We start from the raw sequence: 115343 nt of genomic DNA on the forward strand, positions 1-115343 counted from the left end.
TCCGCTCACCGTCATGATGTTCCTCAGCGGCATGGTCAGCGGCGGGATGACCGCACGGATCGGCGGCCGAGCCGTGATCGCGTGCGGTCTCCTGACCAGCCTTCTCGCTGTGGCCGTGCTCACCTTCGCGCACAGTGAGAAGTGGGAACTCTACGTCGCCACCGGGCTTTTGGGCGGAGGCTTCGGTCTCGCCTTCGCCGCGATGTCCAGCCTCATCGTCGGTGCCGTGCCGCCCGACCAGACCGGTGTCGCCAGTGGCATGAACACCAACATCCGCACCGTGGGCGGCTCCATAGGTGCCGCCCTGATGACCAGCGTCGTCACCACCGATCTCGCCCCGACGGGCCTGCCCCGGGAATCCGGCTACACCCACGGCTTCGGCATGCTCGGTGGAGCCCTCCTCATCGCGGTCCTCGCTGTCCTGCTGATGCCCCGGCCCAGCCGAAACAGTGGTACTCGTGTGTCCGCCCCCCCATTCTCGCCTCCCGTCGAAGCGGCACCGGCACCGACGACACCCGCCTCGTGAAGTCCGCCTCATGACGCAGCCGGAGACAGCACTCCAGCCGAGGAGGAAGAGACTCACCCGCCGTCAGCGGCGCGGTCCCTCACGCGGTGTCCAGTACGTCGTCCTCGTCGCGGCGGTGATCGCCTTCGCGGTCGCGGCCGACTGGGACCGGCTGCGCAACCAGCTCACCCAGCGTGCCCTCGCGGAGCACATGTTCCCGAAGTGATCACGCCGGCACCGAAGAACACCGTGCCGTGACCGAGGACCTCACGCCGCCGCAGCGGGTGCTCCGGCGCGGCAAGCCCGCCCGAGCAGGTCATCTCCCACCTCCGTCACGAACGCACCCTGGGCCTTCCTCTCCCTCCGGAAGGGGCCGGTGCTCGCGGTGCGGGCACCGGCCCCGTGGGTCATCAAAGGCCGAAGGCCCGGACGACAGTCTGCACGACGCCGCCGCCGTTGCGCTGCTTGGCCGTGACACGGACGGACACGTAGTCGGCTCGGTGCGGCGCGTTCAGGGATACGCGCCACGTGCCCTGCTTCTCCTTCAGGCCCTGGCGCTGCCAGGTGGCACCGTCGTCGTAGGAGATCTCGAGCCCGAGCGAGGACGGGGCGTCATGCGGGGCGTCGCTGCCGAGCACTACCGGCGTGATGGCGAAGCGCCCTGTCCGCTTGGCCCGCCCCTCGCTGTCCAGCACCGTTTCGTAGTCCAGCTGGACCAGCGGGACGGCCTGCACGCCCTCGGCGGCGCCGGAGGTGAAACTCCACTCGGTGCGGGTTCTGGTGGAGTAGGGGGAGATCGCGCCGTCGTGCTCGGTGTCGACGACCAGCCGGTAAGCGCGCTTCTCGGGTGCCAGGTCACCCACACTGAGCGTGGGCCAGCCTTCGACCTTGGTCAGTTGCCTGTCACCTTGGTAGAACGAGATCGCCTGGTACATGCCGGAACCGCCGCTGTGCGCGGAACCCGCGTCGCCGAATCCCTGGATGTAGGCGCTGAGTGCGTTCTCTCCCCGGAACGGGATCTCGTTGCCGATCAGGCGCGGCCGTGTGATGGGCCCGAACCAGCGGTCCTTGTGCACGCTGCCCGGCCGGTAGGTCAGCTGGTCGGTCTGGGAGTGCCCCCAGCCGTCCAGGGCGGCGGACTGCTGCCAGGTGATGCCGCTGCCCGCGGACACCCAGTCGGTGCGCCGCCCGGGGGCGACCGCCTCGACGGGCAGGGCGTTGGGTGACATGCCCTTGTACGGCGGGTAGTCGTAGACCGGGAAGTCCAGTCGCGACTCGGTGACCTGTCTTCCCGGAGGAGGTGCGAAGTCCAGGTCGATGCGGGCGAGCCTGCGGGGATCCGTCGTCGCGGACGGGTCCTCGGGCACTCGTCCGACGTGGTGGTCGACGAGGTCGTAGAGGTACTTCGGCGTGGGGTGTGCCTCGACAGCCAGCCGGATGGTGTGCTTGTGCGCGGCGGCGATCTTCTTGATCAGCTCGCTGCCCTGGTCCCTTGTCGTGGAGGCAACCGGAATCGGCCCCGCCGAGACGCCGTCGGGGCTGCCATACCAGTCGCTTCCGCGGCCGATGCCGTCGTTGACCACCAGGAGCAGCGCGGCACCGGCACCGTGCGCAGCCGCTGCCTGATCGGTGGGCGCCACCGCGTCGCTGCTGCGGACGACCACGGCTTTGCCCCGGACGGACAGGCCGGCGTATTCCGCCGGTGACCCGGTGCCGGCGAAGACGGCGTCCAGGCGCGAAGTGCCATCGGTCATCGGCCGGGATCCCGGTTGTACGACCGGGTCTTCGAGGTGGAGACCCGGGGCGTTGACCTGAAGAGGCGGCTGTTCGGCCCGGATCCTGGTGGCGAAGACGAAGCTGCCCTTCGTCACCTTGTCCCCGGTCGGCAATGCCCACAGGCTGTCGTACGTGGCGGAGGGGCGGATCCTTTCCCGCAGGGCACTGCCGTCACTGGGGGTCGGAGTGCTCGAGGTGAAGGAGCGGTACAGGTCGATCCTGCTGTGAACAACCGTCGTCGGGTGAGGCGTCGCCACCTTGACCTGCCGTGCCCGGGAGGCGTCGAGGCTCGCGTGCCGGTCGCCGGTCAGGTCCACTTCGGGAGCCGTGAGCACCGCGAGCCCGAGGGAGTGGCGTCCGTGAGTGCCTTGTACGTCCATCAGGGAGTGGACCATGTACGTACCGGGGGCCCAACGGCTGGTGTGTTTCCCGTCGGGGATCCACAGGAAGGTGGAGTGCCCGTCCGCACTCGTGATCTCGACCTCGCCGCTCACGGGACGGCCGGCGCGGTCCTTCAGGTCGATGGTGAGATTGTGCTTCTCGGATTCGACGGAGATGCCTACGGCCGTGTGCACTGCACCGGTTGCGTGCCGGGCCGTGACCTGGGCCGTGTACTGGCCTGCGGCAAGTCCTTTCGGGTCGACCACGATGCCGACCGTCGAGGTTCCGCGCGCCGGCACCGTGACATGGTCGGTCACGGTCGTGAACACCTCCGCCGGCGAGTCGCCGCCGGCAACGGAAAGACGCAACTCGACGGGACGGTCGGTGGTGTTGGTGTAGGTGATCTCGCGTTCGATCGGCTGGGGCCGCGTACTGGGCGGCCAAGGTACGAGTCCCGCGTCGACGGATCCGGTCGCGACGACCTGATCGTGGCGATAGGCGGCTGCCACGTCCAGCCGACCGGTGCCCGCCTGGTAAGGCGTGAATCTCGGGGTGGGCACGCTGGTGCTCATCAGCGTGTCCTTGATCTGCCGCCCGGTCCACTGCGGGTGCTTCTGCGCCAGCACAGCCGCCGCCCCAGCTACATGAGGCGTCGCCATCGAGGTGCCGCTGTTCGAGTGGTAGTAGCCCTCGCCCCAGCTCATGTACTGGGAGCGCGCCGCCAGCACGTCCACGCCGGGAGCGGTCAGGTCGGGCTTGAGGGCGTCGTCGTTCATACGCGGTCCGGCACTGGAGAACTCGGCGAGCCGATCGGCCGTGTCCACCGCGCCGACGGTGAGCGCGGCGTCCGCCGTTCCCGGCGCGGCGAGGCTGTGCGGGCCAGGACCGTCATTGCCCGCGGCGACGACGAAGAGCGCGCCTGTCTCCGCACTGAGCCGGTTCACGGCCTGGCTCATCGGGTCGTCCTGGGTGTGCCAACCACTGACGCCGAGGCTCATGCTGATCACCTTGGCATGCTGGGTGCGCGCCGCCCACTCCATGCCCGCGATGATTCCCGACACGGCGCCGGACCCGGAGTCGCCGAGCACCTTGGCCACCAGCAGGTCGGCGTCGGGGGCTACTCCCCGTTCCTTGCCGCCGGATGCGGCTCCCGTGCCGACGGCGGTGGATGCGGTGTGGGTGCCGTGTCCGTTGCGGTCGACGACGTCCTCACCGGGGACGAAGCTGCGCGACGCCACGATGCGGTCCGCGAGGTCTGGATGGGTGGTGTCCACCCCGCTGTCCAGGACGGCCACCCGCACCCCGGGGCCGGTGCCTCCGGCGGCCCATGCGTCGGGGGCGCCGATCTGCGCAGTGGTGTCGGCGAGGGTCGCCTGTGCCTTGCTGTCGAGCCACACTCGGTCGACGTCGGCGGTGAAGCGTGGTGGTGCGCCAGAGGTGTCGGGGACGTCAACGGTCCTGCCCGCCGACGACCGGCCCGCGTCGGGTTCGCGGCCCGTCAGAGCCGACCAGAAGGCCGCGGCCTCGGACCGGCTGGTGCGGACGGCTTCGCCGTGCACGGAAGGAAGCCTCAGCGTGGTCTCGGCGCCCGGCAGCGTGGCGTTGGGCGGGACTGGTGGCTGCGGTGTGACGCCCCGCTTCAGCGCAGGAGAGTTCTTGGTGTGCGTCAGGATCAGAGGGAGTGCCTCGGAGTGGGCGTCGTCGTAGCCCTGTGCTGCCAATTGCGTGACGTTGAAGAGCTGCTTGTCGAGCCGGCCGGTGGCGATGTAGGGCACCGCGTCGTCGGGGTAGACGTAAGTGTCGCCGTCCTCGGTGGCGATGCGCACCGACCCCTGTGCGCCGGGTGGGCGCCGGACGTCCACCGAGGGGGCCGTCCGGCGAGGCGTCTGAGACATCGTCACCTTGTCGCCCGTGATCAGCGTTACTTCGAGGGGCGCACGGTGCGGGCCGCCGGGCTCGGCCGTCGTCACCGTGTTCGGTCGGGGAGGAGGAGCAGCGTGTGCCGTCACAGGCGTGATCATGGTGGCCGCAAGGACGGCGGCGAGCGATGCGGTCGATCTTCGAGTGGAGGATATGCGCACGGGATCTCCAGAGTTGATGATTGATCAAATCCGATCACCCTGGAGCAACCGTGTAAAGCACTTGACTTGACAATTATATTGGGTAGGGTGTCGCCACGAGGAGTCCGGCCTCGGGGAATTGTGTCGTGACATCCGCTGTCCGGGGTGCGCGGAGCAGGTGTGGGCTCACCACCGTACAAGCAGTGGCCGCCTGGGGTGCGGATCGCGGCGCAGGTCAGGGACAGGTGGGGCAGTGGGATCCCTGGCTCGTATTGGCACACCGGCAGTGCGCAGCGCGACCGTTGTAGGGATGGCTGAGCTACGGTAGGCCGGTCACTTACGGATTGACGGGGCTCTGCCGGGGGATGCGACGTCCGCCTTCTCCTTGCCGGGCGCCAACGACCGTCGGCCACACAGAGCGGGGGCTTCCGGTGAGCTGGATCGACAGGATGAGAAGGCGGGTCCTACCCGTTGCGGCGGTGTGCGGGCTGGTGGCGGGTGCCATGTTCGGTGGGGCGGGTGCCGCGTCGGCGACCGACCCGGCCGACGCTCCCGCCGGCTATGCCGGTCCGTTCTCGTCGTGCAAGGGGACTGCGGTCACACGCATGCCTCTGTCGGACGGGGTGGGGTACCTCCAGGTCTGGTACGACGACGCGGGCAGCGGTACCTACTGCGCGATGACCTTCGACAACCGGTCCGGATCGCACAACATGGAGATCCGCGTACGCCGCTACGTCTGGCAGACGTCCTGGTACGACAGGGGCTACTACTCGACCTTCGCCGGAGGCGTCTACGTCTCCGGCGCCAACACCTACTGCGCTGAAGTCACCGGATGGGTGGAGGTCAACGGCACCAGGTACTCCGGGGGCGGCAGAGTCGGCTGCGACAATTGAGCGGTTCTTTCCAGCGGCGCAGTCAGTGCCCTCATAACCGGTCGGTCCCCTCCCGTAGGGCGGACAGCGGGCGTGAATCGTGAGCGACGGTGCGGCATCGACGCCGTGGGTGGTGCGGTGGTTTCGTAGCGGAACCGTTGCGTGACGTAGCGGAGGCGGCGAAGACCAGTCGGTACGCTCCCCTTTGGCCACCCGGCTCCGGAGTGGGCCGGACTGCTGCCAACCGAAAACAGGGGATGGGTCATCATGAGCAGCACACCTTCTGCCAGCCTTTTCAAGCCACTTCAGGAGGGCGACCCGGGTGATGTAGGCGGCTACCGCCTCGCGGCCGTGCTCGGCACGGGAGGCATGGGCAAGGTGTACCTCTCCTACACGCCGGGCGGCCGGCCCATCGCCCTCAAGGTGATCCGGCCCGAGTTCAGTGAGGACCCTGAATTCCGGAGACGGTTCAAGCAAGAGGTGCAAGCGGCACAGCGGGTGCAGGGACTGTACACGGCGCCGGTCATCGACTTCGACACCGACGGCGCTCAACCCTGGCTCGCCACCGCCTACGTGCCGGGCCCTTCCCTCGCGCACGCCGTGGCCCAGCACGGCGGACTGCCGCTGCGCAGTGTGCTGCTGTTGACGGTGGGGGTGGCCGAGGCGCTCACCGTAATCCACGGGGCGGGGATCGTGCACCGGGATCTGAAGCCCGCCAACGTACTTCTGGCCTCCGACGGTCCTCGCGTCATCGATTTCGGAATCGCCCGCGCGGCCGACACGACTGCGCTGACCGGCACCGGCGTCAGCGTCGGCACCCCGGCCTTCATGGCACCTGAGCAGGCGTCGGCCGGTACGGTCACCCCCGCCACCGATGTCTTCGCTCTGGGGCAGATCGCGGCTTTCGCCGCGATCGGTTCCCCCGCCTACGGCGAAGGCTCCTCGCACGCGGTGCTCTACCGGATCGTGCACGAGGACCCCGACCTGTCCCGCCTGCCGACCGAGCTGCTGCCCATGGTGACCCGCTGCCTGAGCCGTGAGCCCGCCGACCGGCCGAGTCTGACCGAGATCATCGGGCTGTGCCACGAACTGTCGCCCACCGCACTGCACCAGGGCGAGGACTGGCTGCCGCAGACGGTCGCCGACTCGATCACCGAGCGGCTCCGACTGCCCGGACCAGCCAGGACCCCGCAGCCGATGCCCACCGTCGCTCCGACACCGACCGAGGTCTCACCGTCGACTCCGCCGCCCGGCACGGTGGACCCGTACGCGCCGACCGGGTTGGCCACGCCGTCCGCGCCGGGTGCTCCGGGGCCGGTGCGCCCCCGGGCACCTGAGCCTCCTGCGCCAGGTCACCACACCGCGACGCCCGGCTACCCCGCGAACCACACGCCGCCGCCCGTCACCCACCAGCCTTCCGCTCCGCAGGTACGCCAGAAGTCCAGGCGGACAGGGCTGATCGTGGCCGCGTCGGTCGTGGGCACGCTGGTCGTCCTGGGAGTCATCGGCTCCCTGCTCTCGGACGGAGGCGGCAAGGAGGAGAACAAGGGGGCCGGCGCCCCCGCCACCAGCAGCGGCCCCACGGGTGGTGACGGAGGCGCGGGCGCGGGACAACAGAGGAAGGACCCGAAGCCCGTGTCCTACCAGGGCATCGATCTGACAGACGGTTATCAGCTTATGCTCGCCGACAACCCGCCACGCCCCGTGCAGAGCGAGGACGCGGCGTACGACGGCGGTGATCTCTACTTCAAGGTCGTCAACTTCCTGGACGAGTCATCGATCGGCACCGACAACGGCAAACTCGTCCTGCTGGACAACGCACGGAAGGGCTCGCTGGAGACCTGCCGCACGGAGACGCGCTACACCGAGAAGATCGACCTCGACCAGCTCACCCAAGGGTCGCAGATCTGCGTTCTCAGCGACGCGGGTCATGTGGCGGTGGCCACCTACCGCGGCAGGTCGAGCGAGAGCGACCCCGGCTCCTACGTCACCCTCGACCTGCAGATCTGGCGCAACGCGCAGGAGACGGACGGAAATTGAACCTGTCACCGGCGCAGTGTGGGGCCTCCGCCGGTCGGAAGACGACCAGGCGGGGCCGTGGCTGCCGGAATTCACATTGTGGTCGACTACCTGCTGTGGTCCGTCCTCGCCGGTGTCCCTCTCCCGGTAGCGGCCGACAGTAGCTCGTTCCGGACACTCGTCACCTCTCACTCATTGCGTACGTGCAGTCGGTCGATCGATTCGAAGGTCGGTTCAGTGGTGTGCGTGGCGGCCGGCGATGGCGGCGAGCCGGAGCTTCGTCCCGTCATGGCTGCCGGGCGAGGCGGCCATGATGACGGTCTTGAGATCGGAGCCGCCGTCGGTCAGGACGACGTCGCGGTTCACGGTCACCGGGCCACCGGCAGGTGGTCGATCGTCTCGTGGTCCTCGCGGTGTGCGACCACAGCTCCGGTCGCCCACAGCTCGGCGAACCTCCTGTTGCCCGCGTTCTGGTCGCGGATCAGCGCGGCCAGGCGCTTGTCGCGCGGCAAGCGGCCGGAGGCACGGCGCAGGTCCGTCGACGGCGGCATCGGTGGCGTCAGGGTCCGCTTCCGCCACAGGCCACGCCGCGAGGCGGGCGGGGCAAAAGCGAACGGCGCCGTCGGGCCCCCATCGTCGGCTTACGCCGCTCCGGCCGGCCTTCCGTGACCCGGAACGTTGCGGCAGGTAGGGCCCTCTCTGGCTGCCTTGATCCCTGCCGAGCAGGTGACGCGGACCGAGTCTGCTCTCGTCCGTCCAGGAGAGGGTTGCCCCTCGTTCTACCGGCGGTAGAATCCCCGCTATGGGCAAGCCGACGAGTATCAAGACCAGCGAAGATGTACGTGACCGGCTGCGCGTCCTTGCCGAGGAGCGCGGTACGACGATCACCGAGCTCCTGGCGGAGCTGGCTTCCCGGGAGCTCACAGAAGCGGAACGGGAGCAGCGTGCCGTCGAAGCGGCCCGCGAGCTGGGTGTCGAGTACACCGAGCAGGTCCGGCGGGCTGGTCAGGACGCCTGGGCCAAGGTCCGGGCGCACCAGGGCGGCGCCGCCGCGTGAATCTGACGGCCGTCCTCGACCACACCGCTCTGGCCGCTCTGTACAGGGCGGATTCGTTCTTCACAGGTCTCTACATCGAGGCCTCGCGCGGCACGGGGCGGGTCCTCGTCCCCTCGCTGGCCGTCGTCGCTGCCGATCGAGAGGCCGCTGGTGTGGGGAAGTACGCGGCATCCCTGCGGTTCGCGGAGAGCGTTGCGTTCACCGCTGAGCATGCCAAGGACTCCCTGAACTGGGGGGACGTGGACTGGCCGGTGGCCCACGCGGCGGCGGTCGCATGGCATGCGGCGAGAGCGGGGGAGCCGCTGATTGTCTTGTCGCTGCGCCCCCAGCTCTACACGGCTACCGGGATCACCCCGCTTGATCCCACCTGATCGACTGCCCGGAACCGGCGCGCCGGTTCCGGGCAGTCCGCCATCTTTTGCTGCCGCGGCGAGACGCCAACGGAACCGGTGCCAGGATCGTGAGACAGCGCACTGATTGTTGAGGACGATCCGGAGGCCGGCTGGCGCTGGCGGCGTCAAGCCGGCCTGTCCTCAGATCGCGAGGGCTCCGCCGTCCACGGGCAGGAGTACACCGTGGATGTGTGACGCGTCTTCACTGGCGAGGAAGATCACGGCCGCGGCGGTGTCGTGCACGCTGCCCGTGCGCCTGTCCGGGTTGCTCTCGGCGAGCTTCTCCAGCAGGGGGCGGAGTTCATCGTTCGACTCCGTGAGGGTGGGCCCGGGGGCGACGGTGTTCACCCGCACACCGTCGGCGGCCAGCTCCGCGGCCCATGACCTCGTCAGCGAATGCAGGCCGGCCTTGCTGGCGCCGTACAGCGACGTGAACTTGATTCCCTCCACGCCGCCGATCGAGCCCATGTTGATCACGGAGCCGCCGCCGTTCTCCACCATGCCGGGCACCAGGGCTGCTGTCAGGAGATACGGGGCCTTGATGTTGACCTCCAGTACCTGGTCGATCTGCTCCTCGGTCGACTCGGTCATGGGGTGGGGCGGCACGAGGTAGGCCGCATTGTTGACCAGGACGTCGATCGGTCGGCCTGCCAAGGCCGTCGCCTCCCGTGCGAGGCGGCGGATCTCGGAGCCACCCGCAGAGAGGTCTGCCTCGACGAAGTGGGCGACGCCGCCCTCCGCGACGATTCCGTCGACTACCCGGGCGCCGCGCTCCGCCCCGAGTCCGGTCACGACGACGATGGCGCCCTCACGGGCCATCGCCTCCGCGACACCGCGCCCGATTCCACTCGTCGAGCCTGTGACCAGTGCAGCGCGCCCTTTGAGACGATTCATGCCAGTACCTCCGGTTGTACGGTGATATCGATGAAGTGGAACGTTGATCTTCGCTGAACCCCATCCATAATTGCTTGCAGGAGCAAGTATATCAAGATAATTGCTTAAGCAAGTAGTCCGCCGTGGCTTGAGCGGTCGTCCGAGCGGAAGCCGGTGTGCTGCACCAAGACATCGCCATGGTCGCTGTTGCCGCCGCCATTCATACGCGATTCGTACGTGAAACGTACGGGTCTCGTACGTTTCACGGGTAGGGTGGCGGTCAGGAGGTTCCATGTCCGAGTTGTTCGACGCTGTCGACGCCCTGCTCGCGTCCCGCGCCGTGCTGCCGCCACCGGCGGAGCGCAAGCGGCTGCGCACCGCACACGGCCTGACGATTGATGAAGTGGCCACCGCGCTTAAGGTGCGCCGGGCCACGGTGTCCGGCTGGGAGAACGGCAAGACAGAGCCCCGCCCGCCTGAGCGCGATGCCTACGCCCGGCTGCTGGACAAGCTCGCGGAGCTCTACCCCACCGACGCCACTGCCGCGCCGGTTCAGGACGCGGTGGTCACGCCCACGTTCCCTGCCGCGCCTGCCCCGGCGGAAACGCGGACGCTGTCGACAGGGGCGGCGTCCGAAGCTGCGGCCAGGACTGCAACCGAGAACCTCCAGACCCCTGCCCCTGTCGCCGCTGCTCCGGCCGCCGCGACCCGCCCGGCGCGCACCACCAGGGCGTCGTCGACGTCGCGCCGCCCGGGTGGGAGGAAGGCGACCCCGGCCGGCACCCCGGCGGGCGGCACCGACCCGCGGTTCGAGAACGGCCCGCTGGCGGTCGTCGACGTCGAGGACGGGCGGGTGCTGGCGTACTGCACCGGCGGCCTGGTCCTGGACGTGCCCGCGAAGAGTATCCCGGCCCTGGTCGACTGGACGCTGCGCGAGGCCAAGCTCGGACAGCCGAAACTCGCCGGGCCTGGCAAGGACGCCGACCCACTGATCGTGCTCACCGGGGCCGCGTTGGAGCGCTACGGCCTGCCCGTCACGCTCACGGAGGAGGAGCGCCTTGCCGGGCGCCTACCGGAGGGCCACAAGGTCATCAAGCAGCTCGCGCGCGCGGAGTGGAAGCTGACCAAGCGCGGATTCGGGCCGTGGGCCAGGATCTACCGCCCCGCGACCGGCTCGGAGCGGGCCTGCGTGCAGCTGTGCATCCCCTCCTGGAACGCGCTGGACATCCGGCACTGGGGCGAGGCCGGGCAGCTCCCTCCGGCCGAACTCGCCCGCGTCCTGGGCGTGTACGCCTCCCGGGTCATGACGCCGCGCGGCTCCACGGCGGTGACCGGCTTGGAGCTGATGACCGCGCTGCACCCGCCGACCCGGGCCTCCGAACCGGACGCCGACGGCAAGCGGCACTCCGAGCACAACCCCGGCAGCCTGGGCAAGGAACCGGTCGACCCGGCGCCCTGCGAGGCCCCCGACGGCCACCCCGTCCTCAAGAACATGCCCCGTTTCCACGTACGGGGTCCGGCGGAAAAGCTGTTCGAGGAGGCGTACGACTGGGCGCGGCCGATGACCGATGCGGAGTGCACCCTGCGGCACCTGGTCGGCATCGACGTCAACATGGCCTTCGCGGCCGGCGCCAACGGTCTGAACGTCGGACTCGGTGAGGCGACGCACGTCAAGGCCCCGGCGTTCGATGCGAAGCTGCCCGGCTCGTGGCTGGTCGACCTGTCCCATGTCGACCTGTCCCACGTGAAGGTCGGCAAGGGGTGGGTGGAGCTGGACGGCAGCCTGCTGCCGAGCCCCTTCACGCCGAAGGGCGAGTGTCCTGAGGGGCCGGCCTGGTACGCGACGCCCACCGTCGCGTACGCGGTGGAGCTTGGCTACGAGGTGCGCCCGCTGGAGGCGTGGGTCCGGTACGACAGCGGCCGCTATCTGGACGGCTGGTACCAGCGGCTCCGTGACGCCTACCTTGCCACGATGGCCGACCTCGGAGTCGACGCCGACCTCACCCCGGCCGACTTCCTCGCCGCGATGGACGGCTACAAGGACCACGACCCGGACCTTGCGATCGTCGTCTCGGCGATCAAGGCGACGGTCAAGGGCGGCCTGGGCAAACTGCGCGAGCGGCCGCGCGGTGAGGGATGGAAGCCCGGGCAGCCGTGGCGCGCCTTGTCCCGCCCGACGTGGCGGCCGGACATCCGCGCCGCGGTCATCTCCCGCACCCGGATCAACCTGCACCGCAAAATCGTCAAGCACGCGGCTTTCACCGGCCAGTACCCCGTCGCGATCCTGTCCGACTGTGTTGTTTACGCCTCGTCGGGGCCGAGCCCGCTGGACTTCCTGCCCTACCGCGACGGCAAGCCGCTGCCCGGCGGTTTCAAGCTTGGCATCAACCCCGGCCTGGTCAAGCACGAGGGCACCCAGAGCGTTCTGTGGGGCGAAGAGGTCCGCGAGCGGTTCAACGCACCCGACCTCAACCTCGCCCGCTACATCAAGGACGGCACCGTCACCGACATCGACAACGGAGAGTAGGAGTAGGCGATGAGCCTGTTCGGGGACGGTCTGGAGACCGCGGTGCAGAAGGCGTTCACCCGCCCGGCACCCAAAAGCGCACCCGCCCAGATGCGCTACCTGGTCAAGAAACTCAAGAGCACCAAAGCGGTCGCCCAGATGCTGCGCATCTCCCAGCGCACCGTCGAACGCTACGTGAAAGACCAGATCAAAAGACCCCGCCCGGACCTCGCCGCGCGCCTGGAGCGCGAGGTGAAGAAGCGCTGGCAGCCGCAGATCCGGGCCAAGGCCCGGCAGAAGGCGGCCACCACCGACGGCATCGTCATCGACACCCGCGCCCGCCTCGGCTACACCGCGCCGATCGGGTCGACGGACCAGGACCGTATCCGGCACCTGACCGTTGCCCTGCCCCCGCAGTACGCCGCCCGCCTCTTCAACGCCCAGGATACCGGCGCCACCGACCAGCAGCTCCAGGAGATCGCCGCCGAAGCACTCAAGGACGTCTACTTCCAGGACAGCGGCCGCCGCGCCGGCAGCCTGGAAGAGGTCCGCTTCACGGACATCGAACACCTCGAGTTCGAGCTGTAGCAACCCCCGGAAACAGCCATCGAGACCGGCGTGACTGAGCGCGACGGTTGGCGCTTGAGCGCGGCAATTGGTGACTGAGCTCGACAGGTTGGCGGAGTTTCGGAGCTCAAGGGCAGGTGAGCTTGTGGGGAGGCGCCGACCGGGCCCCGTAGCGGAAGGAGCGTCGCGTGTTCGACAAGTTCAAAACCAGGACGGTGTGCACCAGTGAGGCATCTGTCTTCGTTCGGTACGGCGGGGAAGGCCCGCCACTCCTGCTGTTGCACGGCCACCCGCGGACGTCGGCGACCTGGCACCGGGTCGCGCCCCTCCTGGTGCGGCGCGGCTTCACCGTCGTCTGCCCCGACCTGCGCGGATACGGGCGCTCCCGCGGTCCCGAGCCCACTCCTGATCATGCCCCGCACTCCAAGCGCGCTGTGGCCAAGGACATGGTCGAGGTCATGCAGGCACTCGGACACCAGCGCTTCGGGCTCGTCGGCCACGACCGTGGAGCCGCAGTGGCACTGCGCCTGGTGCTGGACCACCCCTCCGCGGTGAACCGGGTGGCGTTCGTGGACGGCCTGCCCCTGAGCGAGCATCTGACCCGTGCGGATGCCCGGTTCGCCACCGCGTGGTGGCACTGGTTCTTCTTCGCCCAGCCGGATATTCCCGAACGCGTCATCAACGCCGATCCTGACGCCTGGTACCGCGGCGACCCCGAAGCCATGGGGCAGGAGAATTACGACGAGTGGCGGACCGCCACCCGCAATCCGGACGTCGTCCGCGCCATGCTGGAGGACTACCGCGCCGGACTCACCGTGGACTGCCAACATGAGGAGGCGGACCGCGCCCGGGGTACGCGGATCGAATGCCCCGTCCTGATCCTGTGGTCGCTACGGGACGACCTGGAGGATCTGTACGGCGACCCGCGCAGCATCTGGCGCGACTGGGCCGACGACGTTCGGGGCCACGGCATCGACGCCGGCCACCATGTGGCCGAGGAAGCCCCCGGCCCGCTCTCCGCCTCCCTGGGCGACTTCTTCAACGGCTGACGGCGGCATGCAATTGCATGACCAAAAACGGACATGGACGTATCTGTGCGACGATGTCGTGAAGCCGCCGCCCCTCAACCTGTAGAACCGGCGAAGGCAGACCGTCTCCAGGCGCTGTAGTGGGCATGGGTCTTCGGCCTCCACCAGTTCGTCTCACCCCATCCACAACCCCGAGGGCGTCCTGGAGAGTGTGGGCAGTGCGCTGATGGTTGTCCTCCGGCCCTCAGTTTCGGGTGGTGTGTTCACGGCGGCCGAGGTGCCGGGCCAGCGCCCGCCAGTTCGTCAGGTGTGCAATGCCGTGCTCACGCGGATGCGCTGCGAGGAGTGCGCTTTGCGCCGTCGTTCGTGCATCTCCAAGTACCAGTCCGGAAGCCGGCCGAGGACGGCGGCGCGTATGTGCTGTACACCCACCCGCACGGGGCTGCGCGTTCGTCCCCTGGCCGGAGGCGATATCGAGATGTCGCTAGGTGGGTGCTCGTGCATACTTCCTCACCGTGGAAATCACGACAGGCGAGCTGCGGCGCCTTCAATCTGGACCGGGAGCCGAGAATGACGACGAGCCGCGGCCGTATCTCGTGCGCTGCCACTTCACTGCCGAGGACCCGGCCCAGGTTCGGCCAGAAGTCTGACAACGACATCCAGATTGAGCCATGCCTGTCAGCGCTGTCCGCTGGTGTCCAGCCCAGTTACGGGACACCGGAACAGTCCATGATCGACGACGAGAATGGCAGCCACGCCTATTGGGTTGCAGCATGTGCTGTCCGGGTCAGGTCAGAGTGTCCGTGGTAGCGATTGGGTGGAACCAGTGGGTTGGCGGCGCTCAGCGGCCGGCCGTGTCGGCGGGCCGTGCCCGGCGGGGTCTGCCGGATGGGAATGCCGGGCGAGGGCTCCCGCCCTACGCTCGCCGTATGTCCGATTTCATCGCCGCCGGCGCCACAGCCGACGACCTTCCCGCACCGGCCGAGGGTCTGCTGCTCACGCACTTTCTCACGGTCGGTGACGTCCCTCGCTCGCGGGCGTTCTATGCCGATGTGCTGGGCGGTCAGGTGGTGCTGGAGGAGAACCCCTGCATCATCAAGGTCGCCAACAGCTGGATCATCATGAACCCAGGCGGCGGGCCCACCGATGACAAGCCCGATGTCGTCCTGCGCCCGCCGGAGGACCGCCACACCGTCTCCAGCTTCCTGAACGTACGGGTGGCGGACATCCACGGCTTCTACGCGGCAGCCCGCGCCAAGGGAGCCGAGTTCCTCACCCCGCCCATCGACCGGCGCGCCGAGCTGCGCTGCTACATGCGCGACCCGGATGGCCACCTCATCGAGGTCGGCCAGTCCACGGGCCTGCTCAAGGGCATCCTGGCACGCACCGATACCGAAGCCTGACCACTGCGCTGCTGACCGGATGCGTCAGGTGCGACCGAGCGGGTCGGTGATACCACCGGGGCACGCACGCGCCGCGATGTCCCGGCCGACGCGTGCGGCCCCAGCTGACCGGCCACCGAACAGGTGCCGCCACCACTACTTGAGGGGCCAGGTTCGGGCGTGTGTGGTCGTTGCTGGTCAAGGGTGGCGGGGTGCTGGTCAGGGGTGTGGTCGGTTCTGTGGCATTCGTGAACTTCCCGCGCGTCCTGGGGTGGTGGGGTTTCACGCTGGTGGGGTGAGCGTTGAGGCGCGGGTGGGTGGGGCGGGGTGGGTTGATGAGTTCGTGTTGGCTTTGGCGGCTCGTCCGGTAGTCGTCCGGCAACCGCACACCTATCTGCGCTTCGAGTTCGGCAAGCCCGTCATCGGTCAGCGGGACTTCCAGAGCCCACCTGGAGCCGAGCGAGCCGATCACCTTGCGACTCGTCGGTTGGGTACCCAACGCGGCCACGCGCTGGCGTAACACCGTTCCACAGCTGATCAACCATGCGTAGCCGGTACGGGGAACCAGTGACAGCGGAAGCTGTTGGGGACCACCGCACGCCGACAGGCCAGCCGCATGAATCCGAATGACGGCGCACGTGGTCCTGACCTAGCGTTCTGCCCGTGACCTCTCTCGACGACAGCACTGACGTCAGGCCCCGTGTGACGATCCGCTGCCAGGACAATGCGTCCATCGGTGTGACGTTCTGCGACCGGTTCAGCTTCGACGCAGACTCTGTGCACTATGCCGTCGAGCTGGAGGCCCCGGGTCTGACCGCTCGCGTCAACGAGGTCGTCGCCTGGAGCTGGGACAGGGATCTCGCCCCGTTCCTGGAAGGGCTCGCCGCCGACTACCGAGGATGGGACGGCGAACGGAGCTGGCAGACCAACGACCGGGACTTGGCGGTGTCGGCCGTCTTCCGCTCCGGCGGGTACGTCGGACTGACCTGGAACTTGCACCCATGGCCGAAGGCCGCGGGCCGCTGGGGCGCAGCAGTGACCACCTGGCTGGAGGCCGGCGAGCAGATGGCTTCCCTGGCTTCCGACATCCGGCAGTTCCTCGCCGGAGAGCAGCAGTGATGTCCGGCTCCGGTATCCGCATCACCTGGACTCTGGGGGCACACGGGTGGGCCGACATTACCCTTGAGGATCATCAGGCGAAGGCCGAGCTCACCGCGTCCTACATCACCAGTGCGCCCGAAGATTTCCTGACCGCGATGGTCCGGCTCGTCGCGGGTGAAAGGGAGGCCCGTGTCCAATTCGAGGCCGAGCCGACAGCCTACCGGTGGATCTTCTACCGCGAGGGCGAGGATGTCTGGAGCCGCGTGCTGGAGCTGCGCGATGGCAACGATCACGACAACAGGGGAACGGAGATTTGGTCATGCCAGCTCGGCATCGACCAGCTTTCCCGCGCGGTGATCCGCTGCTTCGACGAGGTCGCCCAGACCTTTGGCGAGAGCGGGTACCGAGGCAAGTGGGGTGAGCACTTCCCCCGAACCGAACTCGAAGCCCTCAGTCGCCTCTGGCGCACTCACCAACACCTCTGTGACACATAGTCAGGACAGCGCCCCCACTCACGTCGAGGATAAGCACACGCCTGGCCCAGGGCACCGACCGGCGGTGGACGGATTTCACCGGTACTGACGGCAAGCACCTACGGACCGGGCCACGCAGTCCGGCCAGATACCGCGAGGACTCAGCCGACATCGGCGTGGCGTCGCTGTCGTCGTCGCGGAACGTGGGCTCGGGGACCTACAGCTGGAAAACGCAATCGCTCAAGCCGTATGGAGGCCCCGTGGGATCCAGAGACGCCGACATCGATTTCACCTTCACACGACCGACCACCGCGCGCGCCCTTCTGGACGCCCTGACCAGGTTGGGGTGGTCCGCCGTGATACCAGTCGGCCACGTTGCATACATGGTCAACGACGAGGACGACTCTTACGAATGGTACGACAGCACACCCGAGCACATCGACGAGGCGCTGGCGGTGCTGGACTCGCCGGCCAACCTGCCGTACACCGTGGCCCTCAACGTCTACCACGCGGAGGCGCAGACCGGCGGCATGCTCATGTTCCACGCCGGTCGCACAGATGTATCTTTCATTCCCAGCATCGACCGTCGGCCCATTCCCTCGGCACCGGCATTCACCGACCTTGCCTGGTACCTGGACACACTCGTGCCCGCCCTCGTCACAGCGGGACTCAGGGGGTACGAGGCCCACGAGGTGCGCTACTGACGGCATCGGCTCAGCCAAAGTCAGGAGCGGTGAGCCTCGTCGAGGGAGGCGCCTCAAGTCCGGTCGAGTAGGCGATTTCGGCGATGCGTTGAAGCGCGTTCTGGTACGCGTCCGCATTGCCCGGCATCTTCTGCCAGGCGCGGATGGTGACGGTCGCGGACCGAAGGGCGCCGGGAACACTCAGGCGCCGGGTGTGGTTGTAGGAGGCGTGGTTGTGGAGGGGACAGTGTCCCCGGGCCTCACCTATTGCCCATGAGGACGATCGTTCGGCTGAAGCCTCATGGAGCCTTTCGCCGCGTAGGCGACCGCCCTTCACGACCACCCAGCTGATCGGTCCCACCCGGCAACCCGGGCGGGACCGATGCTGTCTTTGAAATCGAGATCCCCGTGCCCGAACCGCGTTTTGCCGAGCGCGTTGCATGGCTGCTGACCGCTACCTTGCCGTGGACGAGCGACACAGGTTCCTCCTGCTTGGTACGGGCACCGCCGACGCTGGCCGGACGGTGCCTGAGGTCCTGGAGGCTGCGGCCGCCGAGCTCCAGGACCAGGAGGACGCATTCCAGCGTTCCCGCATCCCTCCCCCCACCGCCAGGCCACCCGGTAAGCGCCGGCACCCGTGGGCGGGCACCTCGCTACGCCCGTCCACGGCCTCCTGCCGACACCTACCGGGCCCTTTCCGCCCCCGCTACGTCCGTACACCGGCCCCGTCACGGCCCACCCACCCCCGGCCCCGACCGACTGCTCGGTTGTTCCCGTCTCGCCCGCCGAGCCGACAGTGACGCCTCGCACTGGCAGAGTTTCCTCTGCAGAGAATGCTATGCAGAGGAGTCTCTGTAATCTACGCTGTTGGCATGTCAGACGAACTCGAACGCACATCCCAGCCCGCCAAGCCCACCCGGCGCCTTGATGCGCGCAGCCTGCGGGGGCTGGCCCATCCACTGCGGATGAACATCTTTGAACTGCTCAGTCTGGACGGCCCTGCTACCGCCACCAGGCTCGCCGAACGCCTCGGGGAGAACACCGGCACCATCAGTTGGCACTTGCGCCACCTCGCCGAGCACGGCTTCATCGTGGAGGAAACCGGACGCGGTACGAAACGCGAGCGCTGGTGGAGAAGGGTCGACGTCTCCAATGAGCTGAACACTGCCGATTTCCGCGACGATCCCGACACCCGGGGCGCGCTGTCGGTCTACCTGCACGAACTGCTGCAGCAGCACTTCAACCGGGTCGTGAACTACATCAGCGAGGACTGGGACGACACGTGGCGGAGCGCCGGCACCGTCTCGGACTGGAGTGACCTGCGGATGACCCCGAAACAGCTGGAGGCACTCAACGCGGAGCTGATGGCCGTCATCGCCCGCCATACCCCTGCGCCGGACGCCGAGCCCACTCCGGACGCGCTCCCCGTCGTCGTGCAGCTCCAGTCCTTCCCCCGCAAGGAGCGTGGCTCCGCATGAGCCACGGCATAGGCGGCGGCCTCCTGCGTCGCCACCGCGATTTCCGCCTGCTGTGGTGCGGCGAAACAGCCGGCAAGTTCGGCGCGTCCGTCACCGGGGTGGCGATGCCACTGGTCGCCGTCTCCACCTTGCACGCCAGCACGTTCGAGGTCGGCCTGCTGAACGCCGCCGCCTGGGCCCCTTGGCTGATCATCGGTCTCCCGGTCGGTGCCTGGGTGGACCGGCTGCGCCGCAGACCAATCATGCTGGCCGCCGCCGCGGTCTCCCTCTTACTCTTCGCCAGCGTCCCGGTCACCGCATGGTCCGGTCGGTTGAGCATCGGACTACTGCTGGTCGTCGCCCTGCTGACAGGCACGGCAGCAGTGTTCTTCCAAACCGCCTACACCGCCTATCTCCCCACCATTCTGGAACCCGATGACCAACCCGAAGGCAACGCCAAACTGCACGGCAGTGCATCCGCCGCGCAGATTGCCGGGCTCGGCTCCGGCGGACTGATCGCACAGTTGGCAGGTGCGGTGAACGGGATGTTCGCCAACGCCGCGACATTCCTCGTCTCCCTCCTGTGCCTCGCAGGCATCCGGCACCGCGAGCCACGCATCACCAGAACCGACCGCCCCACTTCACTGGTCAGTGAAGTCCGCGAAGGTCTGCGACTGATCGCCTACGACCCCTGGTTCCGCACGTTCACACTCTTTGGAGCCGCCTCCAACCTGGCCCTTATGGGATACCAGTCAATCCAAGTGGTCTTCCTGGTCCGGAGCGTCGGCCTGACCCCGGGGACGGTCGGCGTACTCATCGCGGCGACCAGTGCCGGAGGCGTAGCTGGGGCATTCGCCGCACGCCGGGTTGCGCACCGGATCGGCACGGCCCGCGCGACACTGCTGTTCGAACTGGGACTTCCCATGCTCGGTCTACTCATCCCGCTGACGGTCGGAGGAGCCGGGACCCTGCTCTTCGTGACAGGCGGCTTCAGCGTCGTCGCGGGCGTCGTCGCCGGCAACATCATCAAGGCGAGCTTCCAGCAACGCTACTGCCCGCCTGATCTCCTCGGTCGCCTCACCGCAAGCACAGCATTTCTCAGCTACGGAACGATCCCCATCGGAGCACTGCTCGGCGGTGTGCTCGGAACCGCACTCGGCCTCCGCACTGCCATGGCCATCACGACAGCGGGGGTCCCCCTCGCCGCACTGATCCTGCTCTTCTCCCCGATCCGGCGATCCCGGGACCTGCCGACGTCCCGCCCTGCAACGAGTAACTCCAAACTTACGCTGGATTCTGATGGCAAGTCGGCCCTACCTCGTCATTGATCACGATCGCCGGGCAATTCCTTCTTGGAACCGAGCGCCAGAACCTCCCGTCGGCGATAAGGTCGCGGACTTCCAGGGAGCGGACCGCCACCGCCGCGAAGCGCCTGACCAAGGCCGCGGCCCACAAGGTGATCGGCGCCTTGGTCTGCTCCTGACCCGGTCAGCCCACGCCGTCCTCGTCATCGTCGAGCCCAGAGGCATCCGGGTCCCGCAGAGGCCGTAGGGCGCCCGCAGCCGGGGTGGAGGCGGTGAAGCTGTAGCGGCCGAGCAGGTTCAAGCTCTTGTGCTTGAGCGGGGAGAGCCGGGCGATGTCCTCGTCCCGGATCTCGTGGCCTCGGCGCGGAGCTGGGCAACCGCGGCGTCGATGTAGCGGGTCGTCCAGAGCACGATGGCGTTGAGGACCAGGCCGAGCGCGTCGAGTTGGTCTTGTCCGAACTGGCCCAGCTCGGCGGCAGGTCCCCCTGCGAACCGTCGTTCACCACGGAAAGTAGTCGTGAAGAAGTTGGGTGGACGGGTCCCGTCGTGAGTGTCGTGCACGACGCCCGCGGGCGTCGCGGTCTTACTGGGAAAACACGTAGGTCCGGACGGGGTCGAGGTGCAGTTCGAAGGGCCCGAAACAGTCGGCCGCGAGGGTCGCGACCGGAGCGCCGCAGGGGCAGGCCCGGTTGAGTCCCTCATCGCCTGTGGGTCCGCAGCACCCACTGCTGTTCTCCCAGTTGGGCAGTGGCTGAAGGCCGGCGGCGTCATCAGGGTGCACCAGCACTGTGTGTCGGCTGCCCGCCGAGCCCCGTCGACCTCGCCGCCGCAGCTTGACACGCTAAGTACCTGAGGTGTCTTTCTCGAACTGGCAGCCGCCCTGTGCTGCTACAAACGACTCGTCCGCCTCACCACGTAGGACACAGTCTCACTCGCTTCCGTGCTCGACAACCTCAACGTCTACCGGGCGACCGCCCACTTCAACGGGCAGGGCACTATCTCGCTGGCCGGCGACCGGGCGACCGGGCGAGCGGCGAGCGCTACTGCCTGGCCCATCACGTTTCGGTCGACGAGAAGGGGCAGCGCACACTCATGATCTCCTGCATCCGCTATCTCGACGAATGCGCCAAGGGCGCCGGCGGCGAGTCGGCTGTTCGTCGAGCGGTGATGGTCGGCTGGACCGAGACGCGCCTTTCGGCCCCGTGACCCCCTGGGGGTTCTCGCACGGTTTTCGTCGAGCGGAACCTGTGGGCCGGGCTTGTGCCGGGTGCCGGCTTGCACACACCCGGCCCTCAGCTTCGGCTCGTCGTTGCGCGGCCGCGAATCAAGGACGTGAGAGCCGAGCCGGAGTGGACAGGGTTCTTCCTTGTCGTCCCTCGTCCGTCTCGGCTGATGGGCTGCACGTGTCAGCGTGTCGCGTCGGGCGCTGCTTTCGTGGCGGGCTGGTCCAGGGCTGCCACCAGGTGGCCGAGATCGCGGCGGTGAGAGCCTGCGTTCCACACAGCCCAGGTGCGCCGGACGATGGGGTGACCTACCAGTGGGAACCAGGTGACGGAGTCGGGCAGGGGCTGGGACCAGCCCGGGGGTGCCAGGGTGAAGGCGCGTCCTGCGCTGACGGAGGCGAGTTTGACCTCGGCGATCAACGGCTGCCCGTCAGGGACTTGCGGGCCTGGGTCGATTCCATGGCTGCGCAGGATGGCGGTGAGTTCGTCGTACCAGGCGGGGCTGCCGGAACGGGGGAAACCGACCCAGGAGAGTGCGTTCAGCGCGTCCAGGCGGATGCCGTCGGGGCCGGCCAGTTCTGCGGCACGTTCGGCCGCGAGCAGAACGCCTAGGCGCTCCTCCACGACCAGCACTGCGTCGAGTTCCTGCCCCTGGGGGCGTTCTCGTAGCAGGCCCAGCTCAAGGTTGCCCTGGTGGAGTTCCGTGACTTGCGCCGAGGTGGAGAGGTGCCGGGCTTGGACCTGCGTGTCGGGGTGGGCGGTGGACAGTTCGAGCAGTGCCTTGGACAGCAGGTCGGCGGGTAGTTCAAGCGGGATGCCGATCCGAAGCGTGGTCGCGCTCTCCCCGGTGCGCGCGGTCATGACCGCAAGGGCCTGGTCGTAGCGGGCCAGTACGGCACGGCATTCCGCGAGCAGCGTCAGGCCGGTGTCCGTGGCCTGCACGCCCGTGGAGGAGCGGATCAGTAGCTGCTGACCGAATTCGCGTTCCAGGGCGCTCATGGTCTGGGACAGGGCGGGCTGGCTGATGTGCAGCCGTCGTGCCGCCGCCGACAGGCCGCCTTCTTCCACCACTGTGACGAACGCACGCATCGCTCGGATTTCCATGCCCCCATCGCATCACGAGCAGCCGGCGGCGTGGTCACGCGCGTTGCGCGGCCCCATGGCGGTGTAGCTGTCCGTGAAGCGCGGTACCGCCGGTCTCGGCAGGGAGCCAAGACGGTGCGGGCGCCGCCGAAGCGGTCCGCACGAACCCGGCCAGGCTCGAGGCGCGCGGCGGCAAACCCCCGCACGACGCCATCACCGATGCTTATGACCGCCCTCGGCAAGCCCTCTGGCCAGGCGCTATGCATCCCGCTGCGGCAGGAGTTGAGTAGGGGCACAGGGCGGATCGACCGCCCGAGATCACCTCAGGAGCCATCCGTGTCTCAGCAGACCCCTTCCTACTTCACCGCGTTCAAGAACCTGGCAATGAGCCGCACGGACTCGGGTGTGCTCACGCTGCGTTTCCACACCGACGACGGTCCGGCCACCTTCACCGGTGAGATGCACACTGACTTCCCCCGTGCCCTGTTCGAGATCGGTGAGGACCGTGACAACCGGGTTCTGGTTCTGACTGGCACGGGCGACCGGTTCATGACCGACATCGACGGTGCCAGCCTGGGCGATATCACCAAGCCGGCCCAGTGGGACCGCACGCTGGCGGAGGGCCGCCGCGTGCTGCAGCGCCTGGTCGACCTGGAGATGCCCGTCATCGCCGCGGTCAACGGTCCCGCGTCCGTCCACAGCGAGTACGCCCTGCTGGCGGACGTCGTCATCGCCGCCGGCACCACCGTCTTCTCCGACTTCCCCCATCTGACCTTCGGCATCGTCCCCGGCGATGGCATCCAGATCGCCTGGGAAGAGGCCCTGGGCGTCAACCGCGCCCGCTATCTGACCCTGACGCAGGGCTCCTTCACGGCCGAGCAGGCCGAGCGCTGGGGCGCGGTAGCCGAAGTCCTGCCGCTGGAGCGGGTCCTGCCCCGCGCCCAGCAGCTCGCAGAGGATCTGGCCGCCAAGCCGCAGCTGCTCACCCGCTACCTCGCCGTCACCCTGCGCCAGCGCATCAGCCGCCGTATGGCCGAAGGGCTTCAGCTCGGCATGGCTCTCGAGGGCCTCACCGCTGCTGACCTCGCCTACCAGCAGCAGTGAGCGAGGATGTGATGGCACCCTCCCCAATCAATGGGGCCGGCAGCCTGTCGGTCTGGCTCGAAGCCCTCCACACTAGCTCCCACCGCCTGGCCGACACCGTTGCTTCCCTGTCCGAGCGGGAGCTGGAACAGCCCTCGATGGCCGACGGGTGGAGCATCGCGCAGGTGTTGTCCCATCTCGGCAGCGCCGCCGAGATCTCCACCGGCCTGCTTGAGCGTGGCATCGCGGGCGATGAGAGAGGGCCGGTACGACAGGACCTGGAGCCGGTGTGGCAGCGGTGGAACACGCTGTCGGCACCGGCACAGCGGAAGGCATGGCAGGAAGCTGATGCACGACACCTGCAGCTTCTGGACTCGCTGGACCTGTCCCAGCAGCCGCAGGTGCGTGTTCCGTACTTCGCCGGCCTGCTCGACCTCCCCGACTACGCCGGATATCGGCTCTCGGAACAATCCGTCCACGCCTGGGACATCGAAGCCGCCCTCACCCCAGAAACGACGATTCCGGCAGGAGAGGTGGAATTGTTGTGGAAGCGGCTGGACCTGATCGCCACCCGCTTCCGTGACGCCACCACCCTCACCCGGCTCGCTCCGGCACAGCTCACGATCGCCCTGACCAGCCCGACCCGGACCGTGCTGCTGGACCTCGGTGCCGAACTGCACCTGTATCCGTGTGAGCCGGCCGAACCTGCCGGTTCCGTCACGGGTGCAGCGGAGGCTGTACTGCGTCTCGTCTACGGCCGCCACCAGCCCACGGACGAAGTCCAGGTGAGCGGCGCGGTCACCCTGACCGACCTGAAGGCCCTATTCCCCGGATTCTGACCTACGCGGTCACCGGCTTCTGCCCCGCCACGGGTGCCGATACCCCCATGGCATCGGCACCCGTGGCCTTCGCCCCTCCCCTCACCGCGGAATCAACCGCCCCTGCGATGCGGGAACGAGAAAGGACCTCCTCCACCATGGCCTCTCGACGCGTGCTCATCACGGGAGCCTCACGCGGCATCGGCCTGGCGGTGGCCGAACGCCTGGCCCGTCAGGGACATCGGCCCATCGGCCTCGCACGGGCCTCGACCGACGCCTTCCCCGGGGACTTCCACGAGGTCGACTTGTCCGATCGGGCAGCCACAGACGCAGCCCTTCGGGCTATCCTCGCCCAGGGGCCCGTCGACGCCGTAGTCAACAATGTCGGCCTGGTTCGACCCGCATCCGTGCACGAAGTCCAGCTGGACGATCTGCACGCGGTCTACGACGTGACCGTCCGCGTCGCCGTCCAGGTCGTCCAGGCCACCCTGCCGGCCATGACCGCGCACGGTTGGGGCCGCATCGTGAACATCACCAGCCTGGTCACCGTGGGCAAACCGGAACGCACGGCTTACGGAGCGGCCAAAGCGGCACTGGACTTCTGCACTCGAGCCTGGGCGGGCGAGCTCGCCACGACGGGAGTGACCGTCAACGCCGTTGCCCCCGGACCGACCGAGACGGAACTGTTCCGTGCCAACAATCCTGCCGGGTCCCCCTCGAAGCAGCGTTACCTCGCGAGCACACCCTCTGGGCGGCTTGGCCGTCCGGACGACATCGCCGCGGCCGTGTGCTTCCTGCTGTCGCAGGAAGCCGCACACATCACCGGCCAGATCCTGCGCGTCGACGGCGGCGCAAGCATCGGCTGACCCACCGGCATCAGGCACCCGCCGCCGCCCGCACCCCGGACCTGCCAACCGTCACGGCTGCCGTGTGCCCGTGCGGGGCCGCCCAGCGCTCGCCGCCCCATCTCCGCGCACCCCTGAAACACCGACCCCCGTCCGGAAGGACTGACGATGACTTCCCCCCTCTTGAACGGCAGCGTAGCCCTCGTGACCGGAGCAACCAGCGGCATCGGCGCGGCGACTGCGGCGACGCTTGCCGAACACGGCGCTCACGTCCTGGTGGCGGGCCGCAACACCGCACGCGGCGAGGACACCGTGGCCGCGATCCGCGCACGTGGTGGAAGGGCGGACTTCCTCCCGGCCGACCTGAGCAACGCCGCATCCGCACAGTCACTGGCACGGCGCGCCCGCCAGGCAGGCGGAGGCCGGGTCGACATCCTCGTCAACAACGCGGGTGCATACCCGTTCCGGCCCACCCACGAGGTGACCGAGGAGGAGTTCGACGCCGTCTACGATCTCAATGTGAAGGCGAAGTTCTTCCTCGTCGCCGAGCTGGCACCGGCGATGGCCGCGCGCGGCGAGGGGGTCATCGTGAACATCAGCACACAGGTCGCGTCGTACGGTGTGCCGGGGATGTCGCTGTACGGATCCAGCAAGGCGGCGGTCAACCTGCTGACCAAAGCATGGGCCGCCGAATACGGGCCCCACGGGGTTCGCGTCAACGCCGTCGGCGTCGGCCCGACCCGCACGGAGGGCACAGTTCTCATGGGCGAGGACCTCGACGCCCTCGCCGCACAGGCACCGGTCGGCCGCCCTGCCACACCCGAGGAAATCGCCTCCGCCGTCCTCTATCTCGCAAGCGACGCCGCAAGCTTCGTACAGGGCGTACTCCTGCCCGTGGACGGCGGCCGCACCGCCGTCTGACACCCCTTCGGCGCGTGTTCCAGGCCCGTCCCAAGCCCCTTGCGGCACCGGCCCCCCGATGCCGGGGGCGGCAGGTCACATCGCCTGCCTTCGCTCCCTTTCGGCGTACGCGTCAAAGACGCCCGCGGTGGGTGACTCTGTGCGGAACGACGGCTGATGGTCGACTGGCCCGAGCCACGACCGGCCTCCCGGGCCCTGCCGGCGATCCGCCCCGCGGGCCCGTCAGCACGACCTGCTCGGGTCCGCACTCCGCCACCGGCGGGGACAGGTCCACGAACGGCATCGTGGTGGGTGCCGAGCGCAACCGGGAGAGGCAGACGTTGCGCACGATCATGCGCAACCAAGCGCCCGCGGATTCGGGTTCCCGCAGGTCGCCGATCCGCCGGAAGGCGATGAGCCAGGCGTCCTGGACGGCGTCCTCGGCATCCGGCCGGTTGCCCAGCAAGCTCAGTGCCACTGCCTGCATCCCGGCCCGGTGCCGTCCGAGTAGCGCCCCGAGCGCCGCGACGTCCCCGCTGCGCGCACCGCGCACCAGCTCACCGTCGGACGGCTCCTCGAACCCCGCACTTCTCACGGCCCCAGGGTACGTGTGCGCCCTAGGCTCCTCGGCGGAACGGATCCTGCGCGCCGCGCACGAGGGCGGCTTTGGCGGTGACAGCGAGGTCCGCACCCGGGTGGGCCGTACCTGGATCCAGACCGACACCCTCGTCGAAGGAGCTGACGGCCGCCGCATCGGCTGGGAAGTCCAGCTGTCCACCATCGATGAACGCGGCCTGCGCGGGGTACGGGCCCGCGCAGGCAAGGCTGCCAAGAACGGCATCACTCCGGCCTGGCACACCGACCGAGCCGCCTACGCCCAGCGCAACGACACCCACTGGACCCGCAGCGACCGTCTCCCCGCCCATGTCATCGCCCGTAACGGCGACCTGCGTATCGTCTCCGGCTTCCGCGTCCTCGACTTCTGGCACTGTGACACAAGCGCCCTCTACCCTTGCCCGAACGGCATCCGGCGCTGCGGCACCACCGAACTGATCACGCTGCAGCAGGCCGCCGACGCCGCCCACCACAAGCTCCAACAGCTCGACGACCACCACGAGCGGGACCTGCAACGCCAGGTATGGCGCCAGGCCGCGGAAGTAGTTCAGGCCGCAGTGACGCGTTACGCCCGCACCAAGTGCCTCAACCGGTACGAGGTCGAAGCACGCCTACGCCAGCTCGTACGCCACAGCCCGCAGTAGACCAGAACCACTGTGCAGGCCTGGCATACCGGCCTGCTGGACAATGCGATCTCGGTGGACCTTCCTACCCGGATGAAGAACTTCGCTGCGCCTGTCGGCTACGCGCGATGGGCTCCACCACGCTGTCCGAGCCGTCGCGGCTACGCCCGTCAGCACAGCAGCCGCTTCGGTACCCCGACAAGCCTCAGCCCTCAACGCTCCGGCACGGGGAACCTCTCGGGCTCATCTTAGATCACAGCCCGATTAAGATGCCTTCACTTCTCCTTCGCGCGGCGGATGTTGCTGATCACAGCACAACCGTCCAAGGGGGGCGATTGTTCAAACGAGACCCAGAGAGAGCCGCAGAGCGGGAAGCCAAGCGGGCAGAGAAGAGACAGCAGCGCGAGGAGTGGGCTGCCAAACGGAAGGCAGAGAAGGCGGCCCTCGCCGAATGGCGCCAGACTCATCCGGCGGAGAAGACCCTCAACCAGGCGTGCATGATGCACCTCTGGCCTGGGTCCAAATTCGGTCAGACTGATCTCGGACCCATCCTTGGAGGGCACGCCGAGTTCGTTGATGCCGGCGCTCACAAAGCATGGACCGCCACCCGTCTCGTCGCGGGCGTAGCCACCATGGGCGTGACCGCCGCAGCCACCGGCCGCAAGAACAAGGGCGCCGCCGTCATCAACGTCACCTTCGGCAATGGCGCGGCTCAGACATACAACGTCAAGCCTGAGAGCGCTACCCTCCGCGCGGCGAACCAGTACGTCACCGCCTTCAACGCCCTCGCGGCCCAACTCGCCGCCGAGGCAGATCATGAGGGCGGTGCCTCGACCAGCTGAGTACGGAGGCGCCTGTGTCACCGCCCAACGGGCGCCCTTACGAGCGAGGCCTTCGTCTTGAGGCGCTGATGCACCGGTGACAGTGAAGCGTCTGGGACGCCGGGACCGACTGCGGATCTGCTGGTCGTGACCTCACTACAGATCGGTGCGTTCAGTCGTCAGCAGGCCGATGAACAGCGCAGGTATGACGACCCGCCAAGGGCTTCGCCGGCGAGGTCGCGCAAATGCTGTTTCGCTGGCGCCGGCGTCCCGGGCTAGTAATCCATCGCTTACACGGGCGGCGCAGTGGCAACATGTCGCCATGAATGACGAGGCTGAGCCGGACGAGGGACCCAAGGAGGATGAGCAGGCGCGGCGGCCGGAGCCGTTCCGCTCCGCGGCGTGGGGCCAGTTCTTCCAGTTCCAGCGCGACTGGGCTAAGAGCTGGGCCAACCCGTTCAACAGGATCATCGCCGATTGGGTGGTTCTCAAGTTCAACCTGCCGAGGACCTATTTCACCAGGCCCATTGTGCCACCGGTAGTCATTCAGGCAACCAGGTTTGGTCGCTCGAAGAGAAACACAATGCATCAGCGTCGGCCGGTGTGCGAGCCTTCTTCTCCCAGACGCCGACCGAGACGATCCTGATGACCCGCGACGACGCCCTCAAGCAGCTCAGCCACATCGCGCGCGAGCGGGCCTTCGAGAGGCACGTCGGGTCAGACCGGCTCATCCAGGCAGGACTGAACGCTCTGATCGCAGGGATTGAGAGCCCTTCTCTTGCCATGCTGGCCGGCCTCCTCCGGAGCGAAGAGCCCGAAGCTCCCGCACTCTTCGACCAGGTACTGGAGGAGCTGGGCCTGCTCTTCCGCCCTCCCGCTGATCGACGGGCCGCAAAGTGGGCGATGGCCGACTGGGTCGCCGGTCAGATTGTTGACGGATCCCTGGATGCCGCCGCCGGCACCCATCTCATCTGGGCAGACATTGCCGAGGACCTCGGCTACCCCGAAGAGCTGGAACCACTGGTCCACTGCGCGCACAACCTGGACGGCTGGGAGGAGAGCTGGGGAGTCTCCTTCGAGGAACTCAGCAGGGAAGCAGTCGAAACTGCGAAGCAGTTCTTGAACAAGCGCTCGGCAGCACAAGCAGGAAGCTGAGCGTCCGGTTCTTTCCCCCTGAGGATCATCGGCCCTCTACGATCCGGTGCATTCTGGATCCCGACTTGCTGGCGGTGGTTAGATGCTGGCGAAGGCGGACAGGAGAGTGTCCGTGCGGAGCCGAAGCTCCAGCGTCTCGGCACCTGTGACGCTGACGGACACTTCCTCGCCGCAGACGGCCTGGGCGAGGGCGACGCTCAAGGTGACGCTAGTGCCGACCAGGGGGTACGAGTACCAGCCGTCGGGAGCTTCGTCGTCAGTCTCCTGAACGCCGGCTTCGATGGTTTCCCAGTCGGTGTCGTCGAAGTCGTATCCGGCGTAGTGGGACAGCAACCGAAAAAAGGAATGCAGGTTGCGGCACCAGATCCATCCGGCGATCGGCTCGGTCATGCCTCCTCCGTCCCGTGAGGACGACAGCATGACAGACGTGATCTGTCGTCAGGCTGCGGCGGCGAGTTGAACGGGATTCGTCGAACAGCTTGCGGTGCTGGAGGCAGTGGTAGACCTGGCCGATCATGCGGTTGAAGAGGTTGCGCTGGGCGGCCGCGTGCCAATCGCCGACCTCGCGGCGGCGCCGGCAGTAGGCACCAGCTCCAGGTGGGTGCGGAAGGGCTGAGATTGCCCACAGATATCCCGCGTGGTTGGCGGTCGTTCTCCACCCACCGACGGGTGATGGACGACTTCTTGCGCCAAGAACCAGATGGCCAGGGTCGCCGACCTCACCCGCCACCACTGGCAGGGACGGTGACATTCCCAGGGCGGCTACCACTCCTACGACCGCTGCATCCCGATCGTGGCGACAACCTGGACCTCGAAGACCAGCTCCGGAACTGGGCGGGGGAACTCCGCCACCGCTGACCGAACTCCCCAGCGCCCGATGTGACCGCGGCCCTGCCCAGATGCAGGTCCAGCGCCCTATTCGGGACAGGAATCGCTCGTCAGTCGTTGTTGTCTGGCAGTTCGTTCGTACCGAGCGCGTTCGGTGCGGCCTCGATGAGCTCCCGCCGCGCGCCACGGCTCCGCCGACGGAGTACGGCACCTGGCCATTCTCACGGGCGAGTCCGGCGTCCTGCGCGAGCACACCCCCGGCGAACTCACCGCCGAGCTGCTGCCGGTCGTGCGGTCCGTCCGGGAGGACCACCGGGTCTTCGAGGACCACCTGCTCCGTGTCACGGTGCAGGACCTGCCCTTCGGTCATCGGCCAGTGCATGCTGCCGCCGAGGGGCTCGGACGGTCCCGGGGCGGGCTGACCTGCAAGATCCACCTCGCCGGGGAAGGCGGATGCCGCCCGATGGCTCCCCTGATCACTCCGGGCCAGTGGGGCGACGCCCCACAGATGATCAAGGTCCTGGACCGGATCCGGGTGCCCCGCCCGCTGGGCGGACGTCCCCGGACCCGGCCCGACCATGTCAGCGGCGACAAGGCGTACAGCTCCCGCAGAAACCGCCGCTACCTGCGGCGACGCGACATCAAGCACACCATCCCGGAACCGAAGGACCAACGCGCCAACCGTCGACGCAAAGGCAGCGCGGGCGGAAGACCAACCAGCTTCGACCCTGACCGCTACAGATCTGCTGCGCCGCTACCTGCAATCCCCCGACCCCGACCGCTACATCACCCGCGAGGCGGTCGAGCACCTCGACGGCCTCACCGGCGCCGTGCCCGAGGAAGCGGCCGAGCCGGTCTGGACCGCCATCGGCAGACGGATCGCCCGCGACGGCGGCTGACGACCCGCTCCCAGGCCACACGGCCGCACGGGACGACTCCCGCCCGCATCCAACAGCGAGGGCCATCGGCAGTGCACGGCCTCAGCGGGGTTCGGTGAAGCCGGGCAGCTCCAGCGGCACGGGAGTCCACCCGCTACCGGGTGCGGCACCGCGCAGCAGGTGCCGGAAGCACTCGCCGCCGACGGGCCGTACGGTGATCTCACAGCCTTGGCCGCGCCCGGCCCCCAGCGCGGCCAGCGCCCGCCGGCCGTCCTCCTCGTCGACGGTGACGTGAGGGTGGTAGAAGTGCACCGGGCCCAGCTCCAGGTGCCTTCCGGCGAGGGTGAGAGCGAACGCGGCGACACTGCCCCGCACGGCGTGGGGCTCGCCGCTGAGCAGGGACCGCAGCGTGGGGGAGTCCTGCCCGTTCAGGGTGAAGCGGGCTCGGGTCAGGAACGGGGAAGCCACGCAGTACCCCTGGACGAGCAGGCGCGCCATGCGCAGGGCGATCCGGTCGGCCGGGGTGAGCTCGTCCGGAACGGGAAAGTACTGCTCGCAGTGGCGCTGCACCGCCTCCAGATCCTCGATGTAGCCGCGCAGCCGGGCCGCCTCCTGACGCGCGGCCTCGGGGCGCGGCGGCAGTTCGCCGCCGCCGATGACCTCGGCGCTCGCCCGGACCTCGAAGGCACCGCCGGCCGCGATGCGCTCATAGATCCGCAGCAGACGCAGCCCGGCCGCGGGCTCCAGCTTCTCCAGCGAAAACGCGAACCGCAGCGAAGCCGAAGCACCGGACGCCGCAGGGATCATCAATTCCAGGCTGCCACCCGCCAGATCCACCCTGACGGACCGCCCGACACTGCCGCGCCCCACATGGGCCAGCGTCCCCGGGTAGCAGGCGGTGACGTGCTCGCCGTCGAAAAAGGCCACCTCCACCGCCGTCTCGGCCAGGGGAACCTTGTCCGCCGGTTGCCACCGCACCTCGACGTCCCGGTGTTCCCCGGACAGCCACTCCGGCCCGCTGACCGTCAGGCTCTCCACCGCCCCGCGCGGCAGCACCACTTCCTCCGGCAGCCCGAAACCCAGGCTGCGCCGCACGGCCTGGGCCAGGTCGGGCGGCAGGGGGCCGTTGCCCGTCAGGGTGATTTCCACGGGGGAGACCTCGTGCGCCCGCGGGTGCTTTGCCCGCAGCGTGTGCACCACCGTCTCGCCCTGGCGGGCGAAGTCCACCGTCCAGTGGTCGTCCAGCCCGTCGGCCTGCCGCCCCAGCGCCGTCACGCGGGCACTCACATCCCGCACCCCGTCCATGAGCAGCGCCCGCTCCTGCCCGTAGACCTTCGCCGCCTCGAACAGCTGGTTCCGGGTGAAGGAGGCCTCCGGGTCGGCGTGGGTGGCCAGCAGCCCGTCCAGCTTGGCCCGGTCCCACACCCCGACCCGTACCGCCTGCCCGGCCGCCAGCGAGGTGACGAACTCCCGCTCCGCCCGTGGTCAGGGTGCACGGCATCACCAAGATCCACTCCCATGGCCGGTGCTGCATGGCCCGCGTGAACGACTGCCTGATCGACTTGCGCCGCCCTTTGTACGCCGTGGTCGGGAAACCGTCCAGGTAGTACTTCAACTGGAAGATCCGCACCCTCGATCCGTGGGTGACCTTGATGTCGATGCCGTCGTCCCCGCCGCGCCCGTTCACCGCCTCCACACGCGCCGTCGCGTCGTACACGCGGTGCACCAGCGCTTCCACGATCCGGTCGAACCCCGGCTGCCCGACCCGCTCCCACTCCACCGCCACAACCGGCCCCCTGCCCTCGCCGACACCCCAAGCGATGATTGCACCCGGCACTGACACCCCGCCGGCGCTACGCCTCGCACCCATGCCAGGCTGAACCGCTCAGGCCAGGCGGCACCGCCACACCCCCGGGCCGGGCGAAGCGCCGGTTCACAGCGTCGGCTTCTGGTGCCGGGTGAGGAGTTCGGTGAAAAAGTCCTCCAGAAGCTGCTTCCCACCGGGCGCGGTAAGTTCCCATCCGCCGAAGCGGTAGATCTCGTATCCGGCCAACCTCAGCCGGCGGTCCTCGGCGACCATCTCCGCATACAGCTGCGGCGCGGCGGTATGAGTGACCTGCCCTAGCTCGTTGGGCGGGTTGGGACGGCCGTAGTGCTGCACTCCGTCGACCTCGATGACGATGCGGGAGCGGTCCGGGGCCAGGAGAAGGAAGTCCATCCGCTGCCGGTAAAGCGCCCCGGACTGCTTGCCACTCCTGCGGGTGTAGGGGTCGTAGTGGAGGTACACCTGCGGGATGAGCGCGGGCAGGTCGAAGCCGCCTTCTTCGGCGTAGCGAGCACAGTAGGTGATCATGAGGAGTTGTTCTGGCGGCGAGTCCAGCGACCGGTAAAGGCGCCGGTAGAGGGCGTCGGCGGCGCTCTTCTCGTCGGCGTCGGGCTGGTGGTTGTTGGTCCACCAGGCGACCATCTGCCGCCAGGTGAGCCCGTGCGGCGGCAGGGGGTCGGTGAAGACCAGGCAGGTGTCGGCGTGGCGGACGATCTCCACGTCGTTGTTCACCGCGTCGCGCAGCACGATCTGCGGTTTCGCGCCGGCGGCGGCGAAGATGAGGTTCTTGAAGGTGCCCGACGGCCCTTTGAAGAAGCGGCGTTCGTACTCCAGCTCCTGGAGGTCCTCCAGCGCGTCGCGGGTCGGGCCGAGGATCTGCTCGATGCAGTCCCGGCGGGCCTTCCAGCTGCCGCTCATGTTGTTGTCGCGCCAGTAGGTGCCGAAGCCGCGCGGCCCGTCGAAGGTCCGAAACGGTCAGGTGGGCGGTTTCAGGGCGAGGCGTTCCAGGACGGCGCGGTGGGCCTTGATAACGACGGGAACGTTCTCGTCATCAAGGTGCCTGCCCTTGCCGTCGGTGCCGTGGGAGACGAAGTCGTGGTGCAGAAGCCGGGTCAGCGCGATGGCGACGTCCAGGTCGGTGCGGCTGGCCGGAGGGCCGAACCGCAGTGACTCGATCAGCTCGATATCGCACCCACGGCTCGGCCCAGCCGTCCCCGCTGCTGAAGAACGCCTCAACCTCCACGCACCCACCCCCTGCGACCTGTAGAGAGCCCCGGCCCCTGCAGCAGCCAGTTCACCAGATGCCACTGACACGCCGTCACCCCATACAGGACCCTCCGTGACCCGGCCGACGCCATCCCCTGCCGCCGCGGGGTTCACATAACTGCTCGTTTCAGAATGAGTTGAGCCCCAGGTCTTGCGCTCGGTGATCATGGGCGGCAAGGTCGCCGCGTGCATGCTGATCTTGTTCCTGACACCCTGTGGGAGCGGGTGGCCCCGCTGTTGCCGCCCGCTCCCGAACGGCGCCGACGGTGTCCCGGGCGGTTGCGTGTTCCCGACCGGGCGGCTCTCACCGGCGTCATGTACGTGCTGCGGACTGGTGTCGCGTGGCGCGATGTCCCCGCGGAGACGGTGGGTTGTTCCGGAGTGACGGCCTGGCGTCGGCTGAGGGACTGGACCGAGGCTGGCGTCTGGCCACGTCTGCACGCCGCCCTGCTCACAGAACTGCGCCGCGCGGGCTCGTTGGACCTGGACGACTGCTCCGTGGACGGATCGCACGTCCGTGCTCTCAAAGGGGGGACCATGGGCCGTCGCCGGTCGACCGGGGTCGGCCGGGCTCCAAGCACCATGTGCTCGTTGATCGCCGCGGCACTCCGCTCGTCGTCTCGCTGACCGGCGGGAATCGGCACGATGTCACCCAGTTGCTCCCTCTACTCGACGCTGTCCCCCACATACGAGGAATGCGAGGCCGGCCTCGGAGCAAGCCCAAACGGTTGTTTGCCGACCGCGGCTACGACTTCGACAAGTACCGTCGCCTGCTGTGGAAGCGCGGCATCAAGCCCCTCATAGCACGACGCGGCGTCGCCCACGGTTCAGGGCTGGGCAAGACGCGCTGGGTGGTCGAGCGCACTTTCGCCTGGCTCCATCAGTTCAAGCGGCTGCGAACCCGCTACGAGCGTCGCGCCGACTTGCATCTAGGGCTTCTGCAACTTGCGTGCTGTGTCATCTGCCTGCGCCGATTGTCCAAGAGCCGGCCCAGTGATTCGGCTGTCGGGCCCTGGCGGCAGTGATGCACTGGCCGACTGTCACACTCGCCGGATGAGCTTGGAGAGTGCGCACGGTCGTGCCGTTGATCCGGAGGAACTGCTGCTACGGACAGACTGGAGTTCGGTGGAACATTGCTGTCCGAACGTTGCTCCAGCGACGCCCGTGATCTTGCGACAACTACTCGACGCCGACGCACGCAACCAGGGCGCTGCCCTCCGCGACCTGCAACAGGCCATCACCCATCAGAACACCTTCTACAGTGCCACGGCCCCTGCAGCGTCATTTGTCGCGGCGATCCTCGGGCACCCGCGGACTCTTGCCATCGTCACTGACAAGAGGCGGGGAGAAGCATCACATTCCACTGAGGAGCCTGGATTCTTTCTTCGCGTCGGCCTTCTGGACTGGCTCGGCAGCACCGCCGAAGACGCCAACGAAGAGTCACCTGACGGATATGCCGTCGACATCGAAGCGTTCCGCGTCCTTCGGCCCACCCTCTTTGATGCCATCCACCCCTTCCTTGCGGACCGCGAACCGGAGATCCGCAGGGCCGCCCTGGCCAGTGCACTTCCGTTGCTTACGTCACCAGTCCTAGCTCACCACGTCGAAGCTCTACGCAAGGATGCCCGGGCTCTTGCTGCCGACGACTCCCCGTACCGGCGGCGGGCGATCGAAACACTCGCTCGCTGGGGGGAAGACGTCACTCTCTTCCAGCAAGGCACGGACATGCAGGTGCATGCAGAGGGCTACGCGGACGACCCGCCATTTTGAAACAACCTTTAAGCGCAGATGGCCCGCGCGGTCCCTTCCCCTATTCCGGCGGGCCGGTGGTGGCCTGCCAGAAGGCCTCGGGAGGCCACCAGCGGTCCGCGACGTCGGCAACGGTCACGAGGTGCCCATGGGTTCGGCTGCCGAAGGAGACCAGCGACGTCATCGCCCGCCGCTGGCACTTCGACTTCACCGTCCACTCCGAACGCATCGCCCAGGCGATGGACCTGATCTCCTTCGACCCCCGTGAGGCAGCCACATCGCGCTCCCGCCGCATGGGCCCGGCCGCCGCCCGCTCCTACCGCGAGGAGTACGGCCATCTCGACGTCCCCGCCGACCACATCACCCCCACTGGCTATAAGCTCGGCACCTTCATCACCACCATGCGCGACGCCCGGACCGGCGGCCGCCTCGAAGCCGACTGGATCGCCAAACTCGATGCCCTCGGCATGATCTGGGACAAGCACGACGCCGCTTGGCGTGTGCCCGCCTCGCCGCGGCCGCCGACTACCACCGTGCCCAGGGCCACCACGCCGGCAAGAACACCCTCGCCCCCGCCCGCGCCGACGCCCTGACCGCCCTCACCGCCGACTGGCGCCTGCCCCACGGCGCGGACTGGCACCGCAAATACCACCTGCTGCGTGCCCACCTCGCCACCGGCGCTCACCTCGCCACCGGCGCTCACCTCGCCACCGGCGCCCACCTCGCCACCGGCGCCGACCCCGCCGCCCTGACCCGCGATACCCTCCTGGCCGGGGTGAAGATCGGCTCCTGGCAGACTCTGGCTCCCGGCCAGCAGCAGATGATGGCCACCCTCGGCTTGACCGCCGACACCACTCCGCTCGCCCCCGCGCGCCGCTCCCGTCGCAGCTTCGAGGAGACCGTCCAGCTCCTGGAGCTTTTCCTGCACCGCGAGGGCCGCGTTCCCGCCGCCCGGGAGACGGTCCGCGTCGACGGCGACACCATCAAGATCGGCGCCTGGCTGGCCAAGACCCGCCACCGGCACCGCTCCGGCCAGCTCCCCGACCCTCACGTCCGCAGGTCGCCGCCCTCTTCGACGGGGACTGGACGGCCGAGGACGCCGTGCCGGCCGCTCTGGTGTAGGCCCTGCCCGGCTGATGCAGCCGCAGGAAAGCCCGAGAGCCGGAGACGAGTCGGCGGCGTTATGACACACCGACCGATGCGGCGGCTTTCATGTGGGGGTAGCGAAACCTGCGGACCCCTCGTATGAGTCAGCCAGGTCGAGGACCGAGATGGAGCGCAGCCAGCCGCGGCAGACGCCGGCGCATCTGCTGGGCATCTCCAAAGTCGAACGACTCACCCATACCCACGCCGTCCTCCCCCTGGGGCGTGGCGTGAGCCCGGGTATAGGCCTCCCGGGCCTCCCAAAAGGCGTCCGAGTCACCGGTCAGTCGCTCATACGCCGCGCACGATACGAAGTTGAAGCCTTCATCGAAGATGACGTCCTGGTCCCCGGCGGCCGCCGCGATACGCACGGCAGGATGCTCGGCGAGTGTGTCAGGGCAGGTAGCTGCCCGTTCGTACCAATCACGTCCGAGCGCCACCAGGCCCGCCGTGAAATCGCTGAACCGGTCATCGGAGCAGCCCCCACCGATGAGGTAGGCGGCCGCCCATACGTCCCAGCGGTAGACCGCATTGCGCAGACAGGAGAAGCGGTCGTCGAAGGCGAGGATCTCTTCTGCGGGCAGGGCCGACAGATGGTCGAGGACGGCCACATGGAGCGGCTTGTCACTGTCCTCAGCGGTGTCGAGCACACGCCAGAACGCTTCGGTGTCCATGGCGGGCAGTCTGCCAGGGCGCTATGACAACCTCCTCCGCACGGGGGGAGGAGGACAAAACCCAAGCTCAGCTTGTCGTTTAACCGAAGGTGTTCGGCGGGGACGCGGCAACGGTCACCTGGGCGGTCCAGGACCCGGGCTCCTGGGACGGATCCCAGGCTTTGAGGAAGGACCAGGAACCTGGACGGTGTCAGTCACTCCTCCAACCGGCGTTGCCCCATCGACGCTGGCCGTCGCAGTCGGCACGCTGGTTCCCGACCAGATCACCACCCTGCGTCTCCGTCTCCGCATGCCCGACGGCCTGCACGTATTGAGTGGTCCCGTCGCGCCCTGCGGGCCTTCGCGGGTGGACACGATCCCCAGGGCGACTCCCATGCCATCGCGACAGCCCGCTTCCTGCGCACATGGACATAGAGAGCACACACTGTCTCGACACAGCTGCTGTGCGCTGCTGGATCGCCTTCCAAGCCGGCACTGCTCTGACAAATGATCCCGCCGGGGCCATTGCCAGACTCCGCGCCTTGCGGGGGCTGGCGCGTGAACTAGACGACCCTGAGGCGGTCGAAGCTCTCACCGGTGCTATCCGGCCCTGTTCTCGTATAGCTACGGCGAACGGACATGTAGTGCCGATAGTGATGGTTCCGGCTTGGACAACCACTCTTAGAGGGCGTCTGATCTATGTAGCTGATAGTTAGGGATGGTTTTGTGACTGCTGGCGTTGGCGGTCGTTGGGCGGGGTGTGAGTTCGTCGTCCGTACCGCAGTGATGTCTCCGACGCCCGCTGGGCCTTGATCGAACCCGTTTTCGCCGCCTGGAGAGCCAGGAGAACCGGTCCCGGCACGGCGGCCCGTGTGCACGAGCTGCGGGAGATCGTCAACGCGATCCTCTACGTCACCGCACCGGCATCCCGTGGGAATACCTGCCCCACGACTTCCCGCCGTACAAGACCGTCTACGACTACTACGCCAAGTGGGAAGCCGACGGCACCACCCAGCAGGTCCACGACCTGTTACGCGACAAGACCCGTCGATCCCACGGCCGCAGCGCTCAGCCGACCGCGGCCGTGATCGACGCGCAGAGCGTGAAGACCTCGGCAAACGTCACCGAGACCAGCCAGGGCATCGACGCCGGCAAGAAGATAAAAGGACGCAAGCGGCACGTCATCACCGACACCCTCGGCCTGGTCCTGGCCGTGCTGGTCACCGCCGCGAATGTGCACGACACCGTCGGCGGCAAGCTCCTGCTCGACGACCTGGCCGCCGCCCATCCCTCCGTGGCGAAGGTCTGGGCCGACGGTGGCTACCAAAGCAGCATCTTCAACCACGGCGCCGGCCTGGGGATCGACGTCGAGGTGGTGCAGCGGCCACGGACGAAGGGGTTCGAACCGTTGCCGAAGCGATGGGTGATCGAGCGGACCTTCGGCTGGCTGATGCAGCACCGCCGCCTGGCACGGGACTACGAAGCCCTCCCGCAGAGGTCCCGGGCGATGATCCACTGGGCGATGGCTAACAAAATGTCCCGCGAACTGACCGGAGAATCCGCACCAACGTGGCGAATCGAAACGGACATCCCACCCACATCCGCGTGAACATTGATCAGATGCTCTCTTACAAGTAATCTCATTTGGCTGGGTAGGCTGCTGCCGTGGCGGGGATCGTTGAGCGGCTGGTGCCGGATGAGCTGTGGGAGCTGTTCCAGCGAGTGGTGCCGGAGGCGCCGTCGCGGCCGCAAGGTGGCGGCCGGCGTCGTCATGGCGACCGTGAGGTGCTGGCCGCGATTGTGTTCGTGGCGACCTCGGGCTGCACCTGGCAGCAGCTGCCGACGGCCTCATTCGGCCCGTCCGGCGCGACGGCCCACCGCCGCTTCACGGAATGGACCAAGGCCCGGGTGTGGGCCAAGCTCCACCGCCTGGTCCTCGACGAACTCGGCTCCCGCGGCGACCTGGACTGGTCGCGGTGCGCGATCGACTCGGTCAACATGCGGGCTCTGAAAAGGGGGACCTGACGGGTCCGAATCCTGTCGACCGGGGCAAGTACGGCTCGAAGATCCATCTGATCACCGAGCGGACCGGTCTGCCCCTGTCCGTCGGGATCTCGGGCGCCAACGTCCACGACAGCCAGGCCCTGGTCCCGCTCGTGAAGGGCATACCCCCGATCCGCTCCCGCCGCGGCCCCCGTCGGCGAAGGCCTGCCAAACTCCACGGCGACAAGGGATACGACTACCGCCACCTGCGGCAATGGCTGGCACAGCGGGGCATTCAGCACCGCATCGCGCGCAAGGGCATCGATAACTCACAGCGACTCGGTAGACATCGCTGGACCATCGAACGGACCATGGCCTGGCTCGCCGGCTGCCGCCGACTCCACCGCCGCTACGAACGCAAAGCCGAGCACTTCCTCGCCCGCACACTCATCTGCTACCGCCGACTCGCCAAATGAGATGACCTGTTAGGTGATGTCCCGCAACGACGACCAGCAGCCACCGCATGCCGGCGACGCATGGGTCGACGACATGCGAGCCGACTTCAAGTCGCTGAACAGCAACAAGATGAGGCGGCTACGGGACGCGCTGCGCAGCTCAGAGAAGCAGCAGAAGGTCGATCTGGTCGTCATCGACGCACGCCAGAGCGGTACGAGCGAGAAGGACGCCAGAGAAGGGTTCAGGCAGTTCAACAAGCTGGACGAGTGATGCAGCGGGTCATCATCTTCGGCCGCGATTATATCGTGGACGAAAACGTGGGCTGACCTCAGGCTTGGTATCAAACAGCGGGAGGCGGGCGCCCGGCGTGAAACTGGCCGGGCGCCCGCCTCTCTCCTCTGCAACGCAAGGAAGAACGCGTGGGAAAATTCGAGGAACACGGAACCGGTTACAAGGCCGATATCGACATCCGGGTCGGCCCGGCGCATTCCGCTTGGAACTGCCGGGCGTTCGCAGCGACACTGCGCGCTGATGTGGAGCGCGTCCTGGGCATATCCTTCTCGGTGACCGACGACGGACGGGATCCCACCGGGGGCTACCGCTTCTGGTTCGAGAACGACGACATGAGTGTGCATGTGATTGTGGACGATCCCGAAGAGGGGTGGCCCCTGGACAAGGTCCCCGCGGCTGCCTTGCCGATCTCCCGGTCCGAGCAGGTGGCGACCTGGGAACTCGCCGAAAAGCTGTACGACGGACTGAACGCCCTGGACACGTACCTGCTGATCGCGTTGGATCAGTTCGGCACGCCCGTCGCCGCTAATTTCGGCATCGGCGATGACTGGTGAGTCGCCTTTCACGCGGAGCCGGATGGACGGCTGCCGTCGCCGGGCTGGTGCTTGTCGCCGGCTGCGGAGACGCCGTTGAACACCCCGCCCGATCCGCCGCCGTGCCCTCGACGCAGGCGCCCTTCGGGCAGGACACCGTACGACAGGAGATGGACCGGCCGGGCAGCTCGACAGCAGCCCGGCCAGCATCCGCACTGCCGTGGAGGGCTCGCTCAAGCGGCTGGGCACCGACTACATCGACCTGTACTACCAGCACCGGGTCGACCCGAACACGCCCATCGAGGACACGGTGGGGACGCTGGCAGAACTGGTCCAAGAGGGCAAGGTCCGCCACATCGGCCTGTCCGAGGCCGGGCCGGAAACGATCCGCCGCGCCCACGCCGTCCACCCCATCGCTGCCGTCCAGTCGGAGTACTCCCTGTGGGCCCGGGAACATGCTGAGGCGCGGGTGCTGCCGCTGCTGCGGGAACTGAACATCGGGTTCGTGCCCTACTCGCCCCTGGGACGCGGTTTCCTCACCGGACAGATCCGCTCCACGAGCGGCTTCGACGACACCGACCTGCGCAAGAACAACCCCCGCTTCACCGGCGAGAACTTCCAGCACAACCTGCGCATCGCCGACAAGATCGAAGCCCTCGCAGCCGAGGCGGGTGCCACCCCGGCGCAGATCGCCCTGGCCTGGCTGCTGGCCCAGGGCAACGATATCGCCCCCATCCCCGGCACCAAGCGCGTGGCACGCGTCGAGGAGAATACCGCCGCTGACGCCGTGGAGCTGACCTCAGACCAGCTCAAGAAGCTCAACGATCTCCCCCCAGCCGTCGGCGAGACCCACGACGAAGCGGGCCTGCGCACCCTGGAGCGTTGACCTCGGCCCGGACATGAATACAGGCCACACGCTCGCGAACCACAGGAGCACCGGGCCGTCGACTCCCGATGTCGCTTCGAGGGCCTGGTGCCAGCTGCTCGGGTCGCTGAGACCCGTCCCGCAACTGCTGGTCAGACCTGCGCGGCCGGCCGACCACTCTCGCGACCGCTGGAATCTTGTCCAACAGAGGCAGCAGCTGCGTGACGTCGCCCGCGGTTTCCGCCGGTCAGCGACACCGCGAGCGGGAGCCCTCGGCCGTCGGTCATGGTGTGGTGTTTGCTGCCCGGCCGTGCGCGGTCGACCGGGCTGGGACCGCCTATGGGCCCTGCCATGCAGCCCGGACGTGGGAGGAATCGATCACCGCCCGGGACCAGTCCAGCTGGTTCTTCGACCGCAGCTTGTTCAGCAACAGCTGGTGCAGCAGGTCCCAGACGCCGACCTCGTTCCAGGCCGCCAGCCGGCGCCAGCACGTCATGCCCGAGCCGCACCCGAGTTCCTACGGAGGTACTCCCACTGGAGCCGTTATGCAGGACGAACAGGATCCCGCATAGGTGCTGTTCTGCCGGTCCGGCACCCGTGGCCGTCCTCCCACCTGCCTCGGCGGCGGCTCGGGCAGCAACGCTTCGATGGGCGGCCACAGTTCGTCCGACACGATCCACGGCCGAGATTGACGCTTCCCCACGCCTGAGTACTATCCGCCGCGGTCGACGGCCTTCCTCGGCCCGGTCGTCCCAGCCGACGGCGACCGTTTGCGGCTGGAATCCTCTTCCGCCTGCTGCGGAATCCACGCACGCCTCGACGTCCTCGCCCCGGTCGCCTCGACGGTGACGACACCACCAATGGCGACACCAGCCAACCACCGCGCCTGGCGCTCGCCAGGTGGGGGCGGGGCGGGGGCCTGCCGGAGTCAAGGACTTTCATCCTCCCGTTCGGTGGGGGAGGCCTGCTCTCCGTTCAATCGAGTACCCGCAGTGCTTGGTCGACCGCGGTGCGCAGCCCTTGCGTGTCGTGCCCTTGAAGGCTTCGTCCACGCGGCAACGCGTTTCCGGGTCGGACGTGCCCAACTCGGTGGCGGTATGGATGACGAAGCAGCCAGGCAGGCCGGGTCGCCCGCACGACTGCCGCAGCCGCCGGCCACCGAACCCTTGCATGGGGGCCCGGACGGATCACGGGACATGCCGCTCTATGCCGTCCCCGGCGTTGCGGCCGAGTCCCACAGGGGTCGGGTGCCGAGTCCGGCGACGTCCAGGGCGAGCTCGGCGTACATCGCGTTGGCCCAGGAGAACCATGGGCGGGTGAACCGGTGGGGGTCGTCCTTGTGGAACGACTCGTGCATGGCGCCCGTACCGGCGTCGGTGGACAGCAGCGTGTGCAGCGCCGTTATGCGCTCTGACATGTTGTTGCTGGTCAGTCCTTGTACGGCGATGCCGATGGGCCAGATGTGCCCGTCGGGCGTGTGCGGGCTGCCGATGCCTTCGGCCGCTTCTCCTCGGTACCAGGTGGGATTGGCCGGCGAAAGGGCGAAACGTCTGGTGGCGAGGTAGAGCGGGTCGGTCGAGGCGACGTTGGCGACGAGGGGGAGGGAGAGCAGTCCGGGCATGTTGGCGTCGTCCATCAGCAGCGCGTTGCCCTTGCCGTCCACTTCGTATGCGTAGATCGAGCCGAACTCGGGGTGCTGCACGGTGCCGTGCTTCACGGTGGCCGCTCGCAGTTCCGCGGCCAACTGGGCGGCCTCCTGGGCGAGTTCCGCGTCGTGGACGTGGTGCGCCAGTTCCGCCGTGCCGTCGAGGGCGGCGGCAGCGCACAGGTTCGCGGGGATGTTGTAGCCGTAGCGGCATGCGTCGTCGCTGGGCCGGAACCCGCTCCAGGTCATCCCGGTCCGGCCGACGGGGGTTCCTCGTCCTTCGTTCGGGAGGGTGTCGCTCGGCGGGCCACCGTGGCGTACGAAGCGGTAGGCGGACAGGTCCTCGTGGTCCTGCTCCGTGCGCCATACCGCGATGGCCGTGCGTGCTGTGTGAAGTGCCTGCGGCAGGTGGTCGGTTCGTCCGCTGGCCGCCCAGAAGCGATGAGCGAGCAGGAGGGGGAAGGCGAGGGAGTCGACCTCGTACTTCTCCTCCCACACCCAAGGGTCCTCGCACAGGTCGTCGGGGGCATGAGCCTGCCCGGACGGTTCCGCGTTGAAGGCGTTGGCGTAGGGATCGTGTGCGATCTGCTGGAACTGGCGGCGCAGCACAGCGAGCACCAGGTCCTGCAGGCCGATGTCGTCCTGAAGCAGCGCCAGGTAGGGCATCATCTGCGTCGAGGAGTCGCGCAGCCACATGGCGGGGATGTCTCCGGTCACGACGAAGGCGGAGCCGTCGGGCATCGGCCGGATGGTGCGGGCCAAGGTGTCGTCCAGGCAGCGCACCAGGGTCCGGCCGAAGCGTGGGTCGCCGAGGTCATCGAGTCGGTGGACCGCCCGTTGGACGATCGGGTTGTCCTCGACGGTGGTGGGGAAGTCCGGATGGCGCACGGGGGAGTCCTTCAAAGTTCGACTGGCTATTCGTCGCCAGGCAGGCAGGCAGCCAGCCAGGCAAGAAGCAGGCAGGGACGGCACGGCGCACCTTCGTTGCGGGACCCGGCGTCCTCGCCAAAGCGGGATGGGGCAACCTGCCGGCCGTGGCGTTCGGTGAAGTGTCAGGCGTCGGTGGGCGGGTGACCCGGTGCGTCCCCGGAGTGCGATCCGTACCGGATGACGCGAGTGGGGACGGTGACGCGGCGGGAGGCCGGCGGGGCAGCGTCGCGGTGTTCGAGGCGGTCGATCAGCAGACGGGTGGCCTGGCGGCCGATCTCGTCGGCGTCGTAGGAGACGAGCGTCAGGGGCAGGCCGAGGACGTCGGACAGGTCGAAGTCGTCGAAACCGGCGAGGGGAAGGGTGGTCCCCGCCTTGTACAGGGCGCGGATCGCGCCCTGGCTGATGCGGTTGTTGGTGCAGAACAGTGCGGCGGGCCGGTCCGCCTGCTCAAGCAGTTCGAAAGTTGCCCGCTCTGCCGTCGCGGAATCGACCAGGCCCTGGCGGATCAGGGCGTTGTCAGGTTCGATGCCGACTTCCTCGTGTGCTGCCCAGAAACCGCGCAGACGTTCGGCTCCCGTGTAGAGGGCGGGCGGGTTGCCGAGGAAGGCGATGCGGGTGTGTCCCTCGGCCAGGAGGCAGGCGGTGGCCTCGCGGGCCCCGTGGAAGTCCTCGACCAGTACGCAGTCGGTGTCGAGCCCGGCGGGAGGCCGTGCGGCCAGGACGACGGGGACGTGCCGCATGGCGGCGGCCAGGTGCTGTTGACGGCTGCCCGCCGGGACGACGATCAGACCTTCGACCTGGTGGTCGACGAGTCCGTCGATGAGTTCCGGCTCGCGTTCGGCCTGCTCGGCGGAGTTGCTGAGCAGCATGCGGAAGCCGTACTCCGTCGCGACCTCCTGGACCCCCAGTGCCAGGCGGGAGTAGAAGGGGTTGGCGAGGTTGGTGACGACCAGGCCGATCATCCCGCTGCCGCCGAGGCGGAGACTGCGCGCCGTCTGATTGCGGCGGTAGCCCAGCTTGTCGACCGCCGCGAAGACGCGTTCACGGGTCGCTTCGGACACTCCGGGGTCGTTCTTCAGGACGCGTGAGACGGTCATGGCGCTGACCTGTGCGAGCTTGCCGACGTCATGCATGGTCGGCCCGCTGCCCCGGCGAGCGGTCATGCCCGTGCCCCTTCCTGTGCCTGCCTGCGCTGCCGCCCCGGTCTTCATGGGGCGTCCGGTGTGTCCTGTGCCCAGTGAGCGGCTCCGATCAGGGGAGCCTCCGCAGGCTGCAGGGCCGGTAGTACCGGCACATCCGACCTGGCGGTCGACGCCAGACCTGTGGTGAGCGCAGGGTGGACCAGTTGCCACGACTGGGCCATGGAGCCACCGATGACCACTGCGGCGGCTTCGAAGCGGTCGATCCATGGGCCCAGGGCCCGGCCGAGTGCGTCGAAAGCGTAGCGGAAGGCTTCTGTCGCGGCGGCGTCGCCCGTCCTGGCACGTGCGGCGATGTCATGGACGTCCAGGTGGGGGAGGGGCTGGTCACGTGCCGCGGCGCGGAGAGTGGCGTAAAGGGTGCGGATTCCGCGGCGTGAGACCGTGTCCTCCAGCGGCCGGCCGTGCACGGTCAGGCGGTGCAGGTGTCCGCTGGGCGGCACCGAGGGGCCCGTGTGGACCGGGCGGCCGGCGGAGAGGAACGAGGAGCCCACGCCGGTGCCCAACGTCAGGCCGACGACCCGCCGGTGACCGGCCGCGGCGCCCGCGCGGTACTCGCCGATGGCGAAGGCGTCGGCGTCGTTGAGGAAGCGCAGCCGTTCGGCGCGGCCGTCCAGGCGCTTGCGCAGTCCGGCTCCGACGTCGACGCCGGACAGCGACTCGAACTTCCCCATTCCGGTGAAGCGGCCGACCCCCGTGGCGTAGTCGAAGGGGCCCGGCATGGCCACGCCCCAGGACAGGCTGTGCCCGGGCGGCAGTGCCGAGGCGGCCAGAGCCATGGCGTCGAGGATGTCGTCGGCTGCGGCGTCCGACCGCAGTGGTCTGCGGGCCACGGTGGCCGGGAGGGGAACGCTCGTCGACGGGTCCACGAGGGCGGCCGTCACGTGCGTGCCGCCGACGTCGAGAACGGGGATCGGCACGGGTGATCGAGCGGTGGTCGCGGTCACGGCTCGACCACCAGCGCCTTGACGATCCGCACCTCGTCGTCGCCCAGCGCGCGGAGGCGATAGGGGCCGACCGAGGCGGGAACCGTGATGGTCTCGGCGAAGGCCAGGGAGTGGGTGCGGCCGTCATGGGTCTCAATGACGGCGCCCTCGCCCGCGGCGATGTTGAGGATGTGGAAGCGGCCCGCGGTGTCGTCGGGGGCTGTGGCGTTCTGCGCCACGACGAGGCGGTGCACCGCGTAGAACATCTCGGGGAGTTCGCCGATCACCTCTTCGTGCCATCCCTCGCCGGCGCGCAGCGTGCGCGGGTGCTGGATCAGGTCCTTCCGTACGTCCTCTCCGCGCCGGGCCGTGTCCAGGTTGGCGAAGCCGTGTTCGTAGGGCAAGGGGCGTGACGCGCCGGAGGAGTCCTTGCGCAGCCAGTCGTAGAAGCGCAGGGAGTACAGGTAGGGGGTCGCGCTCACTTCAAGGACAAGGTTTCCGGCCCCCGAGGCGTGCGGTGTTCCCGCCGGGATCATGAAAAGCTGGCCTACCGTCGCCGGGTGTGCCTGGACGTGGTCCTGCACCGGCATCGGAGTGCCCTTGGCGATGGCGTCCCTGACCTGGCGCCGCATGGTGTCGATGTCGGCGTCCTCGGTGAGGCCGAGCAGTACCTCGGCGCCGTCCTCGCTCGCGGTGACGTAGTACGTCTCGTGCTGGGTGTACGGCCAGCCGAAGACGTCCCGCATGTACTGCTCCCGGGGGTGCAGGTGCAGGGACAGGTTGCCGCCGCCCATCGTGTCGAGGTAGTCGAACCGGATGGGGAAGGAAGTGCCGAACCTGCGGTGCACGTCGTCACCGAGCATGGCCTCGGGATGCTCGACGCACAGCAGCTGGAACGGGATCTCGACCTGTGCTCCGCCTTTCTCGCCGACCAGGACCCCCGCTTCGGGAGCGATCAGCTCGTATCCGAGAGCCGTGTTGCCGGCCTGTGGGGTGAAGCCCAGTTCGCTCGCCGCCCACTGGCCGCCCCACGGAGTGGAGTTGAAGTACGGCCGGGTGCGTACCGGACCGTGTGCGAGGTGCGCCAGGGTGCTGCGCAGGACGGTGCCGTCCAGGGAGGTCGGGGAGGCCGGGTCCTGGGTGTCGATCCACCGGTCGACCCGTCCGGCGATCGCGTCGCGGTGCCGGTCCAGTACGGGCCAGTCGGTGTAGAACAGGCGCACCAGATCGCCGGGCTCACCGGGCTGTGCCAGATTGACGCCGACCGGGAGGTGGCCGTTCGATACGGCGGCTTCGGCGTACCGCTTCGGCAGGTCGGCGTACCACAGCACATCCGGCTCGCACAGCGACGCTCCTGGCCCGTACACCACCACGACCCCATCCTGCGCGGGCCGCTCGGGCTGCGGAAGGGTGTCGAACAGGTCCCTGACGTTCGCCTGGGACAGGGGGGTGAAGAAGGGGTCGTCGGCAGGGACGGGCCGGGCGGCCATCCGGTCCCGGGCAGTCGGTGCGTAGTGGGCGCGGACGTCGAGCAGCTTCACCTCACGGTCTGCGGAACGTATGGCTTCCGTCAGACCTTCGGTCAGCGTCTTCCAGTCCAGTGCTGCGGGACCGTCGACCGCCAGGACGAGTGGGCCCGACGGTAGGGAAGCCGCCGGCGGCGCCCAGCCTGTGAGCACCTTCCCGTCGGCGGGCGGGTAGCTGGGGCAGGGGTCGTACGAACGAGGCGCGGGCACATCTGCTCCTTACTCGGCTCACGGTGCGTTAACGATAACATCATGAGCTTGAGTCGTCGATGGTTGCCTCGTTGGGATCTTCAAGGGGCTTCAAATGCTCTGAACAGGGGCTTTATTCATTCTTGCCTGAGGGTTGGGATTCTTTTCCCGTTGACCCTTGCTAGTTCCGAAATGGTGTCGTTAACCTCCACGCAACACACACCGCGACGGCTCCAGGTTCTCCCGGCGCCAGGTGTGCCTTGTACGCACATCCGGCCATGCACGGTGGCCCGATTCCGTGAAGGTGATCAATGTCAGCATCGGGCAGGACCAGCAGCGCGGCCACACCGCTTGCTCGGCGCGGCCTCCTCGCCGGTGCGGTCGCCGGCGCGGCCGCTCTGGCAGCGGGTGGCTGCGCCCGCGGAGCGAGCACGTCGGCGCAGCCGGGAACCACCAGCATCTCCAACGACAACGCCACCTGGGACGAGGGCTACCGCTCGGCCGGCCAGGAGCTCGAAAAGATCACCGGGTACGCGCTGCGGCCGCTGTCGAACCCCTCGGTGACGTCGTACCAGCAGGTCGTGCAGATGACCCTGCAGACCTCGAAGGCATCCGACCTTGTCAAGTGGGCGTCCGGCTACCAGCTCAAGCGCCTGGCGCGTGCGGGCGGGCTCACCGACCTGACCCGCGTCTGGCAGCGGTACGCGGACAGAGGATGGGTGCGCCGCACGTCGAGGGAGGCCCTCTCCTACCGCGGCACGACCTACGGCATCCCGCTGTACGAGTCGTACTACGTGCTCTTCTACAGCAAGCCCGTGTTCGGGAAGCTGGGCCTGTCCGCTCCGGGCAGCTGGGACGAGCTGCTGCACTGCGCCGAGGTCCTCAAACGCAACAAGATCACGCCCTTCCTGGCGAGCCAGGTGGGCGGCTGGCCCGCGATCGAGTGGTTCCAGGAGCTCGTCAGCAAGGTCGACCCCGGCTTCTACCAGCAGTTGGTGGCCGGCGAAGCCTCCTACACCGACGATCCCGCCCGCCAGGCCATGGACATCTGGCAGGACTTCATCCGCAAGGGCTGGATGACCGCACCCGACTTCGACCAGGCCCGCGGCCCCGGTGCGCTGAAGGAGGGCACGGTGGGCATGTTCCTGCACGGCACCTGGCAGGCGTCCGGCATGGCGGCGGCGGGGATGGAACCGGGCACCGACTACGGCGCCTTCATCCTTCCCACGGTGCGTCCCTCCACGGCCAAGAGCGTGATCGCCGAGTCAGGCGTCTTCGTCGTACCCAGCCGCGCCTCTTCGCACCGGGCCGCGATGGCGAACGTCGGGTCCTGGCTCGACCCGTCCGTCCAGCGGGTGTGGAGCGACTTCCTGCAGGACAGCTCCGCCAACCCGAAGGTGCGCTCCGCCAACCCGGTGGTGGCCGGACTCCAGCGGGACATCGCCCGCAGCCGCCGACTGGCGCTGGTGCGCTACTGGGAGGCCAGCCCGCCCAGCCTCATCCAGGGCAACACCAACGACCTCGGCGGATTCATGGCCGGGCAGGCCTCCGCGGCCACCACGCTGCGCCGGATGCAGGAGCGCGCACACGACGAATGGGCCGCCTGGAAGCGAGACGAAGCATGAGCACACCCACGACCGACCGACACGCGCCGGCCACGGTCGGCGGGCAGACGGCGCCCCCGCACCCGAGGCGGCGCCCCGCTCTCGTCCCCACCCGGAGCACCACACGTGAGCGCCTGCTGGCCGGCGGATTCATGGCTCCGGCCGTCATCCTGGTCGCGCTGTTCCTGCTGGCCCCGTTCGTGTGGACCACCTACCGCAGCTTCTTCAGCGACACCCGCACCTCACCGTTCAGCTGGTTCGACAACTACACGCTGTTCGCGTCCGACCCGGCACTGTCCCGCTCCATCCAGAACACCCTGATGTGGGTGGTGGGCACGGTCGTGCTCCCCTTCGTGCTGGGACTCGCCATCGCCTGCATGACGAACGCCGGCCGCTTCTCGCGCCTGGCCCGCCTGTGCGTCGTGCTGCCCTACGCGCTGTCGGGATCCGCGGTGGCCGTCGTATGGAACTTCATGCTCACCACGGACGGCGCCGTCAACCAGGTCCTGACCGGCCTCGGGCTCGACTCACTGGCCCAGGGATGGCTGCTGACCTGGCCCGGCAACACGATCGTGATGATCCTCGCCAACGCCTGGCAGGCCACCGGCGTGGCCGTGATCCTCTTCCTGGTCGGACTGCAGTCCATCCCACCCGAGACCCTGGAGGCCGGCGCCCTGGACGGCGCTGGCGCCTGGCAGCAGTTCCGCCACATCGTCCTGCCCCAGCTACGCCCGGTGTTGATCATCGTGATCGGGATGAGCCTGGTCAACGGGCTGAAGTCGTTCGACCTGATCTGGGTGCTCACCCAGGGCGGCCCCGGGCGGGCCACCGAGACCCTCGCTGTGTCCATGTACAACGAGACCTTCCTGGAACTGCGGCCCGGAGCCGGAGCGGCGATCGCGGTCGTCCTCACCGTGATCGTGCTGGCGGCCTCCTGGCTCTACCTGCGCCGTCAGCTCGACGTGAAAGGCGTGTGACCATGTCCCTCGGCCGAGTTCTGCGCAACGCCGCCATCGTGACACTGGCCGTGCTGTGGCTGATCCCCACCTGGCTCCTTCTCGTCAACGCGGCAGTGCCCGCGGAGAGTTACTCCGGCAGCCCGCACTGGCTGCCCCAGGACTTCGGGTTGTTCGACAACATGTCCCAGGCCTGGGACAAGGCCAACCTGGGCCCCTCGCTGGGCAACAGCCTCCTGTACTCCGTGGTCAGCGCGGGGGCCGCCGCGGTGATCGCCGGCCTCGCCGCCTTCGCCACGATCATCATGCCGGTCAAACGGCAGGCCCTGTGGTTCTGGGTCATCTACGCCGGCACGCTGCTGCCCCTGCAGGTCTTCATCCGCCCGCTGTTCCTGTCCTACGCGCGCACCTCGCTGTACGACACCCAGGTCGGGCTCGTACTGATCTACACGGCGGTCGCCATCCCGTTCGCCTTCTTCGTCATGCGCAACTACGCGCTGACGCTGCCGCGGGAGATCGTCGAGGCCGCACGCATGGACGGTGCGTCGTGGTGGCGGGTGTTCTGGCAGATCCACGTCCCGCTGACCAGGTCCGCCATGATCGCTGTGTTCGTGTTCCAGTTCGTGGCCGTCTGGAACGACCTGCTGTTCGGCATCACCATGGTCACGAGCCGCAACATCCGGCCCGTGATGGCCGCGCTCGCCGACCTTCAGGGCAACTACTCCAACGTCGGACCGCCCATCGTGCTGGCCGGGGCCCTGCTGGTCTCGCTGCCCACCGTGGTGCTGTTCTTCTCCGCCCAGCGCTTCTTCGTCAGCAGCCTCAAGATCCACCGCTGAGCCTCGACATCCATGGCTGACCCGGCACGCCTTCCGCACCCCCCTCGTCGCGAAGGAAAACCATCCATGCTGCGCACGCTGCTCACCCGCGCCACCGCTCCCGTCGTCTGCGCCGGCCTGCTCTGGACCGCCGCCCCCGCGCACGCCCAGACCCCCGAACGCGGCGCCCGCCCGATCTCCTCCTCGGAGTGGGCCGACCGCGCCACCAGCACCTACCGGACCCTGCAGCAGTACTTCTACGAGGGCCCCGAGGCCCACGGCCTGTACCTGGAACACACCCCTAGGCAGACCACCGACCCCGAGCACTCCTACCTGTGGCCCTTCCGCGAGGCCGCTCAGGCAGCCGTCGACATGCAGGAACTGCCGCGCACCGGGGCGTCCTACCGGCGCGACGCGGCCGAGCGGTTCGACACGGCCGAGCTCTACTTCGGCGGGGGAGAGCGCCCCGGCTACGAGTCCTATCTGCCCGCTCCCTTGGGCACGGGCGGCGACATCTACTACGACGACAACGCCGTGGTGGCCCTGACCCAGCTCGACCAGTACGAGGAGACCGGCGACGCACGGTACCTGGAGCGGGCCGAACGGGTCGTACCCGTCGTCTCCCGCGCATGGGACGACGACACCGCCAAGGCGTGCCCGGGCGGCATGGACTGGTACGACTCACCGAACAACACCATCCGGGCCACCAACGTCACCGCCCTCTCCGCCCAACTCGCCGCCCGGCTCTACGAGCACACCCGCGACCGCGCCTACCTCGCCAAGGCCGAGCAGTGGTACGGCTGGGTGTACTCCTGCATGCGCAAGGCGCCCGGCCTGTACATCAACGACCGCGGTGACGACGGCAGCGTCAACGAGACCCTGTGGACCTACAACTCCGGAGCCATGATCGGCACCGCCACCGCCCTCTACCGCGGCACCGGTGACGCCGCGTACCTGAAGAAGGCCGTGGACGACGCACGCGGCTCCCTGGCGTACTGGACCGAGGGAAGCCGACTGCACGACCAGCCCGCCGTCTTCAACGCCTTTTACTTCAAAGACCTGCTCGACCTGGACGACGTCCGCCCCGACCCCGCTTACCTGAAGGCCATGAGTGGCTACGCGGACAGCACGTACCGGTCCAACCGGGACACCTCCACCGGCCTGTTCCGCTTCCAGCCCTCCAACGGAGGCGACTACGACCCGGATGCGCCGGCCGCGACACTCAACCAGTCGGCCATGGTCCAGATCTTCGCCACCCTCGCCGACGCCACCCGCCAGGGTCGCCGCAACTCCTGACGCCGCACACCGTACCCCCGACGCAAAGGACCCCACGCACCATGCCCAAGCCACCGCTGACCCGACCGTCCTGGTGGGACGCCGACATCGCGCGCGACATCCTCAAGGAGCGCGTGGCCACCCTCGCCGGCCTCGGCGGTCTGCAGGTGCGGCTGTCGGGAGAGCCTCTGCTGCGCCACGACGGCGCGCGCGGCCTGCTGCAGTCCATCCGGCTGCGCGTGAGCGGTCCCAAGAGCGCTCCCGCCCACCCGCGCGTCACCAGGGCCCGCGTCACCACCGTCGGGGGCACCCCCGTCCCGTGCCAGATCCTGCCTGGACCAGGGGGCGACACCCGCCTCCTGGTTCCGGAGGTGGAAGCCCCGACCCCGTTGCTCATCGAGCTGCCGGACCTCGAAGAAGGCACACCCATCCCCTTCGAGGCGCGCCCGCAGCGCCACTGGACCCTGCACCTCGTGCAGCACTCCCATCTCGACATCGGCTACACCGACCCGCAAGGCAGGGTCATGGCCGAGAGCCGCGCCTACCTCGACTCACTCCTCGAACTGTGCGACGACACCGACGACTGGCCGGAGCCCGCTCGGTTCCGATGGGCGGTCGAAGGGTTCCACTCCTTCCAGGACTGGCAGGCCAACCGTCCCCGCCGACAAGTCGAGAAACTCCTCGACCGGGTCCGCGAGGGGCGCGTCGAACTCACCGCCATGCCCTTCAACCTCCACACCGAGACCTGCTCCACCGACGAGCTCCACGAACTCCTGCGCCCAGTCACCGAGTTGCGAGACCGCCACGGCATCGACATCACCACCGCCATGCAGACGGACGTGCCCGGCCAGGTGGTCGGCCTCCCCGACGTCCTCACGGACAACGGCATCCGCTACCTGTCCGTCGCGCACAACTGGGCCGGCCGCGCCGTGCCCCATCTCGTCGGCGGAGAGCACCTGCCCCGCCTCTTCCGCTGGCAGACCCCGAGCGGCAACAGCGTCCTCGTCTGGAGGACGGACACCCCGCACGGCCTGGCCTACATGGAGGGATCGATCCTCGGCTTCGACGAGTCCTACGACCACGTCGACGACCTCCTGCCCGCCTACCTCAGCGCCCTGGCCCAGTTCCCCTACCCCCACCAGGGGCGCGGGATCCCAGGCTTCCCCGCCATCGACCTTCCCGGCACGGCCGACCCGTATCCGTGGGACGTGCTGCACCTTCGAGTGCTGGGCAAGTTCGCGGACAACGGCCCGCCGCGCCGCATCATCTCCGACACCGTCCGCCGCTGGAACGAGCAGTGGGCCTACCCGCAGCTGCGCACCTCCCGCAACCAGGACTTCTTCGAGGACGCCGAGAAGCGTGTGGGGGACCGTCTGGAGACCTACCGGGGTGACTGGAGCGACTGGTGGGTCGACGGAGTCGGCGCCGGCGCCGTCCCGCTGGCCGCCACCCGACGCGGACAGGCGGCCCTCGCCGAGGCCCAGACCATCGCCGGGTACGCCCATCTGATGGGCGTACCCGGCAGCACGGCCGTCACCCACGGCGCACCGGGCGTCTACCGGTCCGCCTCCCTGTTCAACGAGCACACCTGGGGCGCGGGCGACCCCTGGACCCACGGCGACCACGGTCACGGATCCGGCGACAAGCAGTGGCACTGGAAGTACTCCCAGGCCATGCGCGCCCACGACGACGCCGAGACACTCCTCGACGCCGCCTCCGCACTCCTCGGTGAGGCGTTCACCCCCGCAGCCGACGCGGCGGCCTCCTTCTACACCGTGAACACCTGCAGTTGGCCCCGGACGGAGACCGCCCGGCTCTTCCTGCCCGAGAGCACCGTCGCACTGGACGACGCAGTCCAGGTCCTCGACGCGCGCACCGGCGCACCCCTGCCCTTCGTGGAGGAGGCCCAGAGCAACGACCGTCACCGCGCGGCCGGACGGTTCCTGCACGTGCCCGTCGCGGACGTACCAGCCTGTGGAGCCGTACGCCTGGACATCGTCCCGGCCGTCGAGCACGCGGCTGCGGTCGACGAAGACCCCGGCCTGCCCGGCGACCCCACCGTCCTGGAGAACGACCACCTGCGCGTGACCGTCGACCTGCGCGAGGCGTCCATCTCCTCGATCGTCGACAAGGCCACCGGCCGGGAGATGGTGCGCCAGGACGCCACGGTCGGCTTCAACGGCTACGTGTACGACGAGTACGCCACAGCCGGAGCGTTCAACCACCAGTCCAGCAAGACCGTGGCCGACGACTCGATGCACCTGCTCGCCTCCCGCAGTACCGCACCCCCCGCGGCACTCGTCGACCGCCGCACGGACGCCACCGGGCAGACCATCGTCTACGAATGCGCCCCGGCCGGTACCCGTCGGCTGCGGGTACGGGTCCACCTCCCGCACCACGCCGCACGCATCGACATAGAGAACCGCATCGACAAGGACGCCACCCTCACGAAGGAGAGCGCCTTCTTCGCCTTCCCCTTCGCCCTCGACAACCCCGTCGTCCACACGGAGGCCACAGGCGGCGTCCTGGGCACCGACCGTGAGACCGTGCCAGGCTCCGCGACCCACATGCGTGCCATCCGCCGCTGGATCAGCCTGAGCGACGGCCGCCGCCACGCCGCACTCGCGACAGCCGACGCCCCGCTCGTCCAGCTCGGCGGGATCGCGATCCCCTACGTGCCCTACCCCCAGTCACTGCCCCAGGAGGAGCCGGCCACCGTCTTCTCCTGGGTGCACAACAACATCTGGGACACCAACTTTCCCGCCCAGCAGGCGTTCGACCACGTCTTCCGCTACAGCATCGGCTTCGGCACCACCGGCGAGGTCCCCACGGCCGACGCGGACGAACTCGCCATGCGCGTCGCGGCCGTCAGCAGCCACCCCCTGGTCCCGGTCCGTGCCCGGGCCGAAGACTCGTCCGAACCACCGGCCCGGACACAGTTCCTGACCCTGGACGACTCCCGCGTACGCCTCGTCGGCATCACCGTCCCTGGTGACGGCAGCCTCCTGGTGCGCGTGCAGTCGCTGGCCGACACCCCCGTCACCTGCCGCCTGCGCACCCCCTTCGCCGTCACGTGCGCCGAACGCACCAACTACCTGGGCCTGGAGCCGCGCAACATCAGCCCGGACCCGGACCGCGCCATCCCGATCGACGTACCGCCGCTCGGAACGGCAGCCGTGGTCCTTCACCTCGACGCCGCCACAGCGCATGGGGCGGAGGTGCAGCCGAGCCCGACGGACGACAGACGATGATCAGGAGCGGGTCAGACGAAGCGAGGTCGGCGTCTGTCCTACCTCCGACAGACGGAGTGTCCTGGAAGAGACGGGCGCCAGGACGAAGCCGCGTCCTCACCGTCCCAACCGACCGTTTTCACGTCGATGGGACGTCCGGGAGGTAGCGGGCACGAAGACGTGTGAAGGCAGTGGGAGCGGGGCGGCATGGGAGCAATTCCTTGGTCCGCTGAGCGCACTCGACGGCACTCGCCTCGCTGGTGTCGCACTCCAGGTCGTAATCGCCGTGACTGTGCACCAGTCCATACTGGTGCACAGCAAGGCCGGCAGGGCGGTCGCCGCGGGCTTGCTCATGACGGGCCAGTTCCTCCAGTCCATCCATACAGTCCGGTTCTGACACCGCGAAATTCCAAGCCTGCTACGAACCATGTCCTGAGCCGAGGCACGATGGTTGCCGCATGAGCAGGCTTGTTGTCACCGTGGCCGTGGTTGGTGGGCGTTGTGGCCAGTCGAGCGGTGTCGCGGGTTGAGGCGGCAGGGGACTGTCGGTGGCTGGTGGCAGGATCACCGGCATGGTTTTCGTACGTACTACTCCCCCGCGGCCCGTCCAGGTGACCGCGGTCTTCCCCGAGCTGGCCCCGTTGGCGCGTCCTGCCATTCGGTTGCATCCACGTCCGGGCTCGCCTTCGGTCAGGGACAGCTCGGTCGGCGGGCCGTTGCTGTGGCCGGCAGGGGAGCCGTGGCCGCACTGCGAGGACGTGCATCTGCACGTGGACACTGGATTCCGTGAGTCACTGACCGAAGTGCGGCTCCAGAGACGGCTGCAGTCCGGGTGGCGCCCTGGTGACCGGCCTCCCGCGTACACGGCCGAGGAGGCAGCGCTCAAAGAACGCGCTGCCGCACAGCTCGCTGAACGGCTCGACGCCGGCCCTCCCTGGCCCGCCGAATGCCCGGTCCCGCTGTTGCCCGTGGCTCAGCTGTTCCTGCGTGACATACCCCTGTTGCGGCCGCCCGGGCAGGCCGATCTGCTTCAGGTTCTGTGGTGCCCGTACGAACACGAACCGGACTGCAAGCCGGCGACTGCGGTGTTCTGGCGGTCGGCCGCGGAGGTCGGCGACATCCTCGCCATACCGCCGGAACCATACGAGGCGGACTATCCGGGTTATGTGCCAGAGCCGTGCGTGCTGGCGCCAGAAACGATCACCGAGTACCCCAACAGCCTGGACCTGAGCCCGGAGCTGCAGCGGATGCTGGAGGACTGGAACAGGTGGCAGGCGGCCGGTGCCTGCGTGGACAGCTCCTACGCGCAGTATCCGCGCGAGTTCTACTCCCTTCATCTGGGCAACGCACCAGGCTGGAAGGTCGGCGGCTGGCCCCCTTGGGGCCGCACCGACCCCTACCCCCGTCACTGCGCTGCGTGCGGGGAGCAGATGGTCCCACTGCTGACGATTGCTTCCCGGGAGTGGGACGGCGGTGAAGGTCGCAGCTGGGCACCGCAGGAAGAGCAGGCTACCGCCCTAGACGGCTCTCGTGGCCGGGGCCAGTACCCCTCGCAGCCGACGAGGGTAGAAGTAGGCAGCACGGACAACATGCAGATCTACGTCTGCCCGACCGCCCCCGAACATCCACACACAGACCTGATCCAATGAACTGTCGGCCTGTCGCACACCCTCCTGGAATGCTGCCGAGTCAGGGCGTGTGACGAACCGCTTGCCTCACCGGTGACAACCAGACTGCTTCGGCCGGTCGAAACCGCAGGTCGACGGAGGCCGAGGGTTGCAAGCGACCCGCCACCGCCCGCGCCAGGGACCGGCGCTGGTCAAGCCTGCAACTCGTGGGCAAGTCCTGCGTACTGGGCTTGCCCACACCCCGACCATGAGGACCAGGGCCCCGACCACCCCCCGACGGTGCGAGGCGGTCAGCTTCCCCAGCTACGAAGGACGGATGCCCATGCTCCTGGCCGTTGTCGGTGGCGGGTCAGGCACGGCCGGTGCGGCTTGGACCCGGCGGAACCGGGCCCGGTGCTTCGCCAAGGAGCCGTCCCTGGCCGTCCTGGACGACCTGCCCGAGCACGCGCGCGAGATGGTGCGCGACGCCCTGGACATAGCCGGCCGCGACCCGTGGTCGTCCGCCAGACGCCTGTACGACATCGACATCATTTCGCTTGGCTGACCCATCTCCGAGCGAAAGTGGGGCGGGTACGCAACTCGCCGCAGTGCCGGCCGAGTAGGGACAGCACAGCGCGGTGAGGGAGTGCCGACTCTCGAGCAAACATGGATTGACGGCCTTTGAGGAATTCCGCCCGACGTTCTCTCGCGCTGCGATGTCGGCTTCATGTCAGCGAGGGCGTGTCAGTCGGGGTTGAGCGGGAGAGCTGTGTCCTTGCTGGTCGTCGGATCGGGGCCGGGTGTGGCACTGATACGGCGGTGGTACTTCGCGGCCGGTCAGCTGCCCTAGGGTGGGATACCCGCAGCTGGCTCAGTGCCACACGAAGACGGCACATCGCACTCGATTCTCCGCCCAGACACGACAGACAGGTTCGGTTCACCTCTTTTCGTTAGCCGTTGTCACTGCCCCAGGGCGGCCAGGTCGATGGCGTCGGCCATGGCCCGGTATCCGGCGGGGTTGGGGTGGATGTTGTCGCCTATGTGCAGGTCTTCCCTGATGCTGCCGGTGCCGTCGGGGTCCAGGGCGCACGCGAAGTCGACGACGGTGTCGTACTCGCCGCTGGTTCTCATCCACTGATTGACCCGGGCGCGGATCACCTCGCCCGCGGCGGACCAGCCGGCCGCGCCCCGGTAGGGGGTGAGTGTGGCGCCGACGGCCCTGACTTGGCGGGCGTGGGCGGCGCGGATGAGTCTGCGGTGCCCGTCGATCAGCTGCTGCGCAGTGACCGGCGTGGCCTCATGGCCGGTGCCGGGCACCGGGTCGTCGGTCTGCTGGATGTCGTTGACGCCCATCAGGACGATCACCGTGCCGATGTGGGGTTGGTCGAGGACGTCCCGCGTGAAACGCGCGATACCGGCGTCACCGCCGAGGGCCGAGTCGGTCAGCAGCTTGTTGGAGCCGATGCCGGCGTTCAGGACCGGGCGGGGTCGGCCGGCGGCGAGGAAGCGTTCGGCGAGGACGTCGGGGTAGCGGTCGTCGCCGTCGATGGTCGCACCGTACCCGTCGGTGAGGGAGTCGCCGAAGGTGACAACCGCGCGGGGCAGGCGGTGCTTGCCAGAGGTCTCGACGCCTTCGAGGTAGTACCAGGATCCGTAGGCGGGCTGGACCGTGTCGGTGTAGGCGGTGGCAGACGGGTCTCTGTGGTGGTCACCGGCTGCTCGGTAGGTGGTGGTCAGGGACATCTGGTGGTAGGTGGCCGGGCCGGTGGGTTCTTTGAAGTAGAGGCTGATGGTGAGGTGTTCGAGCGGTTCGGTGGGCAGGGTGACCGGGTCGCTGACGGCGTGTCCCTTTGCGAGGATGGTGGTGGAGGGGGAACCGGCGAAGCGCAGTGTGCGCATGGTGTCCGGGTGTACGGCTGCGCAGGCGGCGGTGCGGCCGATGGTGGCGCCGGTGAGGTGCAGGGGTGTGCGGCCGTAGGCGTTGGACAGCCGAATCCTGACCTGGCTGCCACCGCAGTGGAGGCGGACGACCTGCCGGAGGGACTGGTCGGTGAAGCCCTGCTCGGCCCACGTCTCGAACCACGGCGCGGCGGAGGGCCGCATGACCGGCGTGGTCCACGCGCCGTGCCAGACGGCGGGGCCGGACGCCGGGAACACGGCCTCGGCGGCAGGGGCGGGCGTGGCGTGTGTGAGCACAGGCGGGCTGGACTGGGGTGAACTCATGTCTGGACGCTCTTCTTTCCGGGCTGGCCAGGGGAGGTGGGGCAGAGGCGGGGGCGGGCCCGGCGGCGATCGGCCTTGGCGCCGTGCCGGGCCCGCGAGGGCTGGGCCCAGGGCTAGTCGGTGGTGGACGTGCGCCACTGCTCGGCCATGGAGACCCCGGGCAGTGGCTTGCCGATCAGGGCGAGGGGGATGAAGAAGTTGACCTGCCCGATCACCATGGCGAGGGTGGCCAGCGCGGTGGCGTCGTAGTGCTCGGCCGCCCGCGCGTACAGGGCGTCCGGGACCCGCTGGCCGTGCCCGCCGGGCGTGAGGACGGCTTCCACCAGCTCCAGTGCCACCCGCTCGGCCGGGGTGAAGTACGGGGCGTCCTTCCAGGAGGCGACGGAGGTGATCTTCTCCTCCGGTACTCCCGCCCGGCGCGCATTGGCGGTGTGCATCACCGTCAGGTAGGTGTTCTCGACGAGCTGCCCGGCGCGCAGGTGGACCAGGGTGACGGTGCTCCGGGGGACCGCCCCGTTACCGATGATTTTGAACAGGGCGGTGCTTACGTCGCCGAGTTCGGGGACCAGCTGCTGTGGGTCGGAGAACCGGGAGGTGAGGGTGGCGAGGCCGTTGGTCATCGTGTCCATGGAGAGTGTCCCTTCGTCGGCGCGGGCTGTTCGCCCGCCGGCTTGATCGGCTCGTTCACTGCACTGACGACGCACGTGCGGCGAAGGTGACCGGCCAGCGCAAGATTCTTCGGCCGGTTTCGAGGCCGGTTGTGGCGTGCGCGTGAACGACAAAGGCCCCCGCCGCGAGGACGCACGGTCATCGGGGCGGGGGCCGGCAGCCGAAGGAGGTCAGTCCTCGGCGGACGCGAGGTCGAGCCGGGCCAACCGTACGGGGTCGGACAAAATGTCGATCGCGGCGATCCTGCCACCGGTAACGGTGAAGCTCATGACGGACAGCGGCTGCCCGTCCAGGGTGTTCACCAGGCCGGCGAAGCCGTTGACCAGGGCCGGGCGGGTGGTGGCGGCGGTGGCCATCCGCCGGAAGGTGTCGAGCTGCCCGGCCACCGCAGCGGCACCTCGGATTGTCCGCAGCCCACCGGTGAGTGTTCCGCCGTCCGCGCGCAGCACCACGTCCGGGTCGAGAAGAGCCAGCAGCGCGTCGAAGTCGCCGCCGCGGGCGGCGGTCAGGAACGCGTCCACCACACGCCGCCCGGTGGACCGGTCCGGATCCGGCGGCGGCGTCGCGCCGCGGACCCGCAGCCGGGCCCGACTGGCCAGCTTCTTGGCCGTCGCGGGTGTGCGGTCGACGATCGGCGCGATCTCCTCGAACGACAGCCCGAACAGGTCGTGCAGCACGAACGCCAACCGCTCCGCCGGACTGAGCGACTCCAGCACCACCAGCAGAGCCAGCCCCAGTGAGTCCGCCAGCAACGCCTGCTGCTCAGGGTCGCCCCCACCCACACCGTCGCGGCTGATCACCGGATCGGGCAGCCGCTGCTCCAACGGCTCCTCGCTGCGCCGCTTCCGCGCACGGAGCATGTCCAGACACACACGACCGACCACAGTCGTCAGCCAACCGCCCAGATTGTCGATCCGGCGGTCATCGGAACCCGACAACCGCAGCCATGTCTCCTGGATCGCATCGTCCGCCTCAGCCAGGGAACCAAGCATGCGATACGCCACCGCACGAAGATGTGGCCGGTGCTCTTCGAACCGCACGGCCAGAAATTCAGGTGGATTCACGATCACAAGCCCTTCTTCGACGGCATCGATTCCCTGACGTACCGCACCCCCGAAAGGTGACGCTGCACCCACCGGTCTCGTTGCCCGGCAACACCGGAGGAAGCAGAGGGTCTACTCCTGTCTACTCCTGGCGACAGGCAGCACGATGCCTGGACCGCGAACCGTGTGCCGTAGTAACGGTGCTGCCGGTGCTTGCAGGTCAGGGGGCGAAGGCTCTGAGGGTCGCGTCGACGAGCGAGTCAGCGTATGCGGGGGTCAGCGGGCCGCTGCGGTGCAGCCACCGCTGGAAGAGTGGCGCGTAGAGCAGTTCGAGGACGAGGTCGAGGTCGGCCTGGGGGTCGAGCTGGCCGGCTTTCTGGGCGCTGCGCAGGCGCTTCTTCTTCGCCTCGTCCAGCGGCTGAGCCAGTTTCTCGCGGCACTCGGCCGCCAGTGTGGGGTCGTTGGTGAGCTCGGTGCTGACAGCGCGGATCAGCTTGTCGAAGGACGGGTCGGCGAACTCCTCGACCGTGGCGCGCATGACGAGCACCAGGTCGGCTCGGAGGTCACCGGTGTCGGGCAGGGTGACCGACTGCCCGTCGGCGTCCTCACTGAGGGCGAGAAGTCCAGGTCACCTCGATGGGTAGCGGCGGCGGCATGGCCACCGTCGGCTACCACGGTGCGGGCAAGGCAGCACTGGACTCCGTGAGCGAGGCCCTTGCGATGGAGGTCGAAGGGTTCGGCATCAAGGTCACCGTCGTGCAGATGGGCGGCTACAACACCGGCTTGTTCACCGCCGGCACCACGAACACCGAATCCCTGGCGCACTATCAGCCCCTGCGCACCGAGATGGAGGCGATGTGGGGCGATGCCGTCGCGCCGGAGCCGGACACCGCGGCCCCGGTGATCATGAAGCTGGCCACACTGCCGGATCCTCCCCGGCGGCTGATTGTCGGCAGCCAGTCCTTCGATCACGTCTTGGAGATGGACCGAGCCCAAGCGGATCTGTACCGGTCCTGGGAGCACCTCAGCCGTATCGCCCCGGCTGACCCTGCCGCCGCTACGGCATGAGTGTCGTCGGCTGTCATGGACGAGAGCATGAGACCACGCGGTGCAGGGTCGCGTCCGTCGGACGCAGGCGGTAACTGCCCTGCGGCCTGACGGATGTGGCAGGGTCCCGCCGTCACATCCGAGGGAATCCGACCTCCGGACGGTCGGCCGCGGGGCCATCGAGCAGAGGGCGTGCCATACCGCGCAGGTGCGTGTCGAAGAAGGCAGCCGTGTAGTCCCGTGTGAGCTGCCACGAGCGCTCGCCCGAGAGCGTCGCCGCGGGATCGGAGAGGCCCAGCCGGTCGGCCAGGACCGGCAGATCCGTGAAAGTGAAGTGCTCGGCCCCGGCAACCGTCAGCCAGCGCTTCCACCCATCCAGGCGGGTCCAGGCGCCTTGCCAGTCGCTGTCCGGGGCGGCAGGTCCGTGGGTGGCGGAGGTGCCCATCATCATGAACGGCTGCCCTTCCATGCCCGCCCCGGCGAGCGGGGTGAAGAAGTTCCCGTCCAGGTTCACACCGGCGCGCACACGCGGATCGCGCTGCATGACCGCGGCGGCGGCCGCACCCCCGATGGAGTGTCCTGCCACCCCGATCCGCCGGGGATCGATCAATTGGGCAAAGGGGGTACCGCTGTGTCGGTGGATCGTGCCGGACGATGCCCGCAGCGTTGTCAATCGGTCGATGACGAAGGACAGGTCATGGGCCCGGCCGACGGCCACCCGCGCCCGCTCCTGGTCGGTGGCGACCCGCTCACACGCGAGACAGGTGAGCACACGTCCACCAGGGAAGGCCGTGCCGACGGACTCGTAAGCGTGGTCCACGGCGGCGACGACGTACCCGCGGCTCGCCAAGTCGTCCGCCAGGGTGGTGAGCGTGCTGCGCGGCATCGCGAAGCCCGGCGAGAGCAGCACCATCGGGAAACGGCCGTACGCGGGAGGGGCGTCCACCCGCGCGTGGGTCCGTACACCGCTGACAGCCTCGGCAGGCACGACACCGGCCAGGCCCCTCGCCTCCAGCAGCAGCCGGGCCTCCTCCTGCGTCATGTAGGGCGCGGCAGCGCCCGTTCGGGCACGGGCGGGATAGTGAACCGACACCATCAGCTCCCTGTGGGCCGAGGGCACCCATGGGTCGCGGCGCTGAGGATCGGACAGGTGCAGGATCTGTGCCCCGACCGCATACCGGCCCGCAGGCCGCGGCAGCTCGATCCCCGCTTCCGAGGTGTTCCGGACGGAGGAGATAGGCACGGGGGCGGCCGAGGCGATGCCCGGGCCGCCGGGCACCAGGGCGAACGACAGGCCGAGCAGGGCAAAAGCGGTGGCACCGCGTCGTAGGTTCATGACACCGAACCGTAGGCGGCCACGTACCTCAACTCGTCATTCACAAGCGGTAGTTGCATGTACAGCTACAGAAGGGGGCGGATCCGCCCCAGGTCGCATGCCCGGGCCATACGCCCTGTGCGGGGGCAGGGCAGCTCGGACAAACCGGACTCCATCGCGCACCACCACGTGTTCAAACCGCGCCACAACGTTCAGCCTCGTCGCCGTAGGCGTTACAGGTCCTGCGGGTCTGCTCGATACCGGCTTCCGAACGGCCGGGTCTACGGCGCGAACACGACGACCCCAACCCCGCCCGCTCCCACAACGGACCTACGCCGAACTGGTCGGCGGGCCGCTGGACGGCCTGGTGCTGGACATCCGCAGGTGGCGGACCGAGGAAGTCGACGACGGTGTGGCCCTGTCCACCGAACTCGGACGGTGGCCCGGCGTCCGCGCCCCGTACGATCCGCGCCGCGGCGAATCCCGCACGCCCGGCCCGGGTGTGAGCTGCCGCTTCTACTACTTCGGCGACACGCCCTGACCACTAGCCCGACCACGGGCCCGACCGTGGCACCGGCTGCCTCGACCGCAGGGCCGACCACGGCAGGTCAGGCCGGTGGGCAGCGATTGCCCTGGCGGAGCAGCGGGAGGCGGAGCGGCAGCGGGGTATCCAGGACCGGCCCCGCCCGCCCGACTGCCTGCTCGAGCAGGGTCTGAACCTGGACAGCCCGCCTGTCCAGGTCCACTGCGGCGACTGCTGGAACAAGGGCAAGCGCACCCGCGGCATCAGCCTGGAGAAGCCCGGCGGGCTCTCACGGAGGGAGCCAAAACGTATGGCGTCTGCCGGCCCGACAGTGCCCTCGGCTTCCTGGAGAGCTGGTCCTTGAGTGGCGTGGTCTACCGGCCCGCGACGAGTAGGCTGATCGTTCGTGATCGGACCGGGGAGGTCGGCGTGGACTATGGAGACAAGCTCTTCTGGCTCTCGGTTGTGATTCAACGCAAGTACGCGCAGATCTGCGCCGAGTTCGAATTGACCCCCTCGCAGGCCACGCTGCTCTGCGCCGTCAGGAACGAGCCGCGGCAGATGGCTGACCTCGCCGCGTCGTTGGGTATGACGAAGAACGCCTTGAGCCAGTTGGTCGATCGCACCGTGCGGCGCGAGTTGGTCGACCGGGCAAGCTCGGCGCAGGACCGACGGGTCGTCATGCTCAGTGCGACGCCCACGGGGAAGGTGCTCGCCGAGGCCGTTTACGCCGAGGTCGCCAAGCGCCTGCCCGAGATCGTGAGGAACCTCGACGCCGACGACCAGCGCGACTTCGAGCGCCTGGCCACCGCCATCGTGGACACCTCGGACCTCTCTTCACCCACCTCGAACCAACCCATCACACCGTGAGGTCCCGCTGCACCCGCACCTTTGACGACGTTCATGCCGTGAACTAATTTTGTTCATGCCATGAACTAGTGAAGGGTGGCAGCGATGCGCACACAGGCGACCGGCACGATCGCAGTCTTCGGCGCGACGGGGCAACAGGGCGGGGCGGTGGTCGACGCGCTGCTGGACCACAAGGCGCCGGTGCGGGCTTTGATTCGCAACCCGCAGTCCGACCGGGCTCAGGCGCTGGCCGCCCGCGGCGTCGAGCTGGCGGCCATCCGGGCCGACGACCCGGCGTCGCTGACCGCCGCGCTGGCGACGGTCGAGGGGTTCTACTTCATGACCCCGGAAGCGAACAGCCTCGAAGAGGTCGAGGCGGAGATCCGCGTCGGTACCGCGCTCGTCGACGCGGCGGTCGAGGCGGGCGTCCCACACGTCGTGTTCAACTCGGTCTTCGGAGCGGACCGGGAGTCGGGGGTGCCGCACCACGACTCGAAGCACTCGATCGAGGAGCACCTGAGGAAGTCCGGCCTCAGGGCCACGATGGTTCGCGCGACAGCCTTCATGGAGAACTTCACGAGCGTGATGGCACCGAGCCTGGAGCATGGGGAGATCGTGCTGAGGCTGCCGCTGCCGGAGGACGTCGCCCTGAAGATGATCTCGGTCAGGGACATCGGCCGGGTCGCCGCCGCGCTCCTGCTCGACACCGCGGAGGCGCCCGGCGGAGCCGTCGAGCTCGTCGGCGACGAGCTGACGGGCCCCCAGATCGCCGCGGCGTTCGGCGCGCGCGCCGGGCTCCCGGCACGGTACGAGGCCCTCCCGCTGAGCGTGCTTCCCAACGACCTCGACAAGGCGATGTTCCGCGAGTTCGCGAAGGCGCCGGAATACCCTTCGGACCTCGCGGTGGTGCGCTCGATCGAGCCGGCCACCCTGGACCTGGTCGAGTGGATCCGCGCTACCGGCTGGACCGCGCCCACAAACGTGGCTGGTTCCTGAGCCCTCCGGCCGCGATGAACGCCCCGCGATCGTGCCCACGGTCCCGGCGCTCTGGGCACGGCAACGCATCCGCCCACGGTTGAAGTAGTCACGAAGCTCCCGGGGGCGTGCCCGAGGCGACACCGGCACACTGGTTGTCGAGAGGCCGCCGGTCGACGGCAAGGTGAAGATCCACGTCCAGGAGGCCCCGGGACGCCAACCAAAACACCTCACCGACTATGCCCGCGAGGCCGCCGCCGCGCCGGCGTCTGAACCCGTACAGCGGATGGCCGGAACAGGCTTGACCGTGCCGGCCATCCGCAACGGTGCTCGGCGTCCCGTGCTTTTCCGCTGTTGCGGTTGCTGCAGCCCAGACAGCATGACGGACATCGCCGCCGAAGCCATCACCTTGGAAAGGCAGGCTGAAAAGGCTCACTGTGCCCGTTCGCCGGCTCGCGGCGAGGCAGCGGCGGACGACGTACGGGGTGATTCTTCGATGAGTTGGTCGATGCGCCAGATGTCGGCCAGGGACGTGATCCGCTGCGCCGTGGCCACCGCCACCGCATGGCCGACGTTGTTTGCGGGTCGGTCGTGGGTGCTCGGGTTTGTTGATTGATGCGCAGACTGATCGTCGACAGGAGTGGCTGTTCGGTTGATGGCGGAGGTCGCGGGTATGGTCGGCACATGGGCTTGGACGAGCTTCTGGAGCTGGAGCATCGCGGTTGGCAATCCCTGTGCGAGGGAACCGGCGGGGATTTCTATGGTCAGTTGATGACAGAGAATGGCGTCATGGTGCTCGCGCACGGCCAGGTGTTCCGCCGGCAGGACGTCATCGATTCGCTCAGCGAAGCGCCGCCCTGGCGAACCTACGAGATCACTGAGGAGCGGATGATTCCCCTAAGCGAATCATCTGCTGCCCTGGTCTATCTTGGGCGAGCCTATCGGGAAGGCGCGGAGCCGGCGTTCACGGCACTGATGTCGAGTGTTTATGCGCGACGAGGGACTGAGTGGGCGCTGGCCGTATACCAACAGACTCCCGTGCCCGAGTAGCTGACTCATAGGCCTCCGTCAGGTCTTCGAACTCGGCCAACTGGTCGTCGAACGCCCTCGCCAGCTGAGGCTCTACCACCTTGCTGATCTCGGCCTCGGTCACGTTCTCACTGGTCTTCGGTGCATCCTCCATGATCGGGAGCTGCACCGAACGATGCACAGTCCCGGTCAGCGCGGCGAGCGTGCAGGACTCCATCGCCGGCCAGACCCTCCTCGAGAGGGTCGTCGTCGACCATCCCACCGTGGTGCAAGACCTGGGTCGACGGTGGCTACCGCCAACATCTCCGTGAGCACGCCCCCACCCTCGGCATCGATAAGCACATAACCACCCCGGACGGTGCGTTCGTACCGTATGGCCCCTACGGCTCACGGCGCGGCACCGCCTACGAGTTCGGCTCGGACAGTGCTGATCCACGCCAGTTCCGTCACCTGGGCCAGTCCGGGCAAATCATCCCGGACTGGACGGGACGGGAAACCGCGGACTACACGGATCAGGGGGTCGCGACCCGCGAGGAAGGGCTGCCGTCGCTCTTCCTGCGCCGGTGACGTACCCGATCGTCGCCCTCACGCCCGGCGTTCGCCTCGGCGGGTGACTCGGGGTGGTCCGATGCGGCCCGGGGCCCGGCATGACCACATGCCGGGCCCCGGGCCCGTCAGCCGTACGGTCAGGACCAGTCGGTGCCGTGAGAAACACGTTGTACGGAACATGATCGACGGTGAGAGTTTTCCCGTCCCGAGTTACCGTCGATGTGGCGATGCCCCACGGCGCTGGAAGACAGGAGCCCGCCCGGAGGGCACATGTCTCGTGACCGTGTGACGCGCGCCACAGGAACCGGTGCTGCCGCGTGGACAACTCTGGGGCGTGGACTACTCACTGCACACCCGGATACGGGCAGGCGACCCGGAGGCGTTCCGCGAACTCTTCCGTGACCACGCCCGACTGGTCCACCGGCACGCGGTACGCGTGACCGGGGACTGGACCGTCGCCGAAGACATCGTCTCGCTGACCTTCTTGGAGGCGTGGCGGCTGCGCGCCAGGCTGCGGGACGAAGGCGACAGCGCGCGCCCCTGGCTGATGGGCATCGCCGTGAACGTACTGCGCAACACCACCCGCGCTGCGCGCCGCCACCAGCGAGCCCTGGAGCGCCTGCCGGCCAAGGAAGGGGTTCCGGACTTCGCGGACGAAGTCGTCGGCCGCATGGCCGATGCCGACCAGCTGGCCGCCGCCCAACAGGGCCTGAAGAAGCTGAACCGGAGCGAGCGCGAGGTCTTCACCCTCGCCGTGTGGTCCGGGCTCAGCTATGCGGAGACGGCGGCCGTCCTCGGCGTCCCGGTCGGCACCGTGCGCTCCCGCCTGTCCCGCGCCCGCAAACGCCTGAGCAAGCTGGCCGTCGAAGAACTGAGGAAGAGCAGGGAACCGCTACCGCACAACGGACAAGTACAGGGCGGCCGCACTTCCGCGGTCCGGTCACACGAGTCGTACGAGGAGGGGTCCGAATGACCCGCAGGACGTCGCGGCGACAGGAGCCGCTGGACGACGCGGAACTGTCCCGTCTGCTGCCGGCACCGGGAGACCCACAGCTGTCGCCCGCCCGTCACCTGCTTCTCGAGGAACACCTGATGAACGAGATACAGCGCACCGCACCTGCCCCTGCGCCGCTCCGCCGCATCGCACGCCGTGCCTTGCTGATCGGTGTCCCGGTCACCGCCGCCGCCCTGGTCGGCGCATTCGCCTTCACCACGCTGACCGGTTCCGGGGGCAGTGCTACGACCGCGGCCACTCCGCACCCGGTCGAAGCGCCAGTCGTCCGCATCGAGACCGGCAGCACCGCCCGGCTCGCCTCCACCGTCGAGCGCATCGCCGCCGCCGCCTCGACCGGCAAGACGCCCGAACCCGGCCCCGGCCAGTACATCTACACCAAGAGCAAGGTCTCCTACCTCTCCGTCTCGCACACCGACTCGGACAAGTCCCGGACCTGGGTCCAGCCGCTGCACATCCGCGAGACGTGGAACTCCCCCGACGGCAAGCAGGGGTGGCTGGACGAGCCCGGCTACCAGCCCGAGGGCGGTGTCTCCCTCGACAGTGACGTGGAGAGCACCCTGAACGGCCCCTCCTACCACTACCTCAAGACGCTGCCCACCGACCCGGACGCCCTGCTGAAGAAGATCTACAAGGAGACCGAGGGCCAGGGGAACTCCCCGGACCAGGAAGCCTTCGCCACTGTCGGCGACCTGCTCAAGGAGCAGCTCGCACCGGCCGAACTGAATGCGGCGCTGTACCGGGCCGCGGCCAAGATCCCCGGCGTCGTGGTGGTGGACCGTGCCCAGGACGCCGCCGGACGTGAGGGCATCGCCCTGGCCCACGTCGACCGGCGGAGCGGCGATCGCACCGAGTGGATCTTCGACCGCAGGACGTACACCTATCTCGGCAGCCGGGCCGTGCAGGTCGTACAGACCGACGACGTCGAGCCCGGCACAGTCCTCGAACGCACCGCCGTGCTGGAGCGGGCCGTCGTCGACGCCCAGAAGCAGCGCCCGGGCACGCGAGGGACCGATGTGTGAGAGGTGATCACTCCCGGGGATCCCGCCGGGTCGGGTGGAGGCAGAGCCCCACGCCAAAACGGTGATCTGCCATGCCAACTGAGCCGAGAGGCTCTCGCCGCCGTCCCGCGCGACTGCGCGACGCACGGAACCTCCCGGCTGCTTCGCGCTCGCGTACGAGCCGAGCGCTGGCGAAGCCCCGACCCGTCGGTGGACCAGCCGTCCGGACGGGTGCCGGCCGAGCGGCTCAGAGCCGTGGCCGCGCTGCTGCTGTCGGCCGGCCTGAGCGTCGGCGTCCTGACCGGCTGTTCCTCCGGTCAGGAGGGTGACCAGGCATACGGCTCGTCCCGAGTGACGGCGCAGCAGATGGTGCATCTCCTGGAGCCCTCGCTGCCCGAAGGAAAGGCGGCCGAGAGGCGGGGCAACGGAGTGTCACAGGGCGACAAGCCCGACCGGCTGCCCGCCGCCGAGCTGCTCTTCGGTGACGGGGCGCGGGCGGTCAAGGGATCCGTACAGCTCGCCTGGTATCCCGTTCCGGTCCCCGCGCAGTTGTCCGAGTGTCCCGACACGGCCTCCCACCCCTACAGCCGCTGCACACAGCGTGTGCTGCCGGACGGAGCCAGGCTGGTCCTCGACACATCACCGCATGCGGAGGACAAGCCGGCCGGCGGCGAGCGCTACACCGCGCTGCCGACGTACCAGGACGGCAAGCAGGTCTCCGTTTCCGCGGTCGGCGCCCCGATCGGTCCGGCCCCGGCCGGCAGGGCCCGCTCGTCCTGTCTCTCGGCCAGGTCGAGCAGCGGAACCTGCGGAGGGGCCACCGGACTTGAGGGCGTCGTCGGCCTTCTTGGCGAGGGCACTACCTGAGCCCGACCAAGGCCCAGGCCACACGCCAACGTCAGAGATCTCCGCCGAAACCGGAACGGTTCGGCCAGACGGCATGCCGTCAGCCGTGTCATCGGGAACCGGTCGAGCGTTCGGGCTTCGGCAGCGGGGCGTTCGCGTGGACGGCTCAGCGGCGTGCGTACGCCAACGACCAGGGTCGGCAGTGACTCTGGTGGCCGTCACCGCCCGCTCGAACCGGTCCAAGGCCGACCAGGACCGGCCCAGTGGCTGCCACGGCGGCCGAGGCGCACTGCCGGTACGTCACTGAATGGGTCGCCACAAAGCTTCGCTGGAGCCTGACGGCCGACGAGGCGGAGGTACAGCCATGGAGGAGACGGCGGCCGGCAGGGGTGGCGGGGAGGACTCGCGTGCTTCTTGCCAGTGGGGCCCCCGACACAGCCGCGGCCGCCACGGCGGCCGCCCCCCAGCTTCGACCGCGCCTTTCCCGGCAGCGAGAACCGTCACGGCCGTGCGATCGTCACGTTCCACTCGTCGGTGCCGGTGACCTCGTGCTCCTCACGGGCTCCGGCGTCCTGCGTTCGTCGTGTGCACCGCAGGGGGAGCCGGCCACGTGCAAGGGGTCCGGCGGTAGTCCGCCCTCGCCCCGGATCCCACGCGAGACCGGAGTCGGCGCCGACGCCGCGGCAGCAAACGGCAGTTCGTCCCCATCCCCACCTACCGCCAGGGAGCCGACCGCACCGGGACCGGCAGGCGGATCCGGACCGCCGGGCGGTCCCCGAGCCCGTTGCCGCGGATGTTTGCGAGTGTGACGTGGGCGGGACCCCTTCGTTCGCTTGCAGACGGCTGGGGAGGCGCGCGCCGATGGCTCAACCGGGCGGTCTCAGGCCTCTTTCACCGGATGTCCACTCATGATCGAAACGCGGTTGAAAGCGTTGATGCTGATCGCGACCCACAGGACGGCCGAGATCTGCTCGTCGGTGAGCGCGTCGCGTGCGGCGGCCGACGCGGCGCCCCGTGCGGAGCCGTTCAGATTCGTCGTCGCCTCGGCCAGCGCCAAAGCGGCGCGTTCCGCGGGAGTGAAGACGTCCGTCTCACTCCAGGCCGCCAGCAGTCCGAGACGCTGCGCCGTTTCCCCGGCTTCGAGCGCCGCGTGCGTGTGTGTGCGAAGGCAGTAGGCGCAGCCGTTGATCTGGGAGACGCGGAGGTTGACCAGTTCGACCAGGGTCACCGGCAGCCCGGCGTGGGAGGCCGCCGCGCCGGCGGCTTGTGCGGTCCGTGCGAGGGCACGGAACACGTCGGGGTCGAACTTGTCGATGAACACGCGTTTGTCGCGGCTCGGCGTCGAGGCGGTGGTCAACGGGTGCTCCTTGAAGTCAATAGAATATTGAAAGTTCAACTATATGCTGGAGGGTAAGGCATGAATGATGCCGAGTTCAACCCCGTCGCCGGACACCGCACGCAGGGACCGGAAGGGTCCGCGTCGGCCTCCCGCGCGATGTGCCACTCGGTGGTCCGCGGGTCACGCGCGTGCGCCGCACCCTTCCCCAGCGGGCCCCCAGCTTCGTGGGCGCCTGGTGCTTCGTCGATCACTACGGTCCCGACGACGTCGTCCTGCGCGGGGGGATGGACGTCCCACCGCATCCCCACACAGCACTGCAGACGGCCACCTGGCTGTTCGAGGGGGAGATGGAGCACCGGGACAGCCTCGGCACCCATGCCTACGTACGCCCTGGCGAGCTCAACCTGATGACGGGGGGACGCGGGATCAGCCATTCCGAGGTGTCCACCGCCCGCACGACCACCCTGCACGGAGTGCAGTTGTGGGTGGCCTTGCCGGGGGAGCACCGTGAGACGGCAAGAGACTTCCAGCGGTACGCGCCGCCGCCGATCCGGAAGGACGGAGCAGGGATCTGAGTGTGCCCGGCTCACTGTTCACGGACCCCGGCTACGATCACGACATCCACCGCGCCCAGGTCCGCGCCCGCGGCATCGTGCCTGCCATCGCCAGACGCGGAACCCGGCACGGCACTGGGCACTTACCGCTGGGCCGTCGAACGCGGCTTCGCGTGGCTGCGCGGCTTCGGACGCCTGCGGACCCGCTGGGAAGGCGAGCCGACATCCACAAAACTTCCTCGAAGAGCACAAGGCGTCCTGCACGCCGCCCGCCCTGCGGCCACACCTACGATCGCGGGACCAGCGGCTTAGCGATCTCCTACAGGCTCACCGGAACGATCCAAGCCGGCGGCAGCGCTTCGACCGGAACCCCTCCAGCCAGGAGGCAGCGCCCGCGACCCGTAGGGAGCACGCGCTGCGCCGTGGTGCGTTTCAGATCTGGTTAGCGCCTCCGTCGACGTGGAATTCCACGCCAACGATGTAGCTGCTCTGCTCCGAGGCCAGGAAGGCGACGAGGGCGGCCGCTTCCTCCGGTCTCCCGAAGCGGCCCTTGGGCACGGTCGCGGCGACGGTCTCCTTGACAGCCCGGACGGTCTCCTCGTCGCCGAAGGCAGCCATGCCGCCGGGAGTCTCGATCCATGCCGGCGAGACCACGTTGACGCGGATGTCACGGTCTTTGAGCTCGACGGACCACGCCCGCGCGAAGGCCCGCACAGCCGCCTTCGACGCCGAGTACGCGCCGAAGCCGGCCACGCCACGGGTCGAAGCAGTCGAACCGACCAGGATGACCGAAGCCCCATCCTTGAGCAGCGGCAGCGCCTTCTTCACGGTGAACACCGTGCCGCGGACGTTGACGTCGAAGATCTGGTCGAAGTGTTCCTCGGTGGTCTCCTCCAGCGTCACAAAGGAACCGACCCCCGCGTTCGCCACCAGTACGTCCACACCCGTACCCCTCGCCTGGACCGCCTCGTAGAGCCGGTCCAGGTCCTCCGGCTTGGAGATGTCCCCGACGACCGCGGTGGCCCGGTCCGCACCGATCGTTTCGACGGCGGCCCTCAGTTCGGCCTCACGCCGACCGGTGATGAACACATACGCGCCCTCATCGGCCAGCCGCACAGCGGTGGCCAGACCGATACCGGTGCTGCCCCCGGTGATGACCGCCGTCTTGCGCTCCTGCTGTCCCATGTCCTGTCTCCTCCACTCGCGGGCCAGTCCTTGCGAAATCCACACTGCGCGAAATCGGGGATACAATCCATGACGTAAAGTCGCGGTTTCTTTACGTATCGTCCAGGAGGGTTAGTGCTCGGGTTTCGGGATCCAGTGGCTGACGCGATCGGCCTTCTGCGGCCCCGCACGGTGATCGGTCCCAGTCTTCGTGCCACGGGGGACTGGGCTTTGCGTTTCGCCCCGTTCCCGCATGTGCGGATCGGGGGTCTCGTACGCGGTGCGTGCTGGTTGGTCATCGAAGGGCATGAGCCCGTATTTCTGCGAGAAGGTGACACCTTCATGCTCGGCAACCCTCCGCCCTACGTGCTGGCCAGTACGCTCGACACAGGCCCGCGTCCCGCGGAATCGGCGTGGGCGAGCGCCGAGGACGGGCTCGTGCGAATAGGCCCGGAGTCGGAACAGGACCTCTACCTCTGCCTCGGCGACATCGCGTTCGACGACAGGAACGCGGCTCTCCTGACCGATCTTCTGCCGGCGCTCGTAACCGTTCGTGCGACCGATCCTCATGGCAAACCGCTCGGGCAGCTGGTCGACCTCCTGGTCACCGAGATCGGGGTCCGCGCCCCAGGCGGTCCGCTCGTGGAGAACCACCTTGCACAGATCCTGCTCGTGCACATGTTGCGGGCTCATGCCGCTGAGACCGACCGGCCCACCGGCTGGCTCAGCGCCCTGAACGAGGACGGGATCGGTGCCGCCCTGCGCGCCATGCACGCAGACGTGGCCCGCTCCTGGAAACTGAAGGAGCTCGCCGACATCAGCCACATGTCACGTTCCGCATTCGCCGCCTCCTTCAAGAACCACGTCGGCGTCCCGCCCCTGGAATACCTCATCCAATGGCGCATGAGCCTGGCGCGCGACGCGCTCGCCCGCGACAGTCTCTCGATCTCGGAGCTCGCTCAGGCCACCGGCTACCTTTCCGAAAGCGCGTTCAGTACGGCATTCCGCCGCGTAGTCGGCTCATCACCTACACAGTTCCGAAACCAAACACGACAGCCGCAGCACTCAGCCGGGAACGACGACTGAAGAAGCTGGCTCGTCATCGTTCACGCCGCCCACTATCACCATGACACCAGCACACAGCCCGACGAACCGCGCACTCACGCCAGCCTTCCGTCAGGTCACAACGGTTCAGAAGCACGGGCCTCCCTGGTCGGCCGAGGGCGGCGGTGGCTCAGCGCCAGTCGTCGATCACATACGCGTCGGGGTGGCTGTATCCGGGTTCGTTAGGCCTGTGCATGGTCACGCCCTGCAGCCGAGTGCGTAAACCGCGGTCGATCATGCGCCGATATGTATCCGGGCGGCCCAGGTTCGTTCCGGCATCCAACTCGCCCAGTCCGCGCTCGGCGGCCAACTGCTCGCACGCGTCGAGCAGTCGCTCGAATCGGTTGGCGGCCTCTGGGCCAGGGCGCACGGCGCCGAACTTGACGTAGCACACGTCCGCGCCGGCCTCTGACCCGGCTCCGCAGTGGCAGACGGCCAGGCCGTCCAACTCGGAGCCAGCGCCATGGAGCAGAATGGTGTCACCGACTCCCTGGGCGAGCGCGGTCACGATCTCGCGTTCCAGGTTCAGGCCTTTGTACACGGCTTCCGTCAGTGAGTGACAGAGGTTCAGCGCGGCGGGTCGCTCGGCGGCGGGCAGTTCGCCGTAGAGGGCTCTGCCGGGGACTGTGGCACTGGTCGTGACCTGCTTCTTCATGATGGCTGTGAGGAATCGAGGCCAGAAACCGTACCGGCGGTAGAGCTCAAGATGCTTGGCACTGTGGGAGAAGGTGAACAGACCGAGGTGGGAGTTCCCCCAAGCGTCGAAGCGGTCCATGACCGGCTCCATCAAACGCCGGCCGATACCCTGGTCCCACAGATCCGGATGCACGGTCAGGGGGCCGAAATAACCGATGCTGCCCCAATTGGTGGCGAAGTTCGATCCGACGAGCTCGCCCCCGACTGTCGCCGCGAACGCCGACCGCGGATCTGCCGCCCAGCGGGTGTGGACGTAGTCGACGGTCTCGAAAGGCTCACGGACCCCGAGGAACGTCCCAAAGGCCATCCTGCAGATCTCGTCGGCCCGATCCAAGTCTGACTCCTCCAGCGGGCGGACTGACACCGGAGCCACTCCACCCTTGCGCTCCGCTGCTGGTGAGATCATCACCTTCTCCTTCCCACCCCCCTCCATCGCACCACGGCGGCGCCTGGCGAGCTAGGCGAACGGTCCGGCGATCTCCCCGAGGATCGAGGACCAGGCCAGTCCGCCTTTCCGTTATGCGGAAACCGGGGCAGGCAGCCGGCGCCAGCGATCTCGTGGCCCGTCTGGATCCACTTCGGGCGGCCTCACACGGTACGCGGCCTGAATAGGCTGCTACGCATGCAAGGACTCAGGGCAGCCACCGGCTCGGCATGGGCTTGAGCTGCTTGTTTCCTCTCCTGAACGGCTGTGCGCCGCAGCTGGAGAACGCAATACTGCGGGTCGCGGGGCGAGCCGGGCGTAGGCGGTGAGCGATGTGCAGGGGGTGGATGCTGGCGCCATGACCGGGAGATATCACTGAGAGGGGCCCATCACTCGATCGCGGAACTGCTGGAAAGCGTGCCAGCCCGACGTCTGCCCCGGAGTGATCAGGCCCCCTTCGGCGCAGTCGAGCGCCTTGCACCGCAGAGCCTCGGCAAGACCGAGGACGGGCGTCAGCACATCGTCGCCAGAGCCCCGGATGTGGAGCATGACGGATTCCACCGGGTCCTCTGAGCCGATGTTGAGCTCGATGGACCACGTGGGGCTGGAAATCTCACCCCACTCGGGGTCCGAGAGATCAACATCGGGAACTGCCTGGGTGACAGCCGCGAGTATGTCGCCTCGCCTGCCGAGCGGGGCCGGGATGTAGCCGGCGGGGATCTCCTGCACCGAGGTGACGTCGTCGGGCAGGCGTATGAGGATCACGTCCCAGCTCAAGGGGGGCCTTTCGGATAGGACTTGAGTAGCGGTTACGGTGAGTCAGCTCAGGCTGGTGCGTGTCGTTGTCACGGGATGTTGCGCCCGCTGTCAGTACGCATACAGCGCGGTCAAGGCGGGGAGCCTGCGAGCCATCTCTTCACGATCGTCAAAATCGAAGTCCCAGGCAGGGTCCAGACACGGGTACCGGATGGTGAAGGCGTCGGCGGGAAGTCCCTTGCCAGTGGCCTTCTCGTGGGCGTTCCAGGCGATGCTCAGTATGTCTTCGCAGTCGAGGGCGATACCCTCATCCGCGGCAGTGAGGACGCCAGGGAGTTCGGCAAGGTTGTCGGGGTCCGCGAGGACGCGCTCGAATGTTGTGCGCCCTTGTGCGATCAGCCAGCCGCGGAAGTAGTCGAAGCCATCGTCCGAGCAGCCGCCGTTGACGACATAGGCGGCGGCCCACAGCGGGTTCCGGTAGGAGTCGGCCATGAGATCCCACAGGGTTTGCTGTGCCGCGGTGATCTCCTTGGGCTGAGCAGCGAGCAAGCAACGCGGAGGCATGGCCGGCGATAACGGAACCTTCCCTGGTGTCAGGTACGCGTTCACGAGCTTTCTCGATCAGCGCCCAGAACCGCTCCTTGTCCATGACCGCGAGCATGCCACTACGTACTGACATCGGTCTGAGGCCGTGCCTGTCGGAGGGCACGGCTACCGTGCCGGCATGTCGAACTCATATACGACGTTGTGGACCAACGACTTGTGCCGAGAACTTGAGCGGTCCGGCTATGCCGGTCGGCGGCTGACGATGCTGTTCGGGGGGCCGCACCAGTCGCTGCCGAGCTTCCAGCGCGCGGGGGTGCAGCCTGGCGACCACATCTACCCCGTGCGAGCCCACCGCGCCCGTCTCCATGTGCTGGGGGTGCTGGAGGTAGCTCGCATCGTCCCCTACGAGAACGCCGGCTCGGCGCTTCCCGATGATGACTACGTGAAGTTGCTGGACTGGCGCCCGCTCAAGACCGGATGCGTCACCGAAGTGCTCATCGGGCCGCCAGGTGCCCCGCTCAGGTTCGACACGGTCGTCCCTGGGGGCCTCTTGGAACGGCTGACGTACACATCCCGCCGGGGCGAGCGACTGCTCAAGCACGTCGAGGATGGGCGCCTGATCCGTTCAACGAGCCTCCAGGGCATCTACCGCCTCGCCGCCGACTCGGCCGAAGAGCTTGACCGGCTGATTCGCCACGACGCCCCGAGCGGAGGAGCCGATGAAGTTTGACGAGATCAAGGCGTCCTTCTGGAGCAGAGATACTTACGGTGTCCAGCCTGCCTTGACGCAAGCAACCGTCGCCGACGCGGAGAAAGTCCTCGGGCTGCGACTCCCCGAATCGCTGCTCGGCCTTCTGTATGTGCAAAACGGCGGCGGCGTGACGGCCGACCGTGACGCCTTTCCGACCAGTCAGCCAACCTCGTGGAGCGAGGACCACATCCCGTTCACCGAGTTGATGGGGATCGGCACTGGCGAGCACGGCTTGTCGCTGTTGGACACGCCGTACCTGGTGGAGGAGTGGAAACTGCCGTCTCCAGTCGTGCTGCTGTCCGGTGACGGTCACTACTGGATCGGTCTCGACTACCGGTCCTGCAGCGCGTTGGGTGAGCCGTCGGTGACCTGGTTCGACACCGACTCCGGCGCAGATCTGCCGCTCGCGGCCGACTTCCGGGCATTCGTGGAGGGTCTTCAGCCTCTCAGCAGGTTCGAATGACGTGCGGACCGTGCGCGGTTCAGCCCGGTCTCCTTCGCGACCTCCGACAGGCTCATCGCCCCGGACTCGAACAGCCCGCGAAAACGTCGAAGCCTCATCCATCGCTGCGGGTCCAAGACCACGGTCAGCCGCCCTCCGCCACCCGTTACAGGCCGGCAGCGGACTGCTCACGTTCAGTCCTCGGTACGTCCGGAGGCTGGCACGTTCATCCGTAGGGCACGTTCACATGTACGCCGACGCCACCTCGCCGGACGCATCCGCCGCGATATGGGCAAAGGGCCCAGCGCCGTCACCACCATCATCGACTCCCAGTCGGTGAAGGCGGCCCTCCACGGTCGGCAAGGACTCCCGCGGCTACGACGCAGGCGAGAAGGTCAACGGCCGCAAGCGCCACCTCGTCGTCGACACCCGTGGCTTGCCGCTGAGGTCATGGTCACCCCGGCCGACCTGCACGACTCTGCCACCGCGAAGGAAGCCCCGTTTCGCCTCCGCCTCATGCACCCGGAGATCACCATCGTCCGGGCCGACTCCGCCTGCGCAGGCATGCTCGTCACCTGGGCCAAGAAGCACCTGAACGTGACGATCAAGACCGTCTCCCGGCCGAATGACACCTCCGGCTTCCTCATCCTGCCCCGCCGCTGGGTCGTCGAGCGGTCCCTTGCGGGTGCTGTCGTGCCCCGATCGCGGAGATCCGCTACCGCAGAGGTGTGTTGTGGCTCGAGCATGCTGCGGTAGCGGATCGGCCGAGATATGCCGGCCCGTAGCCGATCTTCCGACGTCAGGGCTGCTCGGTGAGGCTGAAGCTTTGAGTTCGGGAGCCGTCGCAGGGGCGTTGCGTGAGCTGGATGCCATCGGCGGCGGTATCGGCTGCGCTGAGGCATTGTCCGCTGTGCCGGGCGGTGAAGTGGTACGTTCCGTCGGGTTCTGCGACAGGTTGCCACTGCTGGTTGGTGCCCCCGGCGTACGACCACAGTTGCAAGGGCGCGTTGCCGGCCGTGGAGCGGTCGGTTACGTCGACGACCTGCTGCGGGTTACCGCGCGCCGCAATACGCGCATATCCGCCGTCGGTGGAGCGGAACTGGAACTGCTGCGCTGCGGTGCCGTTGCACCTGTACTGCTGGATTGGCGTCCCGTTGACCGTGCTTGCCGCGCGGGCGTCCACGCAGGCTCCGTTGGACTGGCTGGACAGGGAATACCACGCAGTCCCGGAGATCCCGTCCGCCGGTGGCTGGACTGTGTTTCCGCCGAGCCATTTCAGGCCGTCGAGCAGCCACCGGTTCTGGACAGAACTGGCGAACGTGGATGAAAGGGCCGTGTTGGTCTCGTAGTTCATCGCGTTGTGCCCGAAGTTCGCATACAGCATCTTGTACTGGCTGTTGGTCCACACGATGGGGTAGTAGCCGTCGTACCAGGTCTGGTTGGGGTCGGTTCCCAGGGGGAAGCTGCTGGGATCGACGGAGGCGAGGATGTCGATATCGGGGTTGCCGCGGAGGTCGTTGGACCAGCTGTACCATTCGCTGACCGACGAGGTGAAGCCGGCGGGAAGGTTTGTGGTCGACGGATGGCTGGGATTCTCGACGCGTAGCTGAGCAGTGGTCGGCCCCCAGGTGTTGGACCTGAAGTTGCCGCTGCCCAGGAACTGGTTGTAGTACCACGGCCAGTTCTGGGCCTGTGTCGTGAACGCGGACACATGGAAGCCGAGCCAAGCACCACCGCCTCGCATGTACCGTTCGAAGCCGGCGCGCTGAGCAGGGGTCGTCGGGGCGTCGTCCAAGAATACGACGACGTCGTATGCGTCTGCGCCACCGTTGGCGAGCAGATTCCAGTCGGTGGTGGAGGTGTACGTGAATCCGTTGTCTGCTCCAGCACGCGGGAACCAGGCGTTGGCCTCGCGGACGAAGTTGATGTGAGCTGCATCCCAGGTTCCGTTGTAGAACGCGAGCACCTTGAACGGTGCGGCTGCAGCGGGGCGTGCAGCGGCCGCGGGGGATGCTGGGGCCAGCCCGAGGAGGGCGGCCAAGAGGAAGAGGACGGACATCAGCGACCAGGACACGCGGGGCAGAGGTACGTCTGTCGAGGGCATGCGGCCTCCTGCTTGGCGGTTTTTCGAAGCGGACAGCGCGGCGTGGCGGACACGTCAGCCCCGGTACTGCGCCAAGATGCGGGTGAAGTCCCAGGGCTGCTGCCCGACTCCCGAGCACGTGTCGGCTCCACCGCCGGCACACGGGCGGTCGCGATTGACGGACCAGAACGTCAGACGTGCAAGGTGGTGCTGCTGGGCGTAGGCGAGAATGGTCCGGAAGTCGTCGACCGTGATTGTCTCCCCGACGTCGGTGACGCCGTTCATTGAGGAAATCCCCATGTGCCGGTAAGCCTGGTCGTCGCTGTAGCCGTAGGCGTTCTTCACCGCGGCCTTGAGGCCTTCGGCGGCGCGAGTGGTGAGGGCGCCCATGTTCTGGCCGTTGCCGCCGAAGTTGAACGGCATGATGGTCCAACTGTCCACGGTGAGGCCTGCTGCTGCGGCCCGGTCTATCAGGCTGGTGTCGGGACCGCTCTGCCCGGTGCCGAAGGTGACGTACACCTTGATGCCGGGATTGCTGGCCTTCACGGTCTTCAGCGCATCCACCGTGCGCTGCTGGACGACGGGACTGTCGTAGGCGGCGGCCTCGATGTCGATGTCGATGGCCTTCAGGCCGTACGTGTTGATGACTTTCTGGTAGGCGGCGGCCAGTTCCCCGGCGCTGGAACAGGAGCTCTCAAGCTTGTTGCCGCTCCACCCGCCAAAGGAGGGGATGACGTCACCGCCATTGCTTCGCACAGTACTGATGGTCTGTTGGTCAACTCCTCCGGTCAGTGCACGGCTCCCGTCCCACTGAGGGTTGCAGTACCCGTTGCTGAGGATGAACGCGAGCGTGTACCACTTGACCCCGGTCGCGTTGGTCACGGTGGTCGGACTCGGGGGACTGCCCCACCCGTTGTACAGGTACGGTGCCACGGCCATCGGGGCCCCGTCGCCCGGAGGAACGCCGTCGGCAGCCGGTGCGCTCCACTTCTGGTTGCCGGCTCCGGTGCAGCTCCACAGCTGCAGCCGAGTGCCGTTTGCCGAGGAGCTCCCGGTGACGTCAGCGCACTTGTCGGCCGCAGGGTTGACGATGTCTCGGGCCGTGGTCACTTTCCATCGCTGATTCGCCGCACCTGTGCAGTCCCAGATTTGGAGTTTGGCACCGTTGGCGACGGACCCGTCGACGACATCCAGGCACTTCCCCAGTGCCCGAATGGTGCCGTCGGAGCCGACCGTCCACTGTTGCGCTGCGGTGCCGTTGCAGTCGTAGAGCTGCACAGCAGTGCCGTTGCTGCTGTTCGCTCCGGCGACATCCATACATTTACCGGACAGGCCGGTGATCTGCCCGGTGGCGGCAGAAGCCGGTGAAACCGTCAGTGCACCTGCGGCGATGGCAAGTACGGTCGCAGCGATAGCAGTAGCAGGCAGGCTGAGGCTGGAGAAGGGTCTGGTCATCAAGGCACGGCCTTTCGCACGGGGCGGTCGGGGTGGGGGGTCCGAGCAACGCGACGTTCACATGGATGAACTCTGGGCGCATTCTGGAATGACCTTGTGATGCGTGAACCTAAAGGTCCGGACCAGAAGCGTCAAGATGTCAGGAGCAAGGAACTAGGGTCCGTCTTCAAACGGATCTTGCCCAGAGCAGGAACGACGTGAGTGTGACCGCCGCTTCGTAGGAAGTGGCGGTCTTGTCGTATCTGGTGGCGATGCCGCGGAAGCCCTTGAGCCGGTTGAAGCAGCGTTCGATCACGTTGCGCCGCCGGTAGGTCTCCCGGTCGAAACCTGGCGGCCTGCCGCCGCAGCGGCCGCGTTTGTGTCGGTGCCGTCGCTGGTCGGCCTTCTCGGGATGACGTGCGCAATGCCGCGTTGTCGCAGGTAGGCGCGGAAGCCGCGGGAGCTGTAAGCCTTGTCTGCGATGACCTGGTCGGGCCTGCAGCGTGGCCGGCCCGGGCCGGTCCGGGGAACGCGGATCCGTTCCAGCAGCGGGCGTGCGCAGACACTGTCGTGGCGTTGGCCGGGCGTCACCAGGATCGCGAGCGGGCGGCCCTTGCCGTCGCAGGCGAGGTGGATTTTGGTGGTCAGTCCCCCTCGGGATCGACCGAGGGCGTGATCGCCCGGTTCGTCCTGCCGGTGCCGCCCCTTTTCGGCCCGTGGCGGCGGCGTGCTGGTGAGCGCGGACGATGGTGGAGTCGATCTGGACCAGCCAGTCGATGTCGCCGGCCGCGTCGGCGTGGGCCTGGATCTGCTGCAGGGCTTGGGTGAACACCCGAGGGCGTAGCGGCGGAAACGGGTGTAGACGGTCTTCCACGGCCCGTAGCGTTCCGGCAGGTCACGCCAGGAGATCCCGGTACGGATCTTGTAAACCATCCCGTTGATGACCTGACGGTCCTCCACGCGAGGCCGCCCTGTCGCGGCCCGGGGTATCAGCGGAGCGAGTAACTCCCACTCCTGGTCAGTGAGTTCATGACGACGTACCACGACACCATGATCTACCACCTGAATGATCTTTGAAGACGGACCCTAGTAGTGCTTCGTTACGTTGAGTGATCTCGGCTGGTGGTGGGCATCTTCCCGGTATAAGGCTGGGGGAGGTGGAACGGCTCCGGGGTGAGTTGGCGGGGTTCGTTGCCGATGTGTTCGCCTCGCTGCCGCGGCGGGATCAGCGGCGATGGGGTGCGTGTTACGTGGTCTGATGCTGGACGGGCGGCGGAAGTCGATCCAGCCGATGGCCGAGCGGCTGCCGGACGGGAACATGCAGGCCCTGCAGCAGTTCGTGAACCAGTCGCCGTGGGATCCGCTGCCGGTGCGGCGGCGGATCGCCGAGCGACTGTCCGAGGTGATCACACCTGAGGTGTGGGTGGTGGACGATGTGTCGTTTCCAAGTGCGGCACCGCGTCGGTGGGGGTGGCTCGGCAGTACTGCGGGGCGGTCGGCAAACGGGCGAACTGCCAGGTCGCGGTCAGCGTCCATGCCGCCACCGACACCGCCTCCTGCCCGTTGAACTGGCAGTTGTATCTGCCGGGCGAGTGGACGGATGCACCGGAGCGGTGCCGCAGGGCAGGGGTGCCCGACGAGGTGGTGCACCAGGAGAAGTGGCGCCTGGCATTCGGTCTGCTCGACACGCTCGGCGAGTGGCAGCTGAAGGCGCCGGTCATGGTCGCCGACGCCGGCTATGGCGTCAGCACCCCCTTCCGGCTCGGTCTTCAACAGCGCGGGCTGGCCTATGTGCTGGCGCTGACCGGGAAGGAAGTCGCCCATCCGGAGCATGCCGAGCCGTACCAGCCCGCTTACGGCGGGCTCGGTCCGCCGACGCTGCCCCGGTATCGCATTCCACCGCGAGCCGTCTCCGTCCTCGCGGCCGAGGCCGGTGCCGGCCGGTTCACCGAGGTGGCCTGGCGCCAGGGCCGCAAAGGCGCGATGACTCACGGTTCACGGTCCTGACCGTCCGGCCTGCGGGCAAGCAGCCCGTGGGCGCAGCTCAGGAGGCGGGCGGCGGCCGCAACCGGTGGGACGGCGTCCTGCCCACCCAGACACTCCTGGTCGAATGGCCGGACGGCCAGGACGCTCCGACGGGCTACTGGATATCGAACCTGCCTGCCACCACCCCGGTCGCCGACCTGGTGCGGTGGGCGAAGATGCGCTGGCGGATCGAGCACGACTACCGCGAACGCAAGCACGGCCTGGGACTGGACCATTTCGAGGGCCGCACCTGGCGCGGCTGGCACCACCACGTCACCCTCGTCACCGCCGCCCAGGCATTCCTCACCCTCGGGCGGCTCGACCCAAAAGCCCGCACACCAGCCTGACCCTCTACCAGGTCCTCCACCTCCTCCAGGACCTACTGAGGTGCTGGGCCGGTGCCTGCACCACCTGCGGCCGCCCCCTGCACAGCCCACGAACCCGCCACAGACAACCCAGAACATAACGAAGCACTACTAGTCGATCCCCCCCGGCAGGTCGGCGTCGGCCTGGACCGTCTGCAGGAGCCGGTCCCAGGTGCCGTCCGTCTGGTGCATCGTGATGCTGCAACCGCCTGACGCCACCGGAAACCGGTGGTTATGCTGCAACTATGTCTGTCACCACGATGACCCTGCGCGTTCCCGATGACCTTGCACCTTCGATCCGGGCAGCCGCATCCGAGGCCGGCCTGAGCGTGAACGCGTACGTCGTGCGCGCCGCCCGCCGCGCCGCCACTCTCGATGCTGCGAAGCAGCTCGCCACGCTCGGCCTTGGCGATGACCTGGCGGGCGAGGGCGACACCCTGTGAACCGTGGAGAAATCTGGTCGCTCCCCGACGGCCGCAACGTCCTGATCATCAGCCTGACCGGCCTTGAAGAGGCGTACGGCGCTGTCCTCGTGATCGTGCTGCACGACAGCGGCCGCTACCCCGACACCGCCATGTCCGTCGTCATCGGCGACCCACTCCCGTGCACCGCCGTTGCCGTCAACATCGCACAACTGCGCGTCGACCGGTTCGACGGCGGCAAACTCATCGGCCCCGTCGACGCCGCGGCCATGACCCGCGTCGACGCCGCCCTGCGCGCCGTCCAGGACCTGTAACCACTTCCGCAGCCCGGCCTGCTCCCGCACGGACCGGGCCTTTCAGTTGCCGCCAAGTGCAAGCTGCTCGGCCAGTCGACGGTTCATCGGCGCACTGCATGGCCAGTGGGGGGCTGTGGGCGCGCACCAGAGGGGTTCGATGCGCCATGCTCTACGCCTACACGCTGCTCCAACCTGACATTGCCGCCCGCGTCCGCGCTGTCTTCCCGATCCTGGGCACCCCGGCCGGCCTCGCCGCAGAAACGACCGTGTGCGCCCAAATGCTGCAGGCCGTGAGCCGCGGAGACAACCTCGTCCTCGAAGGCCCGCTCCAGGACTGGTCCGAGAACCTCCGCAGCCGCTGACTGGTGCGACCCGTCCAGCCTCCTGCGCTGGCTGAGGTCGGTTTTGCGGGCAGCCATGAAACGGCGGGATCTCTCATTGCCGCAGCCCAATTCAAGCGCACGTGAGGCTGTCGGGGATGTTGGTCATACCGCCTCGGGTGATCACGTAGATTCCCGAATCCGGTGCCGTTTCGACCGAGTCGAGCTCGAGCAGTTCGATGTCTACGTAGGGCGGCCAGCTCGTGGATGCCTCTGACCACCACAGGCCGTCCAGTTTGACCCCCGTCAGATTCGCCTGGCGCAGGTCTGCGCCGATGAAGTCGTCCAGGAGGCTCAGCAGTGTCTCGTAGTCCGGATGGAGGCTCTCGCTGAGACCGAGACGGGCGATGACCTCTGAGGTCAGGGCGCGCAGGAGGTCCTGAGCTCGCGCGAGGGCACCGTCCAGGGCAAGGGCGTAATGCGCGTGACCGTGTCCTTCGACGTACTCAAGCACGCACAGCAGGTCATGCGCACACAGGGCGGCCCGGGCAGGCAGTTCCTCGACATTGCGGTCGACAAGGAGCGCACGAGTGCAGTTGACAGCCATCATCCGGTCGGTGTCGAACTGGTGATTCGGGCCGCTGCTCCGCGGCTCACGGTACCTGAGCCAAGACCCCGGCCCCTGGCTTGAAGCGGTGCCCGTGGAGACCCGCCTGGCTGTGCGGACGTGCGGACGTCTCCCCTTCGCGCATGCCCTGCACCTGTCGCATGCGGCGGTCCGCTCTCTCATGCGCGCCCGAGACCAGGCACAACAGGAGGAATTCGGCTGGCAAGAACGCGGGTGTGTCCACGCTCCCAGCCAGAATGGCCGCCAGCCCTCCCGACAGATCCAGGATGCCGTCCAGTCCAGATTTCTGCCAGCTCCGTGTCGAACTGCGTGTTCTGCTTCGCCCATCACTGCTCGAACACGTCCGTCATCGCTCTTCGCGCTGAGCTCTCTGGTCGCTGGCGCCCATATTGGCCCCCGGCTGGCAAGGCAGCCCCAACCTCAGCGCCGACCCCCACGTCGCCGAAGCCAATCTGCCGATCTCGCTCGTCGACGCACTCGACGACACCTCCCGAGATGCCCAGCTCTACGAGGCCGACTGCCCGCCTTGATCGTGCTCGCGCCGGAGAGTCACGGAGACAGTGTCCGCGGCGCAGGCCTGGGGCCAGGAGTTCCCAAGGATCGGTGTCAATTTGGTACTGATCGTGCTCTGCGTGGCTGTCGCCTGGGGCAGGTTCGACCCGCACACCCTCTGATCTGCCTTAGCCGGCACGCATATTTCCCTGCTTCGAGTCAGGCGGGGCGCCGTGTGCGGCAGCCTCACAGGTCAAGCGTGATCTCCTGCTCTGGCTTCGAGCAGCAGATCAGGGCGGTGCTGGACGGGGGCTCCTCTACGGGGTCAGGTGAATAGGAGACGTGGCCGTCGATCAACGCCGTCTCGCAGGTGCGGCACACTCCGGTGCGGCAGGACCAGCGCACCGGCACATCGCAGGCTTCGGCAAGTTCGAGCAGGCTGCCGTAGCGGTCGCTCCAGGCAGCGGCCAGCCCGCTGCGGGCGAAACGCACGGCGGGACCCGTGCCCGGAGGTCCCGGGGGAGGGTGCGGTGCACGGCGTTCGGACGGGACAAGGCCAGGGTTGAGGGCAGGGCCGGATCCGAAGATCTCTGTATGGATGTTCTGAGGCGTCACGCCCTGCCGCAGCAAGCCATCGGTGACCTCGCTCAGAAAGCCGGCCGGGCCGCACAGGTAGGCGTCGGTGTCGGCGGGCAGGCCGAGTCCTGCGACAGCGTCGGCGGTCAGGCGGCCGCGAGCGGTGTAGTCACACCCGAGAATGTCCCCGGATTCCGGGCGGCTGTAGTAGATGCGGCTGTGACTGTGCCGGAGCTGAGCAAGTAGTTCTCCCGCCTCTCGGGCGAAGACGTGCAGACGGTGGTTACGGGCGCCGTGAAGCCACCAGACAGGGCGGGGCGAGCCGGCGTCGGCCAGTGCACGGAGCATGGCGAGCAGCGGTGTTGCCCCCACTCCTGCGGAGGCAAGGACGACGGTCCCGGCCCCGGGCTGCAGAGTGAATACTCCGCGGGGGGCGGCCGCCTCGATGCTGTCGCCGACCTGGACATCGGTGTGCAGCCACGTGCTGGCCAGCCCACGGTCCTCCCGCTTGACGCTGATGCGATAGCAGTCTGCGCCGGGTTGCCCGGACAGCGAGTAGGAACGCACCATCGGTTGAGCGCCGATACCAGGAGTGATGCGCACAGTGAGGTACTGGCCCGGAGGCGCAATGGGCAGTGCCGCATCGTCCTGGCTGGCCAGCCACAGGGAGCGGATACTCGACGTCTCCTCGTCGATGCGGTGCACCCTCAGCGGCCGAAAGCCTTCCCAGGCGGGCTGCGGAGCTGCAACCTGGTTCAGGCCCGCGTTCGCCTCCCGTGCCCCGTCGCCGGACTCGGCCTGGTGCAGCATGGCACGGAAGGAGTGCTGCCAGCCTGGGCTGAGAGCCGGGATGCGCAGGGCCTGCTCCAGACGGTCCGGGAGATGCGGTGGGCGGTAGAGCAGGGCGTCGACCTCCGCGACGGTCATCCGCTCCGGACCGTCAGAGATCTTGACGATGTCCTGGCCAGCCTGCACCTCACCCTCGATGAGCACCCGGAGGTAGAAGCCCGGCCGCTCATGACTTACGAGCAACGCGGGCATGCGGGGCTCGCCCAGACGGATGCCAACGCGGTAGCAGGTCACCCGCGGTTGGGTGACCTCGAAGACCGCGGTCCCGATCCGGTAGCGGTCTCCGATGCAGACCTCGTCGTCCGCCAACCCGTCGACGGTGAAGTTCTCTCCGAAGTGTCCGTAGGCGAGGTCGTCACGGTCCAGGAATTCCTGCCAGTAGCGGTAGGAGGCGAGCTGGTAGACCAAGACGGCGCGCACTTCACCGCCGTGGCCGGCGAGATCCCCCTGACCGTCGCCGTCGATATTGAGCCGCCGTACCGTTCGGGGACCGGTCACTGGCGTTTTCCAGACCCCCGTGTGCACTGTTTGGTCGCGCCAGGTGACGTCCTTGGGCAGGCCTACATTGACCGACAGCAGCTTTGCCATGGTTCATCACCTCCGGCGGCAGACACGCTCCCGGCTCGCGAGTGGTCCGCTCCTGTGGTGTCAGGGGCCGGTCCGGTCGGGACCCGGACCGGCCTGGCGCGTGTGTCAGTTCGCGAACGCCGTCCGCAGGGTGCGGATAGCCTGTTCGATCGCAGCGTTTGCGCCGTTCGTCACACAGACGGGACTGAGCATCATGAGGTCGTGGATGACGGCCTTGTAGCGGATGCTCGTCGTGGGAGCGCCCGCTTGGACCGGGCGACGGGCGTACGCCTCACCTTCGTCACGCAGCACGTCGTTCTCATCCACGATCACCAGAGCCGGCGGCAGCCCGGTGAGCTCGTCCGCTCCGGCCCGCAGCGGAGAGGCGGTGCTATGCGCCCGCTTCGACCTCGAGCTTGTCAATGGAGGCAGCCTGGATGTCGTCGAGTACCTTGCGGCTCCCTCCGGACCCAGCTCGTAGAGGAACGGGGGATTCGCCGTAGCGTCGGCCATTTCCTGCGCAGCAAATTCGAGATTCGGATTGCTCATGATGTTCATCCCTGTTTCCGACGGAATGCCATGTGATCGCTGTGGGCGCACGCGCGGCCTGGAGGCAGCCCGACGACCGGGCGGGCGACGCTCATGCCAACGTCGGCCGACTCCGAGCGCAGGAAGGGCGCACTACGTGGTGCCGAACACACACGCACGGTGGCCTCTCTTGTAATGACCGCACCGGGACGGCGCACCGCACTGTTCCAGACCGTCCGCTGCGTTGGACTGCCAAACATCTAAAGCGTGCACTACTAGACAAACTGGTGGATCGTTGTCCACCGACGGCTCGGTGCACGCACCTCGCCGGTCCTCGGCCCCCGAGTGGCCGCCCGTCCGATGGCGAAACCTGTACGGATACAGCCAAGGAGACCAGCAGCCGGGCAAAGACGTCCCCTGTCTGCTGTCCCCGCATAGAACCAGCGCAAACGTTGCCCGTACCTCCTGGCCGTGGGGGCCTCCGGTGCGGGTGTGCTTCTTAGCCGTCTGGCGTCCCCCTGCCGCGCTTACAACGTACGGTGGAGGAGAGCGCTGACGAAATCAGCGGCCGTCCTGCCGGTGATCAAGGTGAATGCCGACCGTCAACCGGAGCTGGCGGTGCGGCACGCCGCCACCGTTCCCATCCTTGTCCGTCTCCGTGAAGACCGGCCCCGCACACCGCATCGCGGCTCGGTGTCCAAGAAACTGATATCGCGGGAACTAGGCGCCCATCCCTCTTCCTCAGGTACAGCCCGACCGCCTACATCTCCGCGGCCCGATCACCGTTGATGCGGCATGGCTGGGAGCAGCCGCCGAGAACGGGGCCCAGCGTCACTGCCTTACCTGGGCGGTTCGGTCCCGGCCCAACGTTTCATGACCGTGTCCGCAGCGGGTCCGGGCCGTACAGGCTCTGTCCCATGGAACCCTCGCCTCACGCGCCATCGTGCGCACGCCTCACGCCGCTTAGAGGAGGACCCCATGACAGCAACGGTGAACCCGGACCGCACGCAGTGGGACGTGATTGTGCTCGGCGGTGCGGCCGCAGGCGAGAACGCCGCCCAGTACGCGAGCCAGTTCTCCGGCTTGTCCTCCGTCCTCGTTGAGAGCGACCTGCTCGGTGGCGAATGCTCGTACTGGGCGTGTATGCCCAGCAAGGCGCTGCTCCGGCCGGTCGAGGTGGTGGACGCGGCCTGCCATCTGCCCGGATTGTCGGCAGGGCTCGATGTCGATGACGTACTGGCCCGGCGTGACAGGGTTGTCCGTCACCTCAACGACACATCCCAGGTGAACTGGGCTGTGAGTGCCGGTATCGATGTGGTCCGCGGTTACGGCCGGCTGGCTGGGGAGCGCACCATCAGGGTGTCCCTGCCTAACGGCTCGACCAGAACCTTGACGGCCAGGCATGCCGTGGTGATCGATACCGGTTCGTGCCCGGCGGTGCCGGACATTCCGGGACTGCGCTCCGCTCTGCCTTGGACATCGAGGGATGTGACCACCATGCGAGAGGTACCTCGCCGAGTCGCTATCCTGGGCGGCGGTGTGGTCGCCTGCGAGGCGGCGACCTGGCTGCGCGGTCTGGGCGCAGCCGAGGTCACCCTTGTCCACCGCGGCGAGCAGTTGCTGGGCCGGTACGAGCCGTTCGTGGGAGCGCTGGTAAGCGAGGAGCTGCAGGAACGAGGGGTGCAGTTGCGCCCCAGGCGCACGATGGCCGAAGTCCGGCGGCCCGACGCCCATGGCACGGGTCGAGGCTGCATACACGGCGGTGAGGCCGATGTGACTCTCGACGACGGCACGGTGATCCTGGCAGACGAGGTCGTCGTGGCCGCCGGGCGTACACCGAATACGGATGACATCGGCCTGGACACCATCGGTCTCGCTGCCGGTGGCTATCTCGCGGTCGACGACCACCAGTGCGTAAGGGGTGCGGCCGACAACTGGTTGTATGCCATTGGAGACGTGTGCGGCCGCGCCCTGCTGACGCACATGGGCAAGTATCAGGCCCGGACCGCGGGGGAAGTCATTGCTGTCCGCGCAAGGAACCTGGGTGATCTGCCGTCCGCCGCGACTGGGCATGCCGGGACTCCTCAGGTCGTCTTCACCACTCCTGAGGTCGGCAGCGCAGGCGCAACCGAGCAGCAGGCCCGTGACAGTGGTATCGACGTCGAAGTGGTCGAGTATGACCTCAGCGCACTTGCCGGCACCTACCTCCTGCGTCCGGACTACCGAGGCCGCGCCAAACTTGTCATCGACCGCGCCACCGACACCGTGGTGGGGGCGACCTTCGTGGGCGCCGGTATCGCAGAGCTCGTCCATTCGGCGACCACGGCCATTGTCGGGCGTATCCCCCTGTCGACCCTCTGGCACGTGGTGCCCAGCTACCCCACGGTCAGCGAAGTCTGGCTCCGCCTCCTGGAAACCCTGCGCCTCCAGCGCCATGCGGAGCATTCCCGGTGAGACCCCGCCGTTGCGTCGGTGCTGTACGCATGGCGGCTCAAAGGTACACGCCCATCGGATGCACCGCGCTGACCTTTAGACAAGCCCGACCTGGATTTCCCGGGTAAGCATCGAGTCCTCCCGGCGCGACCACACGGTGCCGGTACCCCCAGGATCCTCCTCACCCCAGCTGGCCGCCAGGACGTTCGGAAGAACCCCACCGTGTGCCATCCCGTAGCTGTCGGCCCTCATCCCAGAGGCAACGGTGTGAACCGGGTCGGCCCAAGGTCTGTCGACGCGTACACACCACTGCCCGCCACCTCAAACTGAGCGATTCCGGAACCTACAGAAAGCGCGGCATATCCAGGCCCGCGCGCCCTGGCTCCATCCAATCCGGTGGCAGAACCGCAACAAACTCATCGGCCACCCGGCGTCACTCGTTCGGGATCCACTACACCGGCGCTGACTCCGTGCTGGGATGCGCATCCAACCCGTCACGTCGTCCACGCCGCCGGGCCCCGATCCCCGAGCCGTCCGTAGCGGGCTCAGGTGGTCGCGGAGAAGCGCTCAGGAGCAAGGTGCGCGAGCAACGATGTGACCACTAGATCCGTGGAAGCCACCATGTCAACGTCGTCCGGAGCAAGCAGCCATTGGATCTGGAGACCGTCCATGACGGCGATGATGGCGTTCGCCGCGATCTGTGCGGCTGCCCTGTTCTCCTCGCCGAGCCTGCAGGCTTCGATCACGGCGTCAGTAACAAAGGCGCGCAGGCCGGCGTACCGGTCTCGGAAGTATGCCTGGGCCGGGTGGGCGTCGGTGACAGACTCGGCGGAGAGCACTGTGTAGAGCCTGACGATACCCTCGCGTTTGGCGTTCCGGCGGGCGGTGGCGACGAGATGACGGAGAAACTCGATGCCCTGTGGGCGCTCGGTGCCGAGCTGCTCTATGTCCGCCTCGTCACGGAGTTCTAGGACACTGGTGAGCAGCAACGCCTTCGATCGGAAGTAGTGCAGTACACCGGCCTGGGTCAGTCCCACACGGTCGGCGATCTCCGCCAGGGAAGCGTTGTTGTAGCCGCGAGCGGCGAAAGTATCCGTGGCGATATGCAGGATGTCCTGCTGCCGCCTCCGTGCTTTGACGCTGCGCGGGGCGCGTGCTCTGGCCCTGGCACCGCGGACAGGTTTGCCTACTGACTGGTCACTCACTCGCGACAGCCTACGCCGCGCCATCACGACCAGTGATGATCTTCTCGTTTCTCGGACGCATTGGTGCAGACCACTTACTAAGTACTTAGTAGGTGTGCTTTCATGTCGCCCACTCGTCGTTGCACCCATAAGGAGTTCCATGTCTTCTGCCTTAGCAACAGACCTCCACACTCTTGACGTTGGGCTGTGTGGCCAGCCCTCAGCGGGGTGCGGAGCGCACGGGACAGGGCCCCTCATCAAGTTGGGTGGCGGCTCGCAGGAGAAGCCGTGCAAGTACGGCTGCATCATCGGCCGCCGATGCGCCGTGTCCTTGAGCGGGCACGCCGAATGGCTTCGCGTCCCCAGGGCCGGTCCGCTTGCTCAGCAGCGCAGCCGGAGCCTTCCTCACTCGCGCCGAGCAGGTCCCGCTGATCTTCTTGCACCGCTGCGTCGACTTAATTGAGCGTGTGATGCCGCAGCGTTGCACGCGCACCAGAAGCGGTAGGCAGCGAGACAGAATTGCTGTCCCCCCCTTCGGCTGCGCCTCTGACCCTGCCCGCGCCCCCCGAGTGCATCACCCTTCGAGCCCGGTCGCCTCGCCGTCCTCCCCGCTCTGGCGAGCCGATTGGCATACCCCCACGCGTCACCGACCGAAGGAGACCCGCACCATGTCAAACCGTTTCAGGACCCGCTCGCCCAGAGCTCGGACGGCTGCCATCGTCCTGGCTCTGGCTGTCACCGGCCTCGGCCTCGCGGGTGGTGGAACCGCACAGGCCGCTGATCCCGTCGCCCAGGTGTGGATCACCACCCCAGACGGCACTCGCAAGCTCAGCTCGGATGGCAGCGCACCCTTCACTGGCTCTCCACAGTCCGTAGACATCCGCGTCGATGCGAACACCCGGGGGCAGCGGTACACGGGTGCCGGCGCCTCGGTCACCGGCGCGTCAGCCCGCCTCATACAGCAACTGCCGCAGGACAGGCGCAACCACCTCATGCGGTCGCTGTTCTCGACCTCGAGTGATGGGATCGGCCTTTCCTACCTGCGTCAGCCGCTGGGCAGCAGCGACTTCGATGCCACGAACAACCCGCATTCATACGAGGACACGCCCGGTCAGTTCTCCATCGAGCGGGACCGGGCAGATATCATCCCGGTCCTCAAGCAGGCGCTCAGCGTCAACCCGTCCATCCGCTTCATGGGAACCCCTTGGTCGCCTCCGGGGTGGATGAAGACCAGCAACTCGCTGAACGGTGGCAGCCTCAAACCCGAGCACTACGGCTCCTATGCCGACTACCTGGTCAAGACGATCCAGGCCTACCGGCAGGAGGGCATCACCCTCACCGATCTGAGCGTCCAGAACGAACCCGAGTTCGCCACCAGCTATCCCTCGATGTCCATGTCCTCGACGGAGCAGGCCGACTTCCTCCGGGTCCTCGATCCCAAGCTCACCGCGGCCTCGCTGCCGACGAACATCCTCGCCTTCGACCACAACTGGGACCACCCCAATTACCCCCTCGAGGTGTTCTCACGAACGTCCGGGATCAACCGTGTCATCGGCGCAGCCTTCCATTGCTATGGCGGGCAGCCCTCCGCTCAGCAGCAGGTCATCAACGCGGGCAAGCGTGTCTTCTTCACCGAGTGTTCCGGGACCGACAGCTCCAATCCTGCTTCCACGTTCGCCGACAGCCTGCGCTGGCAGGCGGAGAACCTCGTCGTGCAGAACATGCGCAACGGCGGCGAGACCGTGGTGACCTGGAACCTCGCCCTCGACCAGAACGGCGGCCCGCACCAGGGGCACTGCACCAACCGCTGCAACGGCGTGGTCGAGATCGCGAACGGCAACGTCAACCGGGGCGCGGAGTATTACTCGCTCGGCCACATCAGTAAGTTCGTCAAGGTCGGAGCCACCCGCATCGGCTCCACCAGTCAGGGTGGCGGCGGGATCCAGAACGTCGCCTTCCAGAATCCGGACGGCACGCGCGTCGCCTACGTCGTGAACACCGGCGGGACGCAGCGCTTCTCCATCACCGACAACGGCCGCTCCCTCACCTACACCCTGCCCGCCGGAGCGGTCGCAACCTTCGTGTGGAACCCGTCCGACGGCGGTGACCCGACTGGCCCGATCGACACTAGCGCCTGGTACCGGGTGGTAAACACCAACAGCGGTGCTTGCCTGGACGCCACCGACTGGGGAACCTCCAACGGCACCCTGCTCCAGCAGTGGTCGTGCGGTGACGGTGCGAACGAGAAGTGGCAGTTCCGCTCCACTGGTGACGGCTACTACCAGGTAGTCAATCGGCACAACAACAAGTCCTGGGATGTGGACGGCGGCGCAGGCGCAACCGCGGACGGGACCAGGGTGCACCTGTGGGACTACGTCGGCGGCACCAACCAGCAGTGGCGTGCCGAGTCCATCGCCTCGGGGCAGTACCGCTTCGTAGCCCGGCATAGCAACAAGTGCCTCGCGGTGGACGGATCTTCCACCGCCAACGGTGCGAAGCTGTCCCAGCAGAGCTGCTCCAGCTCGGTGGCCCAGTCCTTCCGTCTGACCATATGACCTGACCGTTCAACCCCGAAGGTGGTGGGGCACGGCCAACCCGGCGGCCCCACCACCAGTGACTCAGTCGTCGCAAGGGGAAACGTGGCTGCCTGCCGCGCGGATTCTTTTCCCGTCATGCAGCGTCCTCACCGATAGCGGACGAAGTCGCACAAGCTCGTTAGGCGGTCGGCTGGGGACTGTAAATCGTTCGGTGCAACTCCCGATCATGGAGGATGCATCGATGACCAGTGAGAACGTGGCCGAGCAGGACGCTGTCGAGTCGGCAGTGGCTGTATCGGCGAAGGCCGTGGACGACCAGCTGATCGACGAGCTGGTGAGCCGGGCCCAGGCAGGCCCGCGGGCACTTCCCTAACGAGCAGGCCGCCCTGAAGTGCGTCTACATGGCGATCATGTCTCTCGACCCCACGGGCAAGGGCCAGGCCCGCTGGACCATGCGCTGGAAGACCGCACTGAACGCCTTCGACATCACCTTCGACGGCCGCCTGTCGGCAGCCCGCCAGTAGTCCCAACCACTCCACTTACACCGCTCGTTTGACAGACCCCGACCCGGCAGTCCCCGCACGTCCCGGATACCTAGGCAGTTTCGTTTGGATCAGTCGGTCGTTGGTCCGGGTGTGCCGTTGACTGATGCGCAGTGGGCGCGGATTGAGCCGTTGCTCCCGGACCGGACTCCGAAGCGGGGTGGCCGCTGGCGGGACCATCGTGAGGTGATCGACGCGATCGCCTACAAGTTCCAGACCGGCACGCAGTGGGTTCACCTGCCGGAGAAGTACGGCAACTGGCGAGAGGTCTACAACCGCCTCCGGATGTGGGCCGTCGACGGCACCTGGGAGCGAGTCTTTACCACCCTGGTCGCCCAGGCTGACGCGGACGAGGACCTCAACTGGGCCGTCTCGGTCGACTCCACCATCGTGCGGGCCCACCAGCACGCGGCCGGAGCCCGCAAAAGGGGGCCCCGGCCGGAGAGCCGGCCGACCATGCCATCGGCCGGTCCCGCGGCGGACTGACCACGAAGATCCACCTCGCTGCCGATGCCCGCTGCCGGCCCCTGGCGTTCGTTCTCACCGCAGGCCAGGCCGGTGACGCACCCGCGTTCACCGACGTCATGGCCCGCCTGCGCGTTCCCCGCCGGCGAGGACGGCCCCGCACCAGTCCAGACCTGGTGCTGGCCGACAAGGCGTACTCCTCCCGCGCGATCCGCGAGGACCTGCGCAAGCGCGGCATCCGGGCAGTGATCCCCGTTCCCGCAGACCAGCGCAGACACCGGCTACGTCGGGGCAGCCGGGGCGGCAGACCACCGGCCTTCGACCGCGAGACCTACAAGCAGCGCAACACCGTCGAGCGGTGCATCAACCGCCTCAAGCAATGGCGAGGCATCGCCACCCGCTACGAAAAGACCGCCACCATCTACCTGGCCGGACTCCACATCGCAGGCATCTTCCTCTGGTCCGCCCGGTGATCCAAACGAAACTGCCTAGTACTGCGGGACCACCGCTTCGTCTCGCCCCGCCCGGGCGCACCACCGGCGTGGCTCCCCTCGCAGATGCGGCTATGCCTTGTACCGGGGCCCCTTGCCGGGCTTCTGCGCGCGCTTGTCGGGCCCCTGCAGACGAATCCCGTGCACATAGTTGTACCCCGCCAGGACCGCCTCGGTGCGGGTGCTCAGATTCAGCTTGTTGAGAATGTGGTACGTGTGGCTGCGTACCGTGGCCTCCTGGATGTGCAGCCGACGGGCGATCGCGGTGTTGGACATGCCGTCGCCGAGCGCCTCCAGTATCTGCAGCTCCCGCTCTGTCAGGGCGGCTTCGATCTGCGGTACGGGCAGCCGTTCACGGTGCACGCCCCGCGCCACCCAGCCGACCAGCGTTTCCGCGATGGACGACGACACGTAGGTACGCCCTTCGTACACCTCGCACACGGCACGCCCGATGTCCAGGTGGCTGGTCTCACGGTCGACGAAACCGCGTGCGGAGCACATTACGGCGCTACGGAGCATGGCGGCGTCGTCCGCCTGCAGTACCGCCACCAGACCCACCTCGGTTTCCGGCCTGCTGCCGTTGCGCCGGGCAAGGGTCTTTCCGAAGGCGTCGTCGAGGAATTCCCCGCCGACCAGCAGGACGTCCACGTCCCACTCCGCCGCTGTCATACCCCGCCACGACAGGCCGACTTCGTCGATCACCTCGATCCGCTCGTGGGACTGGACTATGGCGGACACGCCGGCTCTAACTAGGGGGTCTTCTTCCACGATGGCCAGCCGTATGGAGCGAGTGGCCAGGCGCGGCGCGGGGCACGTCGCTTCCGGTCGCATCTCGGTCTGGATCACGGACACAACTAGTACCTCCGGTACGTAGATCGCACAGTTGCGCGCGCCACCTCGGTCCCCACTGGGCGTGCGAAGCAAGGCAGCATCGGCTGCGTGTGGGCGCCTTGCGACAGCGTGGCGAGCTCGCCGTCGGCCTCGTCGTCGGCGTCGAGGCCCGTCAGGTCGATCTCACACCAGGCTGTCTCGCTCCTGGGGCAAGCACTGCACGGACTCGGCGGCGAGCCGCGTCGGCCGCGCGTCCGAGGCCGGCGGGGCGTCCTGCATCACGGATACCTCACCGCCCTGATCCCTTCGTCGGTTCCTGGTTCCGGGGCTGTTGGCACCGTGACCGTCCGGTCTCGGCACTCGCCCGTACGCAAGCGACTAAACCACGCGCCGATCAACACGGAAGCAGCGGCGATCTGCCAGGCGATGGACGAGCGATCACTTGGGCGGTACTGCCGGGGAAACGATGCAGGTCCGCCCGATGCGGAAATGCTGCGGCAGACGGTGCGTGCGAGGCACACGGAACAGGGCGGCTGCCGCACAGCATGCGAGCAGGGGTCGGGCACGGCCGTCGTCGACCGCCATGACGCAGCCGCGTGCCCACCCCGGCAGGGTGGGCACGTACGTACACCGGACCGCACAGGTACAGCCGTACCAGGTCCCCGGCGCGGGCTGGCCGATCGCCGTGTCGCGGGTCCCGGTGGCACGGACCCTCGCGGACGAGAGGAGGTGAGGAAGTGGGGCCCACGGTCCGTGCCGCTCGCGCGAGTCGCGTCAGGCCGCTGCTGTACGGGACTCACGCACGGCCCCGCCGAGGACCCCGTGCGTGACGCCGCCGCCTACGGGAGGACATCGTGGACGGCGAGCGGACAAATGCGGCGGGCGGTTCCTCGTCACGTGACCCCCGGCCGTGCCGGCCGGGACCGTGCGACGTGGCTCCAGGCGGGTCTCGGGTTACTCCGGCGAGGTGAGCCGGTCGGTGACCTCCTGGTCCGACAGTTTGAGCACGGCCTGCACCGATGCCGCCGCCTCCGCCAGATCGACTCGGTCACCGGCGAGTTCTCCCAGCCGCGCCGCGAACAGCGCCGGCGTGGGCGACTGGAACAGTGCCGCGACCGGCACGTCGAGCTGGAACACCTCTCTGATCAGCCCGACCGCGCGCACAGCGGACAGCGACTGGCCGCCGCGGGCGAAGAAGTCCTCGTTCGGCCCCATGGTGCCGCAGGCAAGGATCAGCGCCCACAGCGTGGCGACGACCTGCTGCACGACCGGATCGGCGGGTGTGACGGTGACAGTGCCCGACGCCCGCAGGCCGTCCGGTACGGGCAGGGCGGCCTGGTCCACGGTGCCGTCCTCGGTGCGGGGCAGGGTGTCCAGAACCATGATCGAAGCCGGCACCATGGGCTCGGGCAGCAGCTCGGCCACTGCGTCGCGCACTGAGGTCGCCGTCACCTCGCCGGTGACATACCCCACGAGGTGCTCGCGGCCCCCGTCGCCGCGGTGGGCCTGGACCGCGGCCGTCCGCACGCCGTGCACCGCGCGCAGCGCCGCCTCGACCTCGGCCGGCTCGATCCGCTCGTGGCCGATCTTCAGCTGCCGGTCACTTCGTCCCAGGAACTCCAGCCGGCCGTCGCCCAGGTGACGCACCAAGTCCCCGGTCCGGTACAGCCGCGATCCCGGGCGGGCGGCGTAGGGATCGGGCACGAACACGGCGGCGGTGCGTACCGGGTCCCGTACGTAGCCCCGGGCGAGGACGCTGCCGCCGATGCAGAGCTCGCCGGGTGTGCCCGTCGGCACCGGCAGGCCGTGTGGGTCGAGGACTCGCAGCTCGGCTCCGGCTGTGGGGCGTCCGATCGGTACGGTCGGCCGGTCGTCCGGCGTGTCGTCGGCCGTCAGGGACAGCGTGCAGCAGCCGACCACCGCCTCGGTCGGCCCGTACTCGTTGACGGCCCTGGCGTCCGGCGCGATGTCGAAGAGCCGCCGTACGAGGTCGGCTGCCAGCACTTCGCCGCCGATCACGAAACAGACGTCCCGGCCCGCGAGCGCCCCGGAGGGCAGTAGCCGGCAGAGCTCGTCGAGCTGAGTCGGAGTCAGCTTCACCAGATCGCAGCCCGCCCCGCCGGTGAGCGTGCGCGCCAGCTCGGGTACGGATCCGGACTCGTCGATGACGTGTACTGTGCCGCCGCTGGCGAGGGGCAGCCAGAGACTGGTCACCGTCAGGTCGACACCGACGGCGGTGTGCAGCGGAGCTGTCGGCGTCGACGCGGGGCAGTACTCGGCCGCGGCCCACCGGACATAGCCGGCGAGTCCGCCATGGGAGACCTCCACCCCCTTCGGGGCGCCGGTCGATCCCGAGGTGTAGAGGACGTAGGCGAGGTCATCTGGTCCGGCGGTCGGCGGGGTCGTCCGTGGGCTCGGGTCACCGGCTGCCATCAATGAGGTCAGCGGGACGACCTGGACGCCGACGGGCCAGCGGGACGACCCCTCGTGCTCCATGCTCACGACCGCGTCGGCGTGGGCGTCCGCCACGATGGCCGTTGCCCTGGCCGCCGGTCCGGCGGTATCCAGCGGGAGGTACGCGCAGCCGTGCTTCCACACACCCAGCAACGCCGCCACCAGCTCGACGGACCGGCCTGCCGCCACGGCCACGAGGGAGCCCGGTCGCACGTCTGCGTCCGCCAGCCCGGAGGCGATCCGGTCGGACATGCGGTCCAGGTCGGCATAGGTCACCGTGCGGTCGCCCGCCACCAGCGCGACGGCCTGGGGGGCCGCTGCCACCTGGGCTGCCACGAGTTCGAGCACCGTGCCGGCGTCGGGTGACCCGGGGGTTCGGGCCCACCGGTCGAGCTGCCCGCGCTCCTCCTCGGAGACCATGCGGGCCATGAGCCGGCTCACAGGCTCGTCCGGATCAGCGGTCACCGCTTCGAGAAGGCGGCGGAGGTGCCCCATCAGCCCCTCGACGCTGTCCGTGTCGAAGAGGTCGGTGGCGTACTCCACGGCGATCTCAACCTCGTCGCCGTCCTGGGCGGCGGTGAAGGACAGGTCGAACTTCGACCGGGCCACGTCCACGATGCCCAGGTGCGCGGTCTCCAGCCCCGCGAACCGCGGGCGCTGCCCGGAGCGGTCCTCCTCGTGGGACAGGGTGACCTGGTACAGGGGGTTGCGGCCAAGCGAGCGCTGCGGGCGCAGTGCCTCCACCAGCCGGTCGAACGGCAGGTCCTGGTGGTCATAGGCGGTCAGGAAGGTGCGCCTGGTCTGCCGCAGGAACGTACGGAAGGTCGGGTCTCCCTCCAGCCGGCCCCGCAGGACCACCGTGTTCACGAAGTACCCCACCGACTGCTCGAACGCAGTGTGGAGCCTGCCGCCCACAGGTGTGCCCACGCTGACGTCGGGCCGCCCCGAATAGCGCATGAGGAGGAGCTGGAGGGCGGCGAGCACCGTCATGAACAGCGTGCTGCGTTCGGCGCGGGCGAGGGCGTGCAGGCTGGCGCTGACCGGGGCGGGCAGCCGCATGCGCCGTTCCGCGCCCGCGTAGGACTGCTCGGCCGGGCGCGGCCGGCTGATCGGCAGGGACAGCAGTTCCGGGGCGTCGCGCAGCTCCTCGCGCCAGAAGTCGAGCAGCTGGTTCGTCCGCTCACCGCTGAGGTGGCGGCGCTGCCAGGCGGCGAAGTCCGCGTACTGTTCGGCCGGGCGTACGGGCAGGGGCCGGCCGGCGCACACCGTGTTGTAGGCCTCGGCCAGTTCCCGCACCACGATGTCCATGGACCGTCCGTCGAAGACGATGTGGTGCACCAGCACGACGAGCACGTGGCGGTCGTCCGCGACCCGCAGGACCTCGACGCGGAAGAGGGGGCCCTTGGCCAGGTCGAACGCCTCGGAGGTCAGCCGGGCACAGGCGGCGTCGACGACGGTGTCCCGCGTCGGTCCGTCCGGCCGGCGCAGATCGGTCACCGGAACACGCAGGCCGCGGAAGGGCTCCACGACCTGCACGGGCCTGCCGTCCCGCTCTGCGAACCGGGTGCGCAGGGCGCCGTGGCGTGCCACGACGTCGTTGACGGCCGCGGACAGCGCGCCGACGTCGAGCGGCCCTGCCAGATCGATGCGCCACGCCAGGGTGTAGAACGGGTCGTCCTGCTTGAGCTGGTCGAGGAACCACAACCCCTGTTGGGCCACCGAGGTTTCGCAGACCAGTGGTTCCTGGGCGCGCAGTCGGTGCCGTCGCTCCCGTAGCCGTTGTTCGAGCAGGGCGCGCTGCTCCTCGGACAGGTCCTCCAGCCGGGCCCGCATCCGCTCGGCGCCCGTCCGCGTCACCCCGGTCTCCAGCTCGGCCGTGTTCGTGTCAGTCATGAGCGGCACCTCGGCGCGCGCGCAGGGCACCCTGCAATCGGTCCAGTCCCTCCACGAATGCGGCCTCGTCGCCACCGAAACCCAGGCGCACCCGGTCGGGATGGCCGAAGGCGGATCCCGGCACGAGCAGGACGTCGTGGCGGGCGCCCAGCTCGCGGCACAGGTCCTCGGTGTCCTCGATGCCGGCGAACGTCGGGAAGGCCGTGCAGCCGCCGTCGGGTCGGGTCCAGGACACCAGCTCGGAGTTGTGCCGGATCCAGTCGGCCAGCCGTTGCCGGTTGCGGGCCGCCTGGGCGCGCCGCACGTCAAGGATCCGGTCGGCCTGCGCGATGGCCCGCGCGGCGAAGAACTCGGTCAGGGGAGACAGGCAGATGCTGATGGCGTCGCGCAGGGGGACGAAACGCGTCAGGATCTCCGGTGTGGCGAGGCACCAGCCGACACGTGTCCCGGGCAGCCCGTAGGCCTTGGACATCGTGCCGATCGACACGCAGCGCGCGTAGCGCAGCGCGGGCTCGGGCAACGGCGGCGTGTCGTACACCAGCTCGGTGAAGGCGCCGTCCCAGACGAGATAGGCACCGTGGTCGGCGACCAGGTCCAGGAAGGCGTCGAACTGGTCGCGGGTGAGGGTCGCACCCGTCGGATTGTGCGGGAAGTTGACGATCACCATGCGGGTGCGGCTGGTGAGCAGCGGACGCAGGATGTCCAGACAGGGACGGAAGCCGTCCTCCGGTCGGAGCCGCCAGCGCTTGATCCGGCAGCCGATCGCCTCGGCGACCGACCGCAGCGAATGGTAGGCGGGGTCCACGACGACGACTTCGTCGCCGGAGGTCAGCAGGGCGTTCATGGCCACGAAGATCGCTTCGGTGGATCCGTGGGTCGCCATGACACGGTCCGGGTCGTCGACGCCGAACCGGACGGCCAACACCTCACGCAACTCCCGGCCGCCGTACGACTCGCTGTCGTCGAAGGCGAGCGAGTCCAGCTCCGTGGGGTGGATGCCCAGCAGCCGGCGCAGCTCCGACAGGGTCCAGGGCTGCACGCCGCTGCTGCCCAGATCGATCTTCGTGTCGAAGTAGAAATGCCGCATCCAATCTTCGAGTGGCGCGTGCGGAAGTCTCATGAGGGGTCGCTCGCTTTCAGGTGCGCCAGCAGGGCGGCGGCGGTGTGGGCCAGGTGGGGTTCGCGCAGCATGCTGTAGTGGTCTCCCGGCACCTCCACGACGGTGACCGACCCGGACACCCGGTCGGACCAGCCGTGGTCCGCCGCGTGGCCCACCCGGCCGGCGCGTGCGCAGAGCAGGGTGACCGGTCCCGGGTAGGCGGTGACCGGTCGGTAGTGGTCCAGCGCCACGGCGTGTGCCGCGTACGTTCGGAACAGGCGGTCCAGGAGGACCAGGCCGTCGTCGGGTGAGAGCACACCGGCGGCCTGGGCGCGTGCCAGCAGCCGCTCACGGCCGGCCCGCGGCCCGGACCGCGCGAGGTCGGCGGGCGGCAGGGCGAGGTCGAGGTCCAGGACGCGCCCCCAGTCCGCGGCGAAGTCGGCCAGCAGCGCGGCCTCGTCCGGGCGGTTGCTGGCGCCTGCGCGGAGGCCGGCCGGTGGCGGCGGATAGCTGTCCAGCATGAACACAGGCAGGGGGCGGCCCGTCGACTGCAGGAACTGCCGGGCCATCTCCAGCGCGACGACGCCTCCCATGGACCAGCCCGCGAGCAGGAACGGACGGTCGGTCGTGGCTTTCGGCAGTGCGGCCAGGTAGGCGGCGGCCATGGCCTCGACGCGGTCGCGCGGCACCTCATCGGCGCCGAGACCGCGCGCGACCAGGCCGTGGACGGGCCGGTCCGGTCCCAGCGCGTTGCTGAGCCCGGCGTAGCACAGGACGTTGCCGCCGAGGGGATGGACGAGAACGACGGGTGCCCCGGCACCGCCGTCGCGCAACGTCACCAGAGGCGAGGCGTCGCCCGGGGCGTCCTCCTCGCTCAGCAGGGCGGCCAGCTGCTCGACCGTGGGTGCCTGGAAGACGGCGGTGGGGCGGATGGTCCGGCCGCCGGCCCGCGTGATGCGCGCCGCCATCCGTACGGCCGCGAGGGAGGTGCCGCCGAGGTCGAAGAAGTTGTCGTGCAGGCCGATGTCGTCCCGGTGCAGGACCTCCGACCAGACCTCCGCGACCCGCCGCTCCTGCGGGGTGCGTGGCCGCTCGGTGGCTTTCCTCGTCGGCCGCTCGGCCGTCGGCGACGGCAGCTTCGCACGGTCGAGCTTTCCGTTCCCGGTGAGGGGCAGCTCGGCCAGGGTGACGAAGGCGGCCGGAATCATGTACGCGGGCAGTGTGCGGCTGAGCCGGCTGCGCAGCTCGGACACCGGGGGAGGCCCTGCGGGGTCGCCGGGGACGACATAGGCCACCAGGTGGCGCTCCCCGGGTGCGTCCTCGCGCGCGAGGACCACCGCCTGCCGTACCGCCGGGTGGCTGCGCAGCGTCGCCTCGATCTCTCCGAGTTCGACACGGTAGCCGCGGATCTTCACCTGGTGGTCGGTGCGGCCGAGGTATTCCAGCAGGCCGTCCGACCGCCAGCGGGCCAGGTCGCCGGTGCGGTACATCCGTTCGCCCGGACCGTCGTACGGGTCGGGAAGGAAATGTTCGGCCGTGAGCTGCGGCCGGCCCAGGTAGCCGCGCGCGAGCCCGGCACCGGCCACGTACAACTCTCCCGTCACACCGGTCGGCACCTGGCCGAGAGCGGCGTCCAGGACGTAGAGGCGGTCCCCGCCCACCGGGCGCCCGATCGGCGGGAGCCCGCTCACGGGGACATCGGTGGTCCAGTGCGCCGCCCACACGGTGGTCTCGGTGGGCCCGTAGCCGTTGAAGACACGTGCCTGGGGGAGGACGTGGAGAACCTCCTCGATCAGTGCTCCGGGAAGGGCCTCGCCGATGTTGACCACGGTGGTGGTGCCGGCCGGCAGCCGGCGTTGTGCCGCGAGCACCGTCATCGCCGACGGCGCCCCGCTGACCAGCGTCGTCCGGTCGGCCTGCGGGTCGCGTTCGGCGAGCGCGAGGACATCGCGCACGATCTCCACCCGGCCGCCGCAGGCCAGGGGCGCGAACAGTTCGAAGATCGAGGCGTCGAAGGAGAACGAGGCGGCGCACAGGACACGCGACAGCTGTTGCGGACCGAACTCGGACACGGTCCAGCGCACCAGGTTGACCGCGGCCGCGTGCGGGACGACGACGCCCTTGGGCTGTCCTGTGGACCCGGAGGTGTACAGCACGTACGCCGGATGGGCGGGGGCCGCGTCGGCCGGCGGCGCCTGCGGCTCGTGCCCGCCGTCCGCCGCGGCCAGGTCCCGGTCGGTGAGCACACAGACCGGCCGGGCGTCTCGCAACATGAACGCGATGCGCTCCGCCGGGTGGGACGGGTCCAGCGGAAGGTATGCGCCTCCGGCCTTGAGCACGGCCAGGAAGGCGACGACGGCCTCCACCGAACGCGGCAGCTGTACGGCGACCACGCCTTCGGGCCGGACCCCGCGCCGGCGCAGCGAGCGGGCCAGCCGCTCGGCACGGGCGTCCAGTTCCGCGTAGGTCGTCTCCACACCGTCGCAGAGCACGGCCGGCGCGTGCGGGGTGCGGCGCACCTGCTCCTCGATCAGGCCGTGCAGCGTGGTGGGCGCGCCCGGCACGGCCGGTCCCCGTCCCTGCCGCACCAGCTCCGACGCCTCCCCGGGCAGGAGCAGGTCCACGCTTCCCACGGTCCGCTCCGGTTCGGCGAGGAGCTGGGCGAGGAGCCGCGCGTAGCGCCGACCGATCCGCTGTGCGGTCTCCGGCTCGAACAGATCCGTGCGGTAGCCGAGCTCGCACCGCAGTGCGTCACCGTCCTCCACCACCTCCAGGACCAGGTCGAACTTGGCGTCGCGGGTGGTCACCGTGCAGGGGGCGACCTCGAGGCCGGGGAGCCGCACGGAGTCCTCGGCGCCGGTGTTCTGGAAACTGAACACGGCCTGGAAGAGCGGGTTGTGGCTCAACGTCCGCTCCGGCCTGAGCTCCTCCACGAGCAGCTCGAAGGGCACGTCCTGGTGCTCGAACGCCTCGAGCACCGTCTGCCGGGCGCGGCGCAGGTGGTCCCGGAACGTGAGGTCGTCCGCGACCTCCGCGCGCAGGACCACGGTGTTGACGAAGAAGCCGACCATCCCCTCCAGTTCGGCGCGCGGCCGACCGGCCACGGGGGACCCCACCACGACGTCGCGCTGCCCGGACAGGCGGGCCAGCAACACCTGGTAGGCGGCAAGCAGCACCATGTAGAGGGTGCAGCCCTCCGCACGGGCCCGTGAGCGTGCGGCGGCCGTCACCTCCGGAGGCAGGACGAAGGCGAACTGCGCGCCGGTGTACGACGCCACAGCCGGACGGGGGTGGTCCGTCGGCAGCGCCAGCAGGCCGGGAGCACCGGCCAGGGTGCGCCGCCAGTAGGCGAGTCCCTCGGCCAGTGCGCCCTGGTCGAGCCGGGTCCGCTGCCACACCGAGTAGTCGGTGTACTGCAGCGCCGGCTCGGCGAGCGGCGAAGGGCGGTCCGCGCCGAACGCGGTGTACAGCGCGGCCAGTTCGTCGAAGAATACGCCGAACGACCAGCCGTCGAAGACCGCGTGGTGGAAGACCAGGACCAGGGTGTGCTCGGCCGGGCCCGAGCGGATCAGCAGCGCGCGGAACAGCGCGTCCTCGGCCAGGTCGAACGGGCGGGTGAACTCCGCCTCGGCCGCCAGCCGTACCGCCGCGGCGCGTTGCGCCGGCGGGAGCGTGCTGACGTCCCGCACCGGCAGCCGGACTGAGCCGGGGTCGTGGACCACCTGCACCGGGGCGCCGTCCTCTGCCATGAAGGTGGTCCGCAGCACCTGATGCCTGCGGACGATCTCCGTCAGGCAGCGTTCGAGCAGGCCGGTGTCGAGGACGCCGCGCACCGTCACCGCCCTGCCCAGGTTGTACGCGGAGCGGTCACCCGGCGCCATGACCTGGTCGAGGAACCACAACGCGCGTTGTGCCATGGACGCGGGCACGGGCGCGGCACCGGCGAGTCCCGCCCGCAACGTGGCCGGGCCGGCATCGCGGGCTCCGCGCTGCCTCCTGAGCAGCCGAAGTCGCTCCGGCGACAGGGTGGAGACGGACAGACTGTGCTCGCTCATCTGGTTACTCCGGATCCGTGGTGCGGGTCGGCTCACCCGGCGTGTAGGTGAGGGGCAGGGCGGTGACGCCGTAGACCGAACTCAGATCGGGGAAGTAGGTGATGCCGGCCGGGTCGGCGATGGCGTAGTCGGGCATCCGGGTGATGACCTCCTCCACCATGACGCTGAACATGGCGCGCACCAGCGCTGCGCCCAGGCAGTAGTGCGGGCCCGCGCCGAAGGCGAGGTGATCCCGGTGGTCACGGTCGATCAGGACGGCGTCGGGGTCGGCGAAGACGGACGGGTCGCGGTTGGCCGCCCCCCATGACAGGAAGATCCGCTCCCCGCGGCGCAGGGGGACCCCTCCGAGCGAGGTGTCGGCGGTGACGGTGCGGCTGGTGCCCTGGACCGGGGACATCCAGCGGAGGAACTCGTCGGCGGCCTGGGGGAGCAGGGCCGGCTCGGCGGTGAGCCGCTTCCTGAGGTCGTGGTCGTGTGCGAGGTGCAGCAGGGCCGTCGCGGTCAGGGTGGACGTGGGGTCGATGCCGAGCAGGAGCAGGTACAGGATCGACAGGATGTCCTCGTCGTCGACCGGCCGGCCGTCGACGGTGGCGGCCAGCAGATGCGGGATCAGTCCTCCGCCGGTTCCGTCCTCGCGGTGCTGCTCCACCTGCTCGAGGATCTCCAGAGTGATCTCCTGCGCGTGGGCCCGGGCGGAGGCCATGTCGTGGGGTGCTGCCAGCAGGGCCTGGTGCAGCAGGGCGTCGATCTCGGCCCATCGCTCGTCCGGGAACCCTATGTCGCGCATGGTGACGATGGCCGGCACGCGCAGAGTGAGGGCCTGAACGATGTCGCACGAGCCGTCCCTGATGACCGCGTCGACGCTCTCCCGCGCGAGCCGGCGCAGCTCCGGCATCCGCTCCCTGACCCGGCCGGCCGAGTAGAAGGAGGCCACCAGCCTGCGGTACTTGATGCTCTCCGGCGCATCCTGTTCGAGCGGAACGAGCCGACCGGTCTGGCCCAGCGGAGGAATGGTGACGCCCTGGACGGTCCCGTCGGGCAGCACCTGGCCGGTGGAGAACGCCTTGTCCCGCCCGGCCAGCGAGACCTCCGCGTGCCCGGACGCCACCCAGAAGCCGCCCCAGGACGGGCTCCAGGTGACGGGGCATCGGGAACGGAGCCGCTCGTAGACGGGATAGGGGTCCCGCGCCAGTGCAGGGTCATGGCTGTCGAAGGCCGATACGGCGTGGTCGTCGGTCGGAACGCGCGACTGGTCCATGGTCCTTCTTTCTGTGAGGAGGCCCGCGCAAGGACGCCGCCCCTCCCCCCGACCGGGCTCGGGCACGGGCCGGGCCCGGTCGGACACGCCGTCAGACGCCGTCCTCGGGGACGGTCGGGGATGAGGGGCGCACACGGCTGGTCCGCGTCGCCCGGCGCAGGAGGAAGGGGCCGGCCAGCAGCGTGACGAGCGCCGATGCCGAACCCAGCAACAGCATCGTGTGCAGTGGAACGGCACCGAGCAGTGCCGCGGCCAGCGCGGTACCGATGCCGTTGGCCGCGACGAGAACGCTGAACGCCTCCGAGGTCCGCTCGGCCCGGACGATGCGGGCCGGCTCCTCGAACATCACCGTGTTCAGCGGAGCGGTGCCCAGGCCCAGCGCGGCGAACGCGATGCCCAAGGACCACCAGGACCCGGCGTCGGCGATGGCCGCACTGGCGGCCGACATGAACAGCAGCAGGACGACGGCTTGGGTGACCGCACCGAACTTGATCCTCGGACCGTACCAAGCGTAGAGCAGTCCTGCCCCCGCGCTGGCACAGCCGAGCACGCCAGTGAGTACCGCCGCCTGCGCCGTGCCGCCTCCCTGCTGCACCGCCCGGGGCAGGACACCCAGGTCGGCGGTGCCGAGAAGCTGCCCGAAGGAGAGGGAGACGAGGACCCAGAACAGGAACCTGGGGTTGCGCCAGACTCCGTTCGGCTCCGGCGGCACCGCGACCACCGGGTCTGTGTCCTGCTGCGCCGGGTCCGCACCGGTCGAGACCTGGTCGGCGGCGTCGTCCGTGCCGCGCCGGAAGAGCGCCTTCGGATGGACCAGGGCCGCGCCGGCCGCCATGGACAGGCCCATGGCGAGCAGGGCGTACGCGGGACTGGCGAACGAGGTCACCACGACCAGGAACGGCGCGGTGACCACGACGACCTCCACCAGGACCGAGTCGATGGAGAGTGCCGGGGAGACCAGCCTCTGCGGCACGACCCGGTCCAGCAGGGTACGGGTTGCACCGCCCGCACCGAAGGTCACCACTTGGCCCACGAGGGTGAGCAGGATCAGCAGCCAGGTAGGGGCGTCGGCTGCGAACGCCGGGGCGAGGGCGACGCGGGCGGCGGCGCCGAGCAGCAGCAGCCGGTAGGTCCACGCCTCGGGCCCCAGCCGGTCCAGGACCCGGCCGAACACCGGGGCCAACAGCACGCTCGGCACGAGTGAGACGCCGACCAGCATGCCTCCCTTCGCCGGGCTTCCGGTGTAGTGCATGCTGGCGAGGACCAGGGCCATCGGTGCCATGATCGGCGGCAGGCGCAGCAGTGCCGTCGCCACGGCCCAGCACCAGTACCTGCCATGGCTGAACAGCTCGATGACGGGCCGCCGGGTGTGCGGGAGGGCGGTGGCCTCGTGCGGTGGCGCGGTGCTCATGAGGTTTCCGTTCGCTGTGCGGTGGGCGCACTGACCACGGGGTGGCGCTCGTCGGGCAGGAGCGGCCGGGCCGCGGAACGGCGCTGTTCCGGACAGATCACGCTGCCGGGCTGGGCGAGGAAGCGGAGGAGCAGCTGCTCGTACTGATCCAACAGCCCGCGCACGGTGGCCGCGTCGAACAGGTCGCTGCGGTAGGTCGCGGCGATCTGGAGGGTGCCGTCGCGGTCGGTGACGACCCAGCCGAGCTCGAACTTGGCGTATCCCGTCGGCAGCGAGCGGAATCGGCTCAGGCGGAGGTCGCCGACCGTGCGCTCCAGCGCGGACTCGTCCTCGAAGGCGAAGATCGATTGGAACAGGGGAGTCCGTCCGCCTTCCCGCGGCGGACGCAGGCGTTCGACGAGTGTGTCGAAGGGGAGGGCCTGGTGGGCGTACGCGTCCAGACACACCTCGCGGACGCGCGCGAGCAGCTCCTGGAAGCTGTCTTCGCCGCGGACGCCGGTCCGCAGGACGACGGTGTTGCTGAAGTATCCGACGACACGGTCGGAGCCCGGGGCCAGGCGGTTGGCCATCGGGGTGCCGACGGTCAGATCGCCGATGCCGGTGCGCTGGTGCAGCAGACCGTAGAAGACGCTGAGCAGGATCATGAAAGGTGTCGCGCCCTGCCGGCGAGCCAGGTCGGCCACAGCGGCCCGCACCTCAGCGGGCAGCGTGTGCTCCAGGCGTCCTCCGTCGTGGCGGGCGGCCGGTGCGAGGGGGCGGTCGGTGCGCAGCGGTGCCGGAGGTGCCGGCGACTGGGTCAGCCGGGCGCGCCAGTGGGCGAGCAGCCGGTCCAGCTCCGCGCCCTTGAGATGCGCGCGCTGCCACAGCGCGAAGTCCGCGTACTGGTCGGGCGGCTCGGGCAGCGGATCGGTGGCGCCGCCGCGGAACGCGGCGTACAGCCGTCCGAGTTCGTCGATGACGATCTCCTTCGACATTCCGTCGAAGATCAGGTGGTGGGCGGTGAAGACGGCGGTGTGCTCCGCCGGGGAATGGGACAGGACCAGCACCCGCAGCACCGGGCCCGTGACCGGGTCCAACGGTGTGCGGACCTCCTTCGCGCACAGCGCCTCGCCCTGGTCCGGCTCCTGGGCGACGTCGGCGAACCGCAGGGTGTGCGTGGGCTCGGGGGAGACGTACTGGACGGGTTCACCGGCCAGGTCCCCGAAGGTCGTACGGAGGGCCTCGTGGCGTTCGGCGACGACCGTCAGCGCGCGTGTGAAGGCCGCACGGTCCAGCGGGCCCGACAGCCGGCACTGCCAGGCCTCGTTGTACAGGGGAACGTCTGGGGCCAGCCTGCTGAGCACCCACAGCCCCTGCTGCGACACGGAGATCGGGGACGCGCGACGGGAGTCGGCGCGTGCGGCGAGGGAGCGTTCGACCACGGTGCGCCGCTGCGACCAGAAACCGAGACTCCCCGCCTCGTCTGGGCTGGCGGTGTCCGAGGTGCGCTGCCGCTCCTCGACCAGCACGGCGAAGCGTCGCAGCATCGCCCCGCCGAGCAGGTCGGCGGGGGACACGCGTACGCCGTAGCGGCGGCGGACCCGGGCGATGACCCGCGCTGCCTGGAGCGAGTTGCCGCCCAAATCCGTGAACGAGTCGTCGCCGTGCACCGCGTCGACCCCGATCACCGACGCCCATATGTCGGCGAGTTCGGCGGCGGTGCCGTCCAACGGGTCGACCGCCGTTTCGGCCGTGCTGCCGCGCCGCCCGGTGATGGCGGGCAGGGCCGCATAGTCGATCTTGCCGTGGGCGGTGAGCGGCACGGCGTCGATCAGGGCGAATTCCGTGGGTATCAGGTGCGCGGGCAGTCGTTCGTCCAGGTGGCGACGGACCCGGTCCGGCAGGGTGTCGGCCTCGTCCCGGGCGAGCTTCACCGCCGGCACGAGATGGGCCACGAGCCGGTCGCCGTCCGGGCTCGCCGGGTCGCGGTACAGGGTCACCACGGCCTGCGCCACCTGCGGGTGCCGGCGTAGAGCCGCCTCCACCTCACCGGGCTCGACACGGACTCCGCGGATCTTGATCTGGTTGTCCGTGCGGCCCAGGAACTGCAACTGCCCGTCGGGAAGGCGCCGTGCCAGATCCCCGGTGCGGTAGAGCCGGGCACTCGGCTGTCCGAACGGATCGGGGACGAAGCGCTCGGCCGTCTTGGCCGGAGACCCGAGATAACCCCGGGCCAGTGCCGCGCCGCCGACGAACACCTCACCCGGCTCGCCCGGCGGCACCTGCGTCATCGCCGGGCCGAGCACGTGGACCGTCGCGCCCTCGATCGCGGTACCGATCGGTAGCAGGCCGTCGGCGCGCTGGGCCGTCTTGGCGCTGTGATGGTACGTCGCCGTGGCCGTGGACTCGGTGGGGCCGTACACGTGGATCAGCGGTACGCCGTGCCGCCGCCATGCCAGTACCCGGTCCGGATGGACGCGGTCGCCGCCCATGACCACGAATCGCAGCGAGCCGGGCAGACGGCCACCGTCCTCCTCCAACTCGTCGACCAGCTGGTGCCAGTAGGGTGTGGTGATTTCGAAACCGGTCACCTGGTGGCGTTCGAGGACCTCCAGGAAGTGCGGCACGCTGGGCAGCGCGCGGCCGTAGCCGCCCATGACCAGGGTGGCGCCGCTCAACAGGGCCGGGAAGATCTCCTCCAGTGCCGCGGAGAAACTGATCGAGGCCAGTTGGAGGAAGCGGTCGTCGGGCCCGAGGCCGAACTCGTCGGCGGCGGCCCGTGCCAGGTTCACCAGCCCTCGATGGGTGATCATGACGCCCTTGGGGACGCCGGTCGAGCCGGACGTGTAGATGACGCAGGCGACACCGTCCGGGCAGACGACCGTGGCAGGAGGGGCGGACGGCAGACCCGCCAACTGTGTGAACCGCTCGTCCAGCAGGATCGTCGCCGCCTCGGTCGCCGGCAGCACCGGCTCGGTCCCCGTGTCGGCGACGACGGCACGGGCCCCGGAGTCGTCCAGGAGATGGCGCAGCCGCTCGGCCGGGTAGCGGGAGTCGAGCGGTACGTAGGCCGCGCCCGCCTTCATGATGCCCAGCAGGGCCACGGCCAGTGCCGAAGACGGCTCCAGGCAGACGGCGATGCGGTCCTCGGGGCGGAGCCCGAGCTGTGCGAGCTGGTGCGCGAACTGGTTCGACAACGCGTCGAGTTCGGCGAAGGTCAACTGCGGGACGTGGCCCGCCGCGGACCCGGCGGCGGGAGTCACGAGAACGGCGGTGGCCTGCGGGGCCCGGCGCGCCCGTGCGGAGAAGACGTCGTGGACGCAGACCGCGGTCGTCTCCGGAAGACGTCCCGGTCGTTCCCCGAGCGTGTCGGCTCGCTGCTGCATGTGCTTCTTCCTCGTATCGGCCTGTGGGGCGGAGGCTGCGCCGTCCGGCACGCCCGCCTCGCTTCAGTGCGGATGCGGATGCGGGCGCGCCGGAAGCAGACGGAGCGGGACGTCGGGAGCCGGATGCGGGGTGGCGGCCGGATGGCGCGCCTGGTGCGCGGACTGGCTCGCGCCGCAGGGGACTACGTCCAGCTGACAACCGTGTCCGCTCCGGTGAAGCCCATGATGTAGGAAACCGTGGAGCGGTTGCCGGTGTTGGCGTCGACCGCGTGCACGAAGGCGCCGTTGAAGGCGTAGATGTCGCCCTCCCGGATGTCCAGGCGGATCTCGTCGAACTCCGCGAGCGACTCCGGCGGATAGGGAATGCCGGTCAGTTCGATCCCGAGGGCCCGTCGGGCCTCGTCGTCGGGACGGATGTTCCAGACGACCAGACGCCCGCCCGCGGTGTGCTCGACGCACATGTTCACGGCACAGATACTGTGCTGGATGACGTTCTGGATCTCGAAACCCACCTGCCGCGGGTCCTGGCACTGGGCCGAGTCCTCGTGCGGGTCCAGTGAGAACTGTCCCGGCTGGTCCCAGGCCCGGATCAGCGCGGGGCAGGCCGAGCGTCCGTTCATCTCGGCGAGCCGGAGGCTTGCGCCCTCCTGCGCCAGGGCCTGCGCCATACCCTCGCGGAAGGTCGCCCAGGGCGAGCCCGGGACGTCGATCACCGCCTTGACGTCCTCGATGACCTCGGCCGTCTCGTCCAGGTAGGTCGCGGTGGACTTGTTCCAGTGGTAGGCGCCCACGTAGTGCGAGGGCTCGCCCTCGCGGTGCCGGAGTGCCGGGCTGCGCCAGAACCGATCGGTCAGCTCCTTGCGCGCCGCCTGCGGTATGACACTCCGGAAGATGACTCCCAGCCGCCTGCCGTGCAGGACGTCGAGGACGAGCTGGTAGTCGAGTTCGTCCCGCTCTTCGAAGCGGAAGAAGTCGCTGTCCGCCCGGAGGCCGGTCACTTTGGTCATGGTCTGCTGCTGCATGCCTGTACTCCTGCGATGGGGTGGGAATGTGAGGCCGCCGGCTCGGTCGCCCGGCGGTCAGGTCCGCGGTACGCGCTGGGTCACGAAGCTGTCCCCGACGACGTAGCCGTCGAGCCCGTGCTGCTCCCCGTACCGGATCAGGTCGCTCGTCCGGTTGATGAACCCCGTACCGGAGAAGTTCAGGGAGGTGTTGCACAGCACGCTGAAGCCGGTGAGGTCCCGGAACGCGGTGAGGAGTGCGGCGATCCCGGGGTTCTGCTCCGGCGTGACGGTCTGCGTGCGGGCCGTTCCGTCCACGTGCGTCACGGCCTTGAGCTCGTCGGACAGGACGCTGCTGAAGTAGAGCATGTAGGGGTCGGGCGTCGGTCCGCGGAACCAGCGCGGAGCGTCCTCCTCCAGGCATATGGGGGCGATGGGACGGTAGCCCTCCCGCTGCTTGATCTTGTTCAGCCGCGCTGTGGTGTCCGCGGCGAACGGAGCGGCCAGGATGGAGCGGTTGCCCAACGCCCGGGGGCCCATCTCCCACCGGCCCCGTGCCCAGCCGATGATGTTGCCGTCGGCGAGGTACCTGGCCACCTCCGCGTAGTCGAGCGGCCGGGTCTCGTACCGGTCCGGGTCGAAGGCCGTGTCCTCGACGAAGGAGGTGCCGGCGTAGACGTCCCATTCCACCGCCGCGGTACCGGTGTAGTGGTGCTGGGCGTCGATCGCCGTCCCCAGCGAAGAGCCGCTGTCGTTGGGGCACGGCGGTACGAAGACGCCGGAGAAGAGGCCGCTTTCGCTCCACCGCCGGTTCCACTCGCAGTTGAGGCCGCAGCCACCCGATATCAGGAGCGGAAGCCCTTCGGTGAGGTGCTGCTCGGCGTAGGAGTAGAAACGGTCGAAGA

95 protein-coding genes and 15 pseudogenes (2 of these 110 running past the window's edge) are annotated in these 115343 nt (G+C 68.6%); 65 read left to right on the forward strand and 45 right to left on the reverse strand.

The features are described 5' to 3' along the window. A protein-coding gene (locus tag F3L20_RS32190; RefSeq protein WP_150157643.1) for an MFS transporter crosses the window boundary here: on the forward strand, nt 1-526 show its 3' end. Its footprint begins 935 nt before the window's first position; 526 of the gene's 1461 nt are visible here — the last part of the coding sequence; the start codon falls outside the window, past its left edge; its stop codon occupies nt 524-526. A 10-nt stretch (nt 527-536) separates the two neighbouring features. Then, nucleotides 537-757, forward strand: a pseudogene (locus F3L20_RS32195) (amino acid ABC transporter permease); the annotation flags it as partial. Nucleotides 758-915: 158 nt separating this feature from the next. Here the strand turns inward: F3L20_RS32195 and F3L20_RS32200 are convergent. After that, nucleotides 916-4557 carry a S8 family peptidase gene (locus F3L20_RS32200; protein WP_240811015.1) on the reverse strand — a complete coding sequence of 1214 codons (3642 nt, stop codon included), beginning with the start codon at nt 4555-4557 and terminating at the stop codon, nt 916-918. A gap of 770 nt (nt 4558-5327) precedes the next feature. Between F3L20_RS32200 and F3L20_RS32205 the strand changes: the two genes are divergently transcribed. Both F3L20_RS32205 and F3L20_RS32210 read left to right on the forward strand, forming a co-directional pair. Beyond that, nucleotides 5328-5615, forward strand: coding sequence for a hypothetical protein (locus tag F3L20_RS32205; RefSeq protein WP_150157644.1), 288 nt, complete (start codon nt 5328-5330; stop codon nt 5613-5615). A 246-nt stretch (nt 5616-5861) separates the two neighbouring features. Next, complete coding sequence (locus F3L20_RS32210) at nt 5862-7634, forward strand: serine/threonine-protein kinase (protein ID WP_150157645.1); 1773 nt, start codon at nt 5862-5864, stop codon at nt 7632-7634. 213 nt (nt 7635-7847) lie between these two features. Here the strand turns inward: F3L20_RS32210 and F3L20_RS35020 are convergent, their stop codons facing one another. Further along, nucleotides 7848-7985 (reverse strand): hypothetical protein, encoded by a 138-nt coding sequence (locus F3L20_RS35020; RefSeq protein WP_240811016.1) that lies wholly within the window; start codon nt 7983-7985, stop codon nt 7848-7850. Next, entirely contained in the window at nt 7982-8164 is a 183-nt protein-coding gene (locus F3L20_RS35025; RefSeq protein WP_240811017.1) for a hypothetical protein, read from the reverse strand. The genes F3L20_RS35020 and F3L20_RS35025 overlap by 4 nt, the downstream gene beginning before the upstream one ends. Nucleotides 8165-8415: 251 nt before the next feature. On the opposite strand from F3L20_RS35025, the gene F3L20_RS32220 reads away from it, so the two are divergent. Together F3L20_RS32220 and F3L20_RS32225 are read left to right on the forward strand one after the other, a co-directional pair. Further along, nucleotides 8416-8670 carry a hypothetical protein gene (locus F3L20_RS32220; protein ID WP_145828843.1) on the forward strand — a complete coding sequence of 85 codons (255 nt, stop codon included), beginning with the start codon at nt 8416-8418 and terminating at the stop codon, nt 8668-8670. After that, the gene (locus F3L20_RS32225; protein ID WP_167534737.1) at nt 8667-9041 is read left to right on the forward strand and encodes a hypothetical protein; all 375 of its coding nucleotides are present in this window, start codon (nt 8667-8669) and stop codon (nt 9039-9041) included. Before F3L20_RS32220 ends, F3L20_RS32225 begins: the two co-directional genes overlap by 4 nt. 162 nt (nt 9042-9203) lie before the next feature. On the opposite strand, the gene F3L20_RS32230 is transcribed toward F3L20_RS32225, so the two are convergent. Further along, the gene (locus tag F3L20_RS32230; RefSeq protein WP_150157646.1) at nt 9204-9956 is read right to left on the reverse strand and encodes an SDR family NAD(P)-dependent oxidoreductase; all 753 of its coding nucleotides are present in this window, start codon (nt 9954-9956) and stop codon (nt 9204-9206) included. A 271-nt stretch (nt 9957-10227) separates the two neighbouring features. Here F3L20_RS32230 and tap point away from each other — a divergent pair, with 271 nt between their 5' ends. The 9 genes from tap (at nt 10228) to F3L20_RS32280 (ending at nt 20460) form a co-directional block, all read left to right on the forward strand. Further along, the gene (gene tap, locus F3L20_RS32235) at nt 10228-12462 is read left to right on the forward strand and encodes a telomere-associated protein Tap (RefSeq protein ID WP_150157647.1); all 2235 of its coding nucleotides are present in this window, start codon (nt 10228-10230) and stop codon (nt 12460-12462) included. Nucleotides 12463-12471: 9 nt separating this feature from the next. Then, the gene (tpg, locus tag F3L20_RS32240; protein WP_150157648.1) at nt 12472-13029 is read left to right on the forward strand and encodes a telomere-protecting terminal protein Tpg; all 558 of its coding nucleotides are present in this window, start codon (nt 12472-12474) and stop codon (nt 13027-13029) included. A gap of 167 nt (nt 13030-13196) precedes the next feature. Continuing rightward, complete coding sequence (locus F3L20_RS32245; protein ID WP_150157649.1) at nt 13197-14057, forward strand: alpha/beta fold hydrolase; 861 nt, start codon at nt 13197-13199, stop codon at nt 14055-14057. Nucleotides 14058-14965: 908 nt separating this feature from the next. Further along, on the forward strand, nt 14966-15439 hold the full coding sequence (locus F3L20_RS32255) for a VOC family protein (RefSeq protein WP_150157650.1): 474 nt from the start codon (nt 14966-14968) through the stop codon (nt 15437-15439). Nucleotides 15440-16081: 642 nt separating this feature from the next. Then, on the forward strand, nt 16082-16537 hold the full coding sequence (locus tag F3L20_RS32260; RefSeq protein WP_240811018.1) for a DUF6228 family protein: 456 nt from the start codon (nt 16082-16084) through the stop codon (nt 16535-16537). Then, the gene (locus F3L20_RS32265; RefSeq protein WP_206338961.1) at nt 16537-17013 is read left to right on the forward strand and encodes a hypothetical protein; all 477 of its coding nucleotides are present in this window, start codon (nt 16537-16539) and stop codon (nt 17011-17013) included. The genes F3L20_RS32260 and F3L20_RS32265 overlap by 1 nt, the downstream gene beginning before the upstream one ends. A gap of 239 nt (nt 17014-17252) precedes the next feature. After that, on the forward strand, nt 17253-17696 hold the full coding sequence (locus tag F3L20_RS32270; protein ID WP_150157651.1) for a hypothetical protein: 444 nt from the start codon (nt 17253-17255) through the stop codon (nt 17694-17696). 851 nt (nt 17697-18547) lie between these two features. Further along, a complete protein-coding gene (locus tag F3L20_RS32275; protein WP_150157652.1) occupies nt 18548-19153 on the forward strand; it encodes an ArsR/SmtB family transcription factor in 606 nt (201 codons plus the stop codon). Beyond that, complete coding sequence (locus tag F3L20_RS32280; protein ID WP_150157653.1) at nt 19150-20460, forward strand: MFS transporter; 1311 nt, start codon at nt 19150-19152, stop codon at nt 20458-20460. Before F3L20_RS32275 ends, F3L20_RS32280 begins: the two co-directional genes overlap by 4 nt. A gap of 160 nt (nt 20461-20620) precedes the next feature. On the opposite strand, the pseudogene F3L20_RS32285 reads toward F3L20_RS32280, so the two are convergent. Beyond that, a pseudogene (locus F3L20_RS32285) lies at nt 20621-20889 on the reverse strand (Tn3 family transposase); the annotation flags it as partial. Between the two features lie 953 nt (nt 20890-21842). Then, complete coding sequence (locus F3L20_RS32300; protein ID WP_150157654.1) at nt 21843-22763, reverse strand: LysR family transcriptional regulator; 921 nt, start codon at nt 22761-22763, stop codon at nt 21843-21845. A 315-nt stretch (nt 22764-23078) separates the two neighbouring features. Here F3L20_RS32300 and F3L20_RS32305 point away from each other — a divergent pair, with 315 nt between their 5' ends. From F3L20_RS32305 to F3L20_RS32320, 4 genes are all read left to right on the forward strand, one after another. Then, a complete protein-coding gene (locus F3L20_RS32305) occupies nt 23079-23846 on the forward strand; it encodes an enoyl-CoA hydratase/isomerase family protein (protein WP_150157655.1) in 768 nt (255 codons plus the stop codon). Continuing rightward, nucleotides 23843-24664 (forward strand): maleylpyruvate isomerase family mycothiol-dependent enzyme, encoded by an 822-nt coding sequence (locus F3L20_RS32310; protein WP_150157656.1) that lies wholly within the window; start codon nt 23843-23845, stop codon nt 24662-24664. The genes F3L20_RS32305 and F3L20_RS32310 overlap by 4 nt, the downstream gene beginning before the upstream one ends. 137 nt (nt 24665-24801) lie before the next feature. Then, nucleotides 24802-25509, forward strand: coding sequence for an SDR family oxidoreductase (locus tag F3L20_RS32315; protein WP_150157657.1), 708 nt, complete (start codon nt 24802-24804; stop codon nt 25507-25509). Between the two features lie 147 nt (nt 25510-25656). Continuing rightward, entirely contained in the window at nt 25657-26409 is a 753-nt protein-coding gene (locus F3L20_RS32320) for an SDR family NAD(P)-dependent oxidoreductase (protein ID WP_150157658.1), read from the forward strand. Nucleotides 26410-26521: 112 nt separating this feature from the next. Here the strand turns inward: F3L20_RS32320 and F3L20_RS35500 are convergent, their stop codons facing one another. After that, nucleotides 26522-26983, reverse strand: a complete 462-nt coding sequence (locus tag F3L20_RS35500; RefSeq protein WP_346768151.1) for an RNA polymerase sigma factor — start codon at nt 26981-26983, stop codon at nt 26522-26524. Nucleotides 26984-26996: 13 nt separating this feature from the next. On the opposite strand from F3L20_RS35500, the gene F3L20_RS35040 reads away from it, so the two are divergent. The 4 genes from F3L20_RS35040 to F3L20_RS32345 all read left to right on the forward strand — a co-directional run bounded on the left by F3L20_RS35040 (nt 26997) and on the right by F3L20_RS32345 (nt 29602). Continuing rightward, the gene (locus tag F3L20_RS35040) at nt 26997-27647 is read left to right on the forward strand and encodes a hypothetical protein (protein WP_240811019.1); all 651 of its coding nucleotides are present in this window, start codon (nt 26997-26999) and stop codon (nt 27645-27647) included. Between the two features lie 314 nt (nt 27648-27961). Then, complete coding sequence (locus F3L20_RS32335; RefSeq protein WP_150157660.1) at nt 27962-28468, forward strand: hypothetical protein; 507 nt, start codon at nt 27962-27964, stop codon at nt 28466-28468. Nucleotides 28469-28769: 301 nt separating this feature from the next. Further along, nucleotides 28770-29093, forward strand: a complete 324-nt coding sequence (locus tag F3L20_RS32340) for a hypothetical protein (RefSeq protein WP_150157661.1) — start codon at nt 28770-28772, stop codon at nt 29091-29093. Then, nucleotides 29051-29602 (forward strand): hypothetical protein, encoded by a 552-nt coding sequence (locus F3L20_RS32345; protein WP_240811020.1) that lies wholly within the window; start codon nt 29051-29053, stop codon nt 29600-29602. Before F3L20_RS32340 ends, F3L20_RS32345 begins: the two co-directional genes overlap by 43 nt. 78 nt (nt 29603-29680) lie before the next feature. Here the strand turns inward: F3L20_RS32345 and F3L20_RS32350 are convergent, their stop codons facing one another. Then, nucleotides 29681-29992 (reverse strand): hypothetical protein, encoded by a 312-nt coding sequence (locus tag F3L20_RS32350; protein WP_150157662.1) that lies wholly within the window; start codon nt 29990-29992, stop codon nt 29681-29683. 67 nt (nt 29993-30059) lie between these two features. Further along, nucleotides 30060-30270 (reverse strand): annotated as a pseudogene (locus F3L20_RS35045) (IS110 family transposase); the annotation flags it as partial. 557 nt (nt 30271-30827) lie between these two features. Here F3L20_RS35045 and F3L20_RS32360 point away from each other — a divergent pair. Next, nucleotides 30828-31172: pseudogene (locus F3L20_RS32360) on the forward strand (transposase); the annotation flags it as partial. 238 nt (nt 31173-31410) lie between these two features. On the opposite strand, the gene F3L20_RS32365 reads toward F3L20_RS32360, so the two are convergent. The 3 genes from F3L20_RS32365 to F3L20_RS35050 all read right to left on the reverse strand — a co-directional run bounded on the left by F3L20_RS32365 (nt 31411) and on the right by F3L20_RS35050 (nt 34369). Next, nucleotides 31411-32733: a hypothetical protein gene (locus tag F3L20_RS32365; RefSeq protein WP_150157663.1), complete on the reverse strand. Its 1323-nt coding sequence runs from the start codon at nt 32731-32733 to the stop codon at nt 31411-31413. Nucleotides 32734-33241: 508 nt separating this feature from the next. Further along, nucleotides 33242-34051 (reverse strand): hypothetical protein, encoded by an 810-nt coding sequence (locus F3L20_RS32370; protein WP_240811021.1) that lies wholly within the window; start codon nt 34049-34051, stop codon nt 33242-33244. A gap of 57 nt (nt 34052-34108) precedes the next feature. Beyond that, nucleotides 34109-34369 (reverse strand): hypothetical protein, encoded by a 261-nt coding sequence (locus F3L20_RS35050; protein ID WP_240811022.1) that lies wholly within the window; start codon nt 34367-34369, stop codon nt 34109-34111. A 216-nt stretch (nt 34370-34585) separates the two neighbouring features. Between F3L20_RS35050 and F3L20_RS32375 the strand changes: the two genes are divergently transcribed. The 4 genes from F3L20_RS32375 to F3L20_RS32385 all read left to right on the forward strand — a co-directional run bounded on the left by F3L20_RS32375 (nt 34586) and on the right by F3L20_RS32385 (nt 37397). Beyond that, nucleotides 34586-35424, forward strand: a protein-coding gene (locus F3L20_RS32375) for an IS5 family transposase (RefSeq protein ID WP_431193210.1) whose coding sequence is annotated in 2 segments (ribosomal slippage) — nt 34586-34936 and nt 34939-35424 — 837 coding nt in all. Because the reading frame shifts where the segments join, the coding sequence is not laid out codon by codon here. Between the two features lie 28 nt (nt 35425-35452). Beyond that, on the forward strand, nt 35453-36169 hold the full coding sequence (locus F3L20_RS32380) for a hypothetical protein (protein WP_150157664.1): 717 nt from the start codon (nt 35453-35455) through the stop codon (nt 36167-36169). Nucleotides 36170-36225: 56 nt separating this feature from the next. Beyond that, nucleotides 36226-36741, forward strand: coding sequence for a helicase associated domain-containing protein (locus tag F3L20_RS35055; protein WP_240811024.1), 516 nt, complete (start codon nt 36226-36228; stop codon nt 36739-36741). Next, a complete protein-coding gene (locus F3L20_RS32385) occupies nt 36642-37397 on the forward strand; it encodes a type III restriction endonuclease subunit R (RefSeq protein WP_240811025.1) in 756 nt (251 codons plus the stop codon). The genes F3L20_RS35055 and F3L20_RS32385 overlap by 100 nt, the downstream gene beginning before the upstream one ends. Before the next feature lies 1 nt (nt 37398). Here the strand turns inward: F3L20_RS32385 and F3L20_RS32390 are convergent, their stop codons facing one another. Next, on the reverse strand, nt 37399-37965 hold the full coding sequence (locus F3L20_RS32390) for a DUF4240 domain-containing protein (protein WP_150157665.1): 567 nt from the start codon (nt 37963-37965) through the stop codon (nt 37399-37401). A gap of 788 nt (nt 37966-38753) precedes the next feature. Between F3L20_RS32390 and F3L20_RS32395 the strand changes: the two are divergent. The 5 genes and pseudogenes from F3L20_RS32395 to F3L20_RS32410 form a co-directional block, all read left to right on the forward strand. After that, nucleotides 38754-39553 (forward strand): annotated as a pseudogene (locus F3L20_RS32395) (IS5 family transposase). Between the two features lie 65 nt (nt 39554-39618). After that, a protein-coding gene (locus tag F3L20_RS32400) for an IS5 family transposase (RefSeq protein ID WP_167534759.1) occupies nt 39619-40403 on the forward strand; the annotation gives its coding sequence in 2 pieces (ribosomal slippage) (nt 39619-39958 and nt 39958-40403; 786 coding nt in all). Between the two features lie 73 nt (nt 40404-40476). Further along, nucleotides 40477-40653: a hypothetical protein gene (locus tag F3L20_RS34210; protein WP_167534738.1), complete on the forward strand. Its 177-nt coding sequence runs from the start codon at nt 40477-40479 to the stop codon at nt 40651-40653. Nucleotides 40654-40802: 149 nt separating this feature from the next. Beyond that, nucleotides 40803-41228: a hypothetical protein gene (locus tag F3L20_RS32405; protein ID WP_150157667.1), complete on the forward strand. Its 426-nt coding sequence runs from the start codon at nt 40803-40805 to the stop codon at nt 41226-41228. Between the two features lie 145 nt (nt 41229-41373). Then, nucleotides 41374-42093: pseudogene (locus tag F3L20_RS32410) on the forward strand (aldo/keto reductase); the annotation flags it as partial. Nucleotides 42094-42214: 121 nt separating this feature from the next. On the opposite strand, the pseudogene F3L20_RS35060 reads toward F3L20_RS32410, so the two are convergent. The 5 genes and pseudogenes from F3L20_RS35060 to F3L20_RS32430 form a co-directional block, all read right to left on the reverse strand. Continuing rightward, nucleotides 42215-42775, reverse strand: a pseudogene (locus F3L20_RS35060) (IS5 family transposase); the annotation flags it as partial. A 501-nt stretch (nt 42776-43276) separates the two neighbouring features. Further along, complete coding sequence (locus F3L20_RS32415) at nt 43277-44605, reverse strand: glycoside hydrolase family 125 protein (RefSeq protein WP_150157669.1); 1329 nt, start codon at nt 44603-44605, stop codon at nt 43277-43279. A 164-nt stretch (nt 44606-44769) separates the two neighbouring features. After that, nucleotides 44770-45810 carry a LacI family DNA-binding transcriptional regulator gene (locus F3L20_RS32420; protein WP_167534740.1) on the reverse strand — a complete coding sequence of 347 codons (1041 nt, stop codon included), beginning with the start codon at nt 45808-45810 and terminating at the stop codon, nt 44770-44772. Nucleotides 45811-45854: 44 nt separating this feature from the next. Next, complete coding sequence (locus tag F3L20_RS32425; RefSeq protein ID WP_150157671.1) at nt 45855-46793, reverse strand: ROK family protein; 939 nt, start codon at nt 46791-46793, stop codon at nt 45855-45857. Beyond that, on the reverse strand, nt 46790-48508 hold the full coding sequence (locus tag F3L20_RS32430) for a class I mannose-6-phosphate isomerase (protein WP_150157672.1): 1719 nt from the start codon (nt 48506-48508) through the stop codon (nt 46790-46792). The genes F3L20_RS32425 and F3L20_RS32430 overlap by 4 nt, the downstream gene beginning before the upstream one ends. A 290-nt stretch (nt 48509-48798) precedes the next feature. Here F3L20_RS32430 and F3L20_RS32435 point away from each other — a divergent pair, with 290 nt between their 5' ends. The 5 genes from F3L20_RS32435 (at nt 48799) to F3L20_RS32455 (ending at nt 56391) form a co-directional block, all read left to right on the forward strand. After that, complete coding sequence (locus F3L20_RS32435; RefSeq protein ID WP_150157673.1) at nt 48799-50112, forward strand: ABC transporter substrate-binding protein; 1314 nt, start codon at nt 48799-48801, stop codon at nt 50110-50112. Beyond that, a complete protein-coding gene (locus tag F3L20_RS32440; protein WP_150157674.1) occupies nt 50109-51068 on the forward strand; it encodes a carbohydrate ABC transporter permease in 960 nt (319 codons plus the stop codon). The genes F3L20_RS32435 and F3L20_RS32440 overlap by 4 nt, the downstream gene beginning before the upstream one ends. 2 nt (nt 51069-51070) lie before the next feature. Beyond that, nucleotides 51071-51886: a carbohydrate ABC transporter permease gene (locus F3L20_RS32445; protein WP_167534741.1), complete on the forward strand. Its 816-nt coding sequence runs from the start codon at nt 51071-51073 to the stop codon at nt 51884-51886. 66 nt (nt 51887-51952) lie between these two features. Beyond that, nucleotides 51953-53161 carry a glycoside hydrolase family 76 protein gene (locus F3L20_RS32450; RefSeq protein WP_150157676.1) on the forward strand — a complete coding sequence of 403 codons (1209 nt, stop codon included), beginning with the start codon at nt 51953-51955 and terminating at the stop codon, nt 53159-53161. Between the two features lie 41 nt (nt 53162-53202). Then, a complete protein-coding gene (locus F3L20_RS32455; RefSeq protein WP_150157677.1) occupies nt 53203-56391 on the forward strand; it encodes a glycoside hydrolase family 38 C-terminal domain-containing protein in 3189 nt (1062 codons plus the stop codon). A 118-nt stretch (nt 56392-56509) separates the two neighbouring features. On the opposite strand, the pseudogene F3L20_RS32460 reads toward F3L20_RS32455, so the two are convergent. Continuing rightward, nucleotides 56510-56743: pseudogene (locus F3L20_RS32460) on the reverse strand (phosphotransferase-like protein); the annotation flags it as partial. Nucleotides 56744-56942: 199 nt separating this feature from the next. Between F3L20_RS32460 and F3L20_RS32465 the strand changes: the two are divergent. Both F3L20_RS32465 and F3L20_RS32470 read left to right on the forward strand, forming a co-directional pair. Beyond that, entirely contained in the window at nt 56943-58019 is a 1077-nt protein-coding gene (locus F3L20_RS32465) for a hypothetical protein (RefSeq protein WP_150157679.1), read from the forward strand. A 301-nt stretch (nt 58020-58320) separates the two neighbouring features. Beyond that, entirely contained in the window at nt 58321-58542 is a 222-nt protein-coding gene (locus F3L20_RS32470; protein ID WP_150157680.1) for a hypothetical protein, read from the forward strand. Nucleotides 58543-58937: 395 nt separating this feature from the next. Here the strand turns inward: F3L20_RS32470 and F3L20_RS32475 are convergent, their stop codons facing one another. The 4 genes and pseudogenes from F3L20_RS32475 to F3L20_RS32490 form a co-directional block, all read right to left on the reverse strand. After that, nucleotides 58938-60200 (reverse strand): SGNH/GDSL hydrolase family protein, encoded by a 1263-nt coding sequence (locus F3L20_RS32475; protein ID WP_150157681.1) that lies wholly within the window; start codon nt 60198-60200, stop codon nt 58938-58940. Nucleotides 60201-60313: 113 nt separating this feature from the next. Then, complete coding sequence (locus tag F3L20_RS32480; RefSeq protein ID WP_167534761.1) at nt 60314-60820, reverse strand: carboxymuconolactone decarboxylase family protein; 507 nt, start codon at nt 60818-60820, stop codon at nt 60314-60316. 219 nt (nt 60821-61039) lie between these two features. Continuing rightward, nucleotides 61040-61939 (reverse strand): sigma-70 family RNA polymerase sigma factor, encoded by a 900-nt coding sequence (locus tag F3L20_RS32485; RefSeq protein ID WP_206338962.1) that lies wholly within the window; start codon nt 61937-61939, stop codon nt 61040-61042. A 193-nt stretch (nt 61940-62132) separates the two neighbouring features. Continuing rightward, nucleotides 62133-62534 (reverse strand): annotated as a pseudogene (locus tag F3L20_RS32490) (TetR-like C-terminal domain-containing protein); the annotation flags it as partial. A gap of 32 nt (nt 62535-62566) precedes the next feature. Between F3L20_RS32490 and F3L20_RS32495 the strand changes: the two are divergent. Further along, nucleotides 62567-62980, forward strand: coding sequence for a hypothetical protein (locus F3L20_RS32495; protein WP_240811026.1), 414 nt, complete (start codon nt 62567-62569; stop codon nt 62978-62980). Between the two features lie 112 nt (nt 62981-63092). Here the strand turns inward: F3L20_RS32495 and F3L20_RS32500 are convergent, their stop codons facing one another. Continuing rightward, nucleotides 63093-64295: an alpha/beta hydrolase family protein gene (locus F3L20_RS32500; protein ID WP_150157683.1), complete on the reverse strand. Its 1203-nt coding sequence runs from the start codon at nt 64293-64295 to the stop codon at nt 63093-63095. A 346-nt stretch (nt 64296-64641) separates the two neighbouring features. On the opposite strand from F3L20_RS32500, the gene F3L20_RS35785 reads away from it, so the two are divergent. From F3L20_RS35785 to F3L20_RS32550, 9 genes and pseudogenes are all read left to right on the forward strand, one after another. Beyond that, complete coding sequence (locus tag F3L20_RS35785; protein WP_431193211.1) at nt 64642-64815, forward strand: hypothetical protein; 174 nt, start codon at nt 64642-64644, stop codon at nt 64813-64815. Between the two features lie 411 nt (nt 64816-65226). Next, nucleotides 65227-65667: a MarR family winged helix-turn-helix transcriptional regulator gene (locus F3L20_RS32515; RefSeq protein ID WP_150157684.1), complete on the forward strand. Its 441-nt coding sequence runs from the start codon at nt 65227-65229 to the stop codon at nt 65665-65667. 84 nt (nt 65668-65751) lie between these two features. After that, nucleotides 65752-66642 (forward strand): NmrA family NAD(P)-binding protein, encoded by an 891-nt coding sequence (locus tag F3L20_RS32520; RefSeq protein ID WP_150157685.1) that lies wholly within the window; start codon nt 65752-65754, stop codon nt 66640-66642. Between the two features lie 358 nt (nt 66643-67000). After that, complete coding sequence (locus F3L20_RS32525; RefSeq protein ID WP_150157686.1) at nt 67001-67237, forward strand: hypothetical protein; 237 nt, start codon at nt 67001-67003, stop codon at nt 67235-67237. A 68-nt stretch (nt 67238-67305) separates the two neighbouring features. After that, complete coding sequence (locus F3L20_RS32530; RefSeq protein ID WP_150157687.1) at nt 67306-67671, forward strand: nuclear transport factor 2 family protein; 366 nt, start codon at nt 67306-67308, stop codon at nt 67669-67671. Between the two features lie 161 nt (nt 67672-67832). Continuing rightward, nucleotides 67833-68007 (forward strand): annotated as a pseudogene (locus F3L20_RS35505) (IS5 family transposase); the annotation flags it as partial. A gap of 526 nt (nt 68008-68533) precedes the next feature. Further along, nucleotides 68534-69172 (forward strand): RNA polymerase sigma factor, encoded by a 639-nt coding sequence (locus F3L20_RS32540; RefSeq protein WP_150157688.1) that lies wholly within the window; start codon nt 68534-68536, stop codon nt 69170-69172. Beyond that, nucleotides 69169-70233 carry a CU044_5270 family protein gene (locus F3L20_RS32545; protein WP_150157689.1) on the forward strand — a complete coding sequence of 355 codons (1065 nt, stop codon included), beginning with the start codon at nt 69169-69171 and terminating at the stop codon, nt 70231-70233. Before F3L20_RS32540 ends, F3L20_RS32545 begins: the two co-directional genes overlap by 4 nt. Before the next feature lie 189 nt (nt 70234-70422). Further along, nucleotides 70423-71079, forward strand: coding sequence for a hypothetical protein (locus F3L20_RS32550; protein ID WP_150157690.1), 657 nt, complete (start codon nt 70423-70425; stop codon nt 71077-71079). Between the two features lie 859 nt (nt 71080-71938). Here F3L20_RS32550 and F3L20_RS32560 read toward each other — a convergent pair. Continuing rightward, a complete protein-coding gene (locus F3L20_RS32560) occupies nt 71939-72415 on the reverse strand; it encodes a carboxymuconolactone decarboxylase family protein (protein ID WP_150157691.1) in 477 nt (158 codons plus the stop codon). Between the two features lie 95 nt (nt 72416-72510). Here F3L20_RS32560 and F3L20_RS32565 point away from each other — a divergent pair. Together F3L20_RS32565 and F3L20_RS32570 are read left to right on the forward strand one after the other, a co-directional pair. After that, nucleotides 72511-72969 (forward strand): annotated as a pseudogene (locus tag F3L20_RS32565) (pirin family protein); the annotation flags it as partial. A gap of 8 nt (nt 72970-72977) precedes the next feature. Further along, nucleotides 72978-73184: pseudogene (locus F3L20_RS32570) on the forward strand (transposase); the annotation flags it as partial. Between the two features lie 199 nt (nt 73185-73383). Here the strand turns inward: F3L20_RS32570 and F3L20_RS32575 are convergent. Continuing rightward, complete coding sequence (locus F3L20_RS32575; RefSeq protein WP_150157693.1) at nt 73384-74136, reverse strand: SDR family NAD(P)-dependent oxidoreductase; 753 nt, start codon at nt 74134-74136, stop codon at nt 73384-73386. Between the two features lie 114 nt (nt 74137-74250). Here F3L20_RS32575 and F3L20_RS32580 point away from each other — a divergent pair, with 114 nt between their 5' ends. Next, on the forward strand, nt 74251-75201 hold the full coding sequence (locus F3L20_RS32580) for an AraC family transcriptional regulator (protein WP_150157694.1): 951 nt from the start codon (nt 74251-74253) through the stop codon (nt 75199-75201). A 148-nt stretch (nt 75202-75349) separates the two neighbouring features. Here the strand turns inward: F3L20_RS32580 and F3L20_RS32585 are convergent, their stop codons facing one another. The 3 genes from F3L20_RS32585 to F3L20_RS32595 form a co-directional block, all read right to left on the reverse strand. Next, complete coding sequence (locus F3L20_RS32585; RefSeq protein ID WP_167534742.1) at nt 75350-76321, reverse strand: GNAT family N-acetyltransferase; 972 nt, start codon at nt 76319-76321, stop codon at nt 75350-75352. 390 nt (nt 76322-76711) lie between these two features. Continuing rightward, nucleotides 76712-77116 (reverse strand): hypothetical protein, encoded by a 405-nt coding sequence (locus F3L20_RS32590; protein WP_150157695.1) that lies wholly within the window; start codon nt 77114-77116, stop codon nt 76712-76714. Between the two features lie 90 nt (nt 77117-77206). After that, nucleotides 77207-77704, reverse strand: a complete 498-nt coding sequence (locus F3L20_RS32595) for a DUF4240 domain-containing protein (protein ID WP_346768152.1) — start codon at nt 77702-77704, stop codon at nt 77207-77209. Between the two features lie 115 nt (nt 77705-77819). On the opposite strand from F3L20_RS32595, the gene F3L20_RS32600 reads away from it, so the two are divergent. The 3 genes from F3L20_RS32600 (at nt 77820) to F3L20_RS32610 (ending at nt 79590) form a co-directional block, all read left to right on the forward strand. Beyond that, on the forward strand, nt 77820-78371 hold the full coding sequence (locus F3L20_RS32600) for a hypothetical protein (protein WP_240811027.1): 552 nt from the start codon (nt 77820-77822) through the stop codon (nt 78369-78371). Continuing rightward, on the forward strand, nt 78361-78855 hold the full coding sequence (locus F3L20_RS32605) for an SMI1/KNR4 family protein (protein ID WP_150157696.1): 495 nt from the start codon (nt 78361-78363) through the stop codon (nt 78853-78855). Before F3L20_RS32600 ends, F3L20_RS32605 begins: the two co-directional genes overlap by 11 nt. Before the next feature lie 267 nt (nt 78856-79122). Beyond that, nucleotides 79123-79590, forward strand: a complete 468-nt coding sequence (locus tag F3L20_RS32610; RefSeq protein WP_346768153.1) for a transposase — start codon at nt 79123-79125, stop codon at nt 79588-79590. A gap of 43 nt (nt 79591-79633) precedes the next feature. On the opposite strand, the gene F3L20_RS32615 is transcribed toward F3L20_RS32610, so the two are convergent. The 3 genes from F3L20_RS32615 to F3L20_RS32625 all read right to left on the reverse strand — a co-directional run bounded on the left by F3L20_RS32615 (nt 79634) and on the right by F3L20_RS32625 (nt 83413). Beyond that, nucleotides 79634-80938, reverse strand: coding sequence for a ThuA domain-containing protein (locus tag F3L20_RS32615; RefSeq protein ID WP_150157697.1), 1305 nt, complete (start codon nt 80936-80938; stop codon nt 79634-79636). Nucleotides 80939-80992: 54 nt separating this feature from the next. Then, nucleotides 80993-82372 carry a ricin-type beta-trefoil lectin domain protein gene (locus tag F3L20_RS32620; RefSeq protein ID WP_150157698.1) on the reverse strand — a complete coding sequence of 460 codons (1380 nt, stop codon included), beginning with the start codon at nt 82370-82372 and terminating at the stop codon, nt 80993-80995. A 291-nt stretch (nt 82373-82663) separates the two neighbouring features. Continuing rightward, on the reverse strand, nt 82664-83413 hold the full coding sequence (locus tag F3L20_RS32625) for an IS5 family transposase (protein WP_431193212.1): 750 nt from the start codon (nt 83411-83413) through the stop codon (nt 82664-82666). Between the two features lie 80 nt (nt 83414-83493). Here F3L20_RS32625 and F3L20_RS32635 point away from each other — a divergent pair. From F3L20_RS32635 to F3L20_RS32650, 4 genes and pseudogenes are all read left to right on the forward strand, one after another. Beyond that, a pseudogene (locus F3L20_RS32635) lies at nt 83494-84723 on the forward strand (IS701 family transposase). A gap of 263 nt (nt 84724-84986) precedes the next feature. Further along, a complete protein-coding gene (locus tag F3L20_RS32640) occupies nt 84987-85184 on the forward strand; it encodes a toxin-antitoxin system HicB family antitoxin (RefSeq protein ID WP_224228317.1) in 198 nt (65 codons plus the stop codon). Continuing rightward, nucleotides 85181-85477: a hypothetical protein gene (locus F3L20_RS32645; RefSeq protein ID WP_150157699.1), complete on the forward strand. Its 297-nt coding sequence runs from the start codon at nt 85181-85183 to the stop codon at nt 85475-85477. The genes F3L20_RS32640 and F3L20_RS32645 overlap by 4 nt, the downstream gene beginning before the upstream one ends. 146 nt (nt 85478-85623) lie before the next feature. Beyond that, a complete protein-coding gene (locus tag F3L20_RS32650) occupies nt 85624-85821 on the forward strand; it encodes a hypothetical protein (protein ID WP_206338963.1) in 198 nt (65 codons plus the stop codon). 91 nt (nt 85822-85912) lie between these two features. Here F3L20_RS32650 and F3L20_RS32655 read toward each other — a convergent pair whose 3' ends face one another. From F3L20_RS32655 to F3L20_RS32665, 3 genes and pseudogenes are all read right to left on the reverse strand, one after another. Beyond that, nucleotides 85913-86389: a hypothetical protein gene (locus F3L20_RS32655; protein WP_150157700.1), complete on the reverse strand. Its 477-nt coding sequence runs from the start codon at nt 86387-86389 to the stop codon at nt 85913-85915. Nucleotides 86390-87145: 756 nt separating this feature from the next. Then, the gene (locus F3L20_RS32660) at nt 87146-88912 is read right to left on the reverse strand and encodes an MOSC and FAD-binding oxidoreductase domain-containing protein (protein WP_150157701.1); all 1767 of its coding nucleotides are present in this window, start codon (nt 88910-88912) and stop codon (nt 87146-87148) included. A gap of 105 nt (nt 88913-89017) precedes the next feature. Then, a pseudogene (locus tag F3L20_RS32665) lies at nt 89018-89293 on the reverse strand (alpha/beta hydrolase fold domain-containing protein); the annotation flags it as partial. Nucleotides 89294-90397: 1104 nt separating this feature from the next. On the opposite strand from F3L20_RS32665, the gene F3L20_RS32670 reads away from it, so the two are divergent. After that, complete coding sequence (locus F3L20_RS32670) at nt 90398-91873, forward strand: dihydrolipoyl dehydrogenase family protein (RefSeq protein ID WP_150157703.1); 1476 nt, start codon at nt 90398-90400, stop codon at nt 91871-91873. 524 nt (nt 91874-92397) lie between these two features. Here the strand turns inward: F3L20_RS32670 and F3L20_RS32675 are convergent. Further along, nucleotides 92398-93081 (reverse strand): TetR/AcrR family transcriptional regulator, encoded by a 684-nt coding sequence (locus tag F3L20_RS32675; protein WP_150157838.1) that lies wholly within the window; start codon nt 93079-93081, stop codon nt 92398-92400. 623 nt (nt 93082-93704) lie between these two features. Between F3L20_RS32675 and F3L20_RS32680 the strand changes: the two genes are divergently transcribed. From F3L20_RS32680 to F3L20_RS32690, 4 genes and pseudogenes are all read left to right on the forward strand, one after another. Beyond that, on the forward strand, nt 93705-95591 hold the full coding sequence (locus F3L20_RS32680; RefSeq protein WP_150157704.1) for an RICIN domain-containing protein: 1887 nt from the start codon (nt 93705-93707) through the stop codon (nt 95589-95591). Nucleotides 95592-95814: 223 nt separating this feature from the next. After that, entirely contained in the window at nt 95815-95946 is a 132-nt protein-coding gene (locus tag F3L20_RS35365; RefSeq protein ID WP_276615874.1) for a hypothetical protein, read from the forward strand. Next, nucleotides 95924-96097, forward strand: a pseudogene (locus F3L20_RS32685) (IS256 family transposase); the annotation flags it as partial. The gene F3L20_RS35365 and the pseudogene F3L20_RS32685, both read left to right, overlap by 23 nt. Before the next feature lie 84 nt (nt 96098-96181). Beyond that, nucleotides 96182-97053 (forward strand): IS5 family transposase gene (locus F3L20_RS32690; protein ID WP_431193199.1). Its coding sequence is split into 2 segments (ribosomal slippage): nt 96182-96539 and nt 96539-97053, totalling 873 coding nucleotides; the frame shifts between segments, so codons are not numbered across the junction. Between the two features lie 90 nt (nt 97054-97143). Here the strand turns inward: F3L20_RS32690 and F3L20_RS32695 are convergent. The 9 genes from F3L20_RS32695 to F3L20_RS32735 form a co-directional block, all read right to left on the reverse strand. Continuing rightward, nucleotides 97144-97917 (reverse strand): LuxR C-terminal-related transcriptional regulator, encoded by a 774-nt coding sequence (locus tag F3L20_RS32695; protein ID WP_150157705.1) that lies wholly within the window; start codon nt 97915-97917, stop codon nt 97144-97146. Nucleotides 97918-98856: 939 nt separating this feature from the next. Continuing rightward, nucleotides 98857-102249: a non-ribosomal peptide synthetase gene (locus F3L20_RS32700; protein WP_150157706.1), complete on the reverse strand. Its 3393-nt coding sequence runs from the start codon at nt 102247-102249 to the stop codon at nt 98857-98859. After that, nucleotides 102242-103336 carry a capreomycidine synthase gene (gene vioD / locus F3L20_RS32705; protein WP_167534743.1) on the reverse strand — a complete coding sequence of 365 codons (1095 nt, stop codon included), beginning with the start codon at nt 103334-103336 and terminating at the stop codon, nt 102242-102244. The genes F3L20_RS32700 and vioD overlap by 8 nt, the downstream gene beginning before the upstream one ends. A gap of 29 nt (nt 103337-103365) precedes the next feature. Then, nucleotides 103366-107403, reverse strand: coding sequence for a non-ribosomal peptide synthetase (locus F3L20_RS32710; RefSeq protein WP_150157708.1), 4038 nt, complete (start codon nt 107401-107403; stop codon nt 103366-103368). Between the two features lie 4 nt (nt 107404-107407). Further along, nucleotides 107408-108661: a cytochrome P450 gene (locus F3L20_RS32715; protein ID WP_150157709.1), complete on the reverse strand. Its 1254-nt coding sequence runs from the start codon at nt 108659-108661 to the stop codon at nt 107408-107410. A gap of 91 nt (nt 108662-108752) precedes the next feature. Further along, on the reverse strand, nt 108753-110072 hold the full coding sequence (locus F3L20_RS32720; protein WP_150157710.1) for an MFS transporter: 1320 nt from the start codon (nt 110070-110072) through the stop codon (nt 108753-108755). Beyond that, nucleotides 110069-113437 carry a non-ribosomal peptide synthetase gene (locus F3L20_RS32725; protein ID WP_150157711.1) on the reverse strand — a complete coding sequence of 1123 codons (3369 nt, stop codon included), beginning with the start codon at nt 113435-113437 and terminating at the stop codon, nt 110069-110071. The genes F3L20_RS32720 and F3L20_RS32725 overlap by 4 nt, the downstream gene beginning before the upstream one ends. 182 nt (nt 113438-113619) lie before the next feature. Then, complete coding sequence (locus F3L20_RS32730) at nt 113620-114459, reverse strand: hypothetical protein (RefSeq protein WP_150157712.1); 840 nt, start codon at nt 114457-114459, stop codon at nt 113620-113622. Nucleotides 114460-114516: 57 nt separating this feature from the next. Next, nucleotides 114517-115343 carry the 3' portion of a carbamoyltransferase C-terminal domain-containing protein gene (locus F3L20_RS32735; RefSeq protein WP_150157713.1) on the reverse strand. The gene runs 748 nt beyond the window's last position, so only the last 827 of its 1575 coding nucleotides appear in the window; its start codon lies beyond the right edge, outside the window — the gene reads right to left on this strand; its stop codon occupies nt 114517-114519.

The sequence above is a fragment of the Streptomyces tendae genome, from assembly GCF_008632955.1.
Taxonomy (GTDB): domain Bacteria; phylum Actinomycetota; class Actinomycetes; order Streptomycetales; family Streptomycetaceae; genus Streptomyces.

Excerpts from the sequence above, each read along its gene's own strand:
- F3L20_RS32200 (WP_240811015.1), bottom strand. The coding sequence starts at position 4,557 with ATGTCTCAGACGCCTCGCCGGACGGCCCCCTCGGTGGACGTCCGGCGC.
- F3L20_RS32205 (WP_150157644.1), top strand. The coding sequence starts at position 5,328 with ATGCCTCTGTCGGACGGGGTGGGGTACCTCCAGGTCTGGTACGACGAC.
- F3L20_RS32210 (WP_150157645.1), top strand. The coding sequence starts at position 5,862 with ATGAGCAGCACACCTTCTGCCAGCCTTTTCAAGCCACTTCAGGAGGGC.
- F3L20_RS35025 (WP_240811017.1), bottom strand. The coding sequence starts at position 8,164 with ATGCCGCCGTCGACGGACCTGCGCCGTGCCTCCGGCCGCTTGCCGCGC.
- F3L20_RS32220 (WP_145828843.1), top strand. The coding sequence starts at position 8,416 with ATGGGCAAGCCGACGAGTATCAAGACCAGCGAAGATGTACGTGACCGG.
- F3L20_RS32230 (WP_150157646.1), bottom strand. The coding sequence starts at position 9,956 with ATGAATCGTCTCAAAGGGCGCGCTGCACTGGTCACAGGCTCGACGAGT.
- tap (WP_150157647.1), top strand. The coding sequence starts at position 10,228 with ATGTCCGAGTTGTTCGACGCTGTCGACGCCCTGCTCGCGTCCCGCGCC.
- tpg (WP_150157648.1), top strand. The coding sequence starts at position 12,472 with ATGAGCCTGTTCGGGGACGGTCTGGAGACCGCGGTGCAGAAGGCGTTC.
- F3L20_RS32255 (WP_150157650.1), top strand. The coding sequence starts at position 14,966 with ATGTCCGATTTCATCGCCGCCGGCGCCACAGCCGACGACCTTCCCGCA.
- F3L20_RS32265 (WP_206338961.1), top strand. The coding sequence starts at position 16,537 with ATGTCCGGCTCCGGTATCCGCATCACCTGGACTCTGGGGGCACACGGG.
- F3L20_RS32275 (WP_150157652.1), top strand. The coding sequence starts at position 18,548 with ATGTCAGACGAACTCGAACGCACATCCCAGCCCGCCAAGCCCACCCGG.
- F3L20_RS32280 (WP_150157653.1), top strand. The coding sequence starts at position 19,150 with ATGAGCCACGGCATAGGCGGCGGCCTCCTGCGTCGCCACCGCGATTTC.
- F3L20_RS32300 (WP_150157654.1), bottom strand. The coding sequence starts at position 22,763 with ATGGAAATCCGAGCGATGCGTGCGTTCGTCACAGTGGTGGAAGAAGGC.
- F3L20_RS32315 (WP_150157657.1), top strand. The coding sequence starts at position 24,802 with ATGGCCTCTCGACGCGTGCTCATCACGGGAGCCTCACGCGGCATCGGC.
- F3L20_RS32320 (WP_150157658.1), top strand. The coding sequence starts at position 25,657 with ATGACTTCCCCCCTCTTGAACGGCAGCGTAGCCCTCGTGACCGGAGCA.
- F3L20_RS32340 (WP_150157661.1), top strand. The coding sequence starts at position 28,770 with ATGAATGACGAGGCTGAGCCGGACGAGGGACCCAAGGAGGATGAGCAG.
- F3L20_RS32350 (WP_150157662.1), bottom strand. The coding sequence starts at position 29,992 with ATGACCGAGCCGATCGCCGGATGGATCTGGTGCCGCAACCTGCATTCC.
- F3L20_RS32370 (WP_240811021.1), bottom strand. The coding sequence starts at position 34,051 with ATGAGCGGCAGCTGGAAGGCCCGCCGGGACTGCATCGAGCAGATCCTC.
- F3L20_RS32380 (WP_150157664.1), top strand. The coding sequence starts at position 35,453 with ATGAGCTTGGAGAGTGCGCACGGTCGTGCCGTTGATCCGGAGGAACTG.
- F3L20_RS32390 (WP_150157665.1), bottom strand. The coding sequence starts at position 37,965 with ATGGACACCGAAGCGTTCTGGCGTGTGCTCGACACCGCTGAGGACAGT.
- F3L20_RS34210 (WP_167534738.1), top strand. The coding sequence starts at position 40,477 with ATGCGAGCCGACTTCAAGTCGCTGAACAGCAACAAGATGAGGCGGCTA.
- F3L20_RS32420 (WP_167534740.1), bottom strand. The coding sequence starts at position 45,810 with ATGACCGCTCGCCGGGGCAGCGGGCCGACCATGCATGACGTCGGCAAG.
- F3L20_RS32435 (WP_150157673.1), top strand. The coding sequence starts at position 48,799 with ATGTCAGCATCGGGCAGGACCAGCAGCGCGGCCACACCGCTTGCTCGG.
- F3L20_RS32440 (WP_150157674.1), top strand. The coding sequence starts at position 50,109 with ATGAGCACACCCACGACCGACCGACACGCGCCGGCCACGGTCGGCGGG.
- F3L20_RS32445 (WP_167534741.1), top strand. The coding sequence starts at position 51,071 with ATGTCCCTCGGCCGAGTTCTGCGCAACGCCGCCATCGTGACACTGGCC.
- F3L20_RS32450 (WP_150157676.1), top strand. The coding sequence starts at position 51,953 with ATGCTGCGCACGCTGCTCACCCGCGCCACCGCTCCCGTCGTCTGCGCC.
- F3L20_RS32455 (WP_150157677.1), top strand. The coding sequence starts at position 53,203 with ATGCCCAAGCCACCGCTGACCCGACCGTCCTGGTGGGACGCCGACATC.
- F3L20_RS32465 (WP_150157679.1), top strand. The coding sequence starts at position 56,943 with ATGGTTTTCGTACGTACTACTCCCCCGCGGCCCGTCCAGGTGACCGCG.
- F3L20_RS32470 (WP_150157680.1), top strand. The coding sequence starts at position 58,321 with ATGCTCCTGGCCGTTGTCGGTGGCGGGTCAGGCACGGCCGGTGCGGCT.
- F3L20_RS32475 (WP_150157681.1), bottom strand. The coding sequence starts at position 60,200 with ATGAGTTCACCCCAGTCCAGCCCGCCTGTGCTCACACACGCCACGCCC.
- F3L20_RS32480 (WP_167534761.1), bottom strand. The coding sequence starts at position 60,820 with ATGACCAACGGCCTCGCCACCCTCACCTCCCGGTTCTCCGACCCACAG.
- F3L20_RS32495 (WP_240811026.1), top strand. The coding sequence starts at position 62,567 with ATGGCCACCGTCGGCTACCACGGTGCGGGCAAGGCAGCACTGGACTCC.
- F3L20_RS32500 (WP_150157683.1), bottom strand. The coding sequence starts at position 64,295 with ATGAACCTACGACGCGGTGCCACCGCTTTTGCCCTGCTCGGCCTGTCG.
- F3L20_RS32520 (WP_150157685.1), top strand. The coding sequence starts at position 65,752 with ATGCGCACACAGGCGACCGGCACGATCGCAGTCTTCGGCGCGACGGGG.
- F3L20_RS32525 (WP_150157686.1), top strand. The coding sequence starts at position 67,001 with ATGACGGACATCGCCGCCGAAGCCATCACCTTGGAAAGGCAGGCTGAA.
- F3L20_RS32530 (WP_150157687.1), top strand. The coding sequence starts at position 67,306 with ATGGGCTTGGACGAGCTTCTGGAGCTGGAGCATCGCGGTTGGCAATCC.
- F3L20_RS32545 (WP_150157689.1), top strand. The coding sequence starts at position 69,169 with ATGACCCGCAGGACGTCGCGGCGACAGGAGCCGCTGGACGACGCGGAA.
- F3L20_RS32575 (WP_150157693.1), bottom strand. The coding sequence starts at position 74,136 with ATGGGACAGCAGGAGCGCAAGACGGCGGTCATCACCGGGGGCAGCACC.
- F3L20_RS32585 (WP_167534742.1), bottom strand. The coding sequence starts at position 76,321 with ATGATCTCACCAGCAGCGGAGCGCAAGGGTGGAGTGGCTCCGGTGTCA.
- F3L20_RS32600 (WP_240811027.1), top strand. The coding sequence starts at position 77,820 with ATGTCGAACTCATATACGACGTTGTGGACCAACGACTTGTGCCGAGAA.
- F3L20_RS32605 (WP_150157696.1), top strand. The coding sequence starts at position 78,361 with ATGAAGTTTGACGAGATCAAGGCGTCCTTCTGGAGCAGAGATACTTAC.
- F3L20_RS32610 (WP_346768153.1), top strand. The coding sequence starts at position 79,123 with ATGGGCAAAGGGCCCAGCGCCGTCACCACCATCATCGACTCCCAGTCG.
- F3L20_RS32615 (WP_150157697.1), bottom strand. The coding sequence starts at position 80,938 with ATGCCCTCGACAGACGTACCTCTGCCCCGCGTGTCCTGGTCGCTGATG.
- F3L20_RS32620 (WP_150157698.1), bottom strand. The coding sequence starts at position 82,372 with ATGACCAGACCCTTCTCCAGCCTCAGCCTGCCTGCTACTGCTATCGCT.
- F3L20_RS32640 (WP_224228317.1), top strand. The coding sequence starts at position 84,987 with ATGTCTGTCACCACGATGACCCTGCGCGTTCCCGATGACCTTGCACCT.
- F3L20_RS32650 (WP_206338963.1), top strand. The coding sequence starts at position 85,624 with ATGCTCTACGCCTACACGCTGCTCCAACCTGACATTGCCGCCCGCGTC.
- F3L20_RS32655 (WP_150157700.1), bottom strand. The coding sequence starts at position 86,389 with ATGATGGCTGTCAACTGCACTCGTGCGCTCCTTGTCGACCGCAATGTC.
- F3L20_RS32660 (WP_150157701.1), bottom strand. The coding sequence starts at position 88,912 with ATGGCAAAGCTGCTGTCGGTCAATGTAGGCCTGCCCAAGGACGTCACC.
- F3L20_RS32670 (WP_150157703.1), top strand. The coding sequence starts at position 90,398 with ATGACAGCAACGGTGAACCCGGACCGCACGCAGTGGGACGTGATTGTG.
- F3L20_RS32675 (WP_150157838.1), bottom strand. The coding sequence starts at position 93,081 with ATGGCGCGGCGTAGGCTGTCGCGAGTGAGTGACCAGTCAGTAGGCAAA.
- F3L20_RS32680 (WP_150157704.1), top strand. The coding sequence starts at position 93,705 with ATGTCAAACCGTTTCAGGACCCGCTCGCCCAGAGCTCGGACGGCTGCC.
- F3L20_RS35365 (WP_276615874.1), top strand. The coding sequence starts at position 95,815 with ATGACCAGTGAGAACGTGGCCGAGCAGGACGCTGTCGAGTCGGCAGTG.
- F3L20_RS32700 (WP_150157706.1), bottom strand. The coding sequence starts at position 102,249 with ATGACTGACACGAACACGGCCGAGCTGGAGACCGGGGTGACGCGGACG.
- vioD (WP_167534743.1), bottom strand. The coding sequence starts at position 103,336 with ATGCGGCATTTCTACTTCGACACGAAGATCGATCTGGGCAGCAGCGGC.
- F3L20_RS32710 (WP_150157708.1), bottom strand. The coding sequence starts at position 107,403 with ATGAGCGAGCACAGTCTGTCCGTCTCCACCCTGTCGCCGGAGCGACTT.
- F3L20_RS32715 (WP_150157709.1), bottom strand. The coding sequence starts at position 108,661 with ATGGACCAGTCGCGCGTTCCGACCGACGACCACGCCGTATCGGCCTTC.
- F3L20_RS32720 (WP_150157710.1), bottom strand. The coding sequence starts at position 110,072 with ATGAGCACCGCGCCACCGCACGAGGCCACCGCCCTCCCGCACACCCGG.
- F3L20_RS32725 (WP_150157711.1), bottom strand. The coding sequence starts at position 113,437 with ATGCAGCAGCGAGCCGACACGCTCGGGGAACGACCGGGACGTCTTCCG.
- F3L20_RS32730 (WP_150157712.1), bottom strand. The coding sequence starts at position 114,459 with ATGCAGCAGCAGACCATGACCAAAGTGACCGGCCTCCGGGCGGACAGC.